Annotated in this window: 65 protein-coding genes, 1 tRNA gene and 1 pseudogene; 38 read left to right on the forward strand and 29 right to left on the reverse strand. The window is 74.7% G+C overall.

The window, feature by feature from the left end:
* Positions 1–569: 569 nt before the first annotated feature.
* Entirely contained in the window at positions 570–1,562 is a 993-nt protein-coding gene (locus ACZ3YL_RS34660) for a hypothetical protein (protein WP_465661320.1), read from the reverse strand.
* Entirely contained in the window at positions 1,559–2,368 is an 810-nt protein-coding gene (locus ACZ3YL_RS34665; RefSeq protein ID WP_188310170.1) for an RNA polymerase sigma factor, read from the reverse strand. The genes ACZ3YL_RS34660 and ACZ3YL_RS34665 overlap by 4 nt, the downstream gene beginning before the upstream one ends.
* Positions 2,369–2,782: 414 nt before the next feature.
* Here ACZ3YL_RS34665 and ACZ3YL_RS34670 point away from each other — a divergent pair, with 414 nt between their 5' ends.
* From ACZ3YL_RS34670 to ACZ3YL_RS34685, 4 genes are all read left to right on the forward strand, one after another.
* Positions 2,783–3,463: a hypothetical protein gene (locus ACZ3YL_RS34670; protein ID WP_465661322.1), complete on the forward strand. Its 681-nt coding sequence runs from the start codon at positions 2,783–2,785 to the stop codon at positions 3,461–3,463.
* A gap of 198 nt (positions 3,464–3,661) precedes the next feature.
* Positions 3,662–4,396 carry a VC0807 family protein gene (locus tag ACZ3YL_RS34675; protein WP_465661324.1) on the forward strand — a complete coding sequence of 245 codons (735 nt, stop codon included), beginning with the start codon at positions 3,662–3,664 and terminating at the stop codon, positions 4,394–4,396.
* A gap of 150 nt (positions 4,397–4,546) precedes the next feature.
* Positions 4,547–5,284 carry a tyrosine-protein phosphatase gene (locus ACZ3YL_RS34680; protein ID WP_188310168.1) on the forward strand — a complete coding sequence of 246 codons (738 nt, stop codon included), beginning with the start codon at positions 4,547–4,549 and terminating at the stop codon, positions 5,282–5,284.
* Positions 5,285–5,425: 141 nt separating this feature from the next.
* Positions 5,426–6,184 (forward strand): Clp protease N-terminal domain-containing protein, encoded by a 759-nt coding sequence (locus ACZ3YL_RS34685; RefSeq protein WP_188310167.1) that lies wholly within the window; start codon positions 5,426–5,428, stop codon positions 6,182–6,184.
* An 88-nt stretch (positions 6,185–6,272) separates the two neighbouring features.
* On the opposite strand, the gene ACZ3YL_RS34690 is transcribed toward ACZ3YL_RS34685, so the two are convergent.
* Positions 6,273–6,764, reverse strand: a complete 492-nt coding sequence (locus ACZ3YL_RS34690; RefSeq protein ID WP_188310166.1) for an NUDIX domain-containing protein — start codon at positions 6,762–6,764, stop codon at positions 6,273–6,275.
* Between the two features lie 107 nt (positions 6,765–6,871).
* On the opposite strand from ACZ3YL_RS34690, the gene ACZ3YL_RS34695 reads away from it, so the two are divergent.
* Entirely contained in the window at positions 6,872–7,225 is a 354-nt protein-coding gene (locus ACZ3YL_RS34695) for an STAS domain-containing protein (RefSeq protein ID WP_188310165.1), read from the forward strand.
* Here the strand turns inward: ACZ3YL_RS34695 and ACZ3YL_RS34700 are convergent.
* The 4 genes from ACZ3YL_RS34700 to ACZ3YL_RS34715 form a co-directional block, all read right to left on the reverse strand.
* Entirely contained in the window at positions 7,133–8,110 is a 978-nt protein-coding gene (locus tag ACZ3YL_RS34700) for a sigma-70 family RNA polymerase sigma factor (protein WP_188310164.1), read from the reverse strand. The two genes, ACZ3YL_RS34695 and ACZ3YL_RS34700, sit on opposite strands and share 93 nt — an antisense overlap.
* Positions 8,111–8,266: 156 nt before the next feature.
* The gene (locus ACZ3YL_RS34705) at positions 8,267–8,533 is read right to left on the reverse strand and encodes a hypothetical protein (protein ID WP_188310163.1); all 267 of its coding nucleotides are present in this window, start codon (positions 8,531–8,533) and stop codon (positions 8,267–8,269) included.
* Between the two features lie 154 nt (positions 8,534–8,687).
* Positions 8,688–8,954 (reverse strand): UBP-type zinc finger domain-containing protein, encoded by a 267-nt coding sequence (locus ACZ3YL_RS34710; RefSeq protein WP_188310162.1) that lies wholly within the window; start codon positions 8,952–8,954, stop codon positions 8,688–8,690.
* Positions 8,955–8,991: 37 nt separating this feature from the next.
* Positions 8,992–9,921 (reverse strand): helix-turn-helix transcriptional regulator, encoded by a 930-nt coding sequence (locus tag ACZ3YL_RS34715; RefSeq protein WP_465661329.1) that lies wholly within the window; start codon positions 9,919–9,921, stop codon positions 8,992–8,994.
* A gap of 166 nt (positions 9,922–10,087) precedes the next feature.
* On the opposite strand from ACZ3YL_RS34715, the gene ACZ3YL_RS34720 reads away from it, so the two are divergent.
* Together ACZ3YL_RS34720 and ACZ3YL_RS34725 are read left to right on the forward strand one after the other, a co-directional pair.
* The gene (locus ACZ3YL_RS34720; RefSeq protein WP_465661331.1) at positions 10,088–10,849 is read left to right on the forward strand and encodes an SDR family oxidoreductase; all 762 of its coding nucleotides are present in this window, start codon (positions 10,088–10,090) and stop codon (positions 10,847–10,849) included.
* 71 nt (positions 10,850–10,920) lie between these two features.
* A complete protein-coding gene (locus tag ACZ3YL_RS34725) occupies positions 10,921–13,578 on the forward strand; it encodes a lysylphosphatidylglycerol synthase transmembrane domain-containing protein (protein ID WP_465661333.1) in 2,658 nt (885 codons plus the stop codon).
* A 58-nt stretch (positions 13,579–13,636) separates the two neighbouring features.
* Here ACZ3YL_RS34725 and ACZ3YL_RS34730 read toward each other — a convergent pair whose 3' ends face one another.
* Entirely contained in the window at positions 13,637–13,831 is a 195-nt protein-coding gene (locus ACZ3YL_RS34730) for a hypothetical protein (RefSeq protein ID WP_188310158.1), read from the reverse strand.
* Positions 13,832–14,017: 186 nt separating this feature from the next.
* On the opposite strand from ACZ3YL_RS34730, the gene ACZ3YL_RS34735 reads away from it, so the two are divergent.
* From ACZ3YL_RS34735 to ACZ3YL_RS34800, 14 genes are all read left to right on the forward strand, one after another.
* Positions 14,018–14,485 carry a carboxymuconolactone decarboxylase family protein gene (locus ACZ3YL_RS34735; protein WP_188310157.1) on the forward strand — a complete coding sequence of 156 codons (468 nt, stop codon included), beginning with the start codon at positions 14,018–14,020 and terminating at the stop codon, positions 14,483–14,485.
* A gap of 158 nt (positions 14,486–14,643) precedes the next feature.
* The gene (locus ACZ3YL_RS34740; RefSeq protein WP_188310156.1) at positions 14,644–15,288 is read left to right on the forward strand and encodes a class I SAM-dependent methyltransferase; all 645 of its coding nucleotides are present in this window, start codon (positions 14,644–14,646) and stop codon (positions 15,286–15,288) included.
* On the forward strand, positions 15,285–15,872 hold the full coding sequence (locus ACZ3YL_RS34745; protein ID WP_188310155.1) for a TrmH family RNA methyltransferase: 588 nt from the start codon (positions 15,285–15,287) through the stop codon (positions 15,870–15,872). The genes ACZ3YL_RS34740 and ACZ3YL_RS34745 overlap by 4 nt, the downstream gene beginning before the upstream one ends.
* A gap of 260 nt (positions 15,873–16,132) precedes the next feature.
* On the forward strand, positions 16,133–17,065 hold the full coding sequence (locus tag ACZ3YL_RS34750) for a 3-oxoacyl-[acyl-carrier-protein] synthase III C-terminal domain-containing protein (RefSeq protein WP_465661337.1): 933 nt from the start codon (positions 16,133–16,135) through the stop codon (positions 17,063–17,065).
* Positions 17,066–17,150: 85 nt separating this feature from the next.
* Entirely contained in the window at positions 17,151–18,629 is a 1,479-nt protein-coding gene (locus tag ACZ3YL_RS34755; RefSeq protein WP_188310153.1) for a preATP grasp domain-containing protein, read from the forward strand.
* A gap of 2 nt (positions 18,630–18,631) precedes the next feature.
* Positions 18,632–19,915 carry a diaminopimelate decarboxylase gene (lysA, locus tag ACZ3YL_RS34760; RefSeq protein ID WP_465661339.1) on the forward strand — a complete coding sequence of 428 codons (1,284 nt, stop codon included), beginning with the start codon at positions 18,632–18,634 and terminating at the stop codon, positions 19,913–19,915.
* 136 nt (positions 19,916–20,051) lie between these two features.
* Positions 20,052–20,315 (forward strand): acyl carrier protein, encoded by a 264-nt coding sequence (locus ACZ3YL_RS34765; RefSeq protein ID WP_188310151.1) that lies wholly within the window; start codon positions 20,052–20,054, stop codon positions 20,313–20,315.
* A gap of 2 nt (positions 20,316–20,317) precedes the next feature.
* A complete protein-coding gene (locus tag ACZ3YL_RS34770) occupies positions 20,318–21,298 on the forward strand; it encodes a hypothetical protein (protein ID WP_465661342.1) in 981 nt (326 codons plus the stop codon).
* Positions 21,295–22,122, forward strand: coding sequence for a hypothetical protein (locus ACZ3YL_RS34775; protein ID WP_188310149.1), 828 nt, complete (start codon positions 21,295–21,297; stop codon positions 22,120–22,122). Before ACZ3YL_RS34770 ends, ACZ3YL_RS34775 begins: the two co-directional genes overlap by 4 nt.
* A complete protein-coding gene (locus ACZ3YL_RS34780) occupies positions 22,119–23,279 on the forward strand; it encodes an acyl-CoA dehydrogenase family protein (RefSeq protein ID WP_465661344.1) in 1,161 nt (386 codons plus the stop codon). The genes ACZ3YL_RS34775 and ACZ3YL_RS34780 overlap by 4 nt, the downstream gene beginning before the upstream one ends.
* A gap of 233 nt (positions 23,280–23,512) precedes the next feature.
* Positions 23,513–24,118 (forward strand): 4'-phosphopantetheinyl transferase family protein, encoded by a 606-nt coding sequence (locus ACZ3YL_RS34785; RefSeq protein ID WP_317621538.1) that lies wholly within the window; start codon positions 23,513–23,515, stop codon positions 24,116–24,118.
* A 155-nt stretch (positions 24,119–24,273) separates the two neighbouring features.
* A complete protein-coding gene (locus ACZ3YL_RS34790; protein WP_317621537.1) occupies positions 24,274–26,499 on the forward strand; it encodes an MMPL family transporter in 2,226 nt (741 codons plus the stop codon).
* A gap of 293 nt (positions 26,500–26,792) precedes the next feature.
* Positions 26,793–27,029 (forward strand): helix-turn-helix domain-containing protein, encoded by a 237-nt coding sequence (locus tag ACZ3YL_RS34795; protein WP_317621536.1) that lies wholly within the window; start codon positions 26,793–26,795, stop codon positions 27,027–27,029.
* 136 nt (positions 27,030–27,165) lie between these two features.
* Positions 27,166–27,924 (forward strand): AfsR/SARP family transcriptional regulator, encoded by a 759-nt coding sequence (locus ACZ3YL_RS34800; protein ID WP_317621535.1) that lies wholly within the window; start codon positions 27,166–27,168, stop codon positions 27,922–27,924.
* Between the two features lie 76 nt (positions 27,925–28,000).
* On the opposite strand, the pseudogene ACZ3YL_RS34805 reads toward ACZ3YL_RS34800, so the two are convergent.
* A pseudogene (locus ACZ3YL_RS34805) lies at positions 28,001–35,203 on the reverse strand (amino acid adenylation domain-containing protein); the annotation flags it as partial.
* A gap of 255 nt (positions 35,204–35,458) precedes the next feature.
* On the opposite strand from ACZ3YL_RS34805, the gene sbnA reads away from it, so the two are divergent.
* From sbnA to ACZ3YL_RS34880, 15 genes are all read left to right on the forward strand, one after another.
* Complete coding sequence (gene sbnA, locus ACZ3YL_RS34810) at positions 35,459–36,490, forward strand: 2,3-diaminopropionate biosynthesis protein SbnA (protein ID WP_188309054.1); 1,032 nt, start codon at positions 35,459–35,461, stop codon at positions 36,488–36,490.
* 83 nt (positions 36,491–36,573) lie between these two features.
* Positions 36,574–44,610 carry an amino acid adenylation domain-containing protein gene (locus ACZ3YL_RS34815; RefSeq protein ID WP_465661348.1) on the forward strand — a complete coding sequence of 2,679 codons (8,037 nt, stop codon included), beginning with the start codon at positions 36,574–36,576 and terminating at the stop codon, positions 44,608–44,610.
* Positions 44,607–51,884 carry an amino acid adenylation domain-containing protein gene (locus ACZ3YL_RS34820; protein ID WP_465661350.1) on the forward strand — a complete coding sequence of 2,426 codons (7,278 nt, stop codon included), beginning with the start codon at positions 44,607–44,609 and terminating at the stop codon, positions 51,882–51,884. Before ACZ3YL_RS34815 ends, ACZ3YL_RS34820 begins: the two co-directional genes overlap by 4 nt.
* Before the next feature lie 31 nt (positions 51,885–51,915).
* Positions 51,916–52,119 carry an MbtH family protein gene (locus tag ACZ3YL_RS34825; RefSeq protein WP_188304733.1) on the forward strand — a complete coding sequence of 68 codons (204 nt, stop codon included), beginning with the start codon at positions 51,916–51,918 and terminating at the stop codon, positions 52,117–52,119.
* Positions 52,120–52,381: 262 nt separating this feature from the next.
* Positions 52,382–52,630 carry an acyl carrier protein gene (locus tag ACZ3YL_RS34830; protein WP_465661352.1) on the forward strand — a complete coding sequence of 83 codons (249 nt, stop codon included), beginning with the start codon at positions 52,382–52,384 and terminating at the stop codon, positions 52,628–52,630.
* Between the two features lie 48 nt (positions 52,631–52,678).
* Complete coding sequence (locus ACZ3YL_RS34835; RefSeq protein ID WP_465661354.1) at positions 52,679–53,953, forward strand: beta-ketoacyl-[acyl-carrier-protein] synthase family protein; 1,275 nt, start codon at positions 52,679–52,681, stop codon at positions 53,951–53,953.
* On the forward strand, positions 53,953–55,134 hold the full coding sequence (locus ACZ3YL_RS34840) for a beta-ketoacyl synthase N-terminal-like domain-containing protein (RefSeq protein ID WP_465661356.1): 1,182 nt from the start codon (positions 53,953–53,955) through the stop codon (positions 55,132–55,134). The genes ACZ3YL_RS34835 and ACZ3YL_RS34840 overlap by 1 nt, the downstream gene beginning before the upstream one ends.
* Complete coding sequence (fabG, locus tag ACZ3YL_RS34845) at positions 55,131–55,859, forward strand: 3-oxoacyl-ACP reductase FabG (protein WP_465661358.1); 729 nt, start codon at positions 55,131–55,133, stop codon at positions 55,857–55,859. Before ACZ3YL_RS34840 ends, fabG begins: the two co-directional genes overlap by 4 nt.
* A gap of 23 nt (positions 55,860–55,882) precedes the next feature.
* On the forward strand, positions 55,883–57,604 hold the full coding sequence (locus tag ACZ3YL_RS34850; protein ID WP_465661360.1) for a phytoene desaturase family protein: 1,722 nt from the start codon (positions 55,883–55,885) through the stop codon (positions 57,602–57,604).
* 41 nt (positions 57,605–57,645) lie between these two features.
* Entirely contained in the window at positions 57,646–58,722 is a 1,077-nt protein-coding gene (sbnB, locus tag ACZ3YL_RS34855; protein ID WP_465661362.1) for a 2,3-diaminopropionate biosynthesis protein SbnB, read from the forward strand.
* Positions 58,723–58,851: 129 nt separating this feature from the next.
* Positions 58,852–59,334, forward strand: a complete 483-nt coding sequence (locus ACZ3YL_RS34860; protein ID WP_188308759.1) for a MaoC family dehydratase — start codon at positions 58,852–58,854, stop codon at positions 59,332–59,334.
* Positions 59,335–59,425: 91 nt separating this feature from the next.
* Positions 59,426–60,745: a sensor histidine kinase gene (locus ACZ3YL_RS34865; RefSeq protein ID WP_188308758.1), complete on the forward strand. Its 1,320-nt coding sequence runs from the start codon at positions 59,426–59,428 to the stop codon at positions 60,743–60,745.
* Positions 60,709–61,353 (forward strand): LuxR C-terminal-related transcriptional regulator, encoded by a 645-nt coding sequence (locus ACZ3YL_RS34870; protein ID WP_188308757.1) that lies wholly within the window; start codon positions 60,709–60,711, stop codon positions 61,351–61,353. Before ACZ3YL_RS34865 ends, ACZ3YL_RS34870 begins: the two co-directional genes overlap by 37 nt.
* Before the next feature lie 443 nt (positions 61,354–61,796).
* Positions 61,797–62,204: a hypothetical protein gene (locus ACZ3YL_RS34875; protein ID WP_465661365.1), complete on the forward strand. Its 408-nt coding sequence runs from the start codon at positions 61,797–61,799 to the stop codon at positions 62,202–62,204.
* Positions 62,197–64,146 carry a hypothetical protein gene (locus tag ACZ3YL_RS34880; protein ID WP_188308755.1) on the forward strand — a complete coding sequence of 650 codons (1,950 nt, stop codon included), beginning with the start codon at positions 62,197–62,199 and terminating at the stop codon, positions 64,144–64,146. Before ACZ3YL_RS34875 ends, ACZ3YL_RS34880 begins: the two co-directional genes overlap by 8 nt.
* 217 nt (positions 64,147–64,363) lie before the next feature.
* On the opposite strand, the gene ACZ3YL_RS34885 is transcribed toward ACZ3YL_RS34880, so the two are convergent.
* Positions 64,364–64,437 (reverse strand) — tRNA-Thr (locus tag ACZ3YL_RS34885).
* Positions 64,438–64,630: 193 nt separating this feature from the next.
* Between ACZ3YL_RS34885 and leuE the strand changes: the two genes are divergently transcribed.
* The gene (gene leuE, locus ACZ3YL_RS34890; protein ID WP_465661367.1) at positions 64,631–65,287 is read left to right on the forward strand and encodes a leucine efflux protein LeuE; all 657 of its coding nucleotides are present in this window, start codon (positions 64,631–64,633) and stop codon (positions 65,285–65,287) included.
* Between the two features lie 59 nt (positions 65,288–65,346).
* On the opposite strand, the gene ACZ3YL_RS34895 is transcribed toward leuE, so the two are convergent.
* The 11 genes from ACZ3YL_RS34895 to bldG form a co-directional block, all read right to left on the reverse strand.
* Positions 65,347–66,981, reverse strand: a complete 1,635-nt coding sequence (locus ACZ3YL_RS34895) for an alpha/beta hydrolase (RefSeq protein WP_465661369.1) — start codon at positions 66,979–66,981, stop codon at positions 65,347–65,349.
* Between the two features lie 132 nt (positions 66,982–67,113).
* Positions 67,114–68,343, reverse strand: coding sequence for a hypothetical protein (locus ACZ3YL_RS34900; RefSeq protein WP_465661371.1), 1,230 nt, complete (start codon positions 68,341–68,343; stop codon positions 67,114–67,116).
* Between the two features lie 371 nt (positions 68,344–68,714).
* Positions 68,715–69,926: a DNA polymerase III subunit delta' gene (locus tag ACZ3YL_RS34905; protein ID WP_188308763.1), complete on the reverse strand. Its 1,212-nt coding sequence runs from the start codon at positions 69,924–69,926 to the stop codon at positions 68,715–68,717.
* 232 nt (positions 69,927–70,158) lie between these two features.
* Positions 70,159–73,635 (reverse strand): dTMP kinase, encoded by a 3,477-nt coding sequence (tmk, locus tag ACZ3YL_RS34910; RefSeq protein ID WP_465661373.1) that lies wholly within the window; start codon positions 73,633–73,635, stop codon positions 70,159–70,161.
* A 392-nt stretch (positions 73,636–74,027) separates the two neighbouring features.
* A complete protein-coding gene (topA, locus tag ACZ3YL_RS34915) occupies positions 74,028–76,889 on the reverse strand; it encodes a type I DNA topoisomerase (RefSeq protein ID WP_465661375.1) in 2,862 nt (953 codons plus the stop codon).
* Positions 76,890–77,338: 449 nt separating this feature from the next.
* Positions 77,339–77,797 carry a hypothetical protein gene (locus ACZ3YL_RS34920; RefSeq protein WP_465661377.1) on the reverse strand — a complete coding sequence of 153 codons (459 nt, stop codon included), beginning with the start codon at positions 77,795–77,797 and terminating at the stop codon, positions 77,339–77,341.
* 226 nt (positions 77,798–78,023) lie between these two features.
* Positions 78,024–79,556 carry a DUF7059 domain-containing protein gene (locus ACZ3YL_RS34925; RefSeq protein ID WP_188305072.1) on the reverse strand — a complete coding sequence of 511 codons (1,533 nt, stop codon included), beginning with the start codon at positions 79,554–79,556 and terminating at the stop codon, positions 78,024–78,026.
* Between the two features lie 301 nt (positions 79,557–79,857).
* Complete coding sequence (locus ACZ3YL_RS34930; protein ID WP_465661379.1) at positions 79,858–80,637, reverse strand: small secreted protein; 780 nt, start codon at positions 80,635–80,637, stop codon at positions 79,858–79,860.
* Positions 80,638–80,849: 212 nt separating this feature from the next.
* Positions 80,850–81,218, reverse strand: coding sequence for a cyclophilin-like fold protein (locus tag ACZ3YL_RS34935; protein ID WP_465661381.1), 369 nt, complete (start codon positions 81,216–81,218; stop codon positions 80,850–80,852).
* Positions 81,219–81,402: 184 nt separating this feature from the next.
* Positions 81,403–81,822: an ATP-binding protein gene (locus tag ACZ3YL_RS34940; protein WP_465661383.1), complete on the reverse strand. Its 420-nt coding sequence runs from the start codon at positions 81,820–81,822 to the stop codon at positions 81,403–81,405.
* A gap of 155 nt (positions 81,823–81,977) precedes the next feature.
* Positions 81,978–82,319: an anti-sigma factor antagonist BldG gene (gene bldG, locus ACZ3YL_RS34945; RefSeq protein WP_188305076.1), complete on the reverse strand. Its 342-nt coding sequence runs from the start codon at positions 82,317–82,319 to the stop codon at positions 81,978–81,980.
* 222 nt (positions 82,320–82,541) lie between these two features.
* Between bldG and ACZ3YL_RS34950 the strand changes: the two genes are divergently transcribed.
* Complete coding sequence (locus tag ACZ3YL_RS34950) at positions 82,542–84,965, forward strand: DEAD/DEAH box helicase (protein ID WP_465661386.1); 2,424 nt, start codon at positions 82,542–82,544, stop codon at positions 84,963–84,965.
* On the opposite strand, the gene ACZ3YL_RS34955 is transcribed toward ACZ3YL_RS34950, so the two are convergent.
* The 8 genes from ACZ3YL_RS34955 to ssd all read right to left on the reverse strand — a co-directional run.
* A complete protein-coding gene (locus ACZ3YL_RS34955) occupies positions 84,960–85,490 on the reverse strand; it encodes an Rv3654c family TadE-like protein (protein WP_317621080.1) in 531 nt (176 codons plus the stop codon). The genes ACZ3YL_RS34950 and ACZ3YL_RS34955 overlap by 6 nt on opposite strands.
* Positions 85,478–85,873 (reverse strand): TadE family type IV pilus minor pilin, encoded by a 396-nt coding sequence (locus ACZ3YL_RS34960; RefSeq protein WP_465661397.1) that lies wholly within the window; start codon positions 85,871–85,873, stop codon positions 85,478–85,480. Before ACZ3YL_RS34960 ends, ACZ3YL_RS34955 begins: the two co-directional genes overlap by 13 nt.
* Positions 85,874–85,997: 124 nt before the next feature.
* Entirely contained in the window at positions 85,998–86,279 is a 282-nt protein-coding gene (locus ACZ3YL_RS34965; RefSeq protein ID WP_465661388.1) for a DUF4244 domain-containing protein, read from the reverse strand.
* Between the two features lie 77 nt (positions 86,280–86,356).
* Entirely contained in the window at positions 86,357–86,800 is a 444-nt protein-coding gene (locus ACZ3YL_RS34970) for a type II secretion system F family protein (RefSeq protein WP_465661390.1), read from the reverse strand.
* Between the two features lie 347 nt (positions 86,801–87,147).
* Complete coding sequence (locus tag ACZ3YL_RS34975) at positions 87,148–88,158, reverse strand: type II secretion system F family protein (RefSeq protein ID WP_465661391.1); 1,011 nt, start codon at positions 88,156–88,158, stop codon at positions 87,148–87,150.
* 1 nt (position 88,159) lies between these two features.
* The gene (locus ACZ3YL_RS34980) at positions 88,160–88,342 is read right to left on the reverse strand and encodes a hypothetical protein (RefSeq protein WP_188307677.1); all 183 of its coding nucleotides are present in this window, start codon (positions 88,340–88,342) and stop codon (positions 88,160–88,162) included.
* Positions 88,339–89,676: a TadA family conjugal transfer-associated ATPase gene (locus tag ACZ3YL_RS34985; RefSeq protein WP_465661393.1), complete on the reverse strand. Its 1,338-nt coding sequence runs from the start codon at positions 89,674–89,676 to the stop codon at positions 88,339–88,341. The genes ACZ3YL_RS34980 and ACZ3YL_RS34985 overlap by 4 nt, the downstream gene beginning before the upstream one ends.
* Positions 89,676–90,387: septum site-determining protein Ssd (gene ssd / locus ACZ3YL_RS34990; RefSeq protein WP_465661395.1), on the reverse strand; the 712-nt coding region annotated here is incomplete at its 5' end. The genes ACZ3YL_RS34985 and ssd, both read right to left, overlap by 1 nt.

Below are 90,387 nucleotides of genomic sequence, written 5' to 3' on the forward strand. Positions count from 1 at the left end.
CACGCCCCTCTCCGCAGCCACCCCCTGCGCCGCCCCCTTCCGCAGCGCGTCCCTCTCGCCTGGTGGGGAGGGGGTGGGTGGGTGGGGGAGGTGGGTGGGTGGGGGAGGTGGGTGGAGGGGGGAGGTGGGTGGAGGGGTGCGGGGGGGGTGGGTGGGTGTGGGTGGGTGTGGGTGGGTGTGGGTGGGGGGTGCCGGGGGTGGGTGGGTGCGGGTGAGGGTGAGGGGGTGTTGCGGGTGCGTGGGCTTCGCTCTGGCGGGCCCGCTGGGGTGGGGGTGGCGGCCGGGGGACCGGGCAGCGGTCCCCCGACCGCCGGATCGGGGTGCGGCCCGCCCTGACTGCGGGAGGGCGGGCCGCACGTTCCGGGCCGGCCGGGCCGGGGGCGCGTCCGGGGTGAGCGCCTGCCGGTCCGGCCGGGAGCCGGCCGGGTGGACGGTGGGCACGGGGGAGCCGACCGGCCACCCGGAGTCTTCGGGTGGTTGTGCGTCCTGCGGGTGGTGCGGGGTGGTGCGGTCCGGGTGGGCGGCGAGCCCGGGGGGAGTCGCTCGCCGCCCACCCGGAGTTCTGGGGGTCATCTCCGGGCCGGCTGGTCGTCCTCGGAGGGGCCGGTTCTGCTCGGACGGATGTCCGGCAGGGTGGGGGCGCCCGTCGGGGGCGGGATCACGCCGCCCTTGCCGGGCTTGGCGCCGTTGCCGCCGCCGTTCTGGCTGTTGCCGTTGCCCTTGCCGGAATCGCCGCCGGAACCGCTTCGGCCGGGGGCGCTCGGCTGGGCGCCGGCGCCCTGGTGGTCGCCGTCCTGGTGGTCTCCGTCCCGGTGGCCGAGGGCGCCCTCGCAGTAGTCCTGGACGCCGTCGGCTCCGCCGGCCGCCGCGATCAGCGGGGCGAAGAGCGGGTCGGCGGCCAGCCTGCCGGGGTGTTCGCCCTTGCCCGTACGGTCCGCGAAGTTCTGGCAGAGCGGGAGCAGCGCGGTGGGCGGGGCGGGGTGCTCGGCGTGCCCGCCGGTGGTGGGAACGGCGGGCGAGGCGGGGCCGGACGGGACGGCTCCGTGCGGGTCCGCGGTGCCACCGGTGGACGGCCGGGCACTGCCGGACGGGGGCGCGGAGGAGGCGGTGCCGGTGTCGGCGGAGGCGCCGAGCGGGGTGCCCGGGGTGGCCACCGCGTGCTCGGGTTCGGACGGGCCGCCGCCGAGACCGGACGGCAGGTTGCCGGTGCCGGCGGCGACCGCGACCCCGCACAGCGCGGTGGCGCCGAGCACGGCGGCAGCGGCCTTCGTGCTGAAGGCCCTGGCCAGCGCGGCGGTTGCCATCGATCGTCTCCGGACGGGGGTCACTACGGGGTCGGGCGTGAGACTCGCCGCCCGGAACGCGGCCAGGGCGGTCTCCTCCCCGGCCAGTTCCGCGGGCGTCGCCGGGGCGGCGGCCGCGGCCAGTACCCGGGCGAGCTGCCCGGGACCATCCGGTCCGGTGAGCGAGGCGTCCTGCCCGGCCGACGGGCCGCCCACGGCACCGCCGAGCAGTTGCTCGGCGGCATCACGGTCGATCCGACGGGATCGGTTGGTGCTCATCTCATGTCCTTCAGCGTCGCGGCCCGGCGTTCTGTCACACCCTGGGGAGAAGTTTTTTTCGCGGGCTGTTCCGCGGGTCGTCCGGCGGCGGTCCCGGTGCCCGGTTCGGCCGGGCGGGCGGCCGGGATCCCGGCTCCGGCGGAGAAGGGCTGGTCCAGGAGCTTGGCGAGTCGGCGCAGGCCCCGGTGGGCGGCCATCCGGACGCTGCCGGCCCGCTTGCCGAGCACCCGGGCGGCGCTCTCGGCGTCCAGTTCCATGACCACTCTCAGCAGCACCGCCTCGGCCTGGTCGCGGGGCAGCCGGGAGATCAGCGCCAGGGCGTCGGCGGTGCCGACGGTGGCGAGTGCGGCGCGGGCGGTGTCGTCCCCGGCGGCCTGTTCGACCAGGTACTCGAAGGGGAGGTCGGCGACCGGGCGCCGGCGTCTGGCGCGCAGGTGGTCCATCGCCCGGTTGCGGGCGACGGTGGCCGCCCAGCCGCGGAAGCCGTCGCCGTCGCCGGAGAAGCCGCGCAGGTCGCGGGCGATCTGCAGCCAGGTCTCGGAGGCGATGTCCTCGGCGTCCTGCACGTCCTCGGGCCGGCCTCCGACGAGCACTCTCAGGTAGCGCAGCAGGCCCGGCTGGACGGTCCGGAACAGCAGCCGGAACGCCTGTTCGTCCCCCTCCTGGGCGGCGCGGACCGCCTCGGTCAGGTCGGTGGGAGCGGGGCCCCCGCCCGGGGGTGGGCCGGCGGGAGGTACTGGTCCGGACCGGCCGAGGGGGCTGCCGGTGCCCGCTCCGGGGCGTTCTGCACTCTGCACCCGCCACATGATGCGCCATCCGGGGGAACGGGTCGGCGCCGGTCGAAGGACCGGACCGGACGGGGCCAAGGTCCCGCCGACGGCTGCCGTTCGCCCGCAGCCCCGGGAGGCCGCCCCCGCCTACGTTGTCGGTAGGCGAATCGATCCGGGCCCCGACCCGCCCGGACGCCGGGCCCGCCGACGCGCCCGACCACGCCGCCGTGACCCCGCGACCCCGCCGCGCCCGTTTGGTCCGACGCCCGCCCGAGCCCGTTCGGGCGGGCGTCGGTCCGGGCCGCCCCGGCCGGAGCGGGACCGGGGCCGGGGCCAGATCCGGGACCGGGACCGGGATCGGGATCGGGGCGGGGCCGGGGCCGGGGCCGGGGCGGGGCCGGAGCCGGAGCCGGAGCCGGAGCAACCGTATGACCAGCAGGGAAGACCGCGATGACCACTGCCCACGAGCTCCACGCCAAGGGCCTGCGCGAGCACCTCGCGCCCGCCCTGCGCGGCCTGGGCCTCACCGGGCGGCACCCGGCCTTCCTGCTGCCGGACGAGGACCACTGGATGCTGCTGGGCCTGGTCGAGCGGCCCGCCGCCGACCGGGTCGCGTTCACCTTCGGGCTCAGCCTGGTCCGCCGCGCCGACTGGGCCGCCCCGGCCCCGCCCGACCCGCACACCCGGTACGGCTTCGAGGTCTGGCGGGCCCGGATCGGCGAGGTGCTGCCGGTCGGCGAGGACGTCTGGTGGGAGGTGCTGCCCGGGCCGCGCTGGCAGCTGCCGCTGGACGACGCCGTCGCGGCCGTCCGGGACTACGGCCTGCCGGAGCTGCGGCGCCGGGCCGGGGCGGACCGCTCGCCCACCGGCGGGGCGCACCTCTGGTACCTCTCCCCCGCCGAGCTGGAGGACGTCAACGCCGCGCTGCTGACCGCCTCGGTGGCCCGGGTGCAGCGTGCCGAGCTGGTCGACGGGGCGCTGGTGCTGACCGGCGCCTGGACCCGGGGCGACGGCGTGGCCCGGACGGTGCTGGCCGGGGCCGCCCGGGGGTTCCTGTCCGCCGGGGACGACCGGTTCCGGACGGTGCGCTGCCTGGACACCCTGGGGCGGGAACTGTGGGTCCTCGGTTAGACCGGCGCCGGGCTGGATCGGTGCGGATCGGCGCAGGTCTGGATAAGGCCAGGTGGGCGGGGGTGTCACGGGCCGCACAGTGACAGCTGTCATGCGGATCCGGCAACGGACGGCACTGCTCTGACGGAGGGTCGGACCGAAAAACTGGAGGCACGACGCGGGCAGTGGCCCGCGGCCACCAGCCGGGAGGAACCCACCATGAGCAGCCGGACCGTCACCGCCGTCACCGCCGCCGTTCCCGCCCAGGACGTCCAGGACGACCGGGCAGCCGGGGCGCCGAACCCGCTGCTCACCGGGCTGCGCCCGCTCGCCCTCGATGTGGCCGCCCCGCTGGTCGGCTACTACCTGCTGCACTCGGCCTGCGGCCTGAGCGAGTTCGCCGCGCTGGCCTGGAGCAGCGTCTTCCCGGCCGGGCGGACCGTCCTCGGCCTGCTGAAGGAGCGCACGCTCAACCTGTGGGCCTCGCTGATGCTGGTGGTCAACCTGGCGGGCCTGGCGCTCACCTTCGTCACCGGCGACGCCCGGATGATGATCGCCAAGGACGGCGGGCTGAGCGGCACCGTGGCGCTGGCGATCCTGGTCTCGGCCGCGGTCGGCCGGCCGGTGATGACCCCGATGCTGATGCCCTTCGTCACCAAGGGCGACCGGGGCCGGGCCGCCGCCTGGCAGCGGCTGGTCGAGGGGCGGGCGGCGGCCTCGCGGGCCTTCCGCCGTCACGAGCGGGTGTTCGCGGGCATCTGGGGCACCGCGCTGCTGGCCGAGTGCGCGGCCCGGGTGGTCGGTGCCTTCACCCTGCCGGTGTCGACCATGGCCTGGCTGTCCACCGTGTTCCTGATCGGCGCGATCGTGGCCGGTTCGATGCTCGGTCAGATCGCGGTCGACCCGATCGAGAAGCTGGTCGCCGCCGAGGCCGAGGCCCCGGGCGCCGCCTGATCCCCCCGCCGGCCCGGCGCGAACCGTCGGTCTTCCGTACGAACTGCCGGTGACCTGGGTTCTAACGATCAGGAACCATCGGGATCGCCCGGGAGTCCTGATAACGAGGGGGTAACGGTACCCCCGACCGAGGAAACGGGGAGCCCCACCATGCGGACCGACGCGCTGACCACCACCGAGGACCGCACCCTCGTCTGGGACGGCTGTCTGAACGTCCGCGACCTGGGCGGACTGCCCACCGCCTCCGGCAAGCCGACCGCCCGCGGCGCGATAGCCCGGGCGGACAACCTGGACCGCCTGACCCGCGAGGGCTGGGACGCCCTCCTCGACCACGGTGTCCGCACCGTGGTCGATCTGCGCGACGCCGAGGAGTACAGGCCGCTCCTCCCGCTCCCCGAGGAGGTCGAACTGGTCCGCGTCCCGCTGGACGAACTGGCCGGCCCCGCCTGGTGGGAGGCCCACGGCCGGCTGGACGGCACCCCGCTGGCCTTCCGCCCGTACCTGGAGCACTGCCCGCACGCCGCCGCCGCGCTGGTCACCGCGATCGCCGAGGCCCGCCCCGGCGGACTGGTGGTGCACTGCGGCGCCGGCCGTGACCGCACCGGCCTGGCCGCCCTGCTGCTGCTCGCCCTGGCCGGGGTCGACCGGGCCGCGATCGCCGAGGACTACCTGCTGAGCGGCCCCAACGTCCGCCCGCTGTACGGGATGCTCGGCCTGCCGGACCCGTACCACCGGATCGACGCGGCGCTGGCCGAGGCCGGGACCACCGCGGAGGCCGCTCTGGCAGCCACCCTCGACGGGCTCGACCCGGCGGGCTACCTGCTCGCGGCGGGGGTCGCGCCCGCCCAGATCGCCGCCGTGCGGGACCGGCTGCTGACGGGGGCGTAGGGCCCCCGGCCGGGGGCCGCCGCGGTCGGGCGGGTGCCGCAGTCGGGCGGATGTGTTCGAGCGGATGCGGACGCAACCTACCTGCCGGTAAGCGTCAACTTGTGGTTGACGATCCTCGGATCGACAACCTACGGTTGACGCATGGAGAATCCCGTTGTTCCCAACACCACTCCGCTGCGCCTCGACGACCTGATCGCCGCGATCAAGAAGGTCCACGTCGACGCGCTCGACCAGCTCTCCGACGCGGTCATCGCCGCCGACCACCTCGGCGAACTCGCCGACCACCTCATCGGCCACTTCGTGGACCAGGCCCGCCGTTCCGGCGCCTCCTGGACCGACATCGGACGCAGCATGGGCGTCAGCAAGCAGGCCGCCCAGAAGCGCTTCGTCCCCAAGGACCCGGGTGCCGTGAACGACCTCGACCCCAGCCAGGGGTTCGCCCGGTTCACGCCCCGGGCGCGCAAGGTCGTGGTGGCCTCGCAGGAGGAGGCCCGACAGGCGAACAACGCCGAGATCGGCCCCGAGCACATCCTGCTCGGCCTGCTCGCCGAGCCCGAGGGCATCGCCGTCAAGGCGCTCGCCGCCCAGGGCGTCACCCCGGAGGCCGTCCGGACGGCGACCAGCGCCGCGCTGCCGACCGCCGTCGAGCAGACGGTGCCCGCGCTGATCCCGTACAGCGCGCAGGGCAAGAAGGTGCTGGAGCTGACCTTCCGCGAGGCGCTCAAGCTCGGACACAACTACGTCGGCACCGAGCACATCCTGCTCGCACTGCTGGAGTTGGAGAACGGCGAGGGCGTGCTCGCCGGGCTCAAGGTCGACAAGCCCGAGACCGAGACCTTCGTCTCGGAGGCCATCGCCGCCATCATCGCCGCCCGGGACGCCGCGCCCGAGCAGCGGTGAGGCGCTCCGCACCGACCGCGCCCCGGGTGGAACTCCCGCCCGGGGCACGGCACTTGCGGATGGCGGCCTAGGGCGTGTCAGACACGCCCTAGAAGCCGGAGATGTGGGTGGTGACGATCCGGACCCGGCCGTCGACCACCGCCTCCAACGCCGCCCGCAGCCGGGCCGAACGGGCCGGGCCGAGCAGCTCCAGGGCCTCGTCCAGCTCGGCCCAGCGGTGGGTGTCCAGCTCGCCGGCCGGGACGGTCACCGGGGTGCCGTCCGGGACGGTGCCGAAGTCGAACATGAAGTGCTGGGCCGGGTGGTCGAGTTCGTTCGACGGGTGGGTCCAGGAGATGGCCAGCAGGTCGCCGGTCTCCCGGACGATGCCGGTCTCCTCCTCCAACTCCCGCTTGGCGCACTCGACCGGGCCCTCACCGAGGTCGATCGTCCCGCCCGGGAACTGCCAGTGCTCGCGGTACCCGGCCTTCACGATCAGGATCCGGCCGGACTCGTCGCGCAGCAGGCAGCCCGCCGCCGCGTAGATCCGGGGCAGGGACGCCAGCCACTCCTCGCGGGATCTCAAGGGTTCGGCCGTCACGGTGTTCCTCCTGGGGCAGGGCGGTTCGGTCGGCCCCACTCTGCCACCGCGCCACCGCGCCGCCGACCGGACCGATGAGTCCGGCGGCCGGGAACGGTCCAACCCGCATGGAGAGCACAGCGAACGAAGCCGTCCTGACCTGTGACCTGGGCGCCCTGACCGCCCCCGACCTGGCCGTCGTCGACGCCCTCGCCCGGCTGCGGCTGGCCGCCGCCCGGCACCGGGTGCGGGTGGTGCTGCTGAACACCGGCGGCCCGCTGCGCGAACTGCTCGCGTTCAGCGGGCTCGCGGCGCTGCTGCCCGGAGCGGCCGATCCGCTCGATCCGCTTGATTCGCTCGACCTGTTCGACCCGCTCGGGTCACTCGCGTCACTCGGCGGGGAGCCGGGCCGGAAGGCCGAACAGCGGGAAGAGCACGTCGGTGTCGAGGAAGTTGGTGAGCCCGGTGATCCGGCCCCCTGACACCTCCGGCACGATCAGCGCCCACGGCGCGTGCCCGCCCTCCGGGCTCGGCCGGTACTGGGCGAGGGCCGGGCCGCCGTTGGCCGTCACCGGGAGCAGCCGGGAACCCCGGCAGCCGTGCCCCGGGCCCAGCATCCACGCCCGGACCTCCTCCAGCCCTCGCAGCCACATCGAGAACGGCGGCATGTTGAGCGTGACGTCCTCGTGCAGCAGTTCGGCCAGGCCGTCCATGTCGTACGCCTCGAAGGCGTGGACGTAGCGGTCCAGCAGCGCCCGGTGGGCCTCGTCCAGCACGGGGGCCGGGCGGGCGGCCGACGTGTCCGAGGCGAGCGCCGCGCGGGCGCGCTGCAGCGCGCTGTTGACGGAGGCGACCGTGACACCCAGCAGTTCGGCCACCTCGGCGGCCTTCCAGCCGAGCACCTCGCGCAGGATCAGCACCGCCCGCTGCCGGGGCGCGAGCCGCTGCAGCACGGCGACGAAGGCCAGCTTCACGGACTCGCGCTGGGCGGCCACCTCCGCCGGATCCCCCGTCTCGGGGAGCACCCGGCCGTCCGGCGCCGGGCCGATCCACGTCACCTCGGGCAGCTGGGTGCCGTGCGCGGTGGCCACCGTCACCGGGCCGGCGAGGTCCATCGGACGGGCCCGGTTGTTGCGGCCGTTCAGCGCGTCCAGGCAGACGTTGGTGGCTATTCGGTACAGCCAGGAGCGCAGCGCGGCCCGCCCCTCGAAGCCCTGGTGCCCGCGCCAGGCCCGGACCATGGTCTCCTGCACCGCGTCCTCGGCCTCGAAGACCGAGCCGAGCATCCGGTAGCAGTAGCCGGTGAGTTCGGTGCGGTACCGCTCCAGCTGGAGCTCGACCGGCTCCGCCGTGATCACATCGGCCATGGTGTACCCCCGTCGTCCCGCCGCGTGCTGGTGAACGGGACGAACGTAACGCACGCCACCGACAGTTCCCTCGGGGGTTGCCGGGAGCGCTGGTTGAACACACGTCAGGGGCGGGCGCCGGGTCGGTCGGCGCCCGCCCCCACGTGGTCGCGCGGGTCAGTGGGCGGAGTGCTTCTCCGCGCCGCGGTGCCGGTGGCCCTTGAGTTCCGCGTGCATCGCCGGGGCGGAGTGCGGCGCCGCGGACGCCGCGTCGCGCCCGCCGTGGCGGAAGGCGTCGGCGGAGGGGTTCCCGGCGGCGGACACCGGGCCGAAGCTGGGCTTCGGTCCGAGCCGGCTCGGCGCGGTCGCCATGCCGCGGCGTTCCAGCAGTTCCTGGGTGCCCTGGCGGAGCTGGGCGGTGCTGCCCGCCGTTCGCTTGGTCATCGTCGGCCTCCCTTCGGCGACCGCGGCCGGGCGGATGCCGGCCGGAGGGGCCGCTCGGGTGTGTATGTCCGGATTTTATCGGGGTTGGGGATCGGCGCCACTGCGGAGGCCGGCGAGACCGGGCGGAAGGGCGGGGCCGGGGCGAAGGGCGGGTTCAGCCCATGACCTCGTGGACGTAGCACCAGCGCCAGTCCTCCCCCGGCTCGTAGGAGCGGATCACCGGGTGCGAGGAGTTGTGGAAGTGCGCGGTGGCGTGCCGCTGCGGCGAGTTGTCGCAGCAGCCGATGTGGCCGCAGTCCAGGCAGACCCGCAGGTGGACCCAGTCCCGGCGGCCGTGGGCCAGGCAGTCCGCGCAGCCGTCGGTGGGCGGGGCGGGCTCGATGTCCCGGGGGGCCATGGCGAGGTCTTCGCACGCGCTCATGGTGGAAGGCTATGACGCCCCGGGCCGGGCCGCCCGCTCAGAACGTCTCCGAGGCCTCCGCAGCCTCCGCGGCCCCCGCAGCCCCTGCGGCCCCTGCGGCCCCCGAGGCCCCCGCGGCCTCCGGAACCGTGCCGGAGGCCGTCCAACTCGCCAGCAGGGCCAGCTTCTGGGCGGTGGGCGAGCCCGGCGGGGCGGTGTAGACGACCAGCACCTGGTCCGGCGAGCCGTTGACGGCCAGGGTCTCGTAACCGAAGTCGAGTTCGCCGACCAGCGAGTGCCGCAGCAGCTTCACCCCGCTGGTCTTCTCCCGCACCAGGTGGTCCGCCCAGAGCCGCCGAAACTCCTCGCTGCGCACCGACAGTTCGCCCACCAGGGTGGCCAGGGCGGGATCGTCCGGGTGCAGCCCGGCGTCCCGGCGCAGTTGGGCGACGGTCTCGGCGGCGACCGCGTCCCACTGGCGGTAGAAGGTGCGGGCCTCGGGGTCGAGGAAGCCGTCCCGGGCCTGGTTGGGCGGTGTGCCCGGCTTGCGGCCCGCGCGCCCGGAGAAGCCGTTCACCGCGTCGGCCAGGGCGTTCCAGGCCAGCACGTCCATCCGGCGGCCCACCACGAAGGCCGGCACCCCGGTCATCAGGTCCAGCAGCAGCCGCGTCCCCCGGCGGACCTGCCGGTCGCCCCGGGCCCGGGCGGGCGCCGCCTTCGGCGGGCGGTTCAGCGACCGCAGGTGCGCCGCCTCCACCTCGTCCAGCCGCAGCACCCGGGCCACCGCGTCCAGCACCGCGTCCGAGGCGCTGCCGCCGCGGCCCTGCTCCAACCGGATGTAGTAGTCGACGCTGACCCCGGCGAGCTGCGCCACCTCCTCCCGCCGCAGGCCCTGCACCCGCCGGCGGCCGTGCGCGGGCAGGCCCACCTCCTCGGGCTGGATCCGGGCCCGGCGCGAGCGGAGGAAGTCCCCCAGGGTGTTCTCCATGCCAGGCAGGGTAGCCCCGGGGCAGCAGCCCCAGGGTGGTACTGCCTTTCCCGGGAAAGGAGTTCCGGGGTGGGGCCTTCCCGGGTAGAACTCGGCCCTGGGTGGGCGCGCGGAACCGCCGCAGAGTGGTCGACGTCAAGCCGCCGCCCCCCTCCAGGAGCCCCCGATGAGCTACCCCGCCCTCGCCACCCGCACCGCCGTCGTCACCGGAGCCGCCAGCGGCATGGGCGCCGCCACCGCCCGGCTGCTCGCCGCGAACGGCGCCCGGGTCGCCCTGCTCGCCCGCCGCACCGACCGGCTCGACGCGCTCGCCGCCGAGATCACCGCGGCCGGCGGACAGGCCCTCGCCGTCACCGCCGACATCACCGACCAGGCCTCCGTGGACGCCGCCGCCGAGGCCGTCCACGACGCCTACGGCCCGGTCGACCTGGTGGTCAACAACGCCGGGGTGATGCTCGCCAACCCGCTCACCGACGGGCGGATCGACGAGTGGACCCGGATGATCGACACCAACCTCACCGGCGCCCTGCGGATCGTCCGCGCCTTCACCGCCGACCTCACCTCGGCCGCCGCTGACGGCCGCACCGCCGACCTGGTCAACGTCTCCTCCATCGCCTCGCACGTCTCCTTCCCCGCCTTCGCCGTGTACGGCGCCACCAAGGCCGCCCTCACCCAGCTGTCCACCGCCCTGCGCACCGAACTCGGCCCGCAGGACGTCCGGGTCAGCGCGATCGAGCCCGGCCTCACCGACACCGAACTCGGCGGGCACATCGACAACCCGGCACTGCGCGAGGGGCTCGGCGACATGTTCGCCGCGATCCCGTCGCTCGGCGCCGACGACATCGCGGACCTGATCGCCTACACCGTCAGCCGCCCCCGGCACGTCAACCTGCGCCACCAGGTGGTGCTGCCGACCCGGCAGGCGTGACCCGGCGGACGGGACGCGGCAGCGCCGGATCCGGGCCCTTGGTGTACGGGTGGCATGGGAGCATGCCATCCGTGGCGATCGTGACGGGGAGAACGAACGGCGACACCGGCGGGGGCCGCGGTACGGCCCCGGCCGGGCGGCCGGGCAGCGGCAGGGGCATATCCGGGCGGACCGGCACCGGCGGGGGCGTACCCGGGCAGCCGGGTGGTCCGCACCGGCGGGCCAGGCCGCTGTCCGAGGCCGGCCGGGTCCGGCAGCCGGTCGCCCTGATCCGGCTGCTCACCGGCCTGACCGCGATCGTCCTCACCCTGCTACTCGCCGACTACGCCCGCGCCACCACCGGCGGCTTCGCCGCCGACGTCGCCGAGGCCGCCGCCCTGGTGCCCCGCCCGCTGGCGAGTCTGGCCGGCGGGCTCACCACCGCCGCCGTCCTGCTGCTGCCGGTCGGGCTCGCCGCCCACCGCCTGCTCGGCCCGGACCGGCGGCGCGCCCTCCAACAGGTCTCCGACGGGCTGCTCGCCGCCGTCACCGCGTACGGCGCCACCCTCGCCCTCGACCTGTGGGCCGACGACCTCGCCCCCACCTCACTGCTCACCGCGCTCACCCAGCGGCTGCCCGCCGACGCGCTCGGACACACCGAGCCCGTCTACGGCTACCTGGCACCCGTCCTCGCTTTCATGACCGCCTCCGCCAGCCGCGAACGGCGCCTGCCCTGGGCCGTCCTCGCGCTCTCCGGCCTCGCCGGACTGGCCGGCGGGTACGCCACCCCCACCGCGCTGCTGCTCGGCGTGCTCATCGGCTGGACCGGCGCCCACGGCACCCTGTACGCCGTCGGCACCCCGGACCCGCGACCCCGGCCCGGGGAGGTCCTGCGGGCCCTGCGGGACAGCGGACTGCGGCCCGTCGAAGCCCTCCCCGCCGGGTTGGACCGCTACCGCGTCCGGCAGGCCGACGGCCGGCCCGAACTCGACGTCCAGGTCCTCGACCGGCAGGCCGTCACCGCCGCCGCCGTCCAGCGCGCCTGGCGCCGCCTGCGGCTGCGCACCGCCCCGCACCCCCGCGCCCTGCGCTCACCGCGCACCGGGCTGGAGCACGAGGCCCTGGTCACCTACGCGGCCCTCGCCGCCGGAGTCCGCACCCGCCGGATCGCCGCCACCGCGGGCCTGGGCCACGACACCGCCCTCATCGCCTACGAACACCTCGCCGGACGGCCCCTGGACCGGCTCGACGACGCGGAGGTCACCGACGAACTGCTCGCCGACGCCTGGCAGCAGCTCGCCCTGCTCCAGCGCCGCGAGATCGCCCACCGCGCCCTCGTACCCGGCTCCCTGCTGGTCGACGACACCGGCGCGGTCCACCTGGTCGACTTCGCCGACGGCGACATCGCGGCGAGCGAACTCGTCCTGCGCTGCGACATCGCCCAGCTCCTCACCACCCTCGCCCTCCGGGCCGGCGCCGCCCGCGCCGTCCGCACCGCCACCACCGTCCTCGGCCCCGACGTCCTCGGCGCCGCCCTCCCCCTCCTCCAGCCGATCGCCCTCGCCCGCTCCACCCGCCAGTCGCTCAAGCGCCGGCCGGGCGGGAAGACGGCGGAGGCGGACGGCGGCGCGGAGGCGGGCGCCTCGGGCGGCGGTGAGGACGGCGGCACGGGCAGCGCCGCCGTCCTCACCGCCGCCGCGCCGCAGGCCCAGGGCCCCGATGGCGGCCCCGGCCCGGCCGGTGGGTTGCTGGAGGAGATCCGGGCGGAGGTGCTGCGGGGCCGGCCGGAGGTGGTGGGGCGGCCGGTGCGGCTGGAGCGGGTGCGGCCGCGGACGCTGCTGGCCGTGGTGGGCGGGGTGGTGGCCGGGTGGCTGCTGATCCCGCAGTTCTTCGCGACCGAGGACAACCCGGTCGCGGCGCTGGCGGACGCCGATCCGTGGTGGCTGGTGCTGGCGCTCGTGGCCGCCGGGTGCAGTCATGTGGCGGCGGCGATGGGCTTCGTCGGGTTCGTGCCGGAGCGGCTGGAGTTCCGCAACGTGGTGCTGGCGCAGGTGGCCGGGGCGTTCGTGAAGCTGGTGTCGCCCGGGGGCGTGGGCGGGATCGCGCTGAACACCCGGCTGTTGCAGCGGGCGAACATCCCCACCGCGCAGGCACTGTCCAGCGTCGGGGTCGGGCAGTTGATCGGACTGGTGCTGCACCTGCTGCAGCTGGGGGCCTTCGTCTACCTGCTGGACCTGCAGCCCGGCGGTTCGGAGTTGGACGCGCTGCCCGCGGTGGTGGGCGGGCTGGCGGTGGCGGCGGTGCTGCTGGCGGTGGTGTGGGCGATCCCGCCGGCCCGGCGGTGGCTGGCGGCGCGGCTGCGGCCGTTGACGGCCGAGGTGCTGCCACGGCTGCTGGACCTGCTGCGCAACCCGGGCCGGCTGGCGGTGGGGGTGGCCGGGCAGTTGCTGGTGTCGCTGTGCCTGATCGCCTGCCTGTACTGCTGCATCCGCGCGCTCGGCCGGGAGCCGTCGTTCGCGCCGGTGGCGGTGGTGTTCCTGGTGGGCAACGCGGCGGGCAACGCGGCGCCGACCCCGGGCGGGGCCGGCGCGGTGGACACGGCGCTGGTGTTCGGGCTGGAGCAGACCGCGTCGATGGAGAAGGGCGGGGCACTGGCGGCGGTGGCGCTGTTCCGGCTGCTGACGCTGATCCTGCCGGTGCTGCCGGGCTGGGCCGCGATGACCTGGTTGCAACGGCGCAAGGCGCTGTAGCCGTAGGAGGCGGGCGGTCCGGGCGGTCCGGGCGGTCCGGGCGGTCCGGGCGATCCGGCTAGCGGTAGTCGTCCTCGTCGAGCTTGACGACCCGGCTCTGCTCGGCGGCGTCGGCGACGTCGGTGGCCGGGTCGGCGCCGACGGCCCGGCGCTCGGCGACCTCGTCGTACTCGTCGCCGGTGGGGGCGTCCTCGTCGGGCTCGACGGCCTCGACGGCCTCGTCGATCAGGTAGTCCTCGTGATTCTGCGGCATGGCGTCCGTCCTCACTGTCGGGAGGCTCCCAGGGCCCGGATGGCGTACTGGCAGTATCCGCCGCCGGGCGCGCGGACGCGATGTGCCGGGGCCGCTCCGGCGTGTTGTCCGGGGCAGAATTGACCCATGGATCCGGCATCTCAATGACCCATGGGAGGGGTTCATTCCGCGCCTAGAGTCATTCCCATGACGACGAACGACACCACCGCCACCCCCGCCCGCCTCGACTACGCCCGCACCGTCCCCCAGGTGTTCCGCGCGATGATCGCCCTGGACGCCGCCGCCCGCGCGGGCCTGGACCCGGCCCTGGTCGAGCTGGTGCAGATGCGCACCTCGCAGCTCAACAACTGCGCGTACTGCCTGGACATGCACGCCAAGGACGCCCGCAAGGCCGGCGAGACCGACGAGCGGATCTACCTGCTGCCGGTCTGGCACGAGGCCCCGGCCGGGGTGTACAGCGAGCGGGAGCGGGCCGCGCTGGCGCTGGCCGAGGAGATCACCCGGATCAGCGGCGGCGTCTCGGACGCGGTGTACGCCCGGGCGGCCGCGCACTTCGCCGAGGCGGAGCTGGCGCAGCTGATCTCGGTGTGCTTCACGATCAACACCTGGAACCGGATCAACATCGCCACCCGCAAGACCCCGGGCACGCTCTGACCAGCGGGCATGCGCTGACCGCCCGGCCTGTGCGGAACGGGCCCCGGGCCACCGGGGGTACGATCGGTGCCGTACCCAGGGCTCGACCGCACCCACCCGGTGGCCCCCGTGGCCCCGGGGCCGCACGAACGACGGCCCGCACGAACGACAGGGAAATCATGTCCGGCTCGCACTACTTCTCCAGTGCACCCGAGGTCGCCAGCGAGCGCCGGCCGATCACGGTCTCGCTCCCGGACCTGACCCTCGAACTGACCACCGACGCCGGGGTGTTCTCGCACGGCCGGCTCGACCAGGGCACCCGGATCCTGCTGGAGCACGCCCCGCCGCCGCGGGTGCGCGGCCCGATCCTGGACGTCGGCTGCGGCTACGGGCCGATCGCGCTGACCTGGGCGACCCGGCGCAAGCGGCTGCCGGTGTGGGCGGTGGACGTCAACGAGCGCGCGCTGGAGCTGGTCCGGCTGAACGCCGGGGCGCTGCGGCTGGGCAACGTCCAGGCCGCGCTGCCGGACGACGTCCCCGAGGACCTCCGGTTCGCCACCATCTACTCCAACCCGCCGATCCGGATCGGCAAGGCCGAACTGCGCGGGCTGTTGACGCACTGGCTCGGCCGGCTGACTCCGGACGGTTCGGCGTTCCTCGTGGTGCAGAAGCACCTGGGCTCGGACTCGCTGCAGAAGTGGCTCAACGAGCAGGGCCACCCGACCACCCGGGTCGCGTCGGTCAACGGGTTCCGGATTCTGGAAGCACGGCCCCGCCCGGAAGCGGGCGAGGGCACCGAGAGTGGACGGGGAACGACGTCGTGAAGCAGCTGCGCGGGACCGAACTGAAGCGACTGCACCGCTCGTGGCGGCGCAGCAACGAGTTCCGGCTCGCGATGATCCTGGAGAACCTGCAGTCGCCGTTCAACGTCGGCTCGGTGGTCCGGACCGGCGCGGCGATGGGCGCCGAGAAGCTGTACCTGGCCGGGGACACCCCGTCGGTGCGCTCCTCCGGCGCGCAGAAGGCCGCGATGGGCACCGACAAGTACCTGAAGGTGGAGCACTTCCCGACCGTCGCCGAGGCGGTGGCGGCGGCCAAGGCCGACGGCTTCAAGGTGGTCGGGCTGGAACTGGCGGACGACGCGGTGCCGATGTTCGCCGCCGAACTGACCCCGGCGGTGGCCTTCGTGCTCGGGCACGAGGACCGCGGGATCACGCCCGAGGCGCTGGCGCTCTGCGACCAGGTGGTGTTCGTGCCGCAGTTGGGCCGGGTCGGCTCGCTGAACGTGTCGGCGGCGGCCACGGTGGCCTGCTACGAGGCGCGCCGCCAGGGGTACGCGATCAGCGGCACCCCGGACGGGAGCGACGCCGGGGGCGACCTCGGGGGCGACTTCGGCGACGAGGACTGACGCGCGGCCTCGGCGACGAGGACTGACGCGCGATCAGATGATCTGAAGGGGTGTGCCGAAAGGCCCACCCCTTCCGCGTGTTCCGCCGGGATACGCCCGGATGAGCCCTCGGATATCCGCCGAACGGCAGATGTGCGCCGGCCGCCCCCGCGACAAGCGGAACCGCCACGGGGCGGTCACTGTCACCGGTGACGGCGGGCCCCGGAGACGGTCAGCCCGGCGTCAGCTGAGCGTCAGCGCCGCGCGCGACCGTAGTGGGCATGACGTCGATCACGGCGGTCTCCAGCTACCTTCCCGACACCATCCCGATCGCCCGCTTCCAGGAGCGACTCCAACTGACGGACGTTCAGTTGCGCCGCTACCAGCGCTTCTACGGGCTCGCCGACGTGTGTCGCGACCCGGCGGCCACCGAGACCGAACTGCTACTGCGCGCCGCCACCAAGCTGGCCGAGCTGCGCGGCCAGGAACAGCGCGTCAAGTACGTCCTCCAGGCGCGCACCATGCCGTCGCCGCTGCCGTACCCGATGACCTCGCTCGGTCCGCTCCAGGCCGAACTCGGCCTGGAGCACGCCGCGGCGTTCGTCGTCTCGCACCACGCCTGTGCCTCCGGCCTGCTCGCCCTGGACCTGGCCGGCACCCTGCTCGCCGCCGACCCGGACCCGGACGCGCTGGCCCTGGTCGTGGCCGGGGAGAAGGCCTGCACCGCCCAGACCCAGTCCATCCCGGACGTCACCGTCATGGGCGAGGGCACCGCGGCCTTCCTGGTGAGCGCGGACCGCTCCGGCCCGGACCGGATGATCGGCTACGCGGCCCGCACCTACCCGCAGTTCGGCGACGAGTTCATCATGAGCGGGACCGCCGCCAAGGAGTTCCAGGAACTGTACGGACCGGGCCTGTGCGAGGTGATCGACGCGGCGCTCGCCGAAGCCGGCTGCGGGCTGGAGGAGTTGGCGCTGGTGCTGCCGCACAACGTCAACCGGCTGTCCTGGATCGGCGTCTGCAAGGAGCTCGGACTGCCGCTGGACAAGGTCTACCTCGACCTGGTCGGCGAGACCGGCCACTGCTTCTGCGCCGACCCCTTCATCAACCTGCAGAAGGCCACCGAGCTGGGGCGGCTGCGTCCCGGCGACCGCTACCTGATGACCAGCGTGGGGCTCGGGGCGACCTTCGCCGCCATGGTGTTCGAGCACTGACGAGACCGTCCGGCACGAACGGGGCCGTCGCACACCGACGGCCCCCTGCCGGACCGAGCGCACACGAGAAATGGACGAGGTCGACATGCACCTTCCCTCCGCCGGCTTCGGCGCGCGGCTCAAGCGCGCGGTGACCGGATCACCGGACACCCCGCTGGTGTTCCTGGGCAACTTCGAGGTGGAGAACCACTGGGCGCTCGGCGAGCCCGCCCTGCCCCGGGTCGCCTCGCACGCGGGCAGCGCGGTGGTCAACCGGATGGACGAGTTCACCCTGCTGCTCGGCGGCAAGGACGACCACGTCGTACTGAAGACCGCGCCGGACGACGGCTACCGCGGCTACCTGGAGGGCCTCGGCCTCCAGCTGCCCACCGTGCACGTGGTGGCCGGCCAGGACCCGCAGCGCACCGTCAGCGAGGACGCCCTCGCCGACCCGGCCCTGCTCGACGCCCTGGCCGGCCTCACCGCCGGCGGTGCCCGGCTGACCGCGCACGGCATCTCCGCCGTCGAGGAGGAGCTGGCCGCCCGGACCGGGCTCCCGCTGGGCGCGCCCTCCGCGGCCGTCTGCAAGCGGGTCAACAGCAAGGTGTACAGCCGCCGCCTGGCCGACGAGCTGGGCATCCGCCAGGCCCGCGGCTGGGCCTGCGAGACCCTGGAGGAGCTGGCGGAGGCGGTGGCGGCCGCCGGTGAACTGCTCGACGCCGGGCGGAAGGTGGTGCTCAAGGACGCCTTCGGGGTGTCCGGCAAGGGCATCGTGGTGCTGGACTCCGCGGCCCGGCTGGGCCGGCTGCACCGGATGGCCGTCCAACAGGCCGAGAAGGCCGCCCGGGCCGCCCAGGACGGGGCCGGGGCGCCGCGCACGGCGCTGGTGGTGGAGGAGTGGGTCGCCAAGCGCTGCGACCTCAACTACCAGTTCACCGTGGGCCGGGACGGCTCGGTGCACTTCGACTTCGTCAAGGAGCTGCTCACCGAGGGCGGGGTGCACAAGGGCCACCGCATCCCGGCCCGGCTGTCCGACCGGCAGGTCGCGGAGATCGCCGCGACCGCGCTGCGGCTCGGCGAGCGGCTCGCCGCGGACGGCTACTACGGCGTGGTCGGGGTGGACGCGATGGTCGACCCGGACGAGGGCCTGTACCCGGTGATCGAGATCAACGCCCGCAACAACATGTCCACCTACCAGAACGTGGTGCACGAGGGCGGGCTGGCCGGCCCCGAGGACGTCGCCGTCGCCCGGCACTACCCGCTGCGGCTGACCCGCCCGCTGCCCTTCGCCGAGCTGGCCGAACGGCTGGACGGCCTGCTGCTGGACGGGCCGGTACGGGACGAGCCGGCACCGGACGCCACCCGGCCCGACGGCACCCGGCCCGACGGTCGGGGCGCGCGGCCCCGCGGCCTGTTCGTCAACAACTACGCCACCGTGAACGCCGCGCACGGCACGGCCGCGGACAGCCCGGAGGGCTTCGAGGGCCGGCTGTACGGCGTGCTGGTCGGCGCCTCCGACGAGGAGATCGCGGCACTCGACACCGACATCACCCGCCGCCTCGCGGCCTTCCCGGAACGGAGCTGATCGTGAGCGTCGCATTCGAGGTGCAGGGCCTCGGGATCACCGAGCTGGCCGAGGAGTTCGGCACCCCGCTGTACCTGTACGACGGCGAGGAGATCACCACCCGCTTCCGGGGCCTGCGCGCGGCGCTGCACCCCGCGCTGGAGGTCTTCTACTCGCTGAAGGCGAACCCCAACATCTCGGTCTGCGCCCTGCTGCACAGCTGCGGCGCCCGCGCCGAGGTGTCCTCGCTGACCGAGCTGGTCACCGCCCAGCGGGCCGGGGTGCGCCCGCAGGACATCATCTTCCTCGGCCCCGGCAAGAGCCGCGCCGAGGTGGCCGCCTGCCTGGACCAGGACATCCACGCGATCGTCTGCGAGTCGGTGGAGGAGCTGGGCCTGATCGACGAGCTGGCGGCGGAGCGCGGGGTCACCGCGCGGGTCGCGCTGCGGGTCAACCCGAGCTTCCAGGTGAAGGGTTCGGGCCTGACCATGGGCGGCAAGCCGCGCCAGTTCGGCACCGACGAGGAGCAGCTGCTGGCCGAGGGCCGCGGGCTGGCCGCCCGGTACCCGCACCTGCGGCTGATGGGCGTCCAGGTCTACCTGGGCACCCGGATCCTGTCCGAGGAGTCGGTCGTCGAGAACACCCGGCGGATCTTCGACCTGGCCGAACGGCTCTCCGCCGAGCTGGACTTCCCGTTGGAGACCGTGGACGTCGGCGGCGGCCTCGGCATCGCCTACTTCGACAACGAGAAGGACCTCGACCTCGCCGTGCTGGCCGCCGGGATCAACCCGCTGGTCGAGGACTTCACCGAGCGGCACCCCGACACCCGGCTGATCATGGAGCTGGGCCGCTTCCTGGTCGCCGCCTCCGGCACCTACGTGACCAGGGTGCGCTACACCAAGACCTCGATGGGCGAGAACTTCGCGGTCACCGACGGCGGCACCAACCACCACATGGCGGCGGTCGGCATCGGCTCGTACGTCAAGCGCAACTTCCCGATGGCCGCGCTGGAGCGGATGGACGAGCCCGCCACCGAGCCGTGGCACATCACCGGGCCGCTGTGCACGCCCAACGACGTGATCGGCAAGAAGGTCCCGATGCCGCCGCTGCGCGCCGGCGAGCTGATCGGCGTGCAGCGCTCCGGCGCGTACGGGCCGACGGCCTCCCCGGTGCACTTCCTGAGCCACGGCTACCCGGCCGAGGTGCTCGTCCTGGACGGGCGGGCGCACCTGGTCCGCGAGCGCGACGACGTGGGCGCGCTGCTGGCCGGGCAACGGCTGTACCGGCCGGTCCCGCAGGACGACTGAGCCGCCCGGAACCACCCGGCACCCCGCACGGCCGGCAGGCAGGCACAGCGGGCCCGGCACCACACCGCACCACACCACACCGAACGACCGCATCCGCCCGCCGACCGGCGGCCGGGACCACAGCGAGGAGCACTCCGTGAGCGACACCACGACCGACCCCAGATTCGTCGATGCCGTCCGCAAGGGCCTCTCGGAGGTCCTCAACAAGGACGTCTCCGGCGCCGACGAGAACGTCCGCCTCTTCGACGAGCTGGGCCTGGACTCCAGCAGCGCGCTCGAACTCCTCATCACCATCGAGGAGATCCTCGACCTCCAGTTCGACGCCGACGAACTGGACATGACCCACTTCGAGACGGTCGGCTCGCTGGCCGGCTTCGTCGCCGGGGAAGCGGGCGCCTGAGCATGTTCCGCGCGACCGCAGCGGTCCGGCGCCCGCACCCGGCCGGCCCGGCGGCCCTGCCCCGGCTGGTCCGGGCGGCCGGGTACGCCCCGGCGGGCCGGGGCACCCCGTACCAGCCGGGGGACGCGCGGGAGGAGTTCTACGCGGAGCTCGGGGCGCCGTACCGGGCCTCCTTCGACCGCGCCCAGTTCGCCGCCGCCGGGCGGCGCACCTCGGTGGAGCTGGCCTACGGCGCCCTGGACGCGCTGGGGCCACTGGACGCCGAGGACGCCCCCGAGATGGCGGTGATCGCCTACGCCGCCCCGGACTTCGAGCACACCGAGCTGGTCGCCTCCTGCGTCCGGCGGCGGCTGCCGGGCGATCCGCTCGCCTTCGCGCTGTCCGACCAGGGCCGGCTGGCGCCGTTCAGCGCGCTGCGGGTGGCCGTGGAGTACGCCCGGCGGTGCGGCTGGTCGCGGTTGCTGCTGCTGGCCGTGGACCAGGGCACCCAGCCGTTCCCGCTGCCCACCGACTCCCCGGCCGGCCTGCGCGGCGACGCCGCCGTGGCGCTGCTGCTGCGCTGGGACGGCGGCGACCGCCCGCTGGGCGGCCAGGCCCTCGGGCGGCCCGGGCCCGGCCTGTTCGCGCACTGGCCGGCGGACGCCGCCCTGGTGGCCGGCGCCGGTCTCGCCGAGGGACCTGAACTTCCGTCCCACCAGGGCACGTTGGCCAGGGGGGCGGCCGGCCGTCCGGCCACCGGGAGCTGGTCCGCGCTGCTCGACGCCGTCCGCGGCACCGACGACGCACCGGGCACGGACGACACCCCGGACACCGACGCCGGACCGGGCACCGACGACGCAACAAGAAGCAACGCCACAACAGGAAGCAACGCCGGACCGGGCACCGGCGCCGGCAACCGCCCGGTGGTGGTCGCCGACTACGACCGGGACCGCGACGCCCTGGCCTACTGCACGCTCGACACGGGGGAGTGGAGACACAGATGACCGTTCCGGCCGAGGTACGGGAGCACTGGCGCGAGGCGAGGGCCGGTGCGCGCACCGACGGCCTCGTGCCGGCCCTCACCCTGCTGTCCCGCGCGCTCTCCCCGGGCGCGCCACCGCGCGGCCCCCGCGGACACGCGGTGGTACCGCGCGAACTCCTCGACGGCTACGGCGACCTGCCGGACGAGGAGGCACTGGGCCCGCTGCCGGACCTCGCCGTCCTGCACCCCGCTCCCCGTACCCCGGCGGCCCCCATTCCCACTCCCCGTACCCCGGCCGACTCCGATCCCCCTCCCCGCACCCCGGCCGATCCCGGCCCCCGGCCCTGGGACACCGGACTGGCCTGGCTGCGACTCGGACACTCCGAGCGGCTGCGCGAGGCCTGCGTCGCCTACCTCGCCGCCCGCCGGGTCGAGGGCACCTCGCTGCTGCTGCAGCAGCTGGTCAAGGGTGCGCTCGCGGACGCCCTGATCGAGCAACTGGAGATCGCGGGCGTGCTCGACGGCCTGGCCGAGGCCGACGAGGAGTGCGACCCCTGCACCCCCGCCCACCCGCTGGACGCCCGCTCCCTCGCCCGGCTGCAGGCGCAGATCACCGAGGTCGACCGCGCCCTGCTGCGGCTGCTCGGCGCCCACGGCTTCACCGCCGAGGGACCCGGCCGGGACGCCTACGCCTCCGAGCTGCTCGCCGACGTCTACTGCGGCCGGCCCGGCCCCGTCGCCCACCACCACGACACTCCGGTCGCCCACCTCGCCGACGTCCCCGTGCCCCACCTCCACGACGCTTCCCCGGCCCAGCGCCTCGACGCGCCTGGAGGCGTCGGATGACCACCCTGCCGAGCCCGCTCCGGAGCACCCGCCGCCACGTCCGCGCGTGGGCCGACGACCTGCGCGCGGGCGCCCTCGAACTGGACCGCGACCCCGAGGCCGTCCACCGCTACCTGGACCTGCCCGCCGTCCGCTTCCTGGCCGGCCACCTGACGCCCCCGGGCTGGGACCGCGCGAGCGGCGAGCCCGGCAGCGGCCCCGCCCACGGCCTGGCCACCCTGGAGCGGGCCGTGGTGAGCGAGGAACTGGCCCGCGGCGACGCCGGGATGGTGCTCGGCTCCCCCGGCGCGTCGATGACCGGGGTGCTGCTGGGCGTGCTCGGCAGCCCGGCCCAGCGGGACTGGGTCTACGGCCGCCTGGCCGAACGCCCGCGCTGGACCTCCTTCGCCCTCACCGAACCGGACCGCGGCTCCGCCATCGGCGAGATGAGCACCACGCTGACCCCGCTGGGCGACGGCTCCTACCTGCTGGACGGCGAGAAGCGCTACGTCGGCAACGCCGCCCGGGCGGACCTGGGCGCCGTCTTCGCCCGGGTCGCGGGCACCGAGCGGCTCGGCGTGCTGGCCGTCCTGGTGGACACCGCCGACCCCGGCTACCGGGCCGAGCCGATCCCCACCCTGGGCCTGCGCGGGGTGCAGCTGTGCCGGGTCACCTTCGACCGGGTGCACGTCCCGGCCGAGCGGGTGCTCGGTGCCCACCTGCCGCCGACCCGGCGCGGGATGTGGGGCATCGTCTCGGTCTTCAACCGGCTGCGGCCGAGCGTCGCGGCGATCGCCCTGGGGATCGCCCGGGCCGCGCACGACTACATCGGCGAGAACCGCAAGGGGCTGTGCGGCGCGGAACGGGACGCGTACGAGGAGCTGGGCCGACGGATCGACGCGGCCCGGCAGTTGACCTACCGGGCCGCCCTCGCGGTGGACCGCCGGCCCTCCGACGGGTACCTCGCCTCGGCGGCCAAGGCGCGGGCCTGCCAGGTGGCCGAGGAGGTCACCCTGCGCGCGCCCGGCTTCTTCGGCCCCGGCGCCCGGCTGGACCACCCCCTGCTGGACAAACTCGCCCGGGACGCCCGGGGCGTGGAGTTCATGGAGGGGACCAGGAACATCCAGAAGCTCACCCTCTTCCAGGGGCTGCACACCGGGAAGGTGGACCGGCTCTGAACAGGACGGGACAAGCGGTCGAGATCTGGCGCATCCCGCTGACCGGAGGACCGCCCGACGAGGGCGGGCCGCCGGGCGCCGCGACGGAATCCGAACCACCGGGCGCCGCGACGGAATCCGAACCACCGGGCGCCGCGACGGAGTCGGACCTCGCGGCGCTGGAGCGGCTGCTCGACCCGGAGGAGCGGGCCCGCGCCCGCAGCGGTCGGCTGCCCGGACTGCGGCGCCGCTTCGTGATCGCGCACGCCGCCACCCGGATCCTGCTCGGCGAGCGGCTGGGCCGTCCGCCGGAGCTGCTGCGCTTCAGCCGCGGGCGCTGGGGCAAGCCGGCCGTGGCGGACGCGCCCGGCCTGCACTTCAGCCTCTCCCACTCGGGGGAGCTGGCCCTGCTCGCGGTGGCCCCGCGGCCGGTCGGCGTGGACGTCGAGACGGTCCGCTCCGGCCGGGACGTGGACCGGCTGTCCCGGCGCTTCTTCCCCGCCCAGGAGCGGGAGTTGGTGGCCAGGGGCGGCCGTCCGGCGTTCGCCCGGCTGTGGACCAGGAAGGAGGCCTGCGTGAAGGCCTCGGGCGGTCGGCTCACCGAGGGCCTGGCCCTCCCGGTCGCCCACACCGCCGGCCAGGCCACGGTGCGGCTCCCGGACGCCCCCGCCCCGGCGGGACTGGCCGGTCCCTGGCGGGTCGCCGACCTGCCGCTGTCGGAGGAGTACGCGGGGTCCGTCGCGCTGTTGGGCGACGGACCCTTCGCCATGTCGTGGGGCCTGTGGTATCCAGGAGCACCCGCGCACTCCGGTCCAGCGCGGCAACCGCGGGACGACGAGTCGCGACAGGGTGTCAAGTAGAAGAAACTCCCCCTCGGATCGGCGTAGTTGTACCCGTGGTCGCGGGTCGGATCGTCATTAGATTTCTCGGTACGAACGCACACCGCACCGCACGGCCGGACCCCTGGTCCGGCCCGTGCCCGCGCCTGGGCGACTGCGCCGAGAAGGAGGGGAACGTGATCGTGGAAGGCAGGAACGTGATCACCAGGGCGGCCCGGTGGAGCGCGGTCCACCCCTGGTGGGCGATCGCGCTCTGGGTGGCGTTCGTGGTCGGCGCACTGGTGGTCGGCGGCCTCACCGGCACCCGGCAGGCGACCAACTCCGACCTCGCGATCGGCCAGTCCGGCCGGGCCGCCGCGATCGCCCGGGCCGGCGGCCTCCAGGAGCGGGCCGTGGAGAACCTGCTGGTCAGTTCCTGGGGCGGCGGGCAGCTCGATCCGGTCCGGGCCCAGGCGGCCGTGGACGACGCCACCCGGGGCCTGCGCGGCCTCACCGGGGTCGCCTCGATCGGCGAGCCGCAGCCCGCCCCGGACGGCACCTCCCTGCTCGTGCCGGTCACCCTCGACGGGGATCCGGAGACCGCCGCCGACCGGGTGCAGCCGCTGCTGGACGCCGTCGACGACGCCCGGCCGGGCCACGGCGACGTACGGATGGAACTGGTCGGCTCCGGTTCGATCAAGGCCGGACTGAACGAGATGCTCAGCCGGGACCTCGGCAAGGCGACCGTGCTCAGCCTGCCGGTCACCCTGCTGGTGATGGTCTTCGTCTTCGGCGCGATCGTCGCCGCGAGCGTGCCGGTGGTGCTCGGCCTGTCCTCGGTGCTGGCCGGGCTCGGGCTGTGGGGCATCGCCTCGCAGGTCGTCCCCGACCCCGGTCCGGTGACCCCGTTCATCGTCCTGATGGGCATGGCGATCGGCGTGGACTACTCGCTGTTCTACCTCAAACGCCAGCGCGAGGAACGGGCGTTGGGGACCGACAACATCGACGCGATCGAGATCGCGGCCGCCACCTCCGGACACTCGGTGCTGGTCTCCGGGGTGGTGGTGCTGGTCTCGATGGGCGCGCTCTACCTGGCCGGGCACATCGCCTTCGAGTCGATGGCGACCGGCGCGGTGATCGTGGTGTCGATCGCCATCATCTCCTCGCTGACGGTGCTGCCGGCCATGCTGTCCCGCTTCGGCCGCTATTTGGACGCCCCCCGGGTGCCGCTGGTGTGGCGGCTCACCCAGAAGGGCGGGGTCAAGCCCCGACTCTGGTCGACCATGCTCAAGCCCTCGCTGCGCCACCCGGTGATCGCCCTGGCGGCCTCGGTATCGGCGCTGCTGGTGCTCGCGCTGCCCGCGCTCGGGCTCAAGCTCAAGGCCACCGGGATCGACGACCTGCCCCGGTCGATCCCGGCGATGCAGTCCTACCAGCGGTTGACCGAGTCCTTCCCGAGCCAGTGCGACACCCACCTGGTGGCGGTGCGGGTGCCGCCTGGCGAGCGCGCCGAACTCGTTTCGGCCGTCGACGCGTTGGTCCGGCGCACGCTGACCGACGACCTCTTCGTCCACGACCCGGCGCCGGTGGTGCGGACCTCGGCGGACGGCACGGTCGCCACCGTGGCGATCGGCACCCGGTTCGACAGCGGCTCGGACCAGGCCCGCGCCTCGCTGGCCCGGCTGCGCGAGGACCTCGCCCCGCGGACCCTCGGCAGCGTCGAGGGTGCCCAGTTCGCGGTGGGCGGCAGCGACGTGGCCTATGACGTGGACTACCGGGCGAACGTGATGGACAAGATGCCCTGGGTGCTCGGGGTGGCGCTGGCGCTGACCTTCCTGGTGATGGCGCTGGCCTTCCGCTCGGTCGTCCTGGCACTGATCACCGTGGCGCTCAACCTGCTCTCCACCGCGGCCTCGTTCGGCGTGCTCGCGTTGATCTTCCAGCACACCTGGGCCGAGGACCTGCTGCACTTCGAGTCCACCGGCCGGGTGGTGGCCTGGATGCCGCTGATGCTGTTCGTGATCCTGCTCGGGCTCTCGATGGACTACCACGTCTTCGTGGTCAGCCGGATCCGGGAGGCGGCGCGCGGCGGGCTGTCGCTGCGGGAGGCGGTCGAGCAGGGCATCACCCGCACCGCCGGGGTGGTCACCAGCGCGGCGGCGGTGATGGTCTGCGTGTTCGCGCTGCTGGCCTCGCTCAACTACATCGAGATGAAGCAGATGGGCGTGGGCATGGCCTGCGCCGTGCTGCTGGACGCGACGGTGATCCGGATCGTGGTGCTGCCGGCGATGATCACCCTGCTCGGCTGGAAGACCTGGTGGCCCTCCCGGCTGGCCCGCCAGTCGGTCGCCCGGCCCCCTCGGCTGCCCTCGATCGTGGCCGCGGCGGCGGCCTCCGCGGCGGCCCGCACGACCCTTTCGTAACAACCTGTCACAACCGGCCGGACGGCCGGGGCGGGGGCCCTCCCCCCGCCCCGGCCGCTTCGTCCGTATGCGCAGTGAACCCGCTGCCGCCTTAAGGGGTTTGACGCCGCCCGTCCCGCGATGGTTTGTTACGGGAGTTGTAGAATCGCTTACGCGTTCGTCGATGCGCGCAGCCTTCGGGCGGAGGCCGCATCGGCGACGGAACGCGCCACGGAAGCGGGGGCGGTGTGGTGGTGGGCCGGCACGGTGACGGTGGCCTCGCCTCGACGCGCTGGCGCGATGAACTCGCCCGGGTGGGCACACTCTCGGGGCGGGAGCGGCAGGTCTTCGACCTGATCGGGACGGGGCACTCCAATCGCGGCATCGCCGACCGGCTGCACGTCACGGAACGCACGGTGAAGGCACATGTCGCCAGCGTGATGGCGAAGTTGGGAGTGGAGTCCCGGCTCCAGGCCGGCCTGGTGGCCCAGGTCCACCAACTCATGTACGAAGGTACATGGCAGGACCAGCCACCCGTGTCCGATACTTGACCGGCGCGAATGATACCCGGGCTTTTCCCCTTTTTCAGTCCCCTTCAAACAAGTTGACCCCTGATGGTAGTGGCTCCTAGAGGACTCAACGGAAAAGCTCGTGGTTGGAGTTCATCGCTAAGAACGGGGAAATTTTGTGCACATCTCCATACTGGGCCCGCTACTCATCGGCGACGGTCAACGCACCGTGGGGTTACGGGCGAAGAAGAACCGCGTCATGCTCACCATGCTCGCCCTGAACGCCGGTCAGGTGGTCGCCTTCGACGAACTGATCGACGAACTGTGGGGTGAGGCGCCGTTGAAGAACGCGCGCAACGCCCTCCAGGCCAACGTCAAGCGCATGCGGAAGTCACTGGCCGAACTGGGTCTGGAGAGACCGGACCAGGAGATCATCAGAACCGTCGACAACGGTTACATGCTGACCGTCCAGGAGGAAGCGATCGACGCGTACCGCTTCCTGCGGACGGCGGAGAAGGGCGCGGGGCTGGTCGAACACCGGCCGTACGAAGCGATGGACACCCTCCGGTCGGCGCTGGCGATGTGGCGCGGACCGGCCCTGCTCGACACCAGCGACGGGCCGTGGTGCCGGGCCGTCGCCCTACGGCTGGACGAGCAGCGCAAGACCGCCCGCGAGGACCTGATCGCGGCGCAGCTCCAGGCGGGCGAGGCGGGCACGGTGGTCGCCGAACTCAAGCAGCTGCTCGCCCAGTACCCCGAACGGGAGCGTTTCAGCGAGCAGTTGATGATCGCGCTGTACCGCTGCGGCCGCCAGTCGGAGGCCGTGGACATCTTCCACCGCACCCGCAAGTGGCTGGACGACGAGCTGGGGCTCAAGCCGAGCCGGCGGCTCCACCACCTGTACCAGGCCATCCTGATGCAGGACCCTTCCCTCTGATCCCGGGGTGAGGGCAGCTCACCCCGCACCCGACGAACGGCGACGGGCAGGCATCCGGCCTGCCCGTCGCCGCGCGTCAGCCGAGGCGGCGCAGGGCGGCGTCGGTGATCGCACCGATCCGCCCGGCCGCCTCCCGGTTCAGCATCTCCTCGTGGTCGCAGGGCACCCGGTGCACCGTGAGCGGGCCGCCGAGGTGAGGCCGCCAGCGCTCGGCCGCCAGGCCGCTCCCGGCGCCGTCCGCGACGAACAGCAGCAGCTCCCCGTCGAACCGTCCGGGGGTGAACTCCCGGGCGATGTCGGTGTGGTGTCGCATCACGGTCATCAGCCGGGACAGCTCCGCCCCGTCCACCCCCGCCCCGGCGGCGTGGTGCTTCAGGAAGGCGGACCGGATCTCCTGATCGGTGGGGTTCGGGTCGCCCGGCCGCACAGGCTGGACGTCCAGCGCCGCCAGGAAGGCCACCGGCTCGCCCGCCACCCGGAGCTGCACGGCCATCTCGTGGGCGACCAGCCCGCCGAAGGACCAGCCCAGCAGGTGGTACGGGCCGTGCGGCTGCACCCGCCGGATCCGGGCCAGGTACTCGGCGGCCAACTCCCGCACCCCGACCGGCTTGCGCCACTGCCCGGCCGGCGCCGCGATGCCGTCGGACTGCAGCGCGTACACCGGCCGGTCCGGGTCCAGGTGCGCGGCCAGTTCGGCGTACGGCAGGCCGAAGCCGACGCCGCCGTGCACGCAGAACAGCGGCTCGGCGCCGCCGCCGGGCCGGATCGCCAGCAGCGGCTCCAGCAGCGCCGACGGGAGCGGCCCGCGCTCGGTGGGCCGGGCGGCGGCGGCCAGGGCCGCCACCGTCTTGTGGGTGAACACATCGGCCAGCGAGAGGGTGAGCCCGGCCTTCGCCGCCCGGCCGACGATCTGCACCGAGCGCAGGCTGTCACCGCCGAGCGCGAAGAAGTCCCCGTCGACGTCGACCCGTTCGAGCCCGAGGACCTCCGCGAAGACCACCGCGATCACCTCCTCGGCCGGGGTTCGCGGCGGACGCGCCCGGTCCGCGGCCCGGCCCGGCAGCATCGGGTCCGCCCCGGGCTCCGGCAGCGCCCGGACGTCCAGCTTGCCGTTGGCGGTCAGCGGCAGCGCGGGCAGCGTCACCAGGGCGGCCGGCACCATGTGGGCGGGCAGCGACTCGCCGAGGAAGGCGCGCAGCACCGGTACGTCGACGGCGGCCACCCCGGGCAGCGGCACCACGTACCCGACCAGCTGCTGGACGCCGGCCGGCGTGCTGCGCACCCGTACCGCGGCCTGGACCACCACCGGGTGCCGGGTCAGCGCGGCCTCGATCTCGCCGGGCTCGATCCGGAAGCCGCGCAGCTTGATCTGGTGGTCCGCCCGGCCGACGTGCTCCAGGGTGCCGTCGGCCCGCCAGCGGACCAGGTCCCCGGTGCGGTACATCCGGGTGCCGGGCTCGCCGTACGGGTCGGCGACGAAGCGCTCGGCGGTGGTCACCGGGCGGCCCGGGTAGCCCCGGGCGAGGCCGGCCCCGGCGAGGTACAGCTCGCCGGTGACGCCGACCGGCACCGGCGCCAGCGCCGCGTCCAGCACGTACGCCCGGTGGCCGCCCAGCGGACGGCCGATCGGCGGGCGGCCGGTGGGCAGCGGGCCGGTGCCCGGGCGCAGCCGTTCGCTCCAGGTGGCGCAGACCGAGGCCTCGGTCGGGCCGTAGGCGTTGCGCAGGTCGAGCCGCCCGGCGAGGCGGTCCACCAGGGCGGGCGGGCAGGCCTCGCCGCCGACGGCGAGCAGCAGACCGTCCGGCAGCGGCGCGTCCTCCGGCAGCCCGGCCGCGACGGGGGGCGGCAGGATGGCGTGGTCGACCCCGTGCTCGGCCAGCAGCGCGGCCAGCTGGTCCCCGGCGAGCCGGCTCTCCTCGGTGGCGAACACCAGGGTCCCGCCGGTGCACAGCGAGGCGCCCAGTTCCCAGACGCTGGCATCGAAGCTGAAGGAGGCGAACTGCAGCACCCGGCGGCCCGGGCCGAGCAACCCGTGCAGGCCGGCCACCAGGTTGACCGCCCCGGCGTGCGGCACCGCCACGCCCTTGGGCAGGCCGGTGGAGCCGGAGGTGTAGATGACGTACGCGGTGTCCTGCGGGGTGAGCGGCCGGGTGCGGTCGGCGTCGCCGGGGTCGGTGTCCGGGTGCCCGGCCAGTTCGGCGAGCGTCCCGGGGGCGTCCAGCAGCAGCGGGACGGCGGCCGTCGGGGGCAGGTCCACCCCGTCGACGGCCAGCACCTGGACGGGCGCCGCGTCGCCGAGCAGGTGGGCGATCCGCTCGGCCGGGTAGCGCGGGTCCACCGGCAGGTAGGCGGCGCCGGTCTTGAGCACCGCCAGCAGGGCGACCACCAGCTCCGGGGAGCGCGGCAGGGCGAGCGCCACCACGTCCCCGGGGCCGGCCCCGCGGGCCAGCAGCAGGTGGGCGAGCCGGTTGGCCCGGGCGTTCAGCTCGCGGTGGTCCAGGCGTACCGTGCCGGGCCCGGCCGGGACGGCGTCGGGGGCGATCAGCGCCGGGCGGTCCGGGTGCTCGGCGGCGGCCCGCTCCAGCAGCGCGGGCAGGGTGGCGGCGCCGTACGCCCCGGCGACCGGCGGCGGGGCCGGCGGGCCGCTCCACTCGGTCAGCAGGACGCGCCGCTCCTCGGCGGTGAGCAGCTCCAGGGCGCTGAGCGGGGCGTCCGGGGTGCGGGCGGCGGAGTCCAGCAGGGTGGCCAGCGAGCGGGCCAGCCGGGTGGCGGTGGCGGCGGTGAAGAGGTCCTCGCGGTACTCCAGCAGGATCTCCAGCCCGGCCGGGCCGCCGTCCGCGGCGGTGCGCTCGCGGACCTGGAAGGACAGGTCGAACTTGGCCGTGGTGGTGTCGACGGGCAGCACCTCGGCGGTCAGGCCCGGCATCGGCGGCAGCGCCGCCGGCCCGGGGCTGCCGGTCCCGAAGGCGGCGTTCTCGAAGGCCAGCACCACCTGGAAGAGCGGCTGGCGGCCGGTCGAGCGGGCCGGGTTGAGCCCCTCGACCAGCTGCTCGAAGGGCAGTTCGGCGTGGGCGTAGGCGGTCAGGTCGGTCTCCCGGACGCGCCCGAGCAGTTCGCGGAAGGCCGGGTCGCCGGAGGTGTCGGTGCGCAGCACCAGGGTGTTGACGAAGAAGCCGACCAGCTCCCGGACGGCCTCCTCGGTGCGCCCGGCCACCGGGCTGCCGAGCGGGATGTCGGTGCCGGCGCCGAGCCGGGTGAGCAGGGCGGCCAGCCCGGCCTGGACGGCCATGAACAGGCTGGCGCCACCGTCCCGGGCGAGTGCGGCGAGCCGGGCGTGCGCCTCGGCGGGCAGCGCGCAGCGGACCTCCGCGCCGCGCTGCCCGGCCCGGTCGGGCCGCGGGAAGTCGGCGGGCAGCTCCAGCTCCTCCGGGATTCCGGCCAACGCCTCGCGCCAGTGGGCGAGTTCGGCGGCGGCCAGGCTGTCCGGGTCGTCCTTGGCGCCGAGCAGGGCGCGCTGCCAGAGCGCGTGGTCGGCGTACTGCACCGGCAGCGGCCGCCAGTCGGGCGCCCGCCCCTCGGCCCTGCACCGGTAGGCGGTGGTGAGGTCGCGCACCAGCGGGCCGAGCGACCAGCCGTCGGCGGCGATGTGGTGCACGGTCAGCACCAGTGCGTGGTCGGTCGGGCTCAGAACGAACAGCCTTGCCCGCAAGGGCACTTGGGCGGACAGCGCGAAGGGGTGGGCGGCCTCGGCGGCCAGTGCGCCGGGCAGTTCGGCCGCCCGCAGCTCCACCGACTCCAGCCCGCCGCCCGCGCGTTCGGCCTCGGCGACGGTGAGCACCAGCTGCGAGGGCAGGCCGTCCGCCTCGGCGAAGACGGTGCGCAGGCTCTCGTGCCGCTCCAGGACGTCCCGGACGGCGGCGTCCAGCGCGGCCCGGTCCAGCGGGCCGGTCAGCCGGACGGCCAGCGGGATGTTGTAGGCGCCGGTCGGGCCGTCCATCCGGTCCAGGAACCAGAGCCGCTCCTGGGCGTGCGACAGCGGCACGGTCGCGGGCCGCTCGGCGGGGCCCAGCACCGGCCGGGCGCGCCCCCCGGCCGCTGTGGGCACCGGTCCCCCGCCGGCCGCTGCCTCGCCCGCTGCTCCCCCGACGGCCGCCGCTCCCCCGCCGGCCGCTCCCCCGCCGGCCGGGCCGCCGCCGGACAGCGCCCGCGCCAGCCCCTCGGCCGTCCGGGCGTCGAACAGCGCCCGCAGCGGGACGTCCCCGCCCAGCTCGGAGCGCAGCCGGTTGACCACCCGGGTCGCCGAGAGCGAGTGACCGCCCAGCGCGAAGAAGTCGTCGTCCGCGCCGACCCGCTCCAGCCCGAGGGCCTCGGCGAACACCGCGCAGAGCAGTTCCTCGCGCTCCCCCACCGGCGCCCGCCCGGTGCCCGCGCGCTCCTCCGCCGGGGCGGGCAGCGCCTTGCGGTCGACCTTGCCGTTGGGGGTCAGCGGCAGCTCGTCCAGCGGGACGTACACCGCCGGCCGCATCGGCACGGGCAGCGCCCGCGCCGCTTGCTCCCGCAGCCGGTCCAGGTCGAGGCCGGCCGGCACCACGTGGGCGACCAGCCGGACGTCCCCGGCCCGGTCGGCGCCGGCCGTGACGACGGCCTGCCGGACGCCGGGCTGCGCGGCCAGCACCGACTCGATCTCGCCCAGCTCGATCCGGTGGCCGCGGATCTTCACCTGGAAGTCGCTGCGCCCGGCGTACTCCAGCCCCCGGCCGCCGGTGTCCCAGCGGGCGATGTCGCCGGTGCGGTACATCCGGCTGCCGGGCGGGCCGTACGGGTCGGCGGTGAAGCGTTCGGCGGTCAGGCCGGGCCGGCCCAGGTAGCCCCGGGCGAGGCCGGCGCCGGCCAGGTAGAGGTCCCCGTAGGTGCCGTCCGGGACCGGCCGCAGCGCGCCGTCCAGCACATAGGCCCGGGTGTTGGCGATCGGGGCGCCGATCGGCGGCGGGCCGGACCGCCGCCCGTCCAGGACGGCGGCGGTGGACCAGACGGTGGTCTCGGTCGGGCCGTAGACGTTGGTCACCGAGGCGCAGTGCGCGGTCAGGGTGCGGGCCAGCGGCTCGGGCAGCGCCTCGCCGCCGACCAGGGCGCGCAGGCCGGCCAGCCGGGGGGCGTGGTCGGCAGCGAGCGACTGCCACAGGCTGGGGGTGGCCTGCAGCACCGTCGCGCCGAGCCCGGTGACGGCGTCGGCCAGCGCAGCCGGGTCGCGGACGGTCCCCCGGTCGGCGAGCAGCAGTTCGGCGCCGGTGACCAGCGGGACGAACAGCTCCAGGTTGGCGATGTCGAAGCCGAAGGTGGTGACGGCGAGCAGCCGGTCCGCCGGGGTGACGCCGAAGCGCTCGGCCATGTCCCGGACCAGGTTGACCAGCGCGGCGTGCGGCACCACCACGCCCTTGGGGCGCCCGGTGGAACCGGAGGTGTGGATGACGTACGCCGGGTGGTCGCCGGACGGCTCGCGCGACACGCCCGCACCGGCCGCCGGCGGCAGGCCGTCCGGGTCGTCCAGGACCCACGACTCGCCGGCGAGCGGCAGCAGTTCACGCACCCGGCGGTGGGTGAGGGTGACCACCGGGGCGGCGTCCTCGATCATCAGCCGCAGCCGCTCCACCGGGTGGTCCGGGTCCAGCGGCAGGTAGGCGGCCCCGGACTTGAGGACGGCCAGCGCGGCCACCACGAGGTCCGTCGAGCGGTCCAGGGCGATCGCCACCACCCGCTCCGGGCCGGCCCCGGCGGCGACCAGCCGCCCGGCCAACTCGTCGGCCCGTTCGTGCAGTTCGCGGTAGCTCAGGCGCTGCCCGGCGCACCGCAGGGCGGGGGCGTCCGGGGTGCGGGCGGCCTGGGCGGCCAGCAGCGGGGCGAGCCAGGGGCCCGGCGCCGGGGTCGTGGTGGCGTTGCGGGCGTCGAGGATCCGGGCCCGTTCGGCCTCGTCCAGGACGTCGAGCCGGCCGCAGGGCCGGTCGGGCGCGGCCACGGCGGCGGCCAGCAGCCGGGCGAAGCGCCGTCCGATCAGCTCCGCCTCGGCGGCGTCGACCAGGGTGGGCAGGTGGTTCACGGCGAGGCCGAAGGGCGTGCCGGGGAAGACGGTGAGGGTGACCGGGAAGTCGGTGGCCGAGCGGATGTCGACGCCGGTCACCCTGGAGTCGCCGGCGACCCCCAGACTGCCCATCGGGTAGTTCTGGAACATCAGCGCGGTGTCGAAGAGTTCACCGCGCACGGGGGTGAGCTGCTGCACCTCGGCCAGGGTGAGGTGCTCGTGCGGCAGCAGCCCGGTCTGGGCCTGCTGGACGGCGGTGAACAGCTCGGCCGGGGTGCGCTCCGGGTCGACGTCCACCCGGACCGGCAGGGTGTTGGCGAACAGCCCGACCATCCGCTCGACGTCCGCGAGCCCGGCCGGCCGGCCGGAGCTGACCGCGCCGAACAGCACGGTGGACTGGCCGGTCAGCCGGGACAGCAGCAGCGCCCAGCAGCCCTGCACCACCGCGTTGACGGTCAGGCCGCGTTCGCGGGCGAAGCCGGTCAGCCGCTCCGCCACCGCCGGGTCGAGGTCCAGCGGGACGGAGCGCGGCAGCGCGTCCGCGCCCTCGCCCCGGGTGCGGCCGGCCGGCACCAGCCGGGTCGGCTCGGTCACCCCGGCCAGTGCCGCAGCCCAGGCGGTCCGGGCGGCCTCGCGGTCCTGGGCGCCGAGCCAGGCGAGGTGGGACTGGTAGCGGGCGGGCGGCTCGACGGGCCCGGATCCGCCGGCCAGTTCGGCGAGTTCACCGAGCAGGGTGACCATCGACCAGCCGTCCAGCAGGATGTGGTGGACGGTCCACAGCAGCCGGCAGCGCCCGTCCCCGGCACGGGCCAGGGTGAGCCGGTGCAGCGGTGGGCGGGCCAGGTCGAAGCGGCGCAGCCGGTCCTCCTCGGCCAGCCGCTCGAACCCGGCGTCGGCCTGCGCCCCGGCGCCCGGCACCGCGACCTCCCGCCAGGGCAGCGCGACCGCGGTCGGCACCACCTGCACCACCTCGCCGTTGCGGCGCGGCCGGAAGCAGGCCCTGAGGTTGGGGTGCCGCTCCAGCAGCGCGCCCGCGGCGGTGCGCAGGGCGGCGGCCTCGGCTTCGGGCAGCTCCTCGAAGTCGAGCACCAGCTGAATGGTGTAGACGTCCGTCCCGGCGCGGTCGTACTCCGAGAGAAAGAGCAGTCCCTGTTGCAGCGGCGAGAGCGGAAGGACTTCACTGATGGCGGACTGCCGATTCAAACCGGGCTCCTCACGGAAGGCCCGCACAAGTGCGGTGCAGGTGCGGTGCACGTACGGAATAATAAACGTTTTCCGATGACGCTGACGGGCAACTGACCGGCAGCTGACGGACGGCTGACGCACACCCCCACCTGGGACGACGCGCATCGCGCGGGGTCCGTCAGCAATCCGTCAGCCCTTCGTCAGCTCCTCGTCAGCGACCGGCGGGAGGCTTGCCGTCGAGGGTAATTCGCCACCGAAGGCCAGGAGTTTCCCGTGCCGGTCATTTCCGCGTCGCACGAATTCGAGGTCAGTGACCTCTTCGTGAATCTTCAGCCGATCTTCGGGCACCGCCTCTTCCTGAAAGTGGAGGGATTCAACTTCGCCGGGTCCATCAAGCTGAAGGCGGCCCGGGAAATGGTCGCCCGGGCCGAGGAGTCCGGCGCGCTGGGGCCCGGTTCGACGCTGGTGGAGTCCTCCTCCGGGAACATGGGCGTGGCGCTGAGCGTGCTCGCCGCGGCGCGCGGCTACCGGTTCGTCTGCGTCACCGACTCCCGCTGCAACGAGGCCACCCGGCGGACCATGGAGTCCTACGGCACCGAGGTGCACGTGATCACCGAGCCGCACCCGGAGGAGGGCTTCCTCGGTGCGCGGATCCGGCACGTCCGGGCGCTGCTGGCCGAGGACGAGCGGCGGGTCTGGCTCAACCAGTACCTCAGTCCGGGCAACTGGATGGCCCACTACCGCACCACCGCGCCCGCCATCGCCCGCCAGTTCCCGGACCTCACCGTGCTGTTCGTCGGCGCCGGCACCACCGGCACCCTGATGGGCTGCGCCCGGTACTTCCGGGAGCGGCGCCCCTCGGTGCGGGTCGTCCCGGTGGACAGCGTCGGCTCGGTCACCTTCGGCACCCCGCCCGCCCCCCGGCACATCCCGGGCCTGGGCACCAGCGTCCGCCCGCCGCTGCTGGACGACTCGCTGGTGGATCCCGCGATCCACGTCGAGGAGCGCGACACCGTGCGCACCTGCCGGGAACTGATGCGCGGGGGCTTCCTGTTCGGCGGCTCCACCGGCACCGCGGTGAGCGGGGCGGTGCGCTGGCTGGACGAGCACCACGGCGACGGCATGGGCGGTGTCCGGAACCGGGTGACGGCCGTGACCATCGCGCCGGACCTCGGCGAGCGCTACCTGGACACCGTCTACCACGACGAATGGGTGGCCCGCTCGATCGGTCCGGAGGGCCTGCTGCCGGGCGTCGCCCGCGGTGGGCTCGGCCTCGACGCCGGGCTGCACGCCGTGACGGGCTGAGCCGGGCGGCCCGGGTCCGGGGGGTCACCACGGAACCGGGGTACCGAGAGTTGCCAGAGACTTCGAAGCGGGCTGGGGCAGGGATGACGGAGCACGAAGCAACGACGACGAACCGGGGCGCGGTCCTGCCGCTCACCGCGGCGCAGGCCGAGATCTGGTTCGACGAACAGTTCGCCGCCGGGCCGCTGGCCTACAACATGGCGGACTACATCGACCTGCGCGGGCCGCTCGACCCCGAGCTGCTCGGCCGGGCCCTGGGGCAGCTGGGCCACGAGGCCGAGGCGCTGCGGGTGCAGTTCGTCGAGGAGGACGGCGGGCCCGGCCAGATCATCCGCCCGCTCGCCCAGCTCCCGCTGAAGCGGCTGGACTTCACCGGCGACCCGGAGCCGTCGGCGGCGGCCGAACGGTGGATGCGGGCGGACCACGCCGACCCGATCAAGATCACCGACTTCCCGCTGTTCCGCGGCGCGCTGATCCGGCTCGGCCCCGAACACCACCTGCTCTACCTGTGCATGCACCACATCCTCGCGGACGGCTTCAGCCGCGGGCTGCTCTACCCGAAGCTCGCCGGGCTCTACGGCCGGCTGGGCGCCGGGGCCGGGACGCCGGAGCCGGAGGACGGCGCGATGCCGCCGTTCCACCAGCTGCTGGAGGCCGAACGCCGCTACCTCGACTCCAAGATGGTCGGCAAGGACCGCGACCACTGGACCGACCGGCTCACCTCCGAGCGGTACGGCCCGCGGCCCGAACTGGTCTCGCTCTCCGAGCAGGAGCCGGCCCCCGCCCGGGTCGCCCTGCGGGAGACCGTCCGGCTCTCCCCGGAGACCACCACCGCGCTGCACGCCCTGGCCCAGGACGGCAAGGTCACCCTGCCGGTGCTGATGGTCGCCGCGATGGCCGCCTACACCCAGCGGGTCACCGGCGTCACGGCGCCGCTGCTCACCCTGCCGGTCACCGGCCGGGTCGGCGCGGTCAGCCGGGCGATCCCCGGGATGCTCGCCAACTACCTGCCGCTGGCCGTCCGGATCCGGCCGGAGCTGACCCGTACCGAACTGCTGCGCGCGGCCTGGCGCGAGGTCGCCGGGGCCCTCCAGCACCAGCGCTACCGCGGTGACCGGATCCGTCGCGACATCGGTCTGCGGATCGACGACCAGCGCCCCTTCGGACCGTTCATCAACGTGCTCGCCCAGGACCCGGAACTGGCCTTCGGCCCGGACTGCCGGGGCCTGGTGGTCAACCTCTCCACCGGCATCGTCAAGGACCTCATCCTGACCGTCCTCAACGCCGACGACGGCACGGTGGAACTGCACCTCGACGGCAATCCCGCCCTCTACACCGCCGCCGAACTCGCCACCCACCTGGCCCGGTTCTCGGCCTTCCTGGGCATCCTCGCCACCATGCCCGGCGACCGCCCGCTCGGCCGGATCGGCCTGGGCGCGGACGGCGAGCCGCTCGGACTGCTCGGCGACTGGGACCGTACGGCCGCCCCCGACCAGGGCCTGGTGGAGCGGGTGCGCGCGGTCGCCGCCGAGCGGCCCGACGCGCCGGCCGTCCGGGACGGCCGTGAACAGGTCTCCTACCGCCGGCTGCTGGCGCGGGCCGCCGGATCGGCCGCCCGGCTGACCGCCGCGGGCACCGGCCGGGGATCGGTGGTCGCGCTGCTCGCCGAGCCCGGCGTGCCCTTCGTCACCGGGGTGCTGGCCGTCCAGGCGGTCGGCGCCGCCTACCTGCCGCTCGACCCGGCCGCCCCCGCCGCCCGCAACGCCGCCCTGCTGGCCGACAGCGGCGCCTCCCACCTGCTGCTCGGCGCCGGCTGCACCGCGCCGGACGGCACCTCGGCCACCGTCCTGCCGCTGGCCGAGCCCTCGGACGCCGACTGCACCACCGAACTCCCTTCGCTGGGCTGCGGATCCGACCTCGCGTACGTGATGTTCACCTCCGGCTCGACCGGCCGCCCCAAGGGCGCGATGGTGCAGCGCTCCGGGATGATGAACCACCTCTGGGCCAAGGTCCACGACCTGGAGCTGGTCGCCGGTGAGACGGTCGTCCAGAACGCCCCGCTGACCTTCGACGTCTCGGTCTGGCAGATGCTGGCGCCGCTGGTCGTCGGCGGCAGCGTCCGGGTCACCGGCGTGGAGACCGCGGCCGACCCGCACGCGCTGTTCGCGCTGGTCCAGGACGAGGGCGTCGCCGTCCTGGAGGTCGTCCCCTCGCTGCTGCGGGCCGCTCTGGACGCCTGGGACCTCGACGGCGACGCGCCCGGACTCCCCGAACTGCAATGGCTGGTGGTCACCGGCGAGGCGCTGCCCGCCGACCTCTGCCGCCGCTGGCACGACCGCTACCCCGACGTCCCGATGATGAACGCCTACGGCCCGACCGAGTGCTCCGACGACGTCACCCACGCCGTCATCGCGGTCGACGACGAACTCGACGCCCGGGTCCCGATCGGCGGCGCGGTCCGCAACACCCGGCTCTACGTGCTCAGCGACGAACTCCAGCCGGTACCCGTCGGCGTGCCCGGCGAGCTGTACGTCGGCGGCGCCGGCGTCGGCCGCGGCTACCTCCACGACCCGGCCCGCACCGCCGCCACCTTCCTCGCCGACCCCTTCGCCGGCGAGGGCTGCCGGATGTACCGCACCGGCGACCGTGTCGTCCAACGCCCCGACGGGCAGCTGGAGTTCATCGAGCGCCGGGACCACCAGGTCAAGATCCGCGGCCGCCGGGTGGAGACCGGCGAGATCGAGGCCGCGCTCCGCGGCCTGGACACCGTCACCGACGCCGCCGTCGCCGTCCTCCCCGACGCCTCCGGCAACCCCCGGCTGGTCGGCTACCTCACCGGCCCGGGCGTCCGGCCCAGCCAGGTGCGGGCCGAACTCGCCCAGCTGCTGCCCGCGTACATGATCCCGGCCTCCTGGCTGGTCCTGGACGCCCTGCCGCTCACCCCGAACGGCAAGCTCGACCGCAAGGCCCTACCCCAGCCCGACCCCACGCAGCAGGCCGAGCGCCGCGGACCGCGCACCGAACGCGAGCGGATCCTGTGCGAAGTCCTCGCCGAGGTCCTCGGCACCACCGCCGTCGGCATCGACGAGGACTTCTTCGCCCTCGGCGGGGACAGCATCCGCTCCATCCAGGTGGTCAGCCGCGCCCGCAAGGCCGGACTGCTGTTCACCACCCGGGACATGTTCACCCACAAGACCGTCGCCGCCCTGGCCCGGATCGCGGGCGGCGGCACCGCCGACCAGCCCGTCGCCGAGGACCGCGAGGACGGCACCGGCCCGTACGACCTCACCCCGATCAGCGCCCAGCTGAACCAGGACACCGGCAGCCTGGACGGCCCGGTGTCCTCGTACGGCCAGTACGTGGTGGTCAAGGTCCCCGTCGACCTGGACGTCGAGCGGCTGGACACCGCCCTGCACGCCCTGGTCGACCACCACGACGCGCTGCGCACCCGGGCCACCGAGCCCTCCCCCGGGCTCTGGCAGCTGGAGGTGCTGCCGGCCGGCGCCCTGGCCGGCGCCCGGCTGGCGACCACCGCGGAGCCCGACCAGTCCGACCAGTCCGAGCAGTCCGAGCAGTCCGAGCGGCCCGATGTGCTCGCCTTCGCCGAGCGGCAGGCCACCGCGGCCCTCGCCCGGCTCTCCCCCGCCGACGCGGTGATGCTCCAGGCCGTCCTGATCCCCGCCGCGCCCGGCGCCGACAGCGCCCACCTGGTGCTCGGCGCCCACCACCTGGTCGTCGACGGCGTCTCCTGGCGGATCCTGCTGCCCGACCTGGCCGCCGCCTGCACCGCGCTCGCCGAGGGCCGCGCCCCGGCCCCGGACCCGGTCGGCACCTCCTACCGGGCCTGGTCCCGGCTGCTCGCCGAGCAGGCCCGCACTCAGCACCGCGGCGCCGAACTCGCCCTCTGGCAGAGCATCCTGGACGGCCCGGACCCGCTGATCGGCAGCCACCGGCTCGACCCGGCCACCGACGTGTACGGCACCCGGCGCACCCTGCGCCTGGAACTCGGCCCCGAGGTCACCGGCCCGCTGCTCACCGACGTCCCGGCGGCCTTCCACGCCGAGGTCAACGACGTGCTGCTGACCGGCCTCGCGATCGCCGTCGCCGACTGGCGCCGCCGCCACGGCCACCCCGACCGCACCGGCACCCTGATCGAGCTGGAGGGCCACGGCCGCGAGCAGCTCAGCGACCACCTGGACCTCTCCCGCACGGTCGGCTGGTTCACCGCCGCCTTCCCCGTCCGGCTCGATCCCGGCACGCCCGACTGGGACGAACTGTGGTCCGGCGGGCCCGCGTTGGCCACCGCCCTGAAGCGGATCAAGGAACAGCTGCGCGCCCTGCCCGACCGGGGCGTCGGCTACGGCCTGCTGCGCCACCTCAACCCGCACTCCGCCCGGCTGCTGGCCGGCCGGACCGGGCCGCAGCTCGGCTTCAACTACATGGGCCGCTTCGACGCCCGGCGCAGCGCCCACTGGGAGCCGGCCGGCGGGGACGGCGTGGTCGGCACCGGCGCCCACCCGGACCTGCCGCTGCCGCACCTGCTGGACGTCACCCCGGCCACCGAGGACCGGCCGGACGGCCCGCACCTGGTCGCCAACTGGTCCTGGGCCGGCCGCACCGTCGCCGAGGAGACCGCCCGGGACATCGCCCAGACCTGGTTCCGCGCCCTGGAACTGCTCGCCCGCCACCCCGGCCCCGGCGGCCACACCCCCTCCGACCTGCCGCTGGTCCGGCTCGACCAGTCCGAGATCGACGAGTACGAGGCCGGACTCGCTGCCGCCGGCAACGCCTTGGCCGACATCCTGCCGCTCACCCCGCTCCAGCAGGGCATGCTCTTCCACGCCGACCACGACGCCACGACCGAGCAGGACGTCGACGTCTACACCCTGCAGATCGTCGCCGACATCGAGGGCGACCTCGACCCGGCCGCGCTGCGCGCCGCCGGCCAGGCCCTGCTCGACCGCCACCCCAACCTGCGCGCCGCCTTCCACGCCCGGGCCGGTGGCGAACCCGTCCAGGTCGTCCCCCGGCACGCCCGGCTCCCCTGGCTGGCCACCGACCTGACCGAACTCCCGGAGCCCGCCCGGGCCGCCGAGCTGGACCGGCTCACCGAGGCCGAACGCACCCGCCGCTTCGACCTCACCGACCCGCCGCTGCTGCGCTTCGCCCTGCTCACCCACGGCGAGAACCGGCACCGCTTCGTCTGGACCAGCCACCACATCCTGGTCGACGGCTGGTCGATGCCGCTGCTGGTCCGCGAACTGTTCGCGCTCAGCGCTCCCACCGCGCCTGCCGAGCCCGCCGCGCCCGGCCCGGACGGCGCGCCCGTCGCTCCGGTCCCCGCCGCGCTGCCCGACCCGGCCCCCTACCGCGACTACCTCGCCTGGCTCACCGCCCAGGACCGCGAGGCCGCCCGTACCGCCTGGCGCGGGGCACTGGCCGAGCTCGACGGCCCGACCCTGGTGGTCCCCGCCGACCCGTCCCGGGTCCCCGCGCTGCCGCGGTCCGTCCGCACCGAGCTGCCGCCCGAGCACACCGCCGCGCTGGCCGACTGGGCCCGCGGCCGGGGCCTCACCCTGAACACCGTGGTCCAGGGCTGCTGGGCGCTGCTGCTCGGCCGGCTCACCGGCCGCCAGGACGTGCTGTTCGGCGCCGTCACCTCCGGCCGCCCGGCCGAGGTGCCCGAGGTCGAGTCGATGATCGGCATGTTCCTCACCACCGTGCCGGTCCGGGCCCGGCTGGCCCCCGGCACCACCCTCGCCGAACTGCTGCACGCCCTCCAGGAGCAGCAGAGCGCGCTGCTCCCGCACGAGCACCTCGGACTCGCCGCGATCCACCAGGCCGCCGGGCTCACCGGCGAGGCCTTCGACACCGTGGTGCTGTTCGAGAACTTCCCGCTGGACGAACGCCACCTGGCCACCGGCGACGCAGGCCCCCGGGTGGTCCGCGCCGAGGCCCTGGACGCCCGGCACCACCCGCTCAGTCTGGTGGTGCACCCCGGCGAGGCGCTCAGCCTGCGGCTGGACCACCACCCGGAGCTGTTCGACCGGGCCGGGGTCGAGCGGATCGCGACCGTGCTGCTGCACCTGCTGCGCACCGTCGCCGAACGACCGGACCTGCCGCTGGCCCGGATCGACGTCACCGCCCCGACCGACCTCACCGGCACCGCCACCCCCGGCGAGCTGGGCGGACTGCTCGGCGACTGGGACCCTTCGCTCCCCGAGGAGAGCCTCGGCGTGGTCGAGCGGGTCCGCGCGGTGGCCGAGCGCACCCCGGAGGCCGTCGCCGTCACGGACGACCACGGCCCACTGAGCTACCGGGAGCTGGTCACGGCGGCCGGCGGCCTCTCCGCGGCCCTGGCCGGGGCCGGGGCCGGCACCGGCTCGGTGGTCGCGATGCTCGCCGAACCCGGCGCGCCCTTCGTCACCGGGGTGCTCGGCGTCCTCGGCGCCGGCGCCGCCTACCTGCCGCTCGACCCGGCCGCGCCCACCGCCCGCAACGCCGCCCTGCTGGCCGACAGCGGCGCCTCCCACCTGCTGCTCGGCGCCGGCTGCACCGCGCCGGACGGCACCTCGGCCACCGTCCTCGACCTGGCGGGGGCGCTCACCCCGACGGCACTCCCCGGGACGGCCCTCACCACGACGGCACTTCCCGCGACGGCCCTCCCCGAGCCGGTCGGCACCGGGGCGGACCTCGCGTACGTGATGTTCACCTCCGGCTCCACCGGCCGCCCCAAGGGCGCGATGGTCCAGCGCTCCGGGATGATGAACCACCTCTGGGCCAAGGTCGGGGACCTGGACCTGGCCGCCGGTGAGACGGTCGTCCAGAACGCCCCGCTGACCTTCGACGTCTCGGTCTGGCAGATGCTGGCGCCGCTGGTCGTCGGCGGCAGCGTCCGGGTCTCCGGGACGGGTACGGCCGCCGACCCCAACGCGCTGTTCGCGCTGGTCCAGGACGAGGGCGTCGCCGTCCTGGAGGTCGTCCCCTCGCTGCTGCGGGCCGCCCTGGACGCCTGGGACCTCGACGGCGACGCGCCCCGGCTGCCCTCGCTCCGCTGGCTGATGGTCACCGGCGAGGCGCTGCCCGCCGACCTCTGCCGCCGCTGGCACGACCGGCACCCGGACGTCCCGCTGATGAACGCCTACGGCCCGACCGAGTGCTCCGACGACGTCACCCACGCCGTGCTGCGCAAGGGCGACCAGCCGGGTGCCCGGGTGCCGATCGGCGGCGCGGTCCGCAACACCCGGCTCTATGTGCTCAGCGACGAACTCCAACCGGTCCCCGTCGGCGTGCCCGGCGAACTGTACGTCGGCGGGGCGGGCGTCGGCCGCGGCTACCTCCACGACCCGGCCCGCACCGCCGCCACCTTCCTCGCCGACCCCTTCGCCGGCGAGGGCTGCCGGATGTACCGCACCGGCGACCTGGTCGTCCAACGCCCCGACGGGCAGCTGGAGTTCATCGAGCGCCGGGACCACCAGGTCAAGATCCGCGGCCGCCGGGTGGAGACCGGCGAGATCGAGGCCGTCCTGCGCACCCTCGACCCGGTCACCGACGCCGCCGTCACCGTCCTCCCCGACGCCTCCGGCAACCCCCGGCTGGTCGGCTACCTCACCGGCCCGGGCGTCGACCCCGAGCGGATCCGCGACCGGCTGGCCGAACTGCTGCCCGGCTACATGATCCCGGCCTCCTGGCTGGTCCTGGACGCCCTGCCGCTCACCCCGAACGGCAAGCTCGACCGCAAGGCCCTGCCCCTGCCCGACGCGACCGCCGACCAGACCGCCGGCCGGGCCCCGCGCACCGAACCGGAGCGGATCCTCTGCGCCATCCTCGCCGAGGTGCTGGGAACGGCCGCCGTCGGCATCGACGAGGACTTCTTCACCCTCGGTGGGGACAGCATCCGCTCCATCCAGGTGGTCAGCCGCGCCCGCAAGGCCGGCCTCACCCTCACCACCCGGGACGTCTTCACCCACAAGACCGCCGCCGCCCTCGCCCGGATCGCCGAGGAGGCCGGAGCGGAGGCCGCCGAATCCGCCCAGGCGGAGCCCGCGGGCAGTCTGATCGAGCTGTCGGACGACGAACTGGCCGATCTGGAAATCGAGTTGAACGAGGAGCTGTCGTGACGACCGGCCCGAGAAAGAGCCCATCCGGCGTCCCCGCCCCTGCCGCCCCCGCCACCAGGGGGAAGATCAGCGAGGTCCTGCCCCTCTCCCCGCTCCAGCAGGGCCTGCTGTTCCTCTCCTCCTACGACCGGACCGCGCCCGACCTGTACACCCTCCAGCTGGTCGCCGAACTGGACGGCCCGGGCGCTGCCGACGGCGAGCGGCTCGCCGCCCGGCTGCGCACCGCCGGCACCGCCCTGCTGCACCGCCACCCCAACCTGCGGGCCTGCTTCCGCCACCGCAAGAACGGCGAACCGGTGCAGGTCGTGCTCAAGGACACCGAGCCGCAGTGGGAGCTGCGGGACCTCACCCACCTGCCCGAGGCCGAGCGGGAGGCCGAGGCCCGGCGGCTGACCGAGGAGGACCGGCTGCGCCGGTTCGACCTGGCCCGGCCGCCGCTGATGCGGTTCACCCTGATCCGGCTCGGCGAGGGGCGCCACCGCTTCCTGTGGTCGGTGCACCACATCGTCCTGGACGGTTGGTCCTTCCCGCTCGCCGTAAGGGAGTTGGGCCTGCTGGGCGATCCGGCCGGCGCCGCCTCGCTGCCCGCGCCCGCGCCGTACCGGTCCTTCCTGACCTGGCTGAACGGCCGCGACCACACCGCCGCCCGGGCCGCCTGGGCGGAGCTGCTGGGCGACCTGGACGGGCCGGTGCGGGTCCTGCCGCCGAGCAGCCCGTCGAACGAACTCCCCGCCACCGCACGACGGTTGCTCAGCGAGCGGCACACCGCCGCACTGGCCGGCTGGGCCCGCGGCCAGGGCCTCACCCTGAACACCGTGGTCCAGGGCTGCTGGGCGCTGCTGCTCGGCGGGCTCACCGGCCGGCAGGACGTGGTGTTCGGCTCGGTCACCTCCGGCCGCCCGGCCGAGGTGCCGGAGGTCGAGTCGATGATCGGGCTGTTCGCCAACACCCTGCCGGTGCGCGCCGAACTGCGCCCGGACCGCCGGGCGAGCGAACTGTTCGCGGCGCTGGCCGCGCAGCAGCTGGCGATGATGCCGCACGAGCACCTGCCGCTGGCCGAGGTGCAGGCCGCCTCCGGGGTGCGCGGCGAGCTGTTCGACACCGTGCTCGCCTTCCAGAGTTTCCCGATGGACGAGGCGGCGCTGTACCGGGAGTCCGGCGGCACCGTCAGCGCGGCCCGCATCCTCTCCGCCACCCACTACCCGCTGAGCCTCACGGTCTTCCCCGGCGACCGGCTTGACCTCCAACTCGGCCACCGGGTCTCGGTGTTCGGCACGGACGAGGCCGAACGGCTGCTCGACCGGCTGGTGGACGTCCTGGCGCGGGTCGCCGAGGACCCGCACACCCTGCTCGCCCGCCTCGGCGCACCCGAGGGCGCCGCCACCCCGGCCGGCCCGCGGCACGCCCCCGCCGAGCACACCCCGCCGGCCCGCCGCACCACCGTCCCCGCCCTGTTCGCCGAGCAGGCCGCCCGCACCCCGGATGCCGTCGCGGTCACCGCGCCGGACGCCGAGCTCAGCTACCGCGAACTGGACGAGCGCGCCAACCGGCTGGCCCACCTGCTGATCGCGCACGGCGCCGGCCCCGAGTCCTTCGTCGCCGTCGCCCTGCCGCGCGGCGCCGACCTGGTCGTCGCCGTCCTCGCCGTCCTCAAGGCGGGCGCCGCCTACCTGCCGCTGGAGCCCGCCCACCCGGCCGAACGGACCGGCCACGCCCTGGCCGACGCCCGCCCCGCCCTGCTGCTCACCGCCACCGGCCTGCTGCCCGACACCCCCGGCCTCCCCAGGATCGACCTCGACGCCCCGCAGACCACCGCGGCCCTCGCCGTCGCCCCGGCCGGCGCCCCCGCCACCGCCGTCGGCCCCGACCACCCGGCGTACGTGATCTTCACCTCCGGCTCCACCGGCCGCCCCAAGGGCGTGGTGGTCCCGCACCGCAACGTGGTCCGGCTGCTCGACGCCACCGAGCGGCGCTTCGGCTTCGGCCCGCGGGACGTCTGGACGCTGTTCCACTCGATCGCCTTCGACTTCACGGTCTGGGAGCTGTGGGGCGCCCTGCTGTACGGCGGCCGGCTGGTCGTGGTCCCGTACGACGTCTCGCGCTCCCCCGAGGCCTTCCTGGAACTGCTCGCCGCCCAGCGGGTGACCGTCCTCAACCAGACCCCGTCCGCCTTCTACCAGCTGATCCGCGCCGACGCCGAACGCCCGCGCGAACTCGCCCTGCGCACCGTGGTGTTCGGCGGCGAGGCGCTGGACCACGGCAAGCTGGCCGACTGGTACGCCCGGCACCCCCAGGACGCGCCGCGGCTGGTCAACATGTACGGCATCACCGAGACCACCGTGCACGTCACCGCGCACGAGCTGACCGCGGAGCCGGCCGAGGGCGGCAGCGCGATCGGCCGCGCCCTCCCCGACCTGCGGACGTACCTGCTGGACGGCGCCCTGCGGCCGGTCCCGGCCGGGGTGCCCGGCGAGCTGTACGTGGCCGGCCCGGGCCTGGCCCGCGGCTACCTCGGCCGCCCCGCGCTGACCGCCGAACGCTTCGTCGCCTGCCCGTTCGAAGGCGGCGGCGCCCGGATGTACCGCACCGGCGACCTCGGCCGGTGGCGGCCGGACGGCACCCTGGAGTACCTGGGCCGGATCGACGAGCAGGTCCAACTGCGCGGCTTCCGGATCGAGCCCGGCGAGATCGCGAGCGTCCTCGGCCGGCACCCGCTGGTCGCCGAGGCCACCGTGCTGGCCCGCGAGGACCGCCCGGGGGACCAACGGCTGGTCGCCTACGTCGTCCCGGCCGCCGCCGACCGCGCCGGACTCCCCGTCGACCAGACCGAACTCCCCGCCGAACTGAGGGCGTTCGCCGCCGAACGGCTGCCCGAGCACATGGTGCCCGCCGCCGTGGTCACCCTCCCCGCGCTGCCGCTGACCGGCAACGGCAAGCTCGACCGGCGCGCCCTGCCCGCACCCGTCTACGCCACCTCCGCCCGCGCCCCGCACGGCCCCGGGGAACAACTGCTCTGCGCGGTCTTCGCCGAGGTGCTCGGGCTGCCCGAGGTCGGCGCCGACGACGAGTTCTTCGCCCTCGGCGGCCACTCGCTGCTCGCCGCCCGGATCGTCAACCGCGTCCGGGCCGAACTCGGCGCCGAACTCCAGGTCCGGGACCTCTTCGAGGCCCCCACCCCCGCCCGGCTCGCCCAGCGGCTGCCCGGCGCCGCCGGCCCGCGCCGCACCCCGCTCACCGCGGGCCCCCGCCCGGCCGTCCTCCCGCTCTCCCCCGCCCAGCAGCGGCTCTGGTTCGTCGAACAACTGGGCGCCCCCGGCGGGCTGTACCACATCCCGCTGGCCGTCCGGCTCTCCGGCCGCCTCGACACCCTCGCCCTGGCCGCCGCCCTCCAGGACGTGGTGACCCGGCACGAGGCGCTGCGCACCGTCTTCCCCCGACGGGGCACCGAACCCACCGCCGAGCAGCGGGTGCTCACCCCCGCCGAGGCCACCCTGCCGCTCCCGGTCAGCCGCAGCACCGAGGCCGGACTGCCCGCCGCGCTCGCCGCCGAGGCCGCCCGGGGCTTCCGGCTGGACCGCGAACTGCCGCTGCGCGCCCGGCTCTTCGCCCTCGGACCGGAGCAGCACGTGCTCTCCCTGGTGCTGCACCACATCGCCGCCGACGGCTGGTCGCTCGCCCCGCTCACCCGGGACCTCACCGCCTGCTACCTGGCCCGCCGCGACGGCCGGCCCGCCGAACTCCCGCCCCTGCCCGTCCAGTACGCCGACCACACCCTCTGGCAGCAGGCGCTGCTCGGCACCGAGGACGACCCGGACAGCCGGACCTCCCGCCAACTCCACTACTGGACCGATCGGTTGCGCGACCTCCCGGCGGAGCTGGCACTGCCCTTCGACCACCCGCGCGGCCCCCGGACCGACCACCGCGGCGCGGCCCACCGCAGCACCGTCCCCCCGGAGCTGGCCGAACGGCTGCGCCGCACCGCCGCCGACTGGTCGGTCAGCCCCTTCATGCTGCTGCGCACCGCCCTCGCCGCCCTGCTCACCCGGCTCGGCGCGGGCACCGACATCCCGCTCGGCAGCCCGATCGCCGGCCGCACCGACGAGCAGCTCGACGACCTGGTCGGCATGTTCGTCAACACCCTGGTGCTGCGCACCGACACCTCCGGCGACCCGGCCTTCCGCGAACTCGCCGAGCGGGTCCGCGAGTCCGACCTGGCCGCGCACCAGCACCAGGAGCTGCCGTTCGAGAAGCTGGTCGAGGTGCTCAACCCGGAGCGCTCGACGGCCCGGCACCCGCTGTTCCAGGTGATGATCGGCCACCACCGCCCTGGTCCGGCCCCCGCCCCGGATCCGGAACTCACCGTCAGCGCGGAACCCGTCCCGACCGGCACCGCCAAGTGGGACCTCTTCCTCCAGGTCACCGAGGAGCCGGACGACCCGGCCTTCGGACTCACCCTGGAGTACCGCACCGACCTCTTCGAGGCCGCCACCGCCCGGCGGATCACCGAGTGCTACCTGCGGCTGCTCGCCGCCGCCCTCGCCGCCCCCGCCACCCCGCTCTCCCGGCTGCCGCTGATCGCCCCCGAGGAGCGGGCCGAACTGCTCGCCCTCGGCACCGGCCGGCTCGGCGAAACCGGGCCGCCCGACACCGTCACCGCCCTGGTCGACCGCCGGATCGCCGCCACCCCGCAGGCCGTCGCGCTGGTCCACGCCGGACCGGACGGGCTCCGGCGCACCAGCTACGCCGAACTGGACGCCCAGGCCAACCGCCTCGCCCGGCTGCTCGCCGCCCACGGCGCCCGCCGCGGCGAGCTGGTCGCCCTGCGCCTGGAGCGCGGCCCCGCCGTGGTGCGCACCCTGCTGGCCATCGCCCGCACCGGCGCGGCCTACCTGCCGATCGACCCCTCGTACCCCGCCGAGCGGGTCCACCACATGCTCGCCGACAGCGGCGCCCGGCTGCTGCTCACCCAGCGCTCCCTGACCGGCCTCGAACTGCCCCCGCAGGTACGCCCGCTGGTCCTGGACGACCCAGCGACGGAGGCCGACCTGGCCGCCCGGCCGGCCACCGCCCCCGAGGTCACCGTCCACCCCGACGACCTGCTGTACGTCATCCACACCTCGGGCTCCACCGGCCGGCCCAAGGGCGTCGCGGTCACCCACCGCGCCGCCGTCCGCCTGGTGCGGGGCCTGCCGGAGCTCGCCCCCACCGCCGAGGACACCTTCCTGTACTTCGCGCCGGTGGCCTTCGACGCCTCCACCTTCGAGATCTGGGGCCCGCTCGCCCACGGCGCCCGGCTGGCCGTCCAGCCGCCCGGCCCCGCCGACCCCGAGGCCCTGGCGGACTTCCTGGCCCGGGCCGGGGTGACGGTCGCCTTCCTCACCACCCAGCTGGTCAACACCCTGGCCGACACCCGCCCGCGCGCCCTGGCCCCGCTGCGCACCCTGCTCACCGGCGGCGAGGCGCACTCCCGGGACCACCTGGACCGGCTGCGCGCCGCGCTGCCCGGCACCACCGTCCTCCACGTCTACGGCCCCACCGAGGCCACCACCTTCGCCACCGACCAGGACCTCGCCCACGCCGACGGCACCGTCCCGATCGGCCTGCCGATCGGCGACACCGGCGCGTACGTCCTGGACGAGGCGCTCCAACCGGTGCCGCGCGGCGTGGTCGGCGAGCTGTACCTGTCCGGCCCGGGCCTGGCCCGCGGCTATCTCAACCGGCCCGGGGCCACCGCCGAGCGCTTCACCGCCGACCCGTACGGCCCGCCCGGCACCCGGATGTACCGCACCGGGGACCTGGTCCGCTGGGACCGGCACGGCCGGATCGAGTACGTCGGCCGGGCCGACCAGCAGGTCAAGATCCGCGGCCACCGGGTCGAACTCGGCGAGGTGGAACGCCTGCTGGCCGCCCACCCGGCCGTCGCCCGGGCCGCCGTGCTGGCCCCCGCCGACGCCGCCGGCCAGCGCCGGCTGGTCGCCTACCTGGTGCCCGCCGAGGGCCGCCCGGTGCCCGAACCGGCCGAGCTGCGGCGCCACCTGGCCCGCTCGCTGCCCGGCCACCTCGTCCCGGAGGCCTACGCCGCGCTGCCCGAGCTGCCGCTGAACGCCAACGGCAAGCTGGACGTCCGCGCCCTGCCCGCGCCGGCCGCCGCCCCCGCCTCGACCCGCCCGCCCCGGACGGCCTCCGAACGCCTGCTCTGCGCGGCCGTCCAGGAGGTGCTGGAGCTGCCGGCCGCCGGACCGGACGACTCCTTCTTCGCCCTCGGCGGGGACAGCCTCAAGGCCATCCGGCTGGTCAACGCGGCCACCCGGGCCGGGCTGCCGCTCACCCTCGGCGCGGTCTTCGAGCACCGCACCCTGGAGGCCCTGGCCGCCACCGCCGAACCCGCCGGCGCCGAACCCGCCGCCGGCTCCGCGACCGGCCTGGACCCGCTCGCCCCCGTGCTGCCGATCCGGCCCACCGGCAGCCTCCCCCCGCTGTTCTGCGTGCACGGCGGCCTCGGCTTCGCCCTGCCCTTCGCCGCCCTCGCCGAGCACCTCGACCCCGACCGCCCGGTGTACGGCCTCCAGGCCCGCGGGCTGTCCGACGACGGCCCGCTGCCCACCGACCTCGGCGGGGTCGCCGAGGAGTACCTGGCCCGGGTCCGGGCGATCCAGCCGCACGGCCCCTACCACCTGCTCGGCTGGTCCTACGGAGGCATGGTCGCCCACGAGATGGCCGTCCGGCTGCGCGCCGCCGGCGAACCGGTGGCCCTGCTGGCCAACCTGGACGCCTACCCCGACGACGCCGACGGCGTCCGGCCGAGCGACGCCGAGTTCCTCGCCGACTTCCTGGCCGAGGCCGGCGTCGACCCCGTCATCCCTGGTGCCCCCGTCGTCCCCGTCGACCCGGGTGACCCCGGTGCCCCCGCCCCGCTCACCCCCCGGAGCGTGGCCGCCCACCTCGCCCGCACCCCCGGCCCGCTGGCCGGCCTCGGGCCCGGCCTGCTGGAACGCCTGCTGGCCGTCATGCGCAACAACCTCGAACTCTTCCAGCGGTTCACCCCGAACCGCCTCGACGACTGCCCGATGACCCTCTTCGTGGCCGCCGGCGGCCCCCGCCGTCCCACCCCGGAGGAGCGCGCCCTCAAGCTCAAGAGCTGGGCGCCGTACATCGGTTCGGCCGTCCACGCGCACGACGTGGACGCCGGCCACCAGCAGTTGTTGCGACCCGGACCGGCCGCCGCGATCGGGGCCGTCCTCGAAGCGGCCCTCGCCGCCCCCGACCACCAGTGACCCCACGAACCACCGACAGGAGCGCACCAGCATGGCGAACCCCTTCGACCGCGAAGACGGCACCTTCCTCGTCCTCGTCAACGAGGAGGGCCAGCACTCCCTCTGGCCGTCCTTCGCCGCCGTCCCGTCCGGCTGGTCGGTGACGCTGGACGCCACCGACCGGGCCACCGCCGTCGCCCACATCGAGGCCAACTGGACCGATCTGCGCCCGCTCAGCCTGCAACGGCAGGACTGAACCCGTAGGCCTCCGCCGGGAATTCGCATTCCCCGCGGACCGGCCCCGCCGACGCCGCCCGCCGCACCCGTGGAGCCCCCGTCCACGCGGTGCGGCGGGCGGCCGTTCTGCGTCCCCGGCCACCCCCGCCACCAGGCCTTTTCGCCGCCGCCAACCTCCGTCAGTGAACAGTCAGTTGGACGTCATCGACCCGTCATCGGCGCTGATTAGTTTTCTGGCCGGAAGCACATTCCGGGTGTCTGGAAAAACGGAGGAAACGAGCATGACGACGGTTGCGCCGGAGCGCCTCACCCGTATCCGAGAAATCATCGCCGAGAACATCGACGTACACACCGAGTTCTCCGACACCGCCTTGTTCGTCGACGAGTTGGGCGCCGACTCGCTCAAGCTGATCGACGTGCTGAGCGCGCTGGAGATGGAGTACTCCATCGTCATCGACATGAACGAGCTGCCGAAGATGGTGAACGTGGAGGCCACCTACCAGGTGACGGCGGTCGCGGCCGGCTGGTAGCCCACCCCGCACCTCCCTCCCGTCACCCCACGCTCAAGGAGAGGTCCCATGGACTCCACCGCACAGTCACCAGCGGCCCCCCGGTCCGGCACCCCGGCCGGGCGCCGCCGGGTCGTCCTCACCGGCCTCGGGGCGATCTCCAGCATCGGCACGGGCGTCGCGGAGTACACCGAGGGGCTGCGGGCCGGCCGCTCCGGCGCCCGGCCGATCACCCGCTTCGACACCGAGGGCTTCGGCCAGAACACCGCCTGCGAGGTGCCGGACTTCGAGCCGGAGCGCTGGATCCACCGGGTCCCGCTCGAGGAGATGGGCCGGGCCGGGCAGTTCGCCGTCGCCGCGGCCCGGATGGCGGCGGACGACGCCGGGTTGACCGAGGCGGACCTCGGCGAGCGCCAGGCCGTGATCAGCGTCGGCACCACCGACGGCGAGTCCCACGACATCGGGCTGCTGGTCGAGCAGGAACTGGCCGCCGGCGACCCGAAGGCGATCGACCCGGTGCTGTCCCGCCGGATCAACGCCGGCCGGCTGACCACGGTGATCGCCCGCGAGCTGCGGATGCCGAACGTGGAGCCGACCACCATCACCACCGCCTGCGCGGCCGGCAACTACTCGATCGGCTACGGCCTGGACGCGATCCGCTCCGGCGAGGTGGACCTCGCGCTGTGCGGCGGCGCCGACGCCGTCTGCCGCAAGGCCTTCGCCCTGTTCAAGCGGTTCGGCGCGCTCACCCCGGACGTGGTCCGGCCGTTCGACCGCGACCGCCAGGGCATCCTGACCGGCGAGGGCGCCGGCATCCTCGTCCTGGAGAGTCTGGAGTCCGCGCTCTCCCGCGGCGCCCGGATCTACGCCGAGGTGCTCGGCTACGGCCTCAGCTGCGACGCCGCCCACGCCACCGCCCCCAACCGGGACGGCATCGCCCGCGGCATCCGGCTCGCCCTGGACGACGCCGGCGTCGAGCGCGACGAGATCGACTTCATCTCCGCCCACGGCACCGGCACCAAGGCCAACGACCGCACGGAGTCGGCCGCGATCCTGGACGTGTTCGGCGACACCCCGCCGCGCACCGTCGCCGTGAAGTCGATGCTCGGCCACTCGATGGGCGCCGCCAGCGCGCTCGGCGCGATCGCCTGCAGCATCGCCATCGAGCACCAGTTCATCCCGCCGACCATCAACCACCGGGAGACCGACCCGGAGTGCCCGCTGGACGTCGTCCCCAACCGGGCGATCGACGCCGAGGTCCGGATCGTGGAGAACAACTCCAGCGCCTTCGCCGGCAACAACGCCATCCTGATCCTGGGCACGTACGGAGAGCGAGTCCGCTGATGACCACCACCACCCGCGCCCCCGAGGCCGCCGAGACCCGCGTGGCCCCCGAGACCCCGGTGATCACCGGCTGGTCCGCCGTCTCGCCGTACGGCCTGACCCGCCGGGCCTTCACGGAGGGCCTGCGCTCCGGCGCCCGGACCGCCGTCGAACCGGCCGAGGCCTACGGACCGCTGCCCTCGCCCGAGGTCTGCCTGGTCCCCGGCTTCGACATCAAGGGCCTGCTCGGCCCGACCGGCACCGCCAAGATGGACCGGCTCACCGCGCTCACCCTGGTCGCCTCCGACGGCCTGCTGAACGACGCCGAGGGCAACCGGGTGGTAGCGACCGACGAGCGCACCGGCGTGGTCCTCGGCATCTCGATGGGCAGCCTGGAGAACGTCACCAACTTCCTGAAGCAGTCGTACACCAACGCGCTGCCCTTCCACGTGGACGCCGGCCGGATCCCCTTCGGCAGCCTCAACCACGCCGCCGGCGCCACCGCGATCCGGCACGGGCTCACCGGCCCCAACACCACCGTCGCGGGCGGCCGGGTCAGCGGACTGCTGGCGCTCAACTACGCCCGCCGGCTGCTCGGCCAGGGCCGGGCGACCAAGTACCTGGTGGGCTCGGCCGAGGAGTTCTCCGCCGCGCACGCCTGGATCGAGCACGCCGCCGTCGCCCCCGGCGACCCGGCCCCGCTGCTCGGCGAGGGCTGCGGCCTGCTGGTGGTCGAGCCGGCCGGCACCGCCCAGCACCCGCCGCTGGCCGCCGTGCTGGCGATCGAGACCAGGGTCGACATCGACGACGACCCGGGCGCCGCGGTCACCGCCTGCGTGCGGCGCGCCCTGGCCCGGGCCGGCGCCACCCCCGAGGAGGTGTGGGCCGCCGTGCCCAGCGCCGCGCCCACCGCGGCCGGCCGGGCCGAACAGGCGGCGCTGGCCGCGCTGTTGCCGGCCGAGGCGCTCACCGCCGTCCCGTCCATGGCCCTGCTCGGTGACACCAGCGCGGCCGCCGCCACCTTCCAGATCCAGGCGCTGCTCGGCGCCGCCGAGGCCGAGCCGGCCGCGGCGGGCCGGATCGCCCTGGTCACCGCCGTCGACCGGGACGGCGCGGTGGGCTGCGCGGTGCTGCGTCTGCTGAGCCCCGCCGCCACCACCACCACCGCCACCGCCACCACCACGAACGGAGTGCCGGCATGATCGCCCTGGTCAGCGGCGGTTCCCGGGGCATCGGCCGGGCCGTCGTGCTGCGCCTCGCCCGGGACGGCTACGACGTCGCCTTCTGCTACCACTCCAACGCCGAGGCCGCCGAGCGCCTGGTCAAGGAGGCCGGGGAGTCCGGCACCCGGATCACCGCGACCCAGTGCGACGTCGCCGACTCCGCCCAGGTCCGCGACTGGTTCGCCCGCACCGAGCGCGAACTCGGCCCGGTGGACGCCGCGGTCACCTCGGCCGGGATCACCAGGGACCGCCCGGTGATCCTGATGCCCGAGACCGACTGGGACCAGGTGCTGCGCACCAACCTCGACGGGGTCTACCACGTGTGCCGCGCGGCGGCCTTCGCGATGAGCAAGCGCCGCAGCGGAGTGATCGTCAACCTGTCGTCGGTGTCGGGCATTTACGGTAACGTCGGCCAGGCCAACTACGCCGCCTCGAAGGCCGGGATCATCGGCTTCACCAAGTCCCTGGCCAAGGAGTGCGGCCCGCGCGGTGTACGCGCCAACGTGGTCGCCCCGGGCCTGATCGCCACCGACATGGTCGGCGACATGTCCGAGGCCGCGCTGGCGCGGATGCTGGGGAGCGTCGCGCTCGGCCGGGTCGGCAAGCCGGAGGAGGTGGCCGATCTGGTCTCCTTCCTGCTGTCCGACCGGGCGGCCTACATCAGCGGGTCGGTCTTCGAGATCCACGGCGGCGGCACGTTCTGATGGTCCGACGAGTGGGGGCGCACATGCCGCAAGCGCAGGGTCCGACGGCCGGAGGCGGCAGAGACCGCTACGACGCGATCGTGGTCGGCAGCGGCCTCGGCGGACTGTCCGCCGCGGCCTACCTGGCCGCCGACGGGCGCAGCGTGCTGGTGCTCGAACAACACGACGTGGCCGGCGGCAACGCCCACGTCTTCCGCCGCCGGCGCAAGTACGAGTTCGACGTCGGCACCCACTACGTCGGCGACTGCGGCCCGGACGGCATGCTCCCGGCCGTCCTGTCCGGACTCGGCGTCCGCGACCGGGTGGTCTTCCGCCCGATGGACAACGAGCAGGGCTTCGACCGGATCATCACCCCCACCGCCACCCTGGACGTGCCGGCCGGCTGGCCGGCCTACCGCGACCGGCTCCGCGCCGCGCTGCCCGAGGAGACCGAGGGGATCGACCGCTTCGTCCACCTCGCCGAGACGGTGGCCGTCGCCACCCGGGAGGCCCTGCTCGGCCGGTCCATGGTCGAGCTGTTCCGCGAGTCCCCGGAGACCATGCGCTGGGCCCGCCGGGCCCGCACCCTCGCCGACGCCCTGGACCACTGCCGCCTCTCCCCCAAGGGCCGCACCCTGCTCGCCGCCCAGGCCGGCAACTACGGCACCATGCCGGACGGCATCCCCTTCGCCGACCACGCCGCCATGCTCGACCACTACCTGCGCGGGGCGTACTACCCGGAGGGCGGCGGACAGGTCCTGGTGGCGGCCTTCGTCGAGGCCCTGGAAGCCCACGGCGGCGAACTGCGCACCCGGTGCGAGGTGCGCCGGATCCTGATCGACCAGGGCCGCGCCACCGGCGTCGAACTCGCCGACGGCACCCGGATATCCGCCCCCCTGGTGATCTCCAACGCCGACTACCGCCGCACCGTGCTCGACCTGTGCGGCGGCGAGCGGGCCTTCCCCGCCGACCTGGTCGCCCGCACCCGCGAGGCCACCATGCGCGGCGCCATGGTCGCGGTGTACGTCGCGCTCGACACCGAGCTGTCCGGCCTGCCCAACGCCAACATCTGGTGGCACGGCAGCGACGACATGGAGGCCGCGCACGCCGCGATGCTCGAGGAGTGCGAGCGCCACGGCACCGTGAGCGAGCTGCCGCAGCTGATGTTCTCCTTCGCCTCCCAGAAGGACCCGGGCGCGGCCGCGGTCTGCCCGCCCGGCCACACCAACTTCCAGGTGCTCACCCTCAGCCCGCCCGGCCACGGATTCTGGGGCGTCCGGGGCGGCCCGGCGGACGGCGCTCGCTACCGTCGCGACGCCGCCTACCAGGCCCGCAAGCAGCAGTTCACCGAGCTGATGGTGACCGCCGCCGAGAAGGTGATCGGCCCCTTCCGGGACCGCGTGACCCACCTGGAGACCGCGACCCCGCTCAGCCACGAGCGCTACGTCCTCGGCTCCGGCGGCACCCCGTACGGCATGGCCAGCTGGGGCAGCCTCAACCAGCGGCCCGACGTGCGCACCGACGTCGAGGGCCTCTTCGTGGTCGGCCAGAGCACCCGCTACGGCAGCGGCCTGGCCGCCGTCGCCGGCGGCGGCACGGTCGCCGCCGGGCAGATCCTCGGCCGCCCGCTGCTGAACGAGGTGGTCGCCGGAACGGTGCTCGGCGACCCCGCCCGGCTACCCGACCGAGGCCCGGGCTGGGACCCGCTGCTGGTCTCCCGCGGCCTCGCCCGCCGCAATGCCAAGGGCCTCGCCCGGATCGGCTGAACCTCCCCGCCCGCCCTCGCCCGACCAGGAGCAGTGTTCCCATGACCAGTGCCACCACGGCAGACACCGCCACCCCAGGTGCACCGACCGCCGCCGCGCCGACCTTCTCCGTGGTCTCCGGCGCCCAGGTGCACGAGGCCCTCCACGGCCACGAGCAGGACGTCATCGCCACCGTCGAGGCCGCCTACCGGCTGCACGGCGAGGGGCGGACGGTCAACCCGGACTCGTACTTCCTGCGCTTCCCGGACCGTCCGGCCGACCGGATCATCGCGCTGCCCGCCTCGGTCCAGGGCGACGTCGGGGTGCACGGCGTCAAGTGGATCTCCAGCTTCCCGGGGAACGTCGCGGCCGGCCTGCCCCGCGCCTCGGCCGTGCTGATCCTCAACGACGAGCGGACCGGCTACCCCTTCGCCTGCCTGGAGAGCTCCATCATCAGCGCGGCCCGCACCGCCGCCTCCGCCGCCCTGGCCGCCGCCCGGCTGGCCGACGCCCGCGGCGAACGCCCGCGCCGGGTCGGCTTCTTCGGCGTCGGCCTGATCGCCCGCTACGTCCACACCTACCTCGCCGCCAACGGCTTCGACTTCACCGAGGCCGGCGTCCACGACCTCTCCGCCGAGCACGCCCACGGCTTCGCCGACTACCTGCGCCGGGCCGAGGGCGAGGAACTGGCGGTCACCGTCCACGAGAAGCCCGAGGACCTGGTCCGCTCCGCCGACCTGATCGTCTTCGCCACCGTGGCCGGCGAACCGCACGTGACCGACCCGGCCTGGTTCGCCCACCACCCGCTCGTGCTGCACGTCTCGCTGCGCGACCTCTCCCCGGAGATCGTCCTCGACGCCTGGAACGTGGTCGACGACATCGACCACTGCCTGAAGGCCGGCACCTCCCCGCACCTGGCCGAACAGCGCGTCGGCAACCGCGAGTTCGTGGCCGGCACGCTGTACGACGTGCTCACCGGGGCGATCACCCCGCCCGCCGACCGTCCGGTGGTCTTCTCCCCGTTCGGCCTCGGCGTGCTCGACCTGGCCGTCGCCAAGCACGTCTACGACCACGTCCGGGCCGCCGAGGGGCTGCACACCGTGCCCGACTTCTTCCACGAGCTCAAGCGCTACGGCTGACTCGCCACCGGACGCACGACGGACGCCCGCCCCGCACCCCGGGGCGGGCGTCCGTCGTGCGCCGACCGTCCCCGCCCCCGTCAGCAGCCCGTCAGTTGGGCGTCAGCAGCCGGAGCGGAGAATCGCCCCATGAGATCCTTTGCCACCCTGGCCGAGTTCACCGAGGCGACCGGCGAGCACCTCGGCTACAGCGACTGGCTCGAAGTCACCCAGGACAACGTGGACCGGTTCGCCGGCGCCACCGGCGACCTCCAGTGGATCCACGTGGACCCCGAACGCGCGGCCACCGGACCGTTCGGCGCCACCATCGTCCACGGCTACATGACGCTCGGCCTGCTGCCCGCGATGATGCGCGCGATCTTCGAGATCGAGGACGTCACGATGGGCGTCAACTTCGGCCTGGACAAGGTCCGTTTCCCGCACCCGGTCAAGGTCGGCGCCCGGGTCCGCGGCGGCGCCCGGGTCACCAGCGTCCGGGAGACCCCGGTCGGCCACCTGGCCGCGGTGCGGATGACCGTGGAGATCGAGGGCGAGTCCCGCGCGGCCTGCGTGGCCGACACCCTCTCGCTCTTCCTCGCCGACCCAACCCCCGTGGACCAAGAGGGGAGTTAGTACTACCGATTTCCGCCCCCCGCCGCCGCCAGAATGGTCCCCACGGCCACCACGGCCGGGCAACGCGAAGGCACCAGAGAGGAGCGTGTCCATGGACCGCACGATGCAGCTCGGGGCGGACCCGGCACCGGTCGAGATCAGGGGCTTCTCCGCCTCCGCCGGATTCACCGGACTGGGGCGCGCGGTGGCGCTCTGCTGGCTCTCGGTCGCCGCCTTCGGCCGCTCCCTGGGGCTCTCCACCGCGATCTCCCTGGTCGGCTCCGGCCTCGGCCTGGTGCCCCGGTCGATGGAGCGGGTCCGCGCCCTGGCGGCCCGTCAGCGCGCCCTGGCCGAGGACTGGTCGGGCGTCCGCATCCCGGGCCCGCCCGGACCGCTGCCGCCCACCCCCGAGGGCGCCTCCGGGGCCGTCGCCCGCTACCGCTGGATCCTGAGCGACCCGCAGACCAAGCGGGAGTTCACCTGGGTCCTCACCGACCCGATCGTCGGCGGCCTCCTCGCCTTCGGGCCGATCGCCCTGGTGCTCAGCGGCCTCTGGGGCATCTTCCTGGCCTTCTTCGGTGTCCCGCTGTCCCTCGAGTGGGACGGCCTCTGGTACCAGTTCATCCCGATCGACGGTCAGGCCACCGCGGTCCTGGCCGGCGTGCTCGGCCTGCTCCAACTCCCGCTCGCCCTCTGGGTCGCGCCCCGCGCCGTGCGCAAGCACGCCCTCTACACCCGCTCGATGCTCGCCCCGAGCGAGCAGGAGCTGATGGCCAGCCGGATCGAGCACCTCACCACCACCCGCAGCACCGCGGTGGACACCCAGATGGCCGAGATCCGCCGGATCGAGCGCGACCTCCACGACGGCGCCCAGGCCCGCCTGGTGGCGATGGGCATGACCCTGGACGCCGCCGAACACCTCCTGGAGACCAACCCGGACGCCGTCCGCGCCCTGCTGATCGAGGCCCGGGAGTCCTCCACCAAGGCTCTGGAGGAGATCCGCAACCTGGTCCGCGGCATCCACCCGCCGGTCCTCGCCGACCGCGGACTCGCCGACGCGGTACGGGCCTTGGCGATGGTCTGCCCGGTCCCCACCGAGGTCGCGGTGGACCTCCCCGGCCGCCCCGAGATGCCCGTCGAGTCCGCCGCCTACTTCGCCATCTCGGAGATCCTCACCAACGTCTCCAAGCACTCCCACGCCGACCGCGCCTGGATCGACATTCGCTACGATCACGGCATGCTGCGCATCACCGTCACGGACACCGGACGCGGCGGCGCGGACGCCACCCGCGGCACCGGCCTGCGCGGCATCGAACGACGGCTCGCCACCTTCGACGGCGTCCTCGCCGTCAGCAGCCCCGTCAACGGCCCCACCATGGTCACCATGGAGCTCCCTTGCGCATTGTCCTCGCCGAAGACCACTTCCTCCTGAGGGACGGTCTGATCCGCCTCCTCCAGGCCTACGGCCACGAGGTGGCCGCCGCCGTCGACAACGGCGCCGACCTCCTCCGCGCCCTCACCGACCACCAGCCGGACGTCGCCGTCGTCGACGTCCGGCTGCCCCCCAACTTCACCGACGAGGGCCTGCGCGCCGTCCTCACCGCCCGCCGCACCACCCCCGGCCTCCCCGTCCTCCTCCTCTCCCAGTACGTCGAACCCCTCTACGCCCGCGAACTCCTCGCCAGCGGCGGCCGCGGCGTCGGCTACATGCTCAAGGACCGCGTCACCAACGGCTCCCAGTTCCTCGACTCCATCCGCCGCGTCGCCGACGGCGGCACCGCCATGGACCCGGAGGTCATCTCCCAGCTCCTGGTCCGCAAGGAACGCGACGAATCCATCTCCGCCCTCTCCACCCGCGAACGCGAAGTCCTCGAATGGGTCGCCCAGGGCCGCTCCAACGCCGGCATCGCCCAAGGCCTCTTCATCACCGAGAAGGCCGTCGCCAAACACATCAGCAACATCTTCACCAAGCTCAACCTCATCCCCACCGACGCCGACAACCGCCGCGTCCTGGCCGTCCTCGCCTACCTCGACCAGTAGCCCCGCCACCCGGTCCTCCCGCACGGGCGAGGCCGACCTCGGCGGATCGAGTTCCGCCCTGACGCCAAGCGGTCAACTCCCGCGCCGGAAACACAGATTGCACACTGAGCGATCGAGCCACTACGCTCACACCGGGCGACCTGTTCGATGTCCCCGCGTCATGAGACATGACTCCTCCGCCGATTCCTTCGATCGAGCCCGAGCAGTCGTGTAGCTTGCCGTGCTCCCTGGGGTGCTGGTGCTGACACCTTGTTCCCCTCGGGCCGGATGGTGTGCGGCTCGGACGGCATCAGAGGTTCCGGAGGCGACACGCTCCGAGGACCGACACGGGTGGAGGTCGGCGGAAGTCATGTCCGCGCTCTCGCTTCGCCTCGCGCGCACGCGCCTGGCGGCAGGACGAAGACATGTCCGATTCATCTGCCGACGTTCACGGAGTGCTGCCGGTGCCCAGCAATGACGCCATGACCATCCTGATTTCCTTGGGCCAGGACGAGGTCGCCCTCGTCACGGTCGTTCTCCTGCAAGCGGTTGACGGATGCCGCGCGGTCACGTCGCCGGAAGCCGCGGCACGCCGGGGCTCCGGGGTGACCATCGGTCAGCTGGCGGCCCAGTGGACCGAGATCGCCGAGAGGGAGCTGCACTGCTCGGTCGTGAACATGAACGGCGAGCGTTTGTTCACGGTGCCGCTGACGCCGGAGGGCTGGTACCAGGTTCGCGCCGCGCTCAGCGAGTCGGCCGCACAGCTCTCCCGGCCCGCGAACGGCGGCGAGGCGACCGTCCGCGCGAATCGGGATCGAGCGCGCAGGGCGCTCCTCCTCGCGGACCGGATCGTGGAGGCCACGAGTGAGTGAGGAAGGGGCCGTCGAGGCGGAGGGCGGCTGGCAGCCTTCCCAGTGGACGCTTCCCCGCGCCGCCGCGGTGGACAACCTCGCCGACACGCTTGCCGGAAGGGGTTTCTCGGAGAGCGCGGTCCGAGGGCTGGCACGAGCGGCGGTCCGCCCGGACGAGATGCGCCGGAAGTTGGCCGATGTCGCCGAACTGCGCGTCCAGGGCGGCACCTTGTCGATCGTGGAGACCCGGCTGTGGTCCGCGTCCGTGGTGCCTCATCCGGCCAACCCGCGGGAGTACGGGCGTCGCACCTATGCCCTCGGCGGGAGAGGAGCCGGTCTGGCCATGCCCGAACCCGTCTCGGGCCCGGACCACTGCGCGGAGCTCGAGATCCGGGTCGACAGCCCGAACGTTCTCGCGCAGCGCTTGGAGGACACCAAGGGACGGCTCGTCAAAGAGAATCCTCTTCGCGAGGACATCGGGGTGGAGGGAGTCCTCCAGCCGCTGACCGTCGTCTCGATGACGGTGCACCACCACGACGGACGCCCGTCGGAAACGATGCTGATCGCCGCGGACGGTTCGAGCCGCATCAGTGCGGTGCACGACCTGCTCGGCTACGCGCCGGCGAAGGTCGCCTACGAGTGGGGGAAGGACGACCGGAAGTTCCGGAGGGAGGTCAACTCGCTCGTCCGCCTGACCCAGAAGGTGGGCTGGGAGAACCTCAGTGAGACCGATCAGGCGAAGGTGCGGGTGCTCACCGTCCCCGCACGCGTCGTCGTCGGATTCGTCTCCGACCACCGGGCCCAACTCCGCTTCCACACGGCCGTGCGCAACTTCATCGGCCTCACCCACATTCGCCCGCCCAAGCCGTACAGCCCGGCGGTTGAGAACGAGGCCAAGGCCGATGCCGTGCTCGACACCTTGGCCGAGCCCACTCGAACTCGACCGGCCCGCATCACTGCGGCTGAGAAGCGGTGGTTCGCCGGGACGATCACCGCCCAAGAGGCCGTGGACGAAGGGTGCAGCCGAGATCGCGACGTGCGCGCCGGGGAGATCGTCCGAGCCGTGCTGGGTGCTGGCACGGCACGCCGCGTCAACGACGGCATCCGGTCGCTGACGGCGAAGCAGAAGCCCACACGCGAGGACCGGGTGGACATCGCCGTCGAGCTGATCCTTCGCCCGGTCAGGACCGAGGAGAACGACGACCCCCACTTCATCCGGCCGCGGCGCGCCGTCCTGCAACGCGCCTACCGGCTCCCGGAGATCGACAGCCTTCCGCATGACAGTCCGCTGGAGGGGGTGGCCGAGGCCGGCCGGTCCCTGGAGGAGCTGCGTGACGACGCCCTGGAAGAGATGAACGGCGGGCTAGGCGACAACGGACGGCTGGGTGTCGCCCAGACCGAGCTCGCGGTCAAAGCCGCCTACTACATGGCACTGGCCAAGCCGATGGCCCTTCAACGCGAGCTCTTCGGCGGGCCGGACGACAATGACGACCGCACCGCGGTAGCCGTCCTGCGCGCCATGCTCTCCCGCCGACGCGGCGTCCTCCAGGCCTACGAGATCGTGCGGGCCGGCCGGCTGGGGCTGAAACTGTACGAGGTCGACGAGGACGGCCTCGTACCACGGAGCTCCGAAGGTGCGCGCGAGCTGACCAACGACCGGGTCCGCCACACCTACAACGGCGAAACCCTGGAGAAAGCGGCCTCGGGCTTCAAAGCCGCGAGTCTGCGCTGGGCCGACGTGACCGTGAGCGTCGACCGACTGAAGGGGGCCGTGGACGTCCTGCGGACCGTCCCCGTCGATCTCGGCGGAGCCAGCCTCGTCGAGCGCGACGGATGGGACTCCCTGGAGGTTACGGCCCTTCGCTCGAAGCTGGACCGCATCTCCCGAACGCTCGCCGATTGGGCGGACCGGTACGACGACCGACGCGGGGCCGAAGCGACAGAGCCCGAGGAGGGGACGTAGCGCACGCCACGGAAGCCAGGTCGCAGCCACGGTTCGAGTGATCACAGGAGCGCCGGCAGAGTACGGCTGCCGATGCCCGCAAGCCGGACGGTGCTGACACAACAGCACCCGGATGCTCTCGGGCGGGCGTCGGCCTGCAAGCTACAGGCCGACGCCCGAACGCCAAGGAATGACAAAAGGCCCAGGTCACGGGCTACGCGACCTGGGCCTTCAACTGAGCCGCCTGCGGGATTCGAACCCGCGACCTACGCATTACGAGTGCGTTGCTCTGGCCAACTGAGCTAAGGCGGCACCGCTGCCACGTGTGGTGGCAACGCGGGTCAGTCTACACAGGTTCGCAGGTGATCCGTAGCCGGGATGGTCGGGCAGCGGGCCTGGCCGGGCCGGGGCGGGCGGGGGCGGATGGTTTCTGCTTCAACCGATCTCCGGTGCGACGTTAGGATGATCGCCCCCCTGCCACCCCTCCCCACCCCCGGAGCGCACCGTGTTCGGTGTCAACGACCTGGCGACGTACGTCCTCGGCGCCCTCGTGATCATCCTGCTGCCCGGCCCCAACTCGCTGTACGTGCTGTCGGTCGCCGCCCGCAAAGGCATCCGGACCGGGTACCGGGCGGCGGCGGGCGTGTTCGTCGGCGACCTCACGCTGATCAGCCTGACCTCGCTGGGGGCCGCCTCGCTGCTGAAGGCCAACCCGGCGGTGTTCGCGGTGGTCAAGTTCGGCGGCGCCGCCTACCTGCTGTGGATCGGGTTCGGGATGCTGCGGTCCGCCCGCGAGCTGTGGCGCGAGCGCCGGACCGGGGCCGAGCAGGGGGCCGGCGCGGAGGCGGCGCCGGAGGAGAGCGAGCGGCCGTTCCGGCGGGCGCTGGTGATCAGCCTGCTCAACCCGAAGGCGATCCTGTTCCTGCTGTCGTTCTTCACCCAGTTCGTCGACCCGTCCTACGGGCAGCCCGCGCTGTCCTTCGCGCTGCTCGGCGGGATCCTGCAGACCTTCAGCCTGCTCTACCTCTCCCTGCTGATATTCGCCGGCACCACGCTGGCCTCGGCCTTCCGCCGCCGCAAGCGCCTGTCCGCCACCCTGACCAGCGGCGTCGCCGTCCTGTTCGCGGGCTTCGCGGCGAAGCTGGCGGTCTCCTCCGTCTGACGTCGAGCCCGTCTGACCTCGAGTCCGCCTGACCTCGGGATCCCCGGCCCCCGACGCCGCTACCGGGCGCAGCGCTTGCCCGGCTCCGGGGCCTCCCCGGTGAGCAGGAATCGGTTGACCGCGTCGTCCACGCAGGTGCTGCGTCGCCCGTACGCGGTGTGGCCGTCCCCGTCGTAGGTGAGCAGACGGCCGGACTCCAGCTGGCCGGCCAGTGACCGGGCCCAGTCGTACGGGGTGGCCGGGTCGCGGGTGGTGCCGACGACGACGATCGGGGCGGCGCCGGCGGCCCGGATGGTGTGGGCCGCGCCGGTGGCCGGGACCGGCCAGTAGGCGCAGGTCAGCGCCATCCAGGCCATGTCGCGCCCGAAGTGCGGCGAGGCCCGCTCGAAGTCCGGCACCGCCCGCTGGACGTCCTCCGGCGAGCGGAACGGGGCGGGCAGGTCGAGGCAGTTCACCGCCGTGTTGGCGAACATCAGGTTGGGGTAGGAGCCGTCGGCCTCGCGCCCGTAGTAGGCGTCGGAGAGCTTCAGCAGCCCGGTGCCGTCGCCCGCCTTGGCGTCGGTGAGCGCGGTGCGCAGCTTGGGCCACAGGAACTCGGCGTACATGGCCTGGACGACGCCGGTGGTGGCCTGGGCCCCGGTGAGCCGGCGCCCGTTGTCGGTGCTCGGCAGCGGGTGGGCGTGGACGGTCGCGAACAGGGCGGTGAGCTGGTCGCCGACCTGCCGCTCGGTGCGGCCGAGCGGGCAGTCCTCGCGTTTGGCGCAGTCCTTGGCGAAGGCGGCCCAGGCGGTCTCGAAGCCGCCGGCCTGGGTGCGGTTGCCGGTGACCGAGTCGAGCGCCGGGTCCATCGCGCCGTCCAGCACCACCCGTCCGGTCCGGCTCGGGAACAGCCCGGCGTAGGTGGCGCCGAGGAAGGTGCCGTACGACTTGCCGACGAAGTTCAGCCGTTCGTCGCCGAGCAGGGCCCGCAGCACGTCCATGTCGCGGGCCGCCTCGACGGTGCTGAGGTGGCCGAGCGCGGCCCCGGCCTGCCGGTGGCAGCCGTCGGCGAACTCCTGGTCGGCGGCGACCAGCGCGTCGATCGCCCGCTGGTCGCCGGGGGCCAGATCGGCGGCGGTGAAGGCGTCCATCCGCTCGCCGGTCAGGCAGCTGACCGGGTTGCTGCGGCCCACCCCGCGCGGGTCGAGGCCGACCAGGTCGTACCGGGTGCGCACGATGCGGTCGTACGTCCCGGCGACGGCCTCCAGGTACTCGATCGCCGATCCGCCGGGGCCGCCCGGGTTGAGCAGCAGCGAGCCCGAGCGGCCCTCGCCGCCGGGGTCGCCCGGGAGGGCGGCGGCGCGGGCGGCCGAGAGGGTGAGGTCGCCGTCGCCGGGGCGGTCGTAGTCCATCGGCACCCGGAAGGCGGTGCACTCGAACCCGCCGTCACACGGCTGCCAGACCGGCCGCTGCCCGTAGTACGGCGCGAGCGCGGCCGGTACGGCGGCGGGCAGCGGCTCCAGTGGGGTGGCGCCGGCACCCGTCGAGTCGGAGGAGGCCTGCCCGGACGCGCCACTCCCGCCGCCCGGCTCCGAGGAGCCCCGGCTGCACCCGCCCGCCGCGGCCGCCGGCAGCCCGACCGCGAGCACCGCCGCAACCAGCCGCACCCGCACCCGCTTCCGCCCCCGCCCCCGCTCCCGCCCGAAGCCCCTCATCCGCTTCCTCTCCACACGTCCACACTCCGAGAAAGTACGAGAACGAAGAAACGCCACTGCCCGGTACCCGCACCGGGTACCGGGCAGCGTAACGGCCGGCTCGACCGGCCCTCGGAGCGCCCGAACCGACGCTCAGGACGCCTTCGCCAGCGCCTCCGCCAGGAACTGCGCCGCCTGCCGGACCAGCCGCGCCCGTTCCCGCTCCGCCGAGTAGTCCTGCACGTTGTCCGAGATCCGCACCTCGGCCTTGGCCGCCGGACCGGGCCCGGCCTTGAGCGCGGTCTGCAGCTTGCGGGCCGCGTCCAGCCCGGCGGCGTCGCCCTTGGCGGCGGCCAGCAGCAGCTTGGCCGAGCTGCCGGCGGGGGCCTCGGCGCCAGTCTGGGTGAGCGCGGCGGCGTCGTAGCGGCCGGAGACTGCGGCGGCCGCGCCGTAGAGGTCCGGCCGGGCCAGCCCGGCGGCGGCCGCGCACGGCGCTCCGCCCTCGACCCCGAGGGTGCCCCAGGAGGCCGGGCCGGACGGGAGGGTCCGGAAGGAGGCCGCGATGGTGGCGCGCAGGGTCGCGTCGTCGGCGACGGCGGCCGGGGCCGCGGCGACCAGCTCGCAGGGGTGCGCGGTGCCGTTCGGAGCCTCGGGGGCGACCAGGATGAACGGGCGGGCCCGGCCGGCCTGCAGGGCCGCGCCGACGCCCTCGAAGACGTCCGGCACCTCGGCGTCGGCGGTCTTGCGCGGGGTGGCGGAGTGCATCACGACGACGGGGAAGCGCGCGTTCGGCTCCTTGGCGTACTGCGCCGGCAGCCAGACCCGGACGTTGCGCGGCTTCCCGTCGGGGCCGAGCACGGCGGACTGCAGCAGCTCGCCGCCGCCCGGGTGCCCGACGCTGTCGAAGTGACTGGCCACCACGGGTGCCGTGGCCGGGGCGGAGGCCGTCGGGTCCGTGGCGGCCGGCGGTGCCGCCTGCTGCCGGACGGCCGCACCGGGCGCACCGGGCGCACCGGGCGCACCGGGCGCACCGGGCGCACCGGGCGCACCGGGCGCACCGGGCGCACCGGGCGCACCGGCAGCGGAGCCCGCCCAGGCCCCGGCGGCGGCCGCGTCCACGTCGGGCTCCGCCGGGTCGGTGCCCGCCCCGCCCCGGCTCAGGCCGCCGAACGCCCCGAGCGCGGTGAGCACCGTCAACGCGGTGACGCACACCCCGCAGACCATCGCGCCGCCCGCCCGGATCAGCATCGGCCACCGGTCGCCCGCCAGCTCGTAGGTCGCGGCGGCCCGCAGGTCGCGCCAGCGTTGGAGCGCACCGCGCGCCAGCCAGAGCCCGCCGAGGGCGGCGGCCAGCAGGGGAATGACGAGGAGTGGACGGACCACGGAACGCACCACCTCGGGAGGAGGGCCGGCGCCGGACCGGAACCGGTGCCGTACGGGAGACGACCGTTCCGGCGGCGGCGAGCCCTCCGGAGGGGAGGGCCCGGGGTGCGGCCGGGCACAGTCGGCCCCCAGCGTGCACAACGGGTGCGCCGTCACACGCGGGTGTGCCCGGCGAGTGTCGCCCGTTCACTCGAAGGTGGGACGCCGAGTCGCCCCCGGGCACCTCCGGGCGGCGTACGGGCCCCACCGCACCGGGCCCCACCGCACCGGCCCCGCCACCCCGCCAGACCCCACCCCCACACAGCCCGGCCAACCAGCCGGGCCAACCAGCCGGGCCCGCCCCTCCGGAGGGCCCGCCGGCCGGACGGACCTCAGCCCGCCCGCAGCGCCATCGTCATCGCCTCGACCGCGAGCAGCGGGTCCACGTTGCGGTCCAGCGCCCCGCGGCAGGCGAGCACCGCCTCGATCCGGCGCAGCGTGCCCTCGGCCGTCCCGTCCTGGGCGACCCGGTTCAGCGCCTGCCGCTGGTCCTCGTTGGCGAGCGTGCCGGTGGAGCCGAGCTGGATCGCCAGCACGTCCCGGTAGAAGCCGAGCAGGTCGAGCAGCGCGACCCCGAGGGTCTCCCGGCGGGTGCGGGTGGCGCGGCTCTTCTGCCGCTTCTCCAGCTCCTTGACCGCTCCGGCCATGCCGCGCGGCGCCTTGCTGCCCTCGGCGGCGCCGTAGGCGGCCTTCAGGTCGTCGGTCTCCTTGGCGTCCTGGGTCTCGGCGAGGCCCTCGGCATCGGCCTTGGCGGTGTCGACCAGGCGCTGGGCGGCGGTCAGGCAGCCGCCGATGTCGGCGACCTCCAGCGGGATCCGCAGCACCTCGGCGCGGCGGGAGCGGGCCTGCTCGTCCACGGCGAGCCGGCGGGTGCGCTCGATGTCGCCCTGCCCGGCGAGCGCGGCCAGCCGGGCGGTCTCCGGGTCGACGCCGTCGCGGCGGACCAGCATGTCGGCGACGGCGTCGGCGGCGGGCGTGCGCAGCACCAGCAGGCGGCAGCGCGAGCGGATGGTCGGCAGCACGTCCTGGACGGAGGGGGCGCAGAGCAGCCAGACGGTGCGCGGGGAGGGCTCCTCCACGCCCTTGAGCAGCGCGTTGGCGGCGGCCTCGGTGAGCCGGTGGGCGGCGTCCACCAGGATCACCGACCAGCGGCCGCCGGTCGGATAGCTGGAGGCCCGCAGGACGAGTTCGCGCATGTCGCCGACGCCGATGGACAGTCCGTCGGTCCGCACGTACTTGACGTCGGCGTGGCTGCCGGCCAGCACGGTGTGGCAGCCGTCGCAGAACCCGCAGCCGGGCGTGCCGCCGAGCGCGAGGTCGGGGCTGGTGCACTGGAGGGCGGCGGCGAAGGCCCGCGCGGCGGTGACCTGCCCGGCACCGGGCGGACCGGTGAACAGCCAGGCGTGGGTCATCAGGGAGGCGTTCCCGCCCTGCTCCGGAGCGGCGCCGCGACCGGCCGCGACCGTCGCCCCGGCCGCCCGGGCCGCGGCGGTCAGCTGCTCGACCACCCGATCCTGGCCCACCAGGTCGTCCCAGACGGCCACTGCTGCTCCCAAGCTCCGTACGACAGCGCTCCAGGCGCCTCTTCCCCGCCGTCGAGCATACGTCTCCGCTCCGACAGCCACTGCTCCGTCCGGGGCACGGCCCCCGGGACGCCACCCCCGCCCGCCCGAACCTCCGTACGACGACGGGCGGCACCGCCCGGGACCAGCGCCCCGGGCGACACCGCCCGTCCGTCAACCGTCAGCCGTACCGGCCGGCCCTACCGACTCGGACTCAGCTCCGCCGGCCCCAGCGCCGGCCCTTGCCCTTGCCGCCGTCCTCGCCGCGCCCGTCGCCGCGCCCATCGCCGCCGGGCTCGTCCCCGCCGTGCCGGCCCGACCCGTCCTGGTCGCCGCCGCCCTGACCCCAGCGCGCCCACTCGTCACGCGAGCCGAGCAGGGTGTCGGTGAGGCTCGGCAGGTCGTCCATCGGCGTCTCCTCGGCCCACTCCGGCCGAGCCCGCTCAGCGGTCGACTGCGACTCCGAGGCCTGTGACTCCGAGGCCTGCGCGTCGGAGGTCTGCGCGTCAGTGGCCCGCGCGTCCGCCGCCCGCGGCCCGGCCGACTGCGACGCAGCGGGACGCTGTCCGGCCGGGGCCGGCCGGCCGTCCACCACCGGCAGCTCCCGGGTGCTGTCCACCGGCTCCCCGGAACGCCCCGGCTCGATCCGCGGCAGCACCGCGGTCTCGTCCACCGCCGGAACCCGCGGCAGCACGGCCGTCTCGTCCGCCGCCGGCACCTTCGGCAGCACCGCCGTCTCGTCGACGGCTGGCACCCGCGGCAGCCGGGCGGTCGCCTCGGCGGCCTCCGCCGCCCGGACCGCCGCCTGCCGGTCGCGCAACGTCAGCTCCCGCGTCGCCTCGTCGCCGAGGCCGTCCGCCGAAGCCCGCGGCGTGTCCCGCGGCGCGTCCTGCGGAGTGTCCCGGGCGGCCCGCAGCTCCGTCGTGGCCGCATCCCCGGCAGCCGGGGACCCGGCCCGGTCAGAAGCCGACCCGGCCCGGTCCGAAGCCGTCTCCGCCGCCGCGGCAGCCGCCGCGAGCGCAGCGGCCTGCGCCAGCCGGGCCTCCTCGGCCCGCTGCAGCGCCTCCTCCGCCCGGCGCCGCTGCTCCTCGCGCGCCAGCTCCCGCTGCCGCTGCAGCTCCGCCTGGGCGGCCGCCTCGTCGGCGATCCGCTTGCGCTCGGCGGCCTCCGCCGCCAACCGGGCCTCTTCCTGCGCCCGGCGGCGGGCCTCCTCCTCGGCCCTGCGCTTCGCTTCCTCCTCCGCCCGGCGACGGGCCTCCTCCTCGGCCTTGCGCCGGGCCTCGGCGGCGACCCGTTCGGCCTCCTCCTTGGCCAGCCGCTCCTGCTCGGCCTGCTCGGCCCGCAGCTGCGCCAGCACCTCCTGGCGCTTGCGCTCGGCGGCCTCCTCCTCGGCCTTCTTACGGGCCTCCTCGGCGGCGCGCCGCTCGGCCTCCTCCTTGGCCAGCCGCTCCCGCTCGGCGCGGGCGGCCTTCTCCTGCTCGGAGAGCGGCAGCTCGCGGTCGAGCCGGTGCCGGACGGCGGTGGTGACGAAGCCGGGGGCCTGACTGCCGTCCACGACCAGGTAGCGCGCCGGGTCGGCGGCCGCGAGGGCGAGGAAGCCAGCCCGGACCCGCTGGTGGAACTCGGTGGGCTCGGATTCCAGCCGGTCGAGCGCCTCGGTGAAGCGCTCCCGGGCCCGGGTCGGGTCGACGTCCAGCACCACGGTGAGGTCGGGCAGCAGCCCGCCGGTCGCCCAGCGGGAGATCCGGGCGACCTCGGTGGCGGCCAGGTCGCGACCGGCGCCCTGGTAGGCGATGGAGGAGTCCATGTACCGGTCGGTGATCACCACGGCGCCGCGGGCGAGGGCCGGCCGGATGACGTTCTCGACGTGCTCGGCGCGGTCGGCGGCGTAGATCAGCGCCTCGGCGCGGTGCGACAGGCCGGTGTTGCCGACGTCCAGGACGAGGCCGCGCAGCCGCTGCCCGACCGGGCTGCCGCCGGGCTCGCGGGTGAGCACGACCTCGTGGCCCTTGCCGCGGATCCACTCGGCGAGCGCCTGGGCCTGGGTGGACTTGCCGGCGCCGTCGCCGCCCTCCAGGGCGATGAAGAAGCCGGTGCCAGCGCCCCGGTGCGGCACGGGGCCGCTGCCGCCGCGCACCGCGTCGACCAGGTCCCGGCCGAACGGTACGGTGCCGCGCCGGTCGTCGGTGCGCAGCAGGACGACGGCGGCGAGCACCAGGGTGAGCAGCCCGGAGGTGGCGACGGCGAGGGCGCCGCCGCCGTGGATGAAGGTGAAGGAGCCGGGCTCGACGGTGCCGTACTCGACGTCCCCGTAGCCGGCGGCGATCAGCGGGACGACGACCAGCGCGACGGCGACCACGGCCCGCAGCACCGCGTACAGGTGCTCGGTGACCTTGGGCAGCCGGGCCTCCTCGACCTCCTGGGCGAGCAGGTTGCACCCGGCCGAGACGACGACCCCGGCGGCCAGGCCGGCCAGCACGGTGAGCAGCAGGACCAGCACGAAGTCCAGCACCAGCCCGGCCAGGATCAGCGCGACGCCCTCGGTGAGCAGCGCCAGCGCGAGCAGCCGGCGGCGGGAGAGCGAGGGCAGGGTGGCCCGGGTGAGCCGGGCACCCAGGGCGGGGGCCCCGGCCGCGGCGAGCACGATCAGGCCGTAGCCGATCGGACCGGCCCGGTGCTCGGCGGCGGTGAGCAGCGCCAGCGCGGCGACGCCCGCCATCGAGGCGAAGCCGGCCGCGACGGCGAAGGTGAAGTAGGGGGCGCTGCCGGTGCGGCCCTTGCTCAGGGCGGGCCCGGGGGCGGCGTCGGTGGGGGCGCGCAGGCCGGTCAGCGGCGAGTGCGGGGCGACGGCCACCGGACCGCCGGGCAGCTGCTGGAGGTAGCCGCGGACGGCCGCGGCGGCGAACAGGCCGGCCGCGCCGAGCGCCGCGAAGGTCAGCTGGTGGGCGCGCAGCCAGTCCGAGCCGAGGGCCGCGCCGATGTTGTTGACCAGGGTGAACGCGACCAGGCCGACGGCGCCCAGCGGCACGGTGACCCAGCCGGTGAACCGGTCGATGCTCCGGACGGTGTCCAGGTTGGCGGCGGCCGGCCGCTGCTCGGCGGCCGGGGCGTAGGGGTTGGCCGGCGGCAGCAGGCCGGGGACGGCGGCGGCCTTGGCGATCCCCCGGACCCGCTCGGCGCCACCGGTGAGGAACACGGTGGCGAGCAGCACGTAGGTGGCCGCGCCGGACGGCTTGGAACCGGAGGAACCCAGCCAGACCGTCCACCAGGGCGCGAGGCCGATCAGCAGGGCGCTCAGCGCGTCGGCGCCGAACAGCGTCCAGCGCCGGTCGAGCTTGCCGGCGACCAGCTGGTGCACCGGCTCCAGCAGCGCCACGCCGACCAGCCCGGTGGCCGCCACCCGGACGGCGAGGACGGCGGCGGTGGCGAAGGCGAGGCTGCGCGGCAGGTCGCCGAACTGCCCGCCCTGGGCGGCGGCGATCACGGTGAGCGCGAGCAGCACCAGCAGCCCGAGCCGGTCGGCGGTGCCGCCGATCAGCTGGGTGGTCCACAGGCGCCGGTAGGTCCTGGTCCGCAACAGTGCCCGGGCCCGGTCCACGGGGGTTCCGGCGGGCGCGACCTCAGGCAGGTCGGGCCCGGTGGCGCTGGCGGCCGGGGCGGCACTGGGGGTGGGCTGCTCCTCGCTCGTCATACGGTCAGCGTAGCGGTCCGGGCTTTGCCCGATTGAGACGAACGGGGTTCCGGTTCGCCCTCATCACCGGCCTGTGACGATCCCTGCACAGACGCGGACCCCCCACAGCAGCGGTCCCCGCACAGCCGCGAACCCACACAGCAGCGAGGAACGTCCGGCACCGCCCGCGGGGCGTCCGCCACGCACCCGAAGGACGCCCTGGCACCACCCCGAACACCCGGGCACCACCCCGAAGGACACTCGGGCACCACCCCGAACACCCGGGCACCACCCCGAAGGACGTCCGGCACCACCCCGAAGGGCCCCGCACAGACCCCGGGCCCGCACCCCCATCGGGGGCACGGGCCCGGTGCCGCTGTCGCGCACGCCGTCCAGGTGGTCCTGCCGGCGGATCAGCCCTCGTCGGTCGCGGTGGTCTCGGCCGCCGCGGTCTTCTTGGCCGCCGTCTTCTTCGCCGCCGCCGTCTTGGTGGTGGTCTTCTTCGCGGCCGTCTTCTTGGCGGCGGTCTTGGTCGCCGCCGTCTTGGTGGTGGTCGTCTTCTTGGCCACGGCCTTCTTCGCCGGGGCCTTCTTGGCCACCTTCTTGACCGGTCCGCGCGCCCGCTTCTCGGCGAGCAGCTCGTAGCCGCGCTCCGGCGTGATGGTCTCGACCTCGTCGTCCTTGCGCAGCGTGGCGTTGGTCTCGCCGTCGGTCACGTACGGGCCGAAGCGGCCGTCCTTGACCACCACCGGACGCTCGCTGACCGGGTCGGTGCCCAGCTCCTTGAGCGGCGGGGCGGCGGCGGCCCGGCCGCGCTGCTTGGGCTGGGCGTAGATCGCCAGCGCCTCGTCGAGGGTGATCGTGAAGAGCTGGTCCTCGCTGGTGAGCGAGCGCGAGTCGGTGCCGCGCTTGAGGTACGGGCCGTAGCGGCCGTTCTGCGCGGTGATCTCGGCGCCCTCGGCGTCGGTGCCGACCACGCGCGGCAGCGCGAGCAGCCGCAGCGCGTCCTCCAGGGTGACGGTGTCCAGCGACATCGTCTTGAACAGCGAGGCGGTGCGCGGCTTGACCGCGTTCTTGCCGGTCTTCGGCGTGCCCTCGGGGAGGATCTCGGTCACGTACGGGCCGTAGCGGCCGTCCTTGGCGACCAGCATGTTGCCGCTGACCGGGTCCGGGCCGAGCTCGAAGTCGCCGCTGGGCTTGGCCAGCAGCTCCTCGGCCAGCTCGACGGTCAGCTCGTCCGGCGGCAGGTCGTCCGGGATGTCGGCGCGCCGGCCGGGCTCGCCCTCGACGACGGAGGCGCGCTCGACGTACGGGCCGTAGCGGCCGACCCGCAGGGTGAGGTCGTCGCTGATCCGGAACGAGCTGATCTCCCGGGCGTCGATCGCGCCGAGGTCGGTGACCAGTTCCTTCAGGCCGCCCAGGTGGTCGCCGTCGCCGTTGCCGGCCTCGGCGGCACCGCCGGCCGCGCCCTCGCCCTCGCCGAAGTAGAAGCGCTTCAGCCACGGCACGGACTGCGCCTCACCGGCGGCGATCCGGTCGAGGTCGTCCTCCATCCTCGCGGTGAAGTCGTAGTCGACCAGCCGGCCGAAGTGCTTCTCCAGCAGGTTGACCACGGCGAAGGAGAGGAAGGACGGGACGAGCGCCGTGCCCTTCTTGAACACGTACCGGCGCTGGATGATCGTGTCGATGATCGACGCGTAGGTGGAGGGACGGCCGATCTCCCGGTCCTCCAGCTCCTTGACCAGCGAGGCCTCGGTGTAGCGGGCCGGCGGCTTGGTGGCGTGGCCCTCCGGGGTGATCCGCTCGGCGGCCAGCGGGTCGCCCTGGGTGACCTGCGGCAGCCGGCGCTCGCGGTCGTCGAGTTCGGCGTTCGGGTCGTCGGCGCCCTCGACGTAGGCCTTGAGGAAGCCGTGGAAGGTGATGATCTTGCCGGAGGCGGAGAACTCGACGTCCCGGCCGTCGGCGGCGGCACCACCGACCCGGACGGTGACCGACTGGCCGACCGCGTCCTTCATCTGGGAGGCGACGGTGCGCATCCAGATCAGCTCGTACAGCTTGAAGTCGTCGCCGCTCAGGCCGGTCTCGGCGGGGGTGCGGAAGCGGTCGCCGGAGGGGCGGACGGCCTCGTGCGCCTCCTGGGCGTTCTTGACCTTGCTGGCGTAGGTGCGCGGCGCGTCCGGCAGGTAGTCGGCACCGTAGAGCTGGGTGACCTGCGTGCGGGCCGCGGAGATCGCGGTGTCCGACAGCGTGGTGGAGTCGGTGCGCATATAGGTGATGAAGCCGTTCTCGTACAGCTTCTGGGCCACCTGCATGGTCCGCTTGGCGCCGAAGCCCAGCTTGCGGCTGGCCTCCTGCTGGAGCGTGGTGGTGCGGAACGGCGCGTACGGCGAGCGGCGGTAGGGCTTGGACTCGACGCTGCGGACGCTGAACGCGGTCTGCTCCAGGGCGGCGGCCAGCTGCCGGACGGCCTGCTCGTCCAGGTGCAGGGTGTTGGCGCTGCCGGCCTTGAGCCGGCCGTCCGAGCCGAAGTCGCGGCCGCTGGCGATCCGCTTGCCGTCGACCGAGGCCAGCCGGGCACCGAAGGTCTCCGGGTTGGCGGCGTCGGCCGGGGTGCGGCCGGTGCCGAAGGTGCCGACCAGGTCCCAGTACGAGGCGGTGCGGAAGGCCATCCGCTCGCGCTCGCGCTCGACCACCAGACGGGTCGCCACGGACTGCACCCGGCCCGCCGACAGCTTCGGCATGACCTTCTTCCACAGCACCGGCGAGACCTCGAAGCCGTAGAGGCGGTCGAGGATGCGGCGGGTCTCCTGGGCGTCGACCAGGCGCTGGTTCAGCTCGCGCGGGTTGGCCACCGCCTCCTGGATCGCCGTCTTGGTGATCTCGTGGAACACCATCCGGTGCACCGGCACCTTGGGCTTGAGCACCTGCTGGAGATGCCACGCGATGGCCTCGCCCTCGCGGTCCTCATCGGTGGCGAGGAAGAGCTCGTCGGACTCCGCGAGCAGTGACTTCAACTTGCTGACCTGGGACTTCTTGTCCGCGTTGACCACGTAGATGGGCGCGAAGTCGTGGTCCACGTCCACCCCGAGGCGGCGCACCTCGCCGGTGTACTTGTCCGGCACCTCGGCCGCGGTGCTGGGCAGGTCGCGGATGTGTCCGACGCTCGCCTCGACGATGTAGCCGGGGCCCAGGTAGCCCTTGATCGTCTTCGCCTTGGCCGGCGACTCGACAATGACGAGTCGCTGTCCGTGCGCGGTCTCGCTGCTCGGGGACACCTTCGCTCTTCTCTCCCGGTCCATATGTGGCTGGTCGGCGCCGGCAGCAGGGGCTGCACTCCGCCCGACCCCTCCACCGTCCCGGGGTCGCCGCTTGACGACACCCCACCAGCGGAGTGTGACCGTACCCCGGCCACCCTTGTCAAACGGACGGTTCCCGCTACTTCGCTTGCCGGACTCGCCGACGCCACTCGAACGGTAACCCGATGACGGAGGTTCGCGCCCCGCGGAGGGGGGCTTCGGCAGGTTCCGGAGGATGGAATGACGGATTTCAAGATCTGTCAACGGATAAATCGGCGTGCTTGCGGTATCGCGCTCTCCGGATCGCGCCGCCGTGGCCGGCGAAAGCCGGACGGGACCCGCCAGAACGGGAAAGCACCGGACCAAGCAGGACCGAACCGGACGAAACTGAACCGGACGGAACCGAACCGGACGGGCCGACCGCGACTTCAGCGGCCGACCGCCGCCAGCAGCCCGGCGCCCGCCCCCAGACACGCCACGCCCAGGGCGCTCCACAGCAGGTCCACGGCCGCCGCCCGGCGGACCTCTCCCGCCGCCAGCACCGCCCGGCAGGGCCGGTCCGGGTCGTAGCAGACCCGCACCGAGGCACCAGGCGCGAACCGCTCCGGACGGCGCAGCGGAGTGTGCCCGCGCGGCCGGGTGAGCACCAGTTCCGCGATCCGGGCGGCACCGGACCCGCCCACGGCCGGCGGCACGGAGAAGGAGAGCAGCGGCGCGCTGTCGAGCCGGCCGTGCGCGTCGTTCTCGGCGACGACCGTGGCCACCACCGGCACCCCCAGTCGGCGCACCCGGTGGCGAAGGCGCACTTCGGCGGCGCACCAGAGCAGCAGCGCGCCACCGAAGAGGGCGAGCACCAGCCCGCCCACGGTCGCCGTCGTCGCGTCCACCCCTGGCCCCCGGATCCCCGACTCTGTCCACAGCCTGTGGACGGAGCCTCACAGCATCCGACCAACGGCGGACGGCCGGACCAGGACCGCCGGACGAACCACCGGGTACGGGCGGGTGAACCCACGGGTGCCCGCGCGGCGTTCCACCGCACGGGCATCACCGGGCGCTGGTCACCGCGCCGGGTTCAGCGAACGTCTTCATCGCCCCGGGCTCACCCCACCGCGCTCACCGCACCGGGTCGATGAACCCCTGCTCGGTCAGCAGCCGGAGCGACTCCGGCACCCGGTCCCGCAGCACCACCCGGTCCTCGCCCAGCAGGTGCGCGATGGCGTCCACGATCTCGCCCGCCGACAGCGTCCCGTCGCAGACCCCGACGAACCCGGCTCCCACGGTGTCCACCTTGGTGGCCCGCCGCATGCCCCGGTTGTGACGCAGCACCACGTGCTCCGGATCCTCCGCCCCCGGCGCGCCGACCTGCTCCTGGACCACCTCGTCGGCCAGCACGTAACGGGCCGCGAGCAGGCCCGCGTCGTCGTGCGAGCGCAGGAAGTCCTGCCGGTCGAACCACGCGTCGATGTGCGGACCGAGCGGCTGCTCCACCGGGTGCGGCCACTCCTCCACCCGGACGGTCGGACGCTCGGCGCCGCCCGCCCGCAGGGTGATCCAGCCCATCCCGATGCCCTCGATCCGGCCCGCCTCGAAGGCGTCCAACCACTCGCCGTACCGGGCCTGGTAGTCGCCGCCCGGGCCCCGGTGGTCGCCACCGTCACGCAGCCACAACTCGGCGTACTGGGCCACGTCCTGGACCTCGCGCTGGACGATCCAGGCGTCCAGCCCGGTGCCCGCCACCCAGCCGGCCAGCCGCTCCTGCCAGTCCTCGCCCTCCACGTGCTGCCAGTTGGCGAGCAACTGGCAGTAGCCGCCCGGCTCCAGGTGCTCGGCGGCCGAACGCACCAGGCTGCGGCACAGGTCGTCCCCGGCCATGCCGCCGTCCCGGTAGGTGAACCGTCCGGCCGGCGAGATGACGAACGGCGGATTGGAGACGATCAGGTCGAACTTCCGCTCCCCGACCGGCTCGAAGAGGCTCCCGGTGAGCACCTCGGTGTTGTCGAACCCGGACAGCGCCAGGGTCAGTTCGGTGAACCGCAGCGCGCGCGGGTTGAGGTCGGTCGCGGTGACGCTCCCGGCGTGCCGGGCCGCGTGCAGCGCCTGCACGCCGGAGCCCGAACCGAGGTCCAGCGCCGCCCGGACGGGGCGCCGCACGGTGATGTTGGCCAGCGTCGTGGACGCCCCGCCGACCCCCAGCACCAGGTCCTTACGGGCCACCCCGTGCGCAGTCTCGCCGGAGCCGATCCCGCCCGCGCCGCCGACCGCGCAGCCCAGGTCGGAGACCACCCAGGCATCCGAACTGGGCATCCCGGCAACTTCGTTGGCGTACGGCCGGACGTCCACCGTGGCCCGCACCAGATCGCCGTCCGGGCGCAGCCAGCCGTCCGCCAGGCAGTCCTCCACCGGCAGCGCGGCCGCCGCCGCCCGGTACGGCACCGGCTGCTGCAGCAGGAACAGCCGCACCAGGGTCTCCAGCGGGCTGCCGCCACGCGTCGCGCGCAGCGCCGGGACCGCCTCGCTACGGGCCAACGCCGCGTAGCCGGTGGGCCCCAGCAGGTCGAGGCACCCGTCGGCGGTGAACGAGGCGGCCAACAGCGCCTCGCGCAGCTTGGCCAGACGGGTCGGGTCGAGAACGGGGCTACTGATCACCCCGCCATTGTCCCCCGCTCCGCCCCACCCCGGCCCCACCGGCCCGGCAGGGCGGACCACCGCGCCCCCAGCGCCCGGCGCCCACCGCTCCGTCGGCCCCCACCGGGAGCACGATCCAGCCCCCACGCCCCAGCCCCGACCGACGCGCCCCGCCGGCCGGAAACGGAACATCGGCCCGAGTGGCTCGACCCGAACGGCAGCGCTCACGCGCAGAGGGCCGGGGCCGCTCCTTCGAACGGCCCCGGCCCTCCTGCCACCGTGCTCCTCCCGGCGCCTCCTCCCGGCGCCTCCCCGCCCTCGGTCAGCTCGCGCTCGGCGCCGGGGCGGCCGGGGTCGAGGCCGGGGCCGCCGGGGTGCCGGCGCTGCCCGCCGAGGGGGTGGCCGCCGGGCTCGCGGAGTCCGTCGCACCCGGCGCGGGGGCACCGGCCGAGGCCGAGGCTCCGGCACTCGGAGTGGTACCGGCGCTCGGGGCGGCACCGGCACCCGGGGTGGCCGAGGAACCGCCGGCGCCGGCGCTCGCACCGGCACCCGGGGTGGCCTGGGAGGGCTTGCACCCCTCCTGCTTGGCCATCGCCGCACCGAGGTCGCCGCGCTGCAGCTTGCTCTGCGCCTGGGTGGACAGCGAGGTCATCTGCTGGAGCTTGTCGGAGACGCTGTGCAGCGCGTCCGCGAACTTCGCCTGGTCGTCGGTGGCCAGCGCGTCCAGCTTCTTCTGGACCTCCTGGTAGCCGTCGGCGGCCTTCTTCAGCTCGTCGACGGTGTCCTTCTGCAGGGCCGCGCCGTTGTCCACCTTGGGCGCACCGGCCGCGTCGATCGCGGCCGCGATGTCCTGGTTGGTCTTGGCCAGTCGCCCGATGTCCGTCGAGAGCCGCTTCTGCAGGTCCGCCGGGGACTCACCGGTCTTCACCTGGGCGGTGTCGGCGAGCGCGGCCTGTGCCTGGGCGATCGGGTCCTTGGCCGCGCCGCAGACGTTCGACGCCCAGGACTCCAGCTGCTTGCTGTTGTCGTCGCCGCCACAGCCGACGGCGCCGAACGCGAGCAGCACGCCGAGGGCGGGTACGGCCAGCAGTCGCTTGTTCACCGGGAGAAGCCTTTCGGTTTCGGTCGTCTTCGGTCGTCGAACCTACACGGCCGTCAGCGGGCGCCCGGTTCCCGGCTGCCCGGCTCCCGTTCCGCCCACCCCGAACCACCGCCCCGACCCGCCACCCCGAACCACCGCGCCGAGCTCCCACCCCGAACTCCCGCTCCGGGCACCGCGCCCCGGACCGCCGCCCGGACCGCCGCCGACGCCGCTCAGGCCCGCTCGACCCGGATCGGATCGCCCGGCCGAACGGTCCGCAGCACCTGCGCGTCCCCGTGCAGCAGACCGAGGACGTTGCAGGGGCCGGCCAGTCGGCACTCGCCGTCACGCGAGACCGGGGTCGGGCCGTACGGCAGCGCGAGGCTGTCGCCGTCCGTCCAGAACGCGACCGTTCCCGGCTCGACCACCTGTCGGGCGCCGGCCTCCCGCGGCACGCTGACGGGCGTGCCGAAGTAGACCTCCTCGCCCCAGGTTTCGGCCGTCGAACCGATCGGCAACGCTGCCCAGAGCGCCTCGGTGGTGGGGGTGGCCGCCAGCGTGGCGGTGGCCTGCCCGGCCGGCCACAGGATGCGTATCCGCATGTACTTCCTCGTTCCGCGACAGGTCCGATCGAGGACCGGACCCGGTCGTGCCGGAAGCAGCGAACCGCCAGGCTCAACAATTTGTCAACGACTGCCCACGGAACGGAACGGAATCCCGGGCACGGTGCAGGAGCGGCCCTCGGCCGCATGGGACCGCCGAGTCCGCCGAGTCCGCTCGGTGCCGTCAGACCGCGACAGAGGCGACCGAGAGCGGCCAGCTCATCCGGATCACGCCGCCGTCGGCGCCGTTGGCGACCTCCAGGTCCTCCACCAGCCCGGTGATCACGGCGAGGCCCAGGGTGTCCTCGTCCGGGTCGCCGCCCTCGGCGGCGCCAGCGGTCGGGACGGCGGCGGGGCCGGCCTCGTCCTCGACCTCGATGAGGAAACGCTTCTCCTGGTCGGTCAACGCGACCCGTACCGTGCCGCCGATCCCACCACGCTGGTGCAGACCGACCGCGCGGGAGCAGGCCTCACCGACCGCGAGCCGTACCTCGTCGAGCACCGACTCGTCGACCCCGGCCCGTCTGGCGACGGCCGCGGCGACCAACCGGGCCGTCCGCACGTGCTCGGGAAGCGCGCTGAATCGAAGTTCGACGGTTGCCATCTCTCCCCCTCGGGGTGCTCCGACCGGGGCCGGCGATGCGGCCCCGCGGACCGGTTCGACCGGCCCTGAGACGTCCGGGGAGTGCGGGGCCACGCGGGCCCCGCACCCGGACGCGTGGAACGGGCGGGCCGGCCACACGGACCGGCCCGGACGCGTCAGTCCGTCGCGGCGACCGCGTCGTCCACCGAGGTGTGGATCGGGAACACCTTGGTCAGACCGGTGATCCGGAAAATCTTGAGAATGCGCTCCTGGTTGCACACCAGGCGCAGCGAGCCCTCGTGGGCGCGCACTCGCTTCAGACCGCCGACGAGCACGCCGAGGCCGGTCGAGTCGAGGAAATCGACGCCCTCCATGTCGACGACGAGGTGGTACTTGCCGTCGTTGACGAGCTCGACCAGCTGCTCCCGCAGCTTCGGGGCGGTGTACACATCGATCTCGCCGCCAACCTCGACGACCGTACGATCGCCGACTGCACGGGTCGACAGGGACAGGTCCACGGAACCTCCAGCACCTTGCCTTGCTACGTCATGTGCGATCCTCGGCCGGACGGCCGCCACCGCATGGTCGCGAGCCCGAGCGTGCCAAACCAACGCGTGGCAAGCCTCAGCGCTGCGACCCACGGCCATACGGCCGTCACGGCCACATTCAACCACCTGCGACCATGGCCGCACGATGGCTTACGACGATTCTCCGTCACGCCAGTGACACACTGGGTCCTCATGCCGCCCCGACACAGCCTGCCCGAGGCACTGCTCACGACCCTGTCCAACAGTCGGGGGCGGGCCGACCGGCTCACCCATACGGAGCACCTTCCCGCCCGACCTGCGCGTTATTCGCCCTGGCCCGACTCAATCCGACCGGAGATCGTCGCCTCGGCCCTGGACGTCGGTGTGGAACAGCCCTGGGCGCACCAGGCAGAAGCGATGAACCTGGCCAAAAGCGGCCAGACTGTGGTGATCGCCACAGGCACCGCCTCGGGCAAGTCGCTGGGCTACCTGGCACCGGTGCTCAGCGACCTGCTGGACGGCACCGAGGCCCGCAACGGCCGCGGCGCCACCGCGCTCTACCTCGCCCCGACCAAGGCGCTCGCCGCCGACCAGCGCCGCCGCGCCGCCGAACTCGCCCCGCCGAGGGTCCGGGCCGCCCTCTACGACGGCGACACCCCGCCCGAGGAGCGCGAGTGGGTCCGCCAGTACGCCTCCTACGTGCTCACCAACCCCGACATGCTGCACCGGGGCATCCTGCCCGCGCACGCCCGCTGGTCCTCCTTCCTCAAGGTGCTGCGCTACGTGGTCGTCGACGAGTGCCACAGCTACCGGGGCGTGTTCGGCTCGCACGTCGCCCAGGTACTGCGGCGGCTGCGCCGCATCTGCGCCCGTTACGGTTCGTCACCCACCTTCCTGCTCGCCTCCGCCACCACCGCCGACCCGGCCGCCACCGCCCGACGGCTGACCGGCCTGCCCGCCGTGGCCGTCACCGAGGACGGCTCGCCGCGCGGACCGATGGTCTTCGGCCTCTGGGAGCCGCCGCTGACCGAGAACGTCGGCGAGCACGGCGCCCCGGTGCGCCGCACCGCCACCGCCGAGGCCGCGCACCTGCTGACCGACCTGGTCGAACGGCAGACCCGGACCGTCGTGTTCGTCCGCTCCCGGCGCGCCGCCGAACTTGTCGCGCTACAGACCCAGGACCAGCTCGGTCGACCGCTCGCCGACCGGGTGGCCGCCTACCGCGGCGGCTACCTCGCCGACGAACGCCGGGCCCTGGAGCGCGATCTGCACTCCGGCCGACTGCTCGGACTCGCCTCCACCTCCGCTCTCGAACTCGGCGTCGACATCTCCGGCCTGGACGCCGTCCTGATGGCCGGCTACCCCGGCACCCGGGCCTCGCTGTGGCAGCAGGCCGGGCGGGCGGGCCGGGAGGCCCAGGGCGCGCTGGCCGTCCTGATCGCCCGGGACGACCCGCTGGACACCTATCTGGTGCACCACCCGGAGGCACTGTTCGCGACGCCCGTCGAGGCCACCGTGCTCGACCCCGACAACCCGCACGTGCTCGCCCCGCACCTGTGCGCGGCCGCGGCCGAACTCCCGCTCACCGATGCCGACCTGGAGCTGTTCGGCCCGTCCACCGCACCGCTGCTGCCGGTGCTGGAACGGCGCGGCCTGTTGCGCCGGCGCACCGACGGCTCCTGGTACTGGACCCGCCGGGAGCGCGCGGCCGACGCCGTCGACCTGCGGGGCAGCGGTGGCAGCCCGGTGCAGATCGTGGAGGCGGACACCGGCCGACTGCTCGGCACGGTGGACGCCGCGGCCGCTCACACCACCGTCCACACCGGGGCCGTCCACCTCCACCAGGGCCGCACCTACCTGGTCCGGGAGCTCGACCTGGAGGACTCGGTCGCCCTGGTCGAACCGGCCGACCCGCCGTACACCACGGCCGCCCGTGACATCACCTCCATCTCCGTCCTCGACACCGACACCACCGTCCACTGGGGCGAGGGCCGGCTCAGCTTCGGCTCCGTGGAGGTGGTCAACCAGGTGGTCGGCTACCTCCGGAAGCGGATCTCCACCGGGGAGATCATGGGCGAGAGCAAGCTCGACCTCCCGCCCCGTACCCTGCGCACCCGGGCGGTCTGGTGGTCCGTCACCGAGGACCAACTGCTCGACGCGGACCTCCCGCTGGACCGGCTGCCCGGCGCCGCCCACGCCGCCGAGCACGCCTCGATCGGCCTGCTGCCACTGTTCGCCACCTGCGACCGGTGGGACATCGGCGGCGTCTCCGTCCCACTGCACCCCGACACCGGGCTGCCCACCGTGTTCGTCTACGACGGCCACCCGGGCGGGGCCGGCTTCGCCGAACGCGGCTTCCAACGAGCCGTCCAGTGGCTGACCGCCACCCGCGCGGCGATCGCCGCCTGCGAGTGCGAGCGCGGCTGCCCGTCCTGCGTCCAGTCGCCCAAGTGCGGCAACGGGAACGACCCGCTGGACAAGGCGGCCGCCGTTCGGCTGCTGGACGTCCTGCTGGCCGGGGCACCCGAGGCGGCCTCAACGACAGGCCCTGCGGCAGAGTCCGCGACAGACTCCGCGACGGACTCCGCGACGGACTCCGCAGCGGGCTCGGACGGTGGAGCGCCGGCCGCCTCATGAGGCCACCCCCTCCTCGGCGACCGCCGCGTCCTCCGCGCCGCCCCGCACCGCGCCGAGACCGTCCTCCGCCGTGCTGACCGGTGCCCGGACCGGTCCGGCCCGGGCCCTCGCCCGCGCCGGACCGACCGGCAGTCGCAGCGGGAGACCGCCGACCGGCACCTCGGCCACCACCTCGACGGCATCCGCCGAGCGGTCCACCGCGCAGGACACCAGCCCGGCGCCCTGCGCCGCAGCGATCCCGGCGGCCCGACCGCAGCCGCCGTCCGGGTCCAGCAGCAGCCGGTCCGCGGCCGCGAGGGCCGCCAGGTCCGCGGCCGACTCGGCCCGGTGACGGGCGGCGACCACCGCGCCGACCGCGATGGTCGCGGCGAAGACCACCGTGCCCAGCATCGCCAGGGCGAGCAGCCAGACCGTCGCCGAACCCGCGTCCGCCGCGTACCCGTTCCCGCCGGGCGCGGCGGCCCGGGCGGCGCGAACTCGCGCGGCCCACCGAGCCGCCCACCGAGCGCCGGTCAGACGGGCCACGGGCCGCCACCTCCCTCCGTGCGGCCGCCCAGCACGTCCTCCCGCGCGGCCACGGCCATCGCACCGACCCGGACCGCGAGCAGCCCGCCCAGCCGGCCCGGCGCCGCGGACGGGGCGTCCACGTCGACCCGCACCGTGTCCGCCGCGACCGCCACCCGGACCCGTGCGCCCGGCGGGGCCGCCGCACGGGCGAGCCCCTCGGCGTCCGGCTCCCCTCGTGCGGCTGCCCTGGCGCCGATCCGGGCCGCGTCCACGCAGGTGATCTGCGCGGCCGCCGCGAGCACGCCCCAGATCAGCATCGCCGCGAGCAGGACGAGCGCGGGCAGCGCCACCGCCGTCTCCGCCGTGACGAAGCCCGCGTCCCCACGCCGCCCCGGCCGCAGCCGCCCCCGGCTTCTCCCTTCCTGGGCCGCCCCGACGCGCCCTGCCTCCGAACTCCCGCGGGCCGCACGGGAAGCGGGCCCGCCGGCGAAGGAGACCCGAGCGGCGAGGCTTCGCGGACGAGCGCTACGTCGCATGGAGCGCCCGTTCCAGCATCTCGGTCAGTGCCCCGGTGATGGCCGCGCTGGTCACCACCTTGTACAGGCCGGCGGCAAGGGCGCACGCGCCCAAGGTTCCGACGGCGTATTCGGCCGTGGTCATCCCGGCGTCCGACCGCCCCCGGCGCTGAACCACCCGGACCACCCGACGCACCCGACGGGCGGCCCCACGGCTGTTGCGCCACCACGCCCCCGACACGTGCCGGAGCGGACACCCGGTGCCCGGCCTGATCATGATCACTGCAGTCATGAATCTCTCCTGTTCTGTGCTCACTTCTAGATCTGTTCTGGCTCTTCGGTGGATCCGGACCCGGATCCACCGCTCACTCACATCGCTTGCGCGAAATGGCTGGTGAGGCCGATCACCACCGGCACCACCCCGACCAGGACGAAGGCCGGGAGAAAGCAGAGCCCGAGCGGGGCGGTGGCGAGCACCGCGGCCCGGCGGACCCGGGCGTGGGCAGCGCGGGCCGCGGCTGCCCGCTGCGCCTGGGCCAGCCCGATCAGCGGACCGGCCGCCGGAGCCCCGCTGAGGCTCGTCCGGACCAGGCAGCGCGCCAGCGGTGCCAGCGAAGGGTGCTGCTCGCCCAGCCGGGTCCAGCACAGCTCCGGCGGGGCGCCCAGGGCCAGTTCGGCCCCGATCGCCACCAGCCTCGGCCCCAGCGGCGCGCCCACGCTCCGGCCCACCGCCGACACCGCCGCCGAGGACAGCGCCGCCGAGCCGAGACAGGCCGCCAACAGCTCTGCACCCAGCGGGAGCTGTCTGAGCATCACCTCCTCCTCCAGCGCCGCCCGCCGGTCCGTCGGCGACCGCGCCCGGGCGGACCACCGAAAGACGCCCACCGCCGCCAGTACCCCGGCCACCGCCCCGACGCCACCCCCGACCAGCACTGCCACAGCCAGCCCCGCGCCGACCGCCACCGCCGCGCGCCGCCGAGGCCCAACACCCCGGGCCCTCGCGCCCGTTTGTTCCCGCTCCGCCTCCCACCCCTCCTCCCGCGCCCGCTCCCAGGCGAAAGCCCGCCGCCCGGCCCAGCGCCGCATCGGCATCACCGCTGCTGCCGCCACCACCGCCGCCGCCACCGGAAGCCCGGCCAGCACCCACTGGACGCCCCGCATCACCCCACCCCCAGCCCGGCGCCGAGCACCCGCGCCCGCGGGCGCCCTCGACTCCCGCTCCCGCTCTCATCGACGCCTTCGGCGCCCTTGGGGACCGCAAGACCACCCCGCGCCGCCGCCCGGACGATGCGGGCCGTCCAGAACACCCCCAGGCCCTCCAGAGCCGCCCCCACCGCGAGACAGCCGAGCCCGGCCGAGGTGTGCAGCAGGACCTCCAGCGGGCGGGCCCCGAGCGCGCCGCCCAGCAGCAACCCCACGCCCGGCAGGGCGGCCAGGACCGCGATCGTCGCCCGCGGCCCGGCCAACTCCCCGGCAATCTCCTCCGCCAGCGCCCGCTCACCGCGCAGCGCCTCCGCGACCCGGTCCAGCGCGGCGGCCAGCCCTGAGCCGCCGTCGGAGGCGACCCGCCAGCAGGCCGCGATCGCCGCCGCCCCGCTGCCGCCCGGCAGTTCGGCCAGCAGCTGGAGCGCCGCGGGGACGTCCCCGCCGTAACGGCCCGCCGCCAGCCGGGCCACCGGCTCCGTACCGAGCCGGCGCAGCCCGTCCGGATCCGTGGCGAGCCGCGCGGTGACCAGGTGCAACGCCTGTTCCGGCGTCGAGCCGCTGCGCAACTCCCCGGCCAGCGCGGCGCAGAGCTCCACCACGGCAGCGGCCCGCTGCCCGGCCTCCACCGTCAGCCGGCGCCGCAGCCGCCACCTCCGCAGCGGCAGGACGGCCGGTACCGCCGCGAGCACCGGCACCGGCGAGGCGGTGACCTGTCCGACGACCAACCCCAGCGGCAGCAACAGCAGTTCGGGCGCCAGCAGCAGCGGAAGCCGGCCCCTCGCCCACCGCGCGGCCTCCAGGGCCGGCCCGCGCGCTGGAGGCCCGGCGCCCGTTAGTACCAGCCTGGAGCGCCGCTCACCCGCCAGCTGTTCCTGAGCGGCCCGCCACCCGACGACAGCCAGCAGGCAGAGCACCGTCACCCAGCAGAGCGCGAACTGACTTTGCATCACCTCGATCACCTCCATCTCATCGCTCCTTCCGGCCCCACACCCCGAGCAGCACCAGGGCGCCCGTCGCGCACCCGGCCAGCAACAGCACGAACCCGATCTCCACCAACCGCAGCTCCCGCTCCGCCTGGGCCGCCGCCGCCACCACCATCGGCACCGCCATGGAAACCGGCACCGCCATCACCACCGACGCCGCGCTCATGGCGCCCCCGCCCCGAGCGTCACCCCGCGCGCGGCCAGCAGCCTGACCAGCCGCTCCCAGCCCACCCCGGGCAGCAACCCGCCCGCCGCGGGGAACTCCACCGCCGGGGTGGTCACGGCCAGCCCATCGCGGTCCCCGGCCAGCGTGTGGATCTCCGCCACCCGGCGCCGCCCCGAGCCCGGATCCCGGACCAGGTGCACCACCACGTCCAGCGCGGCCCGCAGTTGGCTGTGCAGCGCCGGCCGGTCGAGTCCGGCGAGTGAACCCAGGGCCTCCAGCCGGACCGGCACGTCCGCCGCCGTATTGGCGTGGACGGTGCCGCAGCCGCCCTCGTGCCCGGTGTTGAGCGCGGCCAGCAGGTCCGATACCTCGGCCCCGCGGACCTCGCCGATCACCAGCCGGTCCGGCCGCATCCGCAGTGCCTGCCGGACGAGGTCCCGCAGGGTGAACTCGCCCAGCCCCTCCTGGTTCGGCGGCCGGCTCTGCAACCGGACCACGTGCGGGTGGGCCGGTCGCAGCTCGGCGGAGTCCTCGGCGATCACGATCCGTTCGTCCGGCCCGACCAGACCGAGCAACGCCGCGAGCAGAGTCGTCTTGCCCGAGCCCGTCCCACCGGAGACCAGCAGCGACAACCGGGCCCGCACGATGCCGGCCAGCAGCTCGGCACCCTCCGGGGGCAGCGCACCGCCCGCCACCAACTCGTCGAGCGTGAACGGCCGGGGCCGGCACACCCGCAGCGAGATGTGGGTGCAGCCGGCCGCGATCGGCGGCAGCACCGCGTGCAGCCTGGTGCCGTCCGGCAGCCGGGCGTCCACCCAGGGCCGGGCGTCGTCCAGGCGCCGCCCGGCCGCGGTGGCCAGCCGGTGGGCCAGCCGCCGCACCGCCTCGGCGTCGGCGAACCGGACTCCGGTGGCTCGGTGCAGGCCGCCGCCACGGTCGACCCACACCTCGTCCGGCCCGTTCACCAGCACGTCCGTGACGTCGGGCGCCGCCAGCAGCCGTTCCAGCGGGCCCGCACCCACCAGTTCGGCGCGCAGCGAGCGCACGGTGTCCAGCACCTCGTCCCCGCCGAGCGGCGGGCGGGTGGCCCGCAGCACGGCCGCGACCGAGCCCGCCGTCGGGGCGGCCCCGGACTCGGCCAGCCGCAGCCGTACCGCGTCCACCAGCTCCGCCGCCCGCTCCTCGCGGGCCGTCCGGCCGTACGGGCAGGGCCCGTGCTCGGCCTGGGGCGGACCGCCGGGCGGCGGCACGCTCCGCAGCAGCCGGTGCTCCCGCGCACCGCCGCCCGGGCCCGGGGCGCCGCCCCGAAGACCTGTCCTACGAAGACGGACCATCAGTACACACCTCCTCCGACCGCCGACACCGGCGGCAGTACCTCGTTCAGGAAGGTCGCGCAGAAGCGCGCGAGCGGGCCGCCGTCCCGCATGCCGGGCGGGACGCCCTTCTCGACGTCCTCGGCCAGGCCCGGTTCCGGTTCCAACTCCCCGGCCAGCTCCAGCCGCAGACCGCGCGCGATCCGGTGCGCCGGCAGCCCGCCGGACCGCATCGGCCGCACCACGGCCCGGATGTCCGCGAGCCGCATCCGGGCCGCCGACGCGACCCGGTCGGCCGCCGCCACCGCGCGCAACTCGGCCGGGACGACCAGCAGCGCCAAGTCGGACTGCTCCAGCGCCTGCCCGGCGGCGGCGTCCAGATGGCGCGGCACGTCGACCACCACCAGCCCGCCGCGCCGCCGGGAGGCGGCCAGCACGCTGCGCATGGCCTCCGGCGGCACCGTGAGGGTGTCGCCGCGGTCCCAGGACAGGCAGGACAGCGCGGAGAGCCGTTTGAGGGCCGGCAGCGCCCGAGCCAGTTCGGCCCCGCTGACCCGCCCGCGCGAAGCGGCCAGGTCGGGCCAGCGCAGCCCGCGGGCGGTCTCGCCGCCGAGCAGGACGTCCAGGCCTCCGCCCAGCGAAGCGCGCGAGTTCCAAGAATCTGGAGCCGGGATGCACTCGAACCCGTTCGTCGGTGCGACTTCAAGACGGCTTCGGATACGAGTTCGCTGC

The organism is Kitasatospora sp. NPDC023176, assembly GCF_055560495.1.

Coding starts and splice junctions, on each gene's coding strand:
- ACZ3YL_RS34695 (WP_188310165.1), top strand. CDS start 6,872: ATGGAGAGCACAGCGAACGAAGCCGTCCTGACCTGTGACCTGGGCGCC.
- sbnB (WP_465661362.1), top strand. CDS start 57,646: ATGACCAGTGCCACCACGGCAGACACCGCCACCCCAGGTGCACCGACC.
- ACZ3YL_RS34715 (WP_465661329.1), bottom strand. CDS start 9,921: ATGGAGAACACCCTGGGGGACTTCCTCCGCTCGCGCCGGGCCCGGATC.
- ACZ3YL_RS34815 (WP_465661348.1), top strand. CDS start 36,574: ATGACGGAGCACGAAGCAACGACGACGAACCGGGGCGCGGTCCTGCCG.
- ACZ3YL_RS34700 (WP_188310164.1), bottom strand. CDS start 8,110: ATGGCCGATGTGATCACGGCGGAGCCGGTCGAGCTCCAGCTGGAGCGG.
- ACZ3YL_RS34675 (WP_465661324.1), top strand. CDS start 3,662: ATGAGCAGCCGGACCGTCACCGCCGTCACCGCCGCCGTTCCCGCCCAG.
- tmk (WP_465661373.1), bottom strand. CDS start 73,635: ATGACGAGCGAGGAGCAGCCCACCCCCAGTGCCGCCCCGGCCGCCAGC.
- ACZ3YL_RS34780 (WP_465661344.1), top strand. CDS start 22,119: ATGACCACCCTGCCGAGCCCGCTCCGGAGCACCCGCCGCCACGTCCGC.
- ACZ3YL_RS34840 (WP_465661356.1), top strand. CDS start 53,953: ATGACCACCACCACCCGCGCCCCCGAGGCCGCCGAGACCCGCGTGGCC.
- ACZ3YL_RS34935 (WP_465661381.1), bottom strand. CDS start 81,218: ATGCGGATACGCATCCTGTGGCCGGCCGGGCAGGCCACCGCCACGCTG.
- ACZ3YL_RS34970 (WP_465661390.1), bottom strand. CDS start 86,800: ATGCTCAGACAGCTCCCGCTGGGTGCAGAGCTGTTGGCGGCCTGTCTC.
- ACZ3YL_RS34850 (WP_465661360.1), top strand. CDS start 55,883: ATGCCGCAAGCGCAGGGTCCGACGGCCGGAGGCGGCAGAGACCGCTAC.
- ACZ3YL_RS34750 (WP_465661337.1), top strand. CDS start 16,133: ATGACGTCGATCACGGCGGTCTCCAGCTACCTTCCCGACACCATCCCG.
- ACZ3YL_RS34860 (WP_188308759.1), top strand. CDS start 58,852: ATGAGATCCTTTGCCACCCTGGCCGAGTTCACCGAGGCGACCGGCGAG.
- ACZ3YL_RS34895 (WP_465661369.1), bottom strand. CDS start 66,981: ATGAGGGGCTTCGGGCGGGAGCGGGGGCGGGGGCGGAAGCGGGTGCGG.
- ACZ3YL_RS34680 (WP_188310168.1), top strand. CDS start 4,547: ATGCGGACCGACGCGCTGACCACCACCGAGGACCGCACCCTCGTCTGG.
- ACZ3YL_RS34950 (WP_465661386.1), top strand. CDS start 82,542: ATGCCGCCCCGACACAGCCTGCCCGAGGCACTGCTCACGACCCTGTCC.
- ACZ3YL_RS34660 (WP_465661320.1), bottom strand. CDS start 1,562: ATGAGCACCAACCGATCCCGTCGGATCGACCGTGATGCCGCCGAGCAA.
- ACZ3YL_RS34985 (WP_465661393.1), bottom strand. CDS start 89,676: ATGGTCCGTCTTCGTAGGACAGGTCTTCGGGGCGGCGCCCCGGGCCCG.
- ACZ3YL_RS34755 (WP_188310153.1), top strand. CDS start 17,151: ATGCACCTTCCCTCCGCCGGCTTCGGCGCGCGGCTCAAGCGCGCGGTG.
- ACZ3YL_RS34835 (WP_465661354.1), top strand. CDS start 52,679: ATGGACTCCACCGCACAGTCACCAGCGGCCCCCCGGTCCGGCACCCCG.
- ACZ3YL_RS34830 (WP_465661352.1), top strand. CDS start 52,382: ATGACGACGGTTGCGCCGGAGCGCCTCACCCGTATCCGAGAAATCATC.
- ACZ3YL_RS34975 (WP_465661391.1), bottom strand. CDS start 88,158: ATGGAGGTGATCGAGGTGATGCAAAGTCAGTTCGCGCTCTGCTGGGTG.
- ACZ3YL_RS34665 (WP_188310170.1), bottom strand. CDS start 2,368: ATGTGGCGGGTGCAGAGTGCAGAACGCCCCGGAGCGGGCACCGGCAGC.
- ACZ3YL_RS34865 (WP_188308758.1), top strand. CDS start 59,426: ATGGACCGCACGATGCAGCTCGGGGCGGACCCGGCACCGGTCGAGATC.
- ACZ3YL_RS34940 (WP_465661383.1), bottom strand. CDS start 81,822: ATGGCAACCGTCGAACTTCGATTCAGCGCGCTTCCCGAGCACGTGCGG.
- ACZ3YL_RS34685 (WP_188310167.1), top strand. CDS start 5,426: ATGGAGAATCCCGTTGTTCCCAACACCACTCCGCTGCGCCTCGACGAC.
- ACZ3YL_RS34710 (WP_188310162.1), bottom strand. CDS start 8,954: ATGAGCGCGTGCGAAGACCTCGCCATGGCCCCCCGGGACATCGAGCCC.
- fabG (WP_465661358.1), top strand. CDS start 55,131: ATGATCGCCCTGGTCAGCGGCGGTTCCCGGGGCATCGGCCGGGCCGTC.
- ACZ3YL_RS34965 (WP_465661388.1), bottom strand. CDS start 86,279: ATGACTGCAGTGATCATGATCAGGCCGGGCACCGGGTGTCCGCTCCGG.
- ACZ3YL_RS34720 (WP_465661331.1), top strand. CDS start 10,088: ATGAGCTACCCCGCCCTCGCCACCCGCACCGCCGTCGTCACCGGAGCC.
- ACZ3YL_RS34670 (WP_465661322.1), top strand. CDS start 2,783: ATGACCACTGCCCACGAGCTCCACGCCAAGGGCCTGCGCGAGCACCTC.
- ACZ3YL_RS34740 (WP_188310156.1), top strand. CDS start 14,644: ATGTCCGGCTCGCACTACTTCTCCAGTGCACCCGAGGTCGCCAGCGAG.
- ACZ3YL_RS34770 (WP_465661342.1), top strand. CDS start 20,318: ATGTTCCGCGCGACCGCAGCGGTCCGGCGCCCGCACCCGGCCGGCCCG.
- ACZ3YL_RS34705 (WP_188310163.1), bottom strand. CDS start 8,533: ATGACCAAGCGAACGGCGGGCAGCACCGCCCAGCTCCGCCAGGGCACC.
- ACZ3YL_RS34825 (WP_188304733.1), top strand. CDS start 51,916: ATGGCGAACCCCTTCGACCGCGAAGACGGCACCTTCCTCGTCCTCGTC.
- ACZ3YL_RS34730 (WP_188310158.1), bottom strand. CDS start 13,831: ATGCCGCAGAATCACGAGGACTACCTGATCGACGAGGCCGTCGAGGCC.
- ACZ3YL_RS34980 (WP_188307677.1), bottom strand. CDS start 88,342: ATGAGCGCGGCGTCGGTGGTGATGGCGGTGCCGGTTTCCATGGCGGTG.
- ACZ3YL_RS34775 (WP_188310149.1), top strand. CDS start 21,295: ATGACCGTTCCGGCCGAGGTACGGGAGCACTGGCGCGAGGCGAGGGCC.
- ACZ3YL_RS34735 (WP_188310157.1), top strand. CDS start 14,018: ATGACGACGAACGACACCACCGCCACCCCCGCCCGCCTCGACTACGCC.